This is a genomic window from Roseateles terrae (assembly GCF_014192155.1).
Lineage (GTDB): Bacteria > Pseudomonadota > Gammaproteobacteria > Burkholderiales > Burkholderiaceae_C > Roseateles > Roseateles terrae.
Map to the genome: position 1 here is coordinate 169,476 of NZ_JACHXO010000005.1, position 114,170 is coordinate 283,645.

A 114,170-nucleotide genomic window follows, 5' to 3' on the forward strand; every position below is an offset into this window, starting at 1 on the left:
AGCCTGTCGGGCGGACGCTGCGCCGCGGACCAGGGCCACGCGCGAGACCGCCTCGACGATCTGCGGATAGGCCCCGCAGCGGCAGATGTTGCCGCTCATCCGTTCCCGGATCTCGTTGGCATTGGCCGGCGCATGCTCGTTGAGCAGGCCCGCGGCCGAGCAGAGCTGGCCGGGCGTGCAATAACCGCACTGCAGCGCGTCACAGTCGATGAAGGCCTGCTGCAAAGGATGCAGGTCGTTGGGGCCGGTGGCCTCTGCGCCGGCGAGCGTGGCCAGCCCTTCCACGGTGGTGATGTCGCGGCCGTCCAGGCTGACGGCCAGCAGCAGGCAGCTGTTCATGCGGACGCCGTCCACCAGCACGGTGCAGGCGCCGCATTGGCCGTGATCACAGCCCTTCTTGCTGCCTGTGAGCAACAGTTGTTCGCGCAGCAGGTCCAGCAAAGTGACCCAGGGCGCCAACTGCAGCATGACCGTCTGGCCGTTGATACGCAGCTGCACGGGCAGGCCGGGCGGGAGGTCGCCGGTCGGGTCGGCGGCGCGGGCCCCGATGGCATCGGGGGTCTCGGCGGCCGGAGCGGCCGGTGGGCGGGTCGATGCGGGCGTGAGGTTCATGGGGTGTCCTTGGGCGTGGCCCCGGGGCGGCCCGGGGCGGTCTCGTGGTCCCTGTCGAGCAAGGCGTGTTCCCAGTGGCGACCGGCCTTGCGCTCATGAGACGATTCGGGCTGACGTTGGAGACCCACAGAGATGGTGACGAGTGACCGCGCAGCCCGAAGCGGCCGCGGACTGTTGGCCGTGATTGGCGGCAATGAAGATCGGGACGGCGACCGCGCCGTCCTGGCGGCGCTGATGCGGGCGCTGCCCATGGAGCGCCCCCGGGTGCTGGTGCTGACCGCAGCGAGCGGTGCGCCGGCGGAGCTGTGGCAGCACTACCGGGCTGCGTTTGACACCCTGGGCGGCGAGCCGTTCTGGCTGGACGCACGGGAGGCATCGGCGCTGAACACGCCGGCGGTGATGGCGCGCCTGGCAGCCGTGGATCTGGTGTTCCTGACCGGCGGCGATCAGCACCGGCTGCTCGACACCCTTGGCGACACGCCCGCGTTCGAGCTCATCGCCCGTCGCCATGCCGAAGAAGGCCTGGCGGTGGCCGGGACCAGTGCGGGGGCTTCGGCGCTCGGCGCCCGCATGCCGCGGGGCGATGAAGGCTCGCAGATCGCCGGAGGGCCACCCGGCCCGCTTCCGCCCGGCCTGGGCCTGTGGCCCCGGGTGGTGGTGGATCAGCATTTTTCCGAGCGCAAGCGGCTGTCGCGCCTGATCCAGTTCCTCGGCGTCTCGCCGGGCCATGTCGGACTGGGCCTGGATGAGGACACCGCCGTATTCGTGCATCCGGACGATGGCCTGGAAGTCGTCGGCAGCGGCACGGTCACCGTGCTGGCCGGCGGTGGGCCTGGCACCCGGCTGCAGGCGATGGGGCCGGGGGAATGCTGGTCGCTGGACGAGGTCTCGCTGCATCTGTTGACCCCCGGCCTGCGTCTGGCGGGGCCGCCGTGGCCGGAGGGCACGCCCCAGGCGCTGCAGCGTCTGATGGACTTCAGCGACCAGAACTGAGTCTGGGGCCGAGGACTGGGCGGACGCCCGCGATCCGGGCCGACGGGGTGTCCGCGGTGTGCCTTGCAGGCCACACGCCCGCGCGGTCAGCGCCGGCGGGATCCGCTGCTCGCCCGATCCGATCGAAAGCCGGCTCGCCGACGGGTGCCGAAAGCCACGCCCGGGCAATGGCGGATGGTCGCCGGGGGCGCGCAAGGGTTAGCCTTGCGCCCTTCTCACGCTGACCCGCCCCTGCCGGGGCCACCGCCATGTTCCGTTTTGCCCTGATCGCTGCAGCCGCCGCCGCTGCCCTGACCGCCGCACCGGCACAGGCCCTGGATGTCCAGAGCTTCTCCAAGGACGTCTCGCCCTGCGCGGACTTCTACGACTATGTGAACGGCCCCTGGGTCGCCAGCACGCAGTTGCCGGCGGACCAGACCCGCATCGGCAGCTTCGACGCGCTGCGAGTGGCCAACGACCGCCTGCTGGCCAATGCCCTGGCCGAGCTGGTGCGCAAGCCCGAGCTGCAGACGACACCCGGCCTGCGCCAGGTGGCCGCGTATTACGCCAGCGGCATGGACCGTGGCGCCATCGAGGCCGGCGGTCTGAAGCCGGTGCAGCCCCTGCTGGACCGTGTGGCGTCCATCAAGACCGCCAGCGATCTGCCGGCGGTGCTGGCGGCACTGGGCCGGGTGCAGATCGGCGCACCGGTGGCGACCTATGTCCGTCCGGATGCGAAGAACACCAGCGTGCAGGTGCTCCACCTGATGCAATCCGGCCTGGGCCTGCCGGACCGGGACGATTACTTCAAGGACACCGACATCGCCAAGCGCCTGCGCGCCGCCTACCGCCTGTATGCGGAGCGGCTGCTGAAAGCCTCCGGCGCCGATGCCTCGGACGAGACGCTGGATGCGCTGATGGCCTTAGAGGCCCGCCTGGCCGATGCGACCGTGCCGCGCGCCGCCCTGCGCGATCCGCTGGCCGTCTACAACCCGATGACACCTGCGGAGCTGGCCAAGAAGGCTGAGGGCCTGGACTGGCAGGCGTGGATCCAGGCGCTGACGCTGAATGGCAAGCGGACGGAGGGCGTGGACCGTGTGATTGTCGGCCAGCCCGGCTTCATGCAGCGGGTGGCCGAACTGGCCGCCTCGACGCCGGTGTCCACCTGGAAGACCTATCTGCGTCTGCGGGTGCTGGACAACAGCGCCGCCCGACTGCCGTCCGCCTACGCCGATGCGGCCTTCGACTACTACGACAAGACCATCACCGGTCTGGAGCAGCACAAGCCGCGGGAGCAGGAAGTCATCATGATGATCGGCGGTCGCACCGGTGGGGCGCCGCTGGGCCTGGCCCTGGGCGAGCTGTTTGTGGCCCGTGCGTTCTCGCCGGAAGCGCAGCGCCGCGCCACGCTGCTGATCGACGACGTGAAGGCGGCGATGCGCGAGAAGATCCGCAACGTCGGCTGGATGAGCGAGCAGACCAAGACCCGCGCGCTGGAGAAGCTGGCCGCGATGCAGCCCAAGATCGGCGCGCCTGCCACCTGGCCGCAGTACGAAGGCCTGAGCCTGACGGCGAAGGACTTTGCCGGCAACCAGCTGCGTGCCGCTGCCTGGGCCCACCAGGAGCAGCTCAAGGACCTGGACCGTCCGAGCGACCGCACCCGCTGGACGATGTCTCCGTACATCGTCAATGCGCAGGCCGGCGGCCTGAACGAGATCACCTTCCCGGCCGGCATCCTGCAGCCGCCGTTCTTCGATGCGAAGGCGGACGATGCGGTCAACTATGGCGGCATCGGCATGGTCATCGGCCACGAGATCACCCACCACTTCGACGACCGCGGTCGCCAGTTCGACAGCATCGGCAGCCTCAACGACTGGTGGACGCCTGCCGACGCCGCCGCGTACAAGGCCAATGCCGACCGGGTGGTGGCCCTGTACGAAAGTTATGAGCCGGTGAAGGGCACCCCGATCAACGGCCGCCTCACCCTGGGGGAGAACATTTCCGACATGGCTGGCATGCCGATCGCGTTCGATGCGCTGCAGAACGCCCTGAAGCGCACCGGACAGCGGGACAAGATCGACGGCTTCACCCCGGAGCAGCGCTTCTTCCTTTCCAATGCGCTGGTGTGGCGCAACAAGACGCGTGAAGCGGCATTGCTCAACCAGTTGCGCACCGATCCGCATTCGCCGGGCAAGTACCGGGTGCTGGCGCCGATGTCCAACATGCCGGAATTCGCGCAGGCCTTCAGCTGCAAGGCGGGCGATGCGATGAAGGCCAGTCAGCCGATCCAGGTCTGGTGATCGGCTGAAACCATCTGGACGGCAAAGCCTGCTACAACCGCAGCCTTGCCGTCCAGGCCAGTTCGGGCCAGCTCAGGCCAGCGAAGGCCCGTTGGAGGCCACTGAAGGTTTTGCATGTCCGCCACTCCCATGACCTCGGGTACGCCTCCGGGCGCACCGGTTCCTTTCACGCCCTATCAGCGATTCGCGACCGGGCTGCTCACGCTGCTCCAGTTTGCCGTCATCCTGGACTTCATGATCATGTCGCCGCTGGGCGCGATGATCATGCCGGCGATGTCGATGTCGGCGCAGCAGTTCGGCATGGTGGTGTCGGCCTATGCCTTCAGCGCGGGCCTCTCCGGCCTGCTCACGGCCGGTTTCGCCGACCGCTATGACCGCAAGCGGCTGCTGCTGTTCTTCTACGGCGGCTTCCTGCTGGGCACCCTGTGGTGCGGCCTGGCGCCCAGCTACGAGATGCTGCTGGCAGCGCGTGTGGTCACCGGGCTGTTCGGTGGCGTCATCGGCTCCATCGTCATGGCCATCACGGCCGACCTGTTCCCACCCGCGCAGCGCGGTCGGGTGATGGGCCTGCTGCAGGGCGGCTTTGCGGCCAGCCAGGTGCTGGGTCTTCCGTTTGGTCTGTATCTCGCTTCCCGCTGGAGCTGGCATGCGCCGTTCCTCGCGCTGGTGGGCATGGGGCTGGTGGCGGGACTGTTCATCGCCTTCGGCATGAAGCCGGTCAATGCCCACCTGACGGCGGGTCGCTCCGATGGCGTCGCGCGGCACCTGCGCCATGTGTTGTCCAAGCCGCTGCACTGGATGGCCTTTGCGGTCACCGCGCTGCTGACCACCGGCGGCTTCATGCTCATGCCCTTTGCGAGCGCCTTCTCGGTGCACAACGTGGGCATCTCGCTGGATCATCTGCCGGCGGTTTATCTGGTCACCGGGCTGTCCAGTCTGGTGGTGTCGCCCTTCATCGGCCGCATGTCCGACCGCTGGGGCGCCTTGCCCGTGTTCTACGTGGGCTGCGTCGTCACCGTGGTGATGGTGCTCGTCTACACCCACCTCGGAACGTCGCCCCTGTGGCTGCTGATCGGCGTCAACCTCGTGATGTTTGTCGGCATCTTCTCGCGGCTGATTCCCTGGCAGGCGCTGGTCAGCGGCATTCCCGCGCCGGAGCAGCGCGGGGCCTTCAGTGCCATCAACAGCGCGCTTCAGCAGCTCGCCGGTGGCGTGGCCTCGCTGGTGGCCGGACACCTCGTCACGCTCGGCGCGAACGGGGAGGTGCAGAATTTCCCGCGAGTCGGCTATGTGGTGATCACCACCACGCTGACGGCCGCCGTCTTGATCCGCATCGTGGCGCGGCAAAAGCGGGAAGTTCACTGAGCGGATGAAAATGTGACCTTCGGGCGTGATGCGCCCCGGTTGCGCGCATGATGCCCGCATTGTTGTGCGGTCTTCAGGTTGGCTTCATGAGCGGGCATCAACTTCCACGTAGGCTTCGGGGTAACCCTAGTCTTCGGAGCCTGTTGTGCTGTCCCGTCCGCTTTTTTCCCGCTCTTTCGTCCTCGGCCTGGTGCCCGCCACGGTCCTGGCCGCGCTGACGCTGGGCCTGACGGGCTGCGACCGCCTGCCGTCCTATCAAGGGCCGGAACTCTCCGCCTTCGAGCAGCACCAGCATGCGCGCTGCGTGTCCCTGCTGCGCTCCACCTGGGCGGGCGCTCCCGTGCGTTCCACCTCCGCCGAACGCGGCAGGAGTGGCCTGGACTATGTCTGGGTGAATGTGGACGTGCATGACGACCAGGACGACATCGACCGCCGCACCGCCAAGGGGACGGCGCACGCCGGCCACTGCCAGTTCGACCACGGCGGTGAGGTGGTGCATGTCCACAGCTACGCGCTGAACGGCACCACCGCCAGCGCGGCGCAGACCCTGCCGGCATCGACCGGCGCGCCCACCGCCCAGCCGGCGCAGGCGACGGACGATGTGCCCGGCTATCGCTACTTCACAGCCAGCGTGAATGGGTCCGGTCTGCCGACCCCGGACGCGACCGTCGCCAGCAACTGAGTGCTGCGTTGGGCGCTTGGAGGCCTTGGGGCGCCGTCATAGGCATCAGCGGCTGCGGGGATCGACCCGTCTCTGCCAGGCCAGCTGCGCGTGATCTGGCTTAATAGCGCCTGTTGAGCTTCTCCCACGCGCCATGCTGAAACGACTGCATCACGCTGCCATCATTTGCAGCGACTATCCCCGCTCCCGCCAGTTCTACACCGAGGTGCTGGGCCTGACGGTGATTGCCGAGCACTATCGGCAAGCGCGCGACTCCTACAAGCTGGACCTGGGATTGCCCGATGGATCGCAGGTGGAGCTGTTTTCCTTCCCGGGCGCGCCGCCGCGGCCGTCCTACCCGGAAGCCCAGGGACTCCGTCACCTCGCTTTTGCGGTGGATGACGTGGCCGCCTGCAAGGCCCATCTGGAGCGGCTGGGCGTGACGGTCGAGCCGGTGCGGATCGACAAATACACCGGCCGCGCCTTCACGTTCTTCGCCGACCCGGACGGGCTGCCACTGGAAATCTACGAAGGCTGAGCGCCTTCAGGCGATCAGGGCCTGCGCCTGCGCCGCCGTCATCACCTGCACGCCCAGCGCCTGCGCCCGCTCCACGAAGCCCGAGGCGCCCGTCTCGAAGCCGCCGACCGGACTCATGCAGTCGCTCAGCAGCACGACGCGGCTGCGGCGCTCGGGGGTCATGGCGTCCAGCAGGTCTTCGGTGGTGGCGGCCACGCAGTGGCTGCTGGCCTCGCCCGCGATGAAGGTCAGGCCGCTGAAGGCCACGATGCGGTCCACCAGCAGATGGTTGATGCCGGTGGAGGGGTCATCCGGCAGAGGCACTTCCGCCTTCACTGCGCTGTATTGCTCGGTCAGCGGATTGCGGCCCTTGAGCACCTTCTCCACCACGCGCCATGCGCGCTGCTCCCATTCGGCCAGCGCCTGCGCCACGTCGGCATGGAGGTTGTGGCCCCAGGTGCCGGTGATGCAGTGGGCCGGCCAGACCATCAGCCGGTACTGATGCGGACTGGACTCCAGGGCGTCGAGATAGAAACGCACGTGCTCGGCCAGGTGGCGGTCGCGCGGTGCGTAATGGCCTTCGCGCACCTGCTGCGAGGTGATCTGGGTGAAGGGGGCCACGGGGCCGCCATCGCCGGTCTGCCAAAAGGACGGCCGTTCGATACCGTAGGCGGCATGGGAATCCAGCGTCACGACGATGTCGGCGAGCCGGTCGCCCGTGGCGCGGATGAAGCCGGCCAGCCGCTGCAGGTCCGCATGGGCGCCCTGCACGGGAAGCGCTGCGCCGTCGATGTCACAGAAATCGTTCTGCGGATCGACGATCAGCAGCTGACTGGGCAGGGCAGGGGACGACGGCGTGGCCGATGCAGCGGACATGATGGACTCGCGGGCGGAAGATGCCCACGAGTATAGGAACTCGCCGCCCGGCGCGTCGCCTTAGAGGCGGAACACCCGCACCGCATCGACCAGGCTCTGCGCCTGACCCCGGAGGCTGGAGGCCGCTGCGGCGATCTCTTCCACCATGGCTGCGTTCTGCTGGGTGGCCGCGTCCATCTGGGTGACGGCGCCAGACACCTGCGACACGCCTTCGGCCTGCTCCGCACTGGCCACGCTGATCTCGCCGACGATGCCGGTCACGCGCTGGATGGCGCCGACCACTTCATTCATCGTGTCACCGGCGCGATTCACCAGGTCGGTGCCGGCTTCCACCTGCTCCACACTGGCTTCGATCAGCGACTTGATTTCCTTGGCGGCGGCGGCAGAGCGGCCAGCGAGGTTGCGCACTTCGGTGGCGACCACCGCAAAGCCTCGGCCTTGCTCACCGGCACGGGCAGCTTCCACCGCCGCATTCAGCGCCAGGATGTTGGTCTGGAAGGCGATGCCGTCGATCACGCCGATGATGTCGGCGATCTTGCGGGAGCTGCCGTGGATGCCCTGCATGCGCGCCACCACTTGGGCCACCACCTCGCCGCCGCGGGTGGCCACCTGCACGGCATTGGTGGCCAGCTGCGCGGCCTCTCGGGACGACTGAGCCGTCTGGCCCACCGTGCCATTGAGCTGCTCCATGGCGCTGGCGGCCTGCTGCACATTGCCGGCGGTCTGTTCGGTGCGCTGGCTCAGGTCCTGGTTGCCGGCCGAGACTTCCTGGCAGGCGTTCTGGATGTTCTCCGACGAATCGCGCACGGTGGAGATGGCGGTCTGCAGGCTCAGCCGCATCGCGTCGAGCTGCGTCATCATCTGCGCGATCTCATCCTGCCCTTCGGCCTTCGCCGAGCGGGTCAGATCGCCGCCGGCGACGGCTTCCACCATCTGCCGGGCGCGTTGCAGCGGCACGGTCACCGAGCGGGTCAGCACCCACGCAAACACGGCGCCGACCACCAGCGCCAGCGCGCCGATCAGGCCGATGCGCCATTGCGCCGAGGTGGTGGACGCGTCCACCTCCTTGGCCATCTCGTCCAGTGTCTTCTGCTGGAACTTCAGGTAGTCCACCATGTTGCCGAGGAACACGTCGGCCTGCGGGCGGAACTCCTGCTCCAGGATGCGGATGGCTTCGTCCGCGTTACCGGACTTCTTGGCGGCGCCGATGCGGTCGCGGGTGCCGGTGTAGACCTTGCGGGCCTCGATCAGCTTGTCGACCACCTTCTTTTCTTCGTCGCTCTTGGGCAGGCCGTCGAGCGCCTTGATGATTTCATTGCCCCGGGCGGTGGAGATCTTCACATCATTGGTGAAGTAGTCGGCCAGCGATGCATCGCTGCTTTTGGCAATGGCGGTGTAGCGCTTCACACCCACCAGCGTGAGCGTGTACCACTCCGCCACCAGACGTTCCTTCTGCAGCGGAATGTCCATCATCTGCCGGGTCGACTCGGCGGTACGCCCCAGGCTCATGCCGCCAATGAGCACGATGGCCGCCAGCAGCACCAGCACCACACCAAAGCCCATGGCCAGTCTGGAGGCCAGTCGCATATCGTTGAGTTTCACGCCGTGTCCCTTCTTTGCATCCTTGCGGAAACAACCACTGTAGTCAGCGCGCCCCACCTTCGACAGTGGGTGGTGCGGTCGGTTCACCGGTCAATTCGTGCTTTGTGGACAGATTGCGGGGATACCGGCTGGTAACGCTGTCATCCCCGTTGCCATCGGCCCACGGCATGTGCGCAGTGCATCACGGATGGGCGCAGGAAGCCAGGAAGGCGACAGGGGCGGCCGGGGCGTGCATCACCAGGCGGGGTAGTCTTCGGGCCGCCATGTCCCGCCGCCATCATCATCATGTCTATGTGGTTGAACTGTCCGACCGGGTCTGGAATGAGCCGCGCTTTCGGCGTGCCAATCCGGACTATCAATTGGGCAAGCCGTTTGTTTATGTGGGCATGACGGGGCTGGACCCGGACCTGCGTTTTGACAAGCACAAGGCCGGCATTCAGGCCAACCGCTTTGTCTTCGACTATGGGCTGCGACTGCTGCCGCAGCTCTACGAGGTCTACAACCCGATGCCGTATGAAGCGGCGCGGGAGATGGAGGTGGAACTGGCCATCGGTCTGCGGGAGGCGGGATTCGGCGTCTGGCAGGCGTGAGGGGCCGGGCGCCCACGCCTGTCGCGTTCTCAGCGGCCCAGCGGCTTCGATTCACGCCTCGCACGCGGTGACTCGCTCATCGCACTCGCATGCAGCGCATGGCGGCAAACGCTCGCAAATGCGGATAGGCCGCTGCCGTGGCGGGGTTCTAGGCTGGGTCAGGGTGTGGTCGATCACACCTCGATCACAGCTTCAGGAGACCGTCATGACCGATTCCTTCCCACGGCCGCGTGGCCTTGCGCGCCGTTCCCTGCTCAGCACCTCCGCCGCCATGGCGGCGGGTGCCGTGGCCGGATGCGCACTGCCGGGCCAGGCCCAGAGCGGGCTCAAGACCCCGTTTGAGATCACGCCCACCACCGTGCCGATTGCCGGCACCGATCTTTCATTCCCCGTGCGCCGCATCTATTGCATCGGCCGCAACTACGCGGCGCATGCACGCGAGATGGGCAGTGATCCCACCCGCGAGCCGCCGTTCTTTTTCCAGAAGCCCACCGACGCGATTCAGAACGTCGCGCCGGGCACCGTGGCCGACCATCCCTATCCGACGCTGACGAAGAACTACCACTACGAAATCGAACTGGTCGCCGCGCTGCACAAGGGCGGACGCGATGTGCCGGTGGAACAGGCGCTGGACCTTGTCTACGGCTACGCCATTGGCCTGGACATGACCCGCCGCGACCTGCAGCGCGCGATGGGCAACGAAAAGAAGCCCTGGGAGATCGGCAAGAGCTTCGACCATGCGGCGCCCATCGGGCCCATCCATCCGGTGAGCCGGCTGGGGCATCCGAAGCAGGGTGCCATCTGGCTCAAGGTGAACGGGGAGACGCGCCAGAGCGCCGACCTCAGCATGATGATCTGGAGCGTCGCGGAGCAGATCAGCAACCTGTCCAAAGCCTTTGAACTGCGCCCCGGCGACATCATCTACAGCGGCACGCCGGAAAACGTCGGCCCGGTGGTCAAGGGCGATGTGCTGGAAGGGCATATCGATGGGCTCCCCCACCTGAATCTGCGCATCGTTTGACCGAGGGACAAGCACCGCGGGAGCGGGGCGGCGCGGCGAAGTTGTCCCCCGCACCAGCCGGGCTGAACCGGGGCCTGTGGATACTGCCTATTAATGAGGCAGTTCAAAGGATGTCCTTTGAAATCAAAGAGTTGTGCAATTGCTGCCCGGGCTTCCAACAGACTTGTCCACAGAACGCATGAACAGTGGAAGTCGGATCCCGTCCTGCAGGAAAAGTTGTCCCCAGGCTGAGGCTGTCAACTCCAAGGGGCGCTGATAACGCGGGGACGGGTCGCTTGCCGCACGCGTCTCACCCGTTGAGCCATGCGGGCCGACCACTGCCTCAAAGTGAGGCAGTGGGTGCTTCTATCAATGCTGACAAGCACTTGCAGCATCCCTGCCCGGGCTTCCAACAGGCTTGTCCACAGAAGTCATGAACAGACCGGCATGGGCGATGTGGCGGGGCCGGGTCATGCCAGCAATGTCCACACGACCTTTTGAAGCTCCGCCTTGAACTTCGCCGGATCGTCCGGGAGCGAAGACACCGCCCGCATCACATGCGCATAGGCCACCGTCTTGCTGATGCCGTGAGTGAGCATGGAGAACATCAGCGCGGGATCACAGGCGCGCAGCTCACCGGCAGCCATCGCGTCGTCCATCAGGGGGAGGAAAACGGCGTGGAAAGGCTTCACCATCCGATCCACCAGCAGATTCAGCCGCTCTCCTTCTTCGGTGGCGGCCGTGGAGAAGAACATGCCGATGTCCGGATCTTCAAAGACGCGGTCCATGAAGGACAGCAGGGCCTGCTCGACCCGCTGGCGGGGAGAGAGGTCCGCCCGGGTCCGCAACTCTCCCGCCAGCAGCAGCAGCGGGTCGATGGTGGTGGCGATGTGCTCCACCACGGCGCGCCACAAGGCCTCTTTGGAACCGAAGTGGTGGGCGATCAGGGCCGCGTCCACCCCGGCCTGCCGGGCGATGTCCCGCACGCTGGTGGCGTCGTAGCCGCGGCGGGCGAAGATGCCTCGCGCCGTGCGCAGCAACGCGTCCGCGCCCTGGACCGCCTGGCTGCAGGGGCGCCCCCGGCTGCGCGCGGAACGGGGCGACCGGGTTGACGGGGCTGATGGGACTGACGGGGCCGGTCCGCCGGGTGTGAGGGGTGCCGCACTCATGAAGCCGCCTTCTTTGCTATATTCATCACTCGTTGAATTATTTCAGAAGTCTCCGGCAACGACGATGGCTTCGCACGATCGGGTTGACCGCCCGAAGGTAACGATGGCGAGGCGCTTTGGAAAGGCGTGTCAGGCATGCACAGCGAGCACAAGGAAATGGCCCACGACGGGTGGTTGCGCACCATCGCCTGGTTGGGCGCACAGAGCGCACAGAGCGCCCCCGGTGACCCGAGCGCCCCCGGCCCGCGCAGCACAAAAAGCGCGGACAGCGGACGCGAGCGCCTGCCCGTTGCGCAGACCGCGCCGCGCGCGATGGTCCGGCGGACGGTCAACGATGGCGCCGTGCACCCGCCGGCCCGCATCCATGTGCTGGACCGGCCCACGCCGCGGACGGCGGCCATCTCCTGGTCCGATCCCGGCGTCTGCCATTACGGCTACCAGATCTGGGACATGGGGCCGGCCCGGCGCACGGGCGTCTGCGTGCTGAGCGGCAGCCCGATCCAGGTGGGGGATCTCGTCTACTGCCCGCGCGAGGAGGAAGCGCCGGTCAACGTCGGCGCGATGATCGCGGCGGCGTTTGTGGACGCCTGACCGCCTCTTGGCCGCGCCTCACTCCATGACATCCGCATCCGGCAGGCTCAGCTTGCCGGTGTTGTAGTCGTATTCGAAGACCTCGCCATGGCGGGCCCAGGAGACGGCGGTCTTCATCACCGCATCGGCCTCCTCCTCGTTGAGATGCTCGCTGAGCAGCCGACGCACCGGCGTGTCCATCATCAGCCCGGTCGGCTCCTGCTCCAGGCTGTGACGGATATGCGCAATCAGCGGCACCTGCGTCATCAGCTGCTGGCCGAACAGACCCCGGCGCAGTTCATTGGGCCCGTCCACATAACGGCGGCCGAGCGGCGTGAGCTGCAGGTCCCCGCTGTCGAGTTGCGCCAGGCCCAGCAGGGCCAGCGCGTGGGCGACCGGCAGCAGCTCGGCATCGGACAGGCCCGATTCCTCGATCAGCGGCGGCAGGTCCGCCCGACCATGGAAGGGCGGCTCGGCCAGCAGCTCCAGCAGGCCGTCCATGCGGGCGACGTCCGCCGACGGCAGTCGCTCCACCAGCGGCGGCGGCGCCACGCCGGTGTCCACCGCGCCATGGCTGCGACCCGGGCGGCCGGCACCGGCGGTCATCAGCGCATAAACCTCGTCGATCAACGCGCGGACATCGGCGCTGTCCGGATCGCGCGGGCGCGGCAGCTGCACCGACAGCTGGCAGCGGATGCGGCCCGGATCGCTGGCGAAAATCAGCACACGGTCCGCCATCAGCACCGCTTCCTCGATGTTGTGCGAGACCACCAGCATCGCCTTGGTCGGCATGCCGCCGCCTTGCCACAGCTCCAGGATGTCCTCACGCAGGCGCTCGCCCGTGAGCACATCCAGCGCGGAGAACGCTTCGTCCATCAGCAGCACGTCCGGCTCGGTGACCAGCGCGCGGGCGATGCCCACCCGCTGACGCATGCCCCCGGATAGCTCGCGCGGCAGCGCGCCTTCAAATCCGGCCAGGCCGATCAATGCAATCGCGGCCTCGGCCCGCTTCTCGCGTTCGGCCTTGGGCATGCCGCGGGCTTCCAGCCCCAGCTCCACGTTCTGCTGCACCGTGAGCCACGGGAACAGCGCGAAGGACTGGAACACCATGCTGATGCCCCGTGCCGGCCCGAACAGCGGCTGGCCGCGATACCGCACCTGACCATGATCGGCCTTCACCAGACCGGCCATGATGCGAAGCAGCGTGCTCTTGCCGGAGCCGGACTGGCCCAGCAGCGCAACGATCTCGCCATCGCGCAGATGGAAGTCGACGTCCTGCAGCACCGGGCGCAGATGCCCGTCGGCGGAACGGAAGGTCTTGCCGACGCCGGTCAGTTCGAGGATGGTGGCGGACATGAAAACTCCTTCGATCCCGGATCAGAAATGCATGCGGTCCTCGGCCATCCGATAGAGGCGGCGCCAGACAAAATGGTTGAGGCCCATCACGAAGATGCACATGACGCCGATGCCCAGCGCCAGCCGGGGGAAGTCTCCAACGGCAGTCATCTGCGCGATGTAGGCGCCCAGGCCGTGGGCCTGCACGGTGGTGTCGCCCCAGCTGACGTATTCGGCCACGATGCTGGCATTCCATGAGCCGCCGCTGGCGGTGATGGCGCCGGTCACGAAGCTGGGGAAGACGGCGGGCAGCAGGTAACGGCGCCACTTCAGCCAGCCGGTCAGGCCGAGGTTGCCGGCCGCATGGCGCAGCTCGGCCGGGATGGTCGAGGCGCCGGCGATGACGTTGAAAAGCAAATACCACTGCGTGCCGAAAATCATCAGCGGGGAGAGCCACAGATCGGCATTGAGCTTCCAGTGCACGATCGCCATCACCGCCACCGGAAACAGCAGGTTGGCCGGGAAGGCGGCAAGGAATTGCGCCACGGCCTGCAGCCGGCCGCTCCAGCGCGGATTCAGTCCGATCCAGATCCCCACCGGCACCCACACCAGCGCCGCCAGTGCAATCAGCACCATCACCCGCAGCAATGTGAAGACGCCCAGCACAAACACGTGGCCGGCTTCGGACCAGCCCACCTCGGTGTGCACAAAGGCCACGAGATGCCACAGCGCCAGCATCACACCCGCTGCCAGTACGGCGTCCCAGAGCCGCTGCAGCGTCGGACCGGCATGGCGTTGACGCGCGCGGATCGAGGTGCCGTCATGCGAGCGACGGAACCAGATCAGGCTGCGCTCGAGCTGGTCCACGAACCAGCTGCCGATGCGGCGTGTCATGTGGGTGCGGCGCAGCCAGTTCAGCATCCACGATTCCGGCGCGGTGTCGCTGCCGCTGTCCTCGAAGCGGAACTTGTCGGCCCAGGCCACCAGCGGGCGGAAGACGAGCTGGTCGTACAGCACGATGCCCACCAGCATCCCGAGGATTGCCCAGCCGATGGCCGGCAGGTTTTTCGACTCGATGGCCAGTGCGATGTAAGAGCCGACACCCGGCAGCTTGATGCTCTGGTTCGAGACCGAAATGGCTTCCGATGCCACCACGAAGAACCAGCCGCCGGACATGGACATCATCATGTTCCACAGCAGCGATGGCATCGCAAAGGGCAGCTCCAGCCGCCAGAAGCGCTGCCAGCCGGAGAGCTGGAACACCATCGCCGCCTCCTGCAGCTCGCTGGGCACGGTGCGCAGCGACTGGTAGAGGCTGAAGGCCATGTTCCAGGCCTGTGAGGTGAAGATGACGAAGATGGCGGCGCATTCCACCCCAAGCAGGTTGCCGGGGAACATGGCGATGAAGCCGGTCACGGTGATCGACAGGAACCCGAGGATGGGAATGGACTGCAGGATGTCCAGCATCGGGATCAGCACCTTCTCCGCCGCGCGCACCTTGGCCGCCAGCACGGCGAAGGCCGCGCTGAACAGCAGCGCCAGCACCATGGCGGCCAGCATGCGCAGGTTGGTGCGCAGCAGGTAGTAGGGCAGCAAGGTCGGATCCAGCGACAGCGGCAGCGGGTCGCCAAGCTCAAACGGACGGGTCATCTGGGCCGCGCCATAGGCCAGCAGCACCAGTGCGGCCAGGACCAGCGGCAGCAAGGCCCAGTCCCAGCGGTTCGCGCCCGCATCGACGACCTGCCGCGGAAAGAATTCGCGGCGGTTCATGGGTTGTCTTTCTTGTGAGGTGTCGGCCTGAGGGCGACGGTCAGGTGCGCAGCATGCATGAAATGCCCTTCAGAAACCTGTCGGGGCCCGGACAGCCCATGGCCTGATCTTGCTTCGAGATCATGAAGGTTTGTGGTCTGACGGCATGAAGAAGGGGCCTTCGGATGACTTGTCTTTGTGGGCTCTGCGGGATGTTGATCAATTCGACCTGAGGCTGGCGACGGGCTTCCAACAATGCGCTTCCCTGCAATCGCCCGGACTCTTTTTGCCATGACTCAGCGCTTCGCCATGCGGCCTCTGGCTGCCATGCTTTCCTCCCTCCGATCCGATGCCGTCGGCTACCGTCTCTGGAGGCGTGACGTGACCTCGACGGGGCGCGCTCCTGCGAGCGGCGGGGCCCTGCCTGGCGTGCAGGCCTGCGGATGGCGACCTGGGCTGCGTCGCGGCGCCAAAGGCTTGCTGCGACCGGTGTTGGGGGTGCTGCCGCTGCTGATGGTGGCGCTGTGGCATGTGGCGGCGTCGGCTCAGGGGCCCGCTGTCGCTGCGCCGGCCACTGCCACACCGCAGGAAGCGGCCACCGTGCTGGAGCTGCAGGTGCTGCAGTCCCAGCAGGCACTGGTGTCGCTGCGCAAGCTCAAGACCGAGCTGGGCACCATTGAGCTGCTGCTGCATCCGAGGACCAATCGTTATTACATCGCGGTGACCTCGCGCACGGGACAGGTCCGGCGGGTGGTGCGCAGCGACAACGAGCGTGCCGCGCAATTGGGCTTCGAGAGTTTCCGACGTCTGGCCGGGCAGGGGGAAGCGGGACGGCCGGCGCTGCTGGGAGAGACCTTGATCGAAGCGGAAGCGGGGGCAGCGGCGGCGGCCGGTGGATCGGCCGGGAATGCTGGAGGCACCGGGACTGGCGGTGCAGCCGGTGCAGCAGGCACCGCGGGTAAAGCGGGCGTTGGCGTTTCCGCCAGCCCCAGCGCGTCCGGCGACGTTGCTGGCCGCGCAGCGATGCCGACGCAGGGCGCCACGATCACACAGTCTCAAAGCCGGGCTCCGGCACCCACGTCGACATCAGCGGCGTCAATGGGCCGTCTCCCCGGCGACGCTGGCGGCAGTTCAGTCGGCGGTGCTGTCGGCGGCTCAGTCGGCAGCTCAGTCGGCAGCTCAGCGACAACCACCAGCGGCAGCGCGGACGTCGGCAGGCCGGCCGCCCCCAGCCAGCCCACGATGGCGCCAATGCAGGCGCCGCCGCGCTCACCCCTGATGGACGAAGTGCTGCGGCTGCAGAACGCCGGTCGCCTGACCGCCATGCGCCGCGCGGACAACGGCAGCTTCAATGCCCAGCTGTTCTTCCAGATCGATGCGGCTCGCTACTTTGTGCTGCTGGCGCAAGGCAAGGACCTCTGGCGGGTGGTGCAGGCCCATGACAGCGCACAGGCCCTGCGCCTCTATGAGGATTTGGCCCATCAGTCCGCCGCGCTGGCGGCGGATGAGTTGCGCCGGCTGGAATTGAAGGCCCAGACGGACGCAGCGGAGCGGGAACTGCGCCAGGCCCAGGCCCAGACCCGCCAGATGGCGGAGGAAGTGGAAGCCGATCGCCGCTATCGCGCCATGATCCAGGCGCAGGAAAACCAGAGCCGCGCGGACGTCTCGGCCCTGCAGCAACAGCAGCGGCAGCTTCAGGAACAGCTGATGGCGGAGCAGCGCCGTGTCATGGAGCTGCGGCGGCAGCTGGACCCCTCCGCGCGGGGCACTGCCGGCGCAGCGAGTGGCGGCGGCTCCAACGCCGGAGGCCCCGCGGCGGGCGGCATGGGCAACACGGGCGGCATGGGGAGACTCAGCGGCGCCTCGACCCGCCGCGGTGCCGGACAGCAGGAGTGCCGCATCGTCCAGCCCGGGCAGCCGGTCTCCCCCTCCGAGCGAGACCTGCCGGTGTGCGGCCTGGAGCGTAGCGGACGCGGCCAGTGACGGTGCGCAGCACGCCCTGACTTCCGGTCTCGGACTGGCCGGCCCCCTATCATCCCCGGCGATGTGACCAGTCCCGGGGACCCTTGTGAACGACGCACGCACGCCTTCCACCCACGTACGGCCCAAGCTGCTGCTGCTGATGCCGATGGCCCAGGAACACCAGGCCCAGCTGCGGCAACGGTTTGATGTGATCGATGCGCCCACCGCGGCCCTGCGTGCGCAAGCGGTGGCCGAGCATGGCGCGGACATCCAGGTGGTGTTGACCATCGGCGCCGTCGGGCTGCGGGCGGATGAAATTGCCGCCCTGCCGCGGCTAGGATTCGCCGCGGCCCTGGGCGCCGGCTACGAGAACATTGACGTGGCCGCCGCCCGGGCGCGCGGCATTGCGCTGGCCAATGGTGCGGGCACCAATGACGCCTGTGTGGCCGACCATGCGATGGCGCTGCTGCTCGCCAGCGTGCGCGCGCTGCCGCAACAGGAGCAGGCGCTGCGCGCAGGGGTCTGGCGCGACGCGCTGCCGTTGCGCCCGAGCGTCAATGGCCGGCGCCTGGGCATTCTGGGTCTGGGCACCATCGGCATGCGCATCGCCCGCCGGGCCGCGGCCTTCGACATGGAGGTCGGCTATCACAACCGCCGTGCGCGGCCGGATGCCGACAGCTACCGCTACTTCGACTCGGTGATGGCGCTGGCCCACTGGGCCGATTTCCTGGTGGTGGCGGCGCCTGGCGGGCCGGGTACCCGCCACATCGTCAATGCCGATGTGCTGCAGGCGCTGGGGCCGCAAGGGCACCTGGTGAACATCGCCCGAGGCAGTCTGGTGGATACCGCCGCGCTGGCCCAGGCGCTGGCCGCAGGTCAGCTGGGTGGGGCAGCGCTGGATGTGTATGAATCCGAGCCGCATCCGCCCCAGGAGCTGCTGGGGTTTCCGAATGTGATCCTGACGCCGCACATCGCCGGCTGGTCGCCGGAATCGGTGCAGGCGACGGTGGATCTGTTCCTGCTCAATGCGCAGCGGTGGCAGGACGGACAGCCCCTGCAGACGCCGCTATGAGCGGCTGTGGGGCGCCTTGCGGTCGCCACAAAAAAATATCCGCCCCAGGAGGGCCAGCGACGGTTCGGGTACCGTTGCCGGACCGCTCCAGCAGGGCGGACCAAGGGGGTTTGAACTGAAATAACGTATCGCGGGGGCTGATCAGCCCAGCACCCCGGTGACCAGGCCCAGGCAGGACAGGACACCGATGCCCAGCACCCAGGCATCCGCGTTGTTCAGTGAAGACCAGACTCGTTGCTTGAGCACTTGCATTGCCATCTCCGATGCGTTTGCCTTGACTGGGGACCCACCCGCAGACGCTCAGTCGTGTGCTTGATGCCAAGCGCTCAACCGACCAGCCGACCAGCCGATCAACGGCTGCAGCCTCTGCGGGTGCTGTGGGGTACCGTGCGATTTGGGGTGGCTTTGAACTCCCTCGCCGCCACCGTCCGCGATGAATCCAATGTACTGGATGGGCATACAGTAGTCAACGGCTGTTGCAAGTCTGCTCATTCCTGCAAGGCTTCCTGCAGTGCGGCTGTTGCGGCCCGCGTGCGCGCGCCCTGCGGCTTGCGCACCCACAGGTAGACCCCGGACCCCAGCACCACGAGGGTGGCCAGGTCCAGCAGCGCCCACAACACCTTCATCGGCATCCCGCCGTAATCGCCAAAGTGCAGGGGCTGAGACACCAGCAGCGCGGTCAGGTACCACGGCAGCTCCGGCGCCACGGTCAGCGTGCTGGTCCGCGCATCCATCAGCATCGGCGACAGCAGCTTGGACTTCAGCGGCGTGGCGCCCTTGAGAAAGACGGTGTGGTGGTGCGGACTGGAATAGGCGGTGCCGGGGAAGGCGATGAACGACACCTTCATATCGGTCGCCTGCCGCAGCGCGTTGTCCATCGCCTGTTGCAGCGAGCCACGCTGATCCACCGGGATGACCGGCTCATCCTTGTAGGGCGCCAGGACGGTGCTGAGCTGGTCGTACTGCCAGTACTTCACCAGCAGGTCGGCCCAGGTGTTGATCATGCCGGTGGCACCCACCACAAAACACCAGACCAGGGTGACGATGCCCAGCAGGTTGTGCAGGTCCAGCCATTGGACGCGAGTCGAGCGGTCGCGCCGGACGTCGCCAAAGGCCAGCTTGCGCATGAACGGGGCGTACAGCACCACGCCGCTGATCAGCGCCACCAGCAGCAGCAGCCCCATGAGGCCGAGGAACAGCTTGCCCGGCAGACCCACGAACAGGTCGACGTGCAGCCGCAGCATCAGGTCCATGAAACCTTCGCCGACCTTGTAGTCGCCCACCACCTGGCCGGTGCGGGCATCCACGGCGATGGATTTGAAGTCGTCGGTGGGCGCCGGCGTCGGGGTCATGGTGAACCACCACAGCCGGTCGTCGTCCTCATTCGGTCCGGCGAACTGGATGACCCGGTCTGGATACCGGGCGCGGGCCGCGGCGGCCAGGTCGTCCAGGTTGACCGGTGTGCGGCCCGCCTGGGCGGCCTGTTCGGCGGTGAGCGCGGGGGCTTCGATGTCGTCACCGAGCCAGTGGCTGATCTCGTGATGGAAGATCAGCGGCAGGCCGGTCAGGCACAGCAGCAGCATGAAGAGGGTGCAGATCAGGCTGGTCCACTTGTGCACCCAGCTCCACGCGCGGATGGCGGGGGCGCCCATCATGAGGAACGCTCCGTCTGGCCGGGGGTGATTGAGACCAATGATCCGAGGGCTGGTGCGGCAGCAGCGGTAGCCGAAGCCGGAGCCGGAGCCGAAGCCGAGGCCGAGGCCGAGGCCGAGGCCGAGGCTGAAGCCGTCCCCGTCCCCGTCCCCGTCCCCGTATCCTTACCCAGTGCAGGCAATGATGTCGGCATCGGCATCGGCATCGGCATCGGCATCGGCATCGGCATCGGCATCGGCATCGGCATCCGGCGCCAGCTGAACCACACCATCACCGCCACCGGAACGCCCAGGCCCACCCAGGACCACACGTCCCCCCAGTGGTCCGACACCAACGCCGTGAACAGGCCGCTGGCGGTCAACAGACCCAGCAGCAGCGGCCAGCCCCAGAGCCGGCGGAATTCCGATGAGATCATCGACGGGAACTTCTCAAATGAAAGTAGTTCTCATCTTAGCCGCTGATCCTGATCGGGTGCAGGCCGCAGGCGTCATTGACCGCAGAGGCAGGCGTCATTGACCGCAGAAGCACGCGTCATTGACCGCAGAAGCACGCGTCCCTGACCGCAGAAGCAGGCCATTGACCGCTAGAGGAGGCGTGATCGCCCGCACAGCCCGTCAGGCCGCCTCTTCTGCTTCCCGCGCCAGATACTGGTGAATGCTCGCCACCACCTGCGCGCCTTCGCCAATGGCGCCGCCCACCCGCTTTACCGAGCCAGAGCGGACATCCCCCACCGCAAACACGCCGGGCACACTGGACTCCAGCAATGACCGCTCGTACCCGGGGAGCGCGCACTCACATGCCTTGCCGGTGACGATGAACCCGGCCTTGTCCAGTTCCAGCCCGCACTCCACCACGCAGCCGGTTTCCGGCTCGGCGCCGATGAAGAGGAACAGGTGCTGCGTTTCCATCCGACGCTCCCGCCCATCCCGGCGGTCGCGCCAGGTGACCGCCTCCAGGCTGTCGCCACCTTCCAGCCGGCTCACTTCCTGATGAGGGATCAGCTCGATATTGGGCGCGCTCTTGATCCGGTCGATCAGATAGCGGGACATCGTCTCCGCCAGTCCCGGACCCCGCACCAGGATGATCACCTTGGCCGCATGATTGGCCAGGAACACCGCCGCCTGACCGGCTGAATTGCCGCCGCCGACCAGCACCACCGTCTTGCGGCTGCATACCCGGGCCTCAATCGGCGAGGCCCAGTAGAAGACCCCGCGGCCCTCAAAGCGCTGCAGTTCGTCAATCGCCGGACGCCGATACCGCGCTCCGGTGGCAATCACCGCCGTGCGGGCCCGCACGATGCGCCCGTCTTCGAGCGTCAGGCGCAATTCCCGCTGCTCGTTCTCCCGATGGCAGCTCATCTTGTTCACCTTCGCCGGGATCAGCATGTCCGCGCCGAATTTCTGGGCCTGGACATAGGCGCGTCCGGCCAGCGCCTGGCCGGTGATGCCGGTCGGGAAGCCGAGGTAGTTCTCGATGCGCGAGCTGGCGCCCGCCTGGCCGCCGTAGGCCCTGCAGTCCATCACCAGCACCGACAGGCCTTCCGACGCGGCATACACCGCGGCCGACAGCCCGCCCGGCCCGGCGCCGATGATCGCCACATCAAACAGGTCAGGCCGCTCCCGGGAATCGACCATGCCGAAGCAGCGCGCCACCTCATCGTCGGTGGGATCGACCAGCACCGCGCCATCGGGACAGAGCACCACCAGCTCCGCACCCTGCTGCATGGACTGATCGGCAATGGTGCGGGCGTCGGCGTTGTCCTTGGGATCCAGCACCTGATGCGGAAAGCCATTGCGCTCCAGGAAACTCCGCAGCCGCATGACTGGGCCCGCCCCGGGCCGGCCGATGAGCGTCGCGCCACTGGCGCCCGCCTCGATCAGGCCGACACGCCGCAGGATGAAGGCCCGTGTCAGCCGCTCGCCCAGATCCGCCTCGGCGATCAGCAGCGCCCGCAGCTGCGGCGGGGAGACCTCGATGGCCTCGACGTCGCCCTGCGCCTGTGCATCCACCAGCGCGGGCCGGCCGCTGAGCTGCCCGACCTCGCCCATGAACTGCCCGGCGCCATGGGTGACGATGGGCGTGCTGTGGCCCAGGCTGTCCCGCTGGCTGATGACGACTTCGCCGCTGAGCACCAGCAGCATGCCCACGCCTTCGTCGCCGGTGCGCACGACCCATTCGCCGGCGCTGTAACGCCGCAGCTGACCAAAGCGGGCCACGCGCGCCATGTCCACCATGCCCAGCGTGGGGAACATCTGGTCGCGCCGATTGTCCAAGTGATTGGGCTGAGCCATCCATACCTCCTGCTCCCACCCTAACCGAGCCGCGAGGCGACAGCAAGCGCCGAACGGGGGAGGCGGTGCTGTGCCTGAATGATCGATGCTGCGCAGGTGGGGCCTCGCACGCAGGATGTCTCAACCAGGCGTCACGACGCAGGCGCGCATGCCAAACTCAGGCACGCTGAACGCTGGGAGGATACGCCGATGCTTCCCTTGGCGTTCCCCCGTTCTTCTCAGTCTTCCCCGTTTTCCCCAGGAGTCTTGAATGGATCTGCCCTCCCACCAGCTCACCATGACGGTGCTGATGACGCCCGACATGGCCAATTTCTCAGGGAATGTCCACGGCGGCACCATCCTCAAGCTGCTGGACCAGGCGGCCTATGCCTGCGCGAGCCGTTACGCGGGCCGGTATGTGGTGACGCTGTCGGTGGATCAGGTGATGTTTCGTCAGCCCATCCATGTCGGAGAACTGGTGAGCTTTCTGGCCTCGGTCAACTACACCGGCACCTCGTCCATGGAGATCGGCATCAAGGTCGTGACCGAGAACATCCGCGAGCAGGCGGTGCGGCATGCCAACAGCTGCTTCTTCACCATGGTCGCGGTGGATGACGATGGCCGTCCGGTGGCCGTGCCGCCGCTGCAGCCGGGCACCGCCGATGAGAAGCGCCGCTTTGAGGCCGCGAAGGAACGCAAGAAGCTGCGGATGGAACTGCAGCAGCGGCAGGATCAGCTGCGCAGCTCCGTGCTCTGATCGTAAGGCGCAAAACCGCAGGCCCGTAGAACCGCGATGTCAGCGCAGGTGGGCCGGATCGAGGTACTGCTGGCGGAAGGTTTCGAAGTCCATCGTGTCCGCCGCTTCGATCTCAGCCTGCTTCTCCAACGATTGACGCACCGACGTCTCGAAGCGCTCCATCAGCCCCGGCGGTGTCGGCTGGTCCAGCACCGTCTGGCGCGCCCACTCCGACTGACGGGCGATGAAGCCCAGATGCGACGAACCATGCTCCGCCTGCATCTGTGCCAGCACACGGGCCGAAGGCAGTTGGTCGAAATCAGCCCAGCGCTGACGCGCCTGGCCCAGCGCCTCGCGATAGAGCGAGCCGCCGAATTCCGCATCCAGCCGATCGGCGATCGGACCGAAAGCTTCCAGCAGTTCCTGTCCCCAGTCGCGCAGGGTGACGCTGCGCTCGCCGCGCTCCAGCAGCAGGCCCGGTTCACGGCCGGCCGATGCGGTGCGCTGCTGGTTGCGCGCCAGCGCGGCCAGCTCGGTCGGCGTGTCGCCCGGGCTGTCGGTCAGCCAGCAGTGCAGCAGGAAGATGTCCAGGAAGCGCATGGTGCCGGCGGCGATGCCCACCGGCTCGAACGGGTCCAGGTCCATGCAGCGGACCTCCACATATTCCACGCCGCGCTCACGCAGCGCATGCAGCGGTCGCTCGCCGGAGCGGATGGTGCGCTTCGGGCGGATGGTGCCGTAGAACTCGTTTTCGATCTGCAGCAGCGTGGTGGAGAGCTGGTTGTATTCACCGCCTGGATTGAGGATGCCGACCTTCTCATAGGCCGGATACGGCCGGGTCAGCGCTTCCTGCAGCGAAGCCGCATAACCGTCCAGGTTGTTGTAGCTGACCGAGAGGGTGGACTGCGCGTCACTTTGATACCCCAGCCGGCCCATGCGCAGCGAAGTGGCATAGGGCAGGTGCAGCGCGCCGTCGCCTTCGCTGCCCAGCGGCTGCAGGCCATGATCGCGTCCGGCCACAAAGCTGCCGCACAGCGCGGGCGACGCCCCGAACAGCGTCAGCAGCAGGAACGAGTGGCGACGGAAATTGCGGATCAGCCCGAAGTACTCTTCGTTTCCCAACCCCGGCAGCGACCAGTTGTAGTGGATGCCGGAGATGGTCTGCATCCGCCGGCCGTACCGGTGGCCCAGCCCCATCCGGTACACGCTCTTGGCGCGACCGATGTTGGAGGAGCCATACCGGCCCAGCGGAATGGTTTCGTCGGCGGGCAGCAGGCAGGGCATGCTGGACGACCACATCAGCTCGTCCCCCAGGCTGCGGTAGACCGCCTGATGGATCTCGGTGAGCTGCTGCACGCAGTCCTGCGCGCTGGGATGCACGCCGGTGATCAGTTCCAGCTGCGACTCGCTGAAGTCGGTGGTCACCGTTTCATGGGTCAGCGCGGATCCCAGGGCCGCAGGATGGGGCGTGAGCGCCAGGCTGCCCATGCCGGGCAGCGCGCGCAGGCTTTCCTTCTCGACACCGCGGCGCATTCCCGCCAGCCGTGCCGGATCCAGGGCCTTCCATCGCTGCAACCAATCGCTCAAAACCCGCTCCTTATTCGTCGTGGGCGCGCAAGTTAACAGAAGTAAGCGAAACCCGCTTGACGCGGATTAATGCCGGATGTGCTACGCCCCCTGCATCTGGGTGGGCCTGGCGAAGGGAATGGATCGGTGACTGGGTCGTTGAGTGGGTCGTTGAGTGGATCGGTGACGGGACGGATGGAGGGCGCCGCTCAGTCCTGCGTGGGCCGCAGCGCCGGCGCATGGGGGCCGACATCCAGCGCCGCCCAGCCCTTCAGGCCGATGCGCCGCAGCGTTTCGATGTTGGCTTCGTAGATGGCGTCGGTGTCCGGCATGCTGTCCATCGCCTTCTCGATGCTGTCCTCGCGCAGCAGGTGCAGCGTCGGGTAGGGCGACCGGTTGCTGTAGTTGTCCACATCGTCCGGTTCGGTGCCTTCGAACTGGTAGTCCGGGTGGAAGCTGGCCACCTGCAGGAGGCCGTCGAGTTCCAGGTCGTCCACCAGCGCATCGGCGGCGCCGAGGAAGTCGTTGTAGTCCAGGAAGTCGTTCAGCACCAGCGGGTGCACCAGCAGCGTCGTCTCGGTCTCTTCCGGATCAGCGCGGCGCAGGGCCAGCAGCTCGCGGGCGAGATCCTGCAGCAGCGCCTCGGGCGTGTCGGCCTCGCTCACCACGATGCGCAGGCGCTGGTTCACCTCGACGCTCTTGGCAAAGGGGCAGAGGTTGAGTCCGATCACGGCACGTTGCACCCAGCGGTGCGTGTCGTCTCGGACGGTGGTGATCTGGTCGTCGGTCATCGGGCTTGCTTGAACCAGGCATCCACCAGACGGACCCACATGGAGCCGCCCAGCGGAATCAGGTCGTCATTGAAATCGTAGCTGGGGTTGTGCAGCATGCAGGGTCCCAGGCCATGGCCGCCTTCGCGGTGGCTGCCGTCGCCGTTGCCGATCAGGAAGTAGCAGCCCGGCACCTTCTGCAGGTAGTAGCTGAAGTCTTCCGCGCCCATGGTGGGCTCGAACTCCTGGACATTGGCGGCCCCCACCATCTCGGTCACCACCTGCCGGGCAAAGTCGGTCTCGTTCGGATGGTTGATGGTGGGCGGATAGTTGCGGTGGAAGTGGAAGTCGCAACTCACCTCGAAGGCCTGGCCGGTGGCTTCGGTGATGGTGCGCATGCGCTGCTCGATCAGGTCCAGCGTCTCCAGGGTGAAGGTGCGCACCGTGCCCTGCAGCTCGCAGCGCTCCGGAATGACGTTGGTGGCCTCGCCGGCATGGATCATCGTGACCGAGATCACCCCGGCGTCGATCGGACGCTTGTTGCGGGTGATGATGGTCTGGAAGGCCTGCACCAGGTGGGTGGCGACGATCACCGGGTCATTGCCCAGATGCGGCATGGCGCCGTGGGCGCCCTTGCCCTGGATGGTGATCTTGAATTCGTTGCTGGACGCAAAGACCGGGCCGGTCTTGAGGGCGAACTGCCCGGCGGCCATGCCCGGCCAGTTGTGGACGCCGAACATGGCGTCCATCGGGAACTTTTCAAACAGCCCGTCCTTGATCATTTCCCGGGCACCACCGCCGCCTTCTTCGGCAGGCTGGAAGACCAGATACACCGTGCCCTCGAAATCCCGGTGCTGCGCCAGATGCTTGGCGGCGGAGAGCAGCATCGCCGTATGGCCGTCATGGCCGCAGGCATGCATCTTCCCGGGGTGCTTGCTGGCGTGGGGGAAGGTGTTGTGCTCGGTGATGGGGAGCGCGTCGATGTCGGCGCGCAGGCCGAGCGTGCGGGGGCCGTCACGGCCCTTCAGGATGCCCACCACCCCGGTCTTGCCCAGACCGCGGTGCACGGGAATGCCCCAGTCGGTGAGGGTCTTGGCGATCAGGTCCGACGTCCGGTCCTCATGGAAGCATAGTTCCGGATGGGCGTGGAGGTCGCGCCGCAGGGCGGCGATGGCCGGTGCGTCGGCCAGAATGGGTTCGATCAGCTTCATAGCGGCACTCCAGGCAAGTCCAGGCGCTGCTTCAGCGCAGCGCCTGCTTCTCAACCCAGTGTACTGCCGTGAGGCGGGGTCAGCGCTTGACGCGGCCGTCCGAGGTCAGCATGGACAGTTCCACAAAGCTGGAACCGATGTGCTTGTTCGGACGGAAGCCGACATTGAAGCCGCCGACGTTGTAGGCCGACATGCCTTCCAGGGCGGCCACCAGACCCTCGCGAGTCGGACGCGCCATGCGGCGGATGGCTTCGCTGATCACCTTGGCGGCGATGTAGCCTTCCATGGCGGTGTAGTTGAACTTCTGGCCGGCCTTGGTGGCGGCGGCCTGGTATTCACCCACCACGCCGATGCCGCTGCCGAAGGGATAGGGCATGACCTGGCTCACCACCACACCCATGGCCTCGGGGCCCAGCTCGTCCAGCAGCGCCTGCGTGCCGACGAAGGACACGTTGTAGAACACACCGCCGTAGCCGGCCTTGCGGGCCGCACGGATGAAGGCTGCGCAGGCCTTGTAGGCGCCCACCATCACGATGGCTTCCGGGGGCGAACCGGTCTGCACCAGTTCCTTGACCGCCTTGGCCACGTCCACGCTGTTGCGTTCCACCGTCGAGATGCCCACCGGCTGGATGCCCAGCGGCTTCATCGCGCGGGTCACGCCGTCCAGACCGGCCTTGCCGTAGGCGTCGTTCTGGTGGAAGACGGAGATGCGCATCAGGCCCAGATGGGTCAGCTGCTTCACGATCAGGGCGGTCTCGTCGTAATACGAGGCGCGGATGTGGAACACCCAGGGGCTCATTGGATCCCGCAGGGACTCGGCACCGGTCAGCGGGGCAAAGAAGGGGATCTTGGCCTGGTTCACCAGCGGCAGGGCCGCCAGCGACGTGGGCGTACCCACGTAGCCGAACAGCGCAAAGACGTCGTCGGCAATCAGCTTTTCGGTGTTGGCCTTGCAACGCTCCGGCTCGTAGCCGTCATCCATCGAGCGCAGTTCGATGGTGGTGCCGTTGATGCCGCCGGCGGCATTCTGGGCGTCGAAGAACAGACGGGCACCTGCCTGCATCTGCAGGCCCAGCTGGGCGGACGGGCCGCTCAGCGGTGCGGACTGGCCCAGCACGAGGCGCTTGCGGTCCTGCGCCATGACAGGGGCGCTGAACGGAACAGTGGCCAGCGCGCCGAGGGCGCTGAGCGAGGCGATGACTTGGCGACGAAGCAAGGGTGACTCCCGGATTTGGCTGTGGCAGACCTGTCAGGCGAAACAACAGACCGGGCGACAGGGCCGACTTTTGTGGTCGACGGTATTGTCCGGAAAAGAGGCTGACAAAGAAGGCCTTAATTGGCACGAGCTTAGCTGCTTGTGAAGAGCGCGTTCGGTAAGAAAACGAAAGCGGCTGGCGCCTGTGCAATAGTTGACGCATGAGCGCCGCAGTTCCAGATATTTCCGTGAGCCCCACGCGACAGCCCTCCGCTCCTCCTTTGGAGCCTACCGTGAGCGGGGACCCCCTGCACTCCGCACAAGCGCGGGTGGTGAATGGGGCCTGTCCGCATGACTGTCCCGACACCTGCGCCTTGCGGGTGACAGTTGACAATGGCCGGGTGGTCAAAGTGCAGGGCCAGCCCGAGCATCCCAGCACCCACGGCGCCTTGTGCACCAAGGTGTCCCGGTATCCGGAGCGCACCTATCACCCGGACCGGGTGCTGCATCCGATGAAGCGGGTCAGCGCCAAACACGACACACCCCGTTTCGAGCGAATCACCTGGCAACAGGCGCTGGCGGAGATCGGCGGCCGCTTGCAGGCGATTGCGGCGCGGGACCCGCAGGCCATCCTGCCCTACAGCTATGCCGGGACGATGGGTGTGCTGCAGGGGGAGGGCATGGCGGCGCGGTTTTTCCATCGCCTGGGCGCTTCCCGGCTGGACCGCACCATCTGCGCTTCGGCGGGTGGCGCAGGCCTGGCCGCCACCTATGGGCACAAGGTGGGCATGCACCTGCGGTTCTTCGCGGAGTCGCGGCTGATCCTGCTGTGGGGCAGCAATTCCATCGCCTCCAACCTGCATTTCTGGACCTTTGCCAACCAGGCCAAACGGCAGGGCGCCAAGCTCATCTGCATCGACCCGCGCAAGACGGAAACGGCCGACAAATGCCATCAGCATCTGGCCCTGCTGCCCGGCACGGACGGCGCGCTGGCGCTGGGTCTGATCCATGAGCTGATCGCCAACGACTGGCTGGATGCGGACTACATCGAGCGCCATGTGGACGGCTGGGACGAACTGCGCGAGCGGGCGCGGGCCTGGACGCCGGAACGCACCGCCGCCGAATGCGGGCTGACCGCCGATGAAGTGCGCGGCTTGGCCCGCGACTACGGCACGACGGCGCAGGCGGCCATCCGGCTGAACTACGGCATGCAGCGGGTGCGCGGCGGCGGCAATGCAGTGCGGCTGATTGCGATGCTGCCGTGCCTGACGGGCGCCTGGCGCCATCGCGCGGGTGGGCTGCTGCTGTCCTCTTCCGGCTGGTATGCGCCGCTGCGCAATCCCGCGCTGGAGCGGGCCGACCTGCGGGGCGGCCGACCCAGCCGGGTGATCAACATGAGCACCATCGGTGACGACCTGCTGCGCGAAAGCGCCCCCGACTTCGGGCCGCGCATCGAAGCGCTGATCGTCTACAACAGCAATCCGGTGGCGGTGGCGCCGGAGTCGCCGAAGGTGGTGGCAGGTTTTCAGCGCAGTGACCTGCTCACGGTGGTGCTGGAGCATTTCATGACCGACACCGCCGATCTGGCCGACTACGTGCTGCCCGCCACCACGCAGCTGGAGCATCTGGACATCCACACCAGCTACGGCCACACCGATGTGCTGATCAACGAACCGGCAGTGCCGCCGCTGGGGGAAGCCCGGTCCAACACCCAGATCTTCCGGGACCTGGCGACCGCCATGGGCCTGGACGATCCGGCTCTGCAGGAAGATGACGAGACGCTGTTGCGTCAGGCCTTTGGGCCCGCGGTGGACCTGCAGGCGCTGCGCGCCCGCGGCTGGGTGTCGCTGCCGCTGCCGGACGCGCCGTTTGCCGACGGCAGCTTTCCGTCGGCCAGCGGGCGGGCCAGTGCCATCGGCGCGGACTATGTGCCCAACTACGAAAGCCGCAGCAGCACACCGGCACTGGCGGCGCGATATCCGCTGGCGATGATCTCGCCGCCGGCGCGCAACTTCCTCAACAGCAGCTTCGTCAACGTGACCAGCCTGCGGGACATCGAAGGCGAGCAGCTGCTGGAGATGCATGCCACCGATGCTGCCGCCCGGGGCCTGGCGGACGGCCAGACGGTGCGCGTCTTCAACGACCGCGGCGAGTACCGCTGCCGGCTGGTGGTCTCGACGCGTGCGCGTCCCGGCGTGGTGAACGGGCTGGGCATCTGGTGGCGCAAGCTAGGCCTGGACGGGCGCAACGTGAATGAAGTGACGCATCAGCAGCTGACCGACCTCGGCGCGGCGCCCTGTTTCTACGATTGCCTGGTGGAGGTGGCTGCCGCGTGACTGCAACCTTCGCTCATTTCATTGGCGCTGCGATTGGGGCCTGTCGTGCGGTGGGGCGTGCGGTCCGTCAAGCGGCCGGCCGCGCCGCAGGTCGCTGGGCGTCGTTCCAGCAGGCCCGATCGGCCCTGAGCCACCGGCGCGCAGGGCGAATCCTGCTGTCTCTGGGCCTGCTGGGCGGCGGGCTGACCCTGCTCGGCGGTTGTGCGCAGTGGGGCTACTACCAGCAGTCGATCTCCGGTCACCTGGCCCTGGTGCGCGCGGCCAGGCCGGTGACGGAGGTGCTGGCCCAGCCGGACCTGGACCCGACGCTGCGCCAGCAGCTGACGCTCTCGCAGTCCCTGCGCGACTACGCCATCACCGAGCTGCATCTGCCCGACAACAGCAGCTACCGGCGGTATGCCGACCTGCATCGGGGCGCGGCCGTCTGGAATGTGGTGGCCACGCCGCCGCTGAGCCTGCAGCTCACCACCTGGTGTTATCCGATCATGGGATGCGCCGGCTACCGCGGCTACTTCAAGCGGGAGGACGCCCTGGCGCTGGCCACGCAGCTGAAGCAGGAGGGGCTGGAGCCCTATGTCTATGGGGTGCCGGCCTATTCGTCGCTGGGCTGGAGCAACTGGATCGGCGGCGATCCGCTGCTCAACACCTTCATCCAGTATCCCGAGGGGCAACTGGCGCGGATGATCTTCCATGAGCTGGCGCATCAGGTGGCCTATGCAGACGACGACACCACCTTCAACGAAAGCTTCGCCACCGCCGTCGAGCAGCTGGGCGTGGCCCGCTGGCTGCGCGACCGTCCGGAGGCATTGAAGGCCGATGAAACGTCACGCCAGCGGCAGGACCAGGTGCAGGCGCTGCTGCGCACCAGCCGGGACCGGCTGCGCACCCTGTTCCAGAGCACCGCCAGCGACGATGAAAAGCGGGCAGGCAAGGCCGACGTCTTTGCCCACCTGCGGCAGGACTATGAAACCCTCAAGCGGGATCAGTGGGGCGGGGATGACCGCTTCGACCGCTGGTTCCTGTCGCTCAACACCCCGGCGCTCGCCATCCAGGGCAGCTACACCGATCTGGTGCCGGACTTCGTGCGCCTGTTCGAGCGGCAGGGGAGGGATTGGGACCGGTTCTATGCCGACGTGAAACGGCTGGCCCGGCTGCCCAAGGACGAACGGCGGGCGCAGCTCGCGGCGGGCGGATGATCGGCCACTGCGGAGGGGGCTCCGCACGGATACGCCGGGCGTCAGCGCTTGGCCGGTTTGGCGGGTTTGGCGCTCCTGGCACTCTTGGCGGCTATGTCCGCCTTGCCGGCTTGGGCGGTCTTTGCGGCCTGGCCTTTGTCGGCTGCGCCATCGACGGCCTTCGCCTTGCCACGCTGGCCGCCCGCGCCCAGTTGCGACGCCAGCGCATCCAGCTTGCTGGTGGTCTTCACCTTGGTTTTGGTGACCGCGCCGGCTTCCTTGGCCAGCAGCGCGTCGAGCACCCGCGCGACTTCGGTCTCGATCTGCTTGCGGAAGGCGCTCAGCAGAAAGCCCAGCCGCACCTGCAGCTCGAAGCTGTCGCCGCCCACTTCCAGGCTGCCATTCACCCCATCCCGCACGAAGGTGACGGTGTCGCTGTCGTCGCCCTCGTGGATGGTGCAGTCCATCCCGTACCGCTCTTCGAGCTCTTCCGCCCACGACAGCGCAATCGCGCGGGCGCGGGTGAGCCCGAAGGCATGGGCGCGATGGATCTGGATGTCAGCCATGGAAGCAATTACTTCAGGCTTTCGATCAGGTCGATGTACTGCTGCATCGCCTCGTCCTGGGTGGTGCCTTCCAGGCCCTTCCAGGCGTCGTACTTCGCACGGTTGACCATGTCGGTGAAGCCGGGGCGCTCGCCTTCGACATCGCCCACGCTGGCCTGCTTGAAGAGGGCATACATCTTCAGCAGCGTCATGTTGTCCGGACGTTCGGGCAACTGCTTGGATTCCGCCACGGCGGCGTCGAACTGTTCTTTCAGGCTCATGGTGTCTCCCAGAATGTGGAGGATCGCTTCATTCAAGACAATGAGGCGCCTGCAGTCAATGTTAACCACCTGGACACGCTTCCCCGCCTGGGGCGTGCTCTCTACTTGATGAAGAACCGCCCGGATCCCGCCACCGATGCCAAGGCTCGCGCGGTCCCGCCGGCCCTGTCGGGGGAGCCGATGGCCGCGATGGATGCGGCCTGGCTGCGCCTGGACACGCCCACCAGCCGCATGGTGATCGTCAGCCTCCTGATGCTGCGGCCGTCCATCACCCTGGATGCGCTGCGGGGCCGGGTGCGGGAGCGGCTGCTGAAGCATGACCGCTTCCGGCAGCGGGTGGTGGATCAGGCGCCCGGACCTCGCTGGGAGGAAGACCCCCACTTCGATCTGGACCACCACGTGCTGCGGGAGACGCTGCCGCGGCGGCGGGCGCAGAGTCTGGAAGCCGCATTGAAGGCGCGTGTGGCGGCGCTGGCGGAGCAGGGGCTGGATCCGGCGCATCCGCTGTGGGCGATGCATCTGGTGGAAGCGTATGACGGCGGCAGTGCCTTGATCGTGCGGGTGCACCACTGCATTGCGGATGGGCTGGCGCTGATCGCAGTCATTCTGTCGATCACGGATGGCGGGCCATTGCCCGGCGCGACGCGTGTCTCGACTGGATCTGGCGCGGCCGCTTCGTCCGGGGCGGCCCTCGCCGCGGGCGGAGGAAGTGCCGACACCGACGGCTGGACCGATGCCTTCCTCAAGCCAATCAATGACTGGACGGTGCGTGCGCTGCAGCAGCGGGCGGCGCAGGCTTCGAGCTCGCCCTCTGCGTCTGCCGCCTTCCCCGCTGCCTCTGCAGCCCCTGCCCCTGCCTCTGCCTCGGCCTCCGCTGACGTTCCTGCCAAGCGCAAGGGTGGCAAGGCCACCCGTCCCCTCAGCGACGACGGTTCCGCCGAAGCGGCTGGCTTCCTCAGCGCCCAGATGGCCACCGACATCGCCGCCCTGGCCGTCGTGGAGGACGACTCCCCCACACGGCTCAAAGGCCGCCCCGGCCGCGCCAAGCGCGTCGCCTGGGGATCAGGCGTGCCGCTGGATGCGGTGCAGGCGGTCGGCAAGTCTTTGGGTGTTTCGGTCAACGATGTGCTGATGAGCTGTGTGGCCGGCGCCATCGGCGCCTATCTGCGCGCCCATGGCGACGACACTCGTGGTCAGGAGATCCGCGCGATGGTGCCGGTGAACCTGCGTCCGATGGAGGACGCCTGGCAGCTGGGCAATCGTTTCGGCGTGGTGCCGCTGGTGCTGCCCATTGGGCTGAGCAATCCGGTACAGCGGCTCTATGCGGTCCACAGTCGCATGAAGACGCTGAAGTCCAGCCTGCAGCCGGTGCTGGCCTTCGGCCTGATGGCCGCGGCCGGCCTGCTGCGCCCCGAGCAGCAGCGACTGCTCAACGACTTCCAGCGCAAGGCCACCGCGGTGATGACTAACGTGCCGGGTCCGTCCGCGCCACTGCAGTTCTGTGGCTCGCAGGTGGATCGGGTGATGTTCTGGGTGCCGCAATCGGGCGATGTCGGCGTGGGGGTGAGCCTGTTGACCTATGCCGGCCAGGTGCAGTTCGGCTTGCTCACCGATGCGGGTCTGTGCCCCGACCCTCAGGCGATCGTGGATGCCTTCGAGCCCGAGTTCCAGCGCTTGCTGACCTTGGCGTTGATGCTTCCGTGGGAAGCGGGCGCCTGACGGCAGCTGCGGGCAGTGGCGGCGCCAGGCGCCTGCGTTCTGAATCGCGATGTCCCGGCTCACCATGCAGGGGGGCTGTCCATGCCCCGGATGGAGTAGGGCGTGGACTGGCTAGCGCGGGACGCGCAGGGCCGCGTGGCTCTGAATAATCCTTGAACCGCCTTCGAGCTCGTTGGCCGGTATTCCGACAACAGGCAACTCAAGGAGTCTTCAGGTGTCCACACCTTCCCCGTTGAACGCCGCGGACCTTTCGCGCCGCGACCTTCTGTTGAGTGGCGCAGGCCTGGCGGCGTCCCTGGCGTTGCCGGGCGCAGCCTTTGCCGCTGCCGCAGCCCCCTCTGCATCCAAGTCTCACCCCCAACATCCGCAAGGAGAGCATTCCATGACCAGCAGCTTCGTCACCACCAAGGACGGCGTCCAGATCTTCTACAAGGACTGGGGCGACAAGTCGGCCCAGCCCGTGGTCTTCTCCCACGGCTGGCCGCTGAGCTCGGACGACTGGGACACCCAGATGCTGTACTTCCTCCAGAAGGGATTCCGCGTCATCGCCCATGACCGCCGCGGTCATGGCCGTTCCAGCCAGGTGGCGACCGGCCACGACATGGATCACTACGCCGACGACCTGGCCGCAGTGACCGAACATCTGGACCTCAAGCGCGCCATCCACGTGGGCCATTCCACCGGCGGCGGCGAAGTGGCGCACTACATCGCCCGTCATGGCAGCAAGCGAGTGGCCAAGGCCGTGCTGATCGGCGCCGTGCCTCCGATCATGGTCAAGACCGCCGCCTATCCGGGCGGCCTGCCGATGGACGTGTTTGACGGCATCCGCGCCGGCATCGCCGCGAACCGCTCGCAGTTCTACAAGGACCTGACCATCCCCTTCTACGGTTTCAACCGTCCGGGTGCCAAGGTCTCCGAAGCCATCCGTGACCACTGGTGGCTGCAGGGCATGGCCGGCTCCATCGTGGCCCACTACGAAGGCGTCAAGGCGTTCTCCGAGACGGACTTCACCGAAGACCTGAAGAAGATCGACGTGCCCACGCTGATCCTGCACGGCGACGACGACCAGATCGTGCCGATCGCCAACTCGGCGCTGCTGTCGGCCAAGCTGGTCAAGGGCTCGACCCTGAAGGTCTATCCGGGCCTGCCGCACGGCATGTGCTCGACCCATCCGGAAGTGATCAACCCGGACCTGCTGGCCTTCTTCAAGGCTTGATCCTGGCAGTCTCCGCCCCGGCTCCGGCCGGGGCCGTGGCTGAGTCTTTGATCCGTGTTTGACCGCCGCATCGTCCTCCCGGGCGCTGCGGCGTTTTTTCGTCCGGATGCGGCGCCGTTTTCCCGCGCCGCGCAGGCCGAGCCGTCGCACGGGCCCCGCGTCGCCAACCGGACGTGACCGGCCCCGGTCTGGCGCTAGCATCGTCCGCATCAGACGCAGAAGATGGAGACCCGCATGGCCTGTTTCACACTCACCGAAGACGCGGGCGTGGCCCATCTGGTGATGGACCGCCCCCACGAGATGAACACCATGTCGCCGCAGATGTGGCGCGAACTGGAAGCACTGCTGGATCAGCTTCACCGCAGCACCTCGGTGCGGGCGCTGGTGATCTCGTCCACCGGGCGTCATTTCAGTGCGGGCATGTCGCTGGACGTGTTCAAGAGCGGCGCGGTGAAGCTGGACGATCGCACCGCTGAAGGCCGGGCCTCGATCGTGGACCTGCTGGCGGACATGCAGCAGGTCTTCAACCGCCTCGATGACCTGCGGGTGCCGACGATCGCGGCCATTCATGGCGGCTGCATCGGGGGCGCGGTGGACATGGTGGCCGCCTGCGACATCCGCATGGCCAGCAGCGACGCCTTCTTCTGCATCCAGGAAATCAACATCGGCATGACGGCCGACCTGGGCACACTGCAGCGTCTGCCCAAGCTGATGCCGCTAGGCGTGGTCAAGGAACTGGCCTATACCGGCCGACGCATGCCGGCCGCTCGGGCGCTGGCAGTGGGCCTCGTCAACGAGGTGCTGGACACGCAGGACGCCTGCGTGGAGGCGGCACTGGCCTGCGCGCGGGAGATCGCCCAGAAGCCACCGGTGGCCGTGTGGGGCAGCAAGCAGGCCCTGCATTACGCGCGGGATCACAGCGTCAAGGACAGCCTGCAGCAAATGGGCTGGCTCCAGGCGGCGATCTGGCAGAACGGCAACCTGATGGAAGCCTTTGCGGCGGCTCAGGCGAAACGGCCGCCCGTCTTTGCAGATCTGGCGCCGTTGAAGTTCTTCCGCGAAGGGTGAACCAGGCAAAACGCCGCCAGGCTGGCGGCGTTTCGATGGGACCGGCGCCCTTCAGCGGCAGGTCGGCAACAGGTCAGGGGCAGCGCGGGAGCAGTTCAGCAGCGAGGCAGCGAGCCGGCGACAGGTCCGCCGCAGGTTGGTGACCAGTCAAGCAGCCCCGGCGCTTACTTGCTGGCGGCCTTGGCGCCCACCTTCGCGCGACCTGCGGCGGTCGGGTAGGCCTCCATCACCCGCACCGGGTCGGCGCTGGCCAGGAACTGGCTGTATTGCTTGGCGGCGCAGTTCAGCGGCTGGCCGTCCTTGGCTTCGCCGCGATACTGGCCCTTGCTGTACACAAAGCGGAACTCGTTGTCGGCCGCGGGGCCATCGAACTTGACTTCCTTCTGGGCGGCGCATTCCGCGCGCAGCGCCTGGGCTTGCGCCGACTCCGCGGTGGCGGCTTGGGCCATCGAGGCCAGGCTCAGGGACAGAACGGCAGCGGTGGTCAGCAGGCGCTTCATGGAGAGGCACTCCTCAAATCAGGTCGATGTCCCTAGGTTATAGGATTGCTTTTTTCTCCGCCAACCATAAGCAGGGGGTGCGTGCGGGCCGCGATTCAGGGTTTTCGCCGAGGAAGCGGGGAGCGCTTGCTGATACGCCGTTGCGCCAAGGTGCGCTGTCTCTCGACATCACGAATCGGGGCGGCCACTGGTTGCCGATCAGCCGGAAGCGTCGCTCAGCCAGAGGTCCGCTCCAGGTGTGGCGCCGCTCAGCCCGTGATCCCGCCCGCGCCCTCGGCAGGACCTGACCCCGTCCGACCGGCAGCCGTTCCAGTCCCGGTTCCTGTGCCCATGCCACTACCCGGCGCGGACTGATACTGCCCCGCCAGCTTGAACAGATGCTCCCGGGACGCCGGCTCCAGATACGGCAGCAGCAGCCCCAGCACGTGGAACGCGCCACGCATCAGCGCCTCGCCGGCCCGCTCGGGCTCCAGCGCATTGCGCGGGTCCCGCACATATTCATAGCTCAGCCAGTAGCTCAGCAGCACCACCATCGCATTGGCGGTGGGCACCGCCTCACGCACCTGCATGCTCAGCGCGCCGCCCTGCTGCAGCCCGGTCAGGATGGCGACCATGGCCTGATTCTTCTGGGTCAGCACATTCTGGAAATGGGTCTCCAGCTTGCGGTTCTTGGACAGCAGGTCGTTCAGGTCCCGGTACAGGAAGCGGTGCTGCCAGATCAGCTCGAACAGCATGTGGAAGAACAGCCATGCGTCTTCCACATTCCGCACCGTCTCGGTGGCGGTCAGCAGTTCCGACAGGGCGCGCTCATACTTGCCGAACAGGGCGTTGATGAGCTCATCCTTGGCCGGATAGTGGTAGTACAGGTTGCCGGGCGAAATGCCGAGCTCCGCCGAGATCAGCGTGGTCGACACATTCGGTTCCCCGAAGCGGTTGAACAGGTCGAGCGTGACTTCGAGGATGCGTTCGGCGGTGCGGCGCGGCTTCTTGGTGGCCATGAGGATACATACGGATTTGCGGCGATTCTGTCATCAAGCTGACCCCCCTGTGCGGTAAGCGGGTCCAAGTTCGTGGGGCAATTCCCCAAATCAGCGGGTTCCCGAGGGCCTCCCTACAATCCCTCCCCATGCCCGTTAGCCCTCCCCCAACGCCGGCGCCGCTGTCGCCGCCGGCCGGCGGCCCGCCCGCCCTGCGTTTTGACAAGGTCAGCAAAACCTATCGTTCCGGCCAGCACAAGGCCCTCGATCAGGTCAGCTTCGACATCCAGCCCGGTGAATTCTTCGGCCTGCTCGGTCCCAACGGGGCCGGCAAGACCAGCCTGATCAGCATCCTGGCGGGCCTGTCCCGCGCCAGCGGCGGGTCGGTGTCGGTGCTCGGCCACGATGTGGTGGACGACTACGCCGCCGCCCGCAAGTGCCTGGGCATCGTGCCGCAGGAACTGGTGTTCGACCCCTTCTTCAGTGTGCGGGAGACGCTGCGCATCCAGAGCGGCTACTTCGGCGTGCGCAACAACGACGACTGGATCGACGAGCTGCTGCTGAACCTGGGTCTCGCGGACAAGGCCCATGCCAACATGCGCCAGCTCTCCGGCGGGATGAAGCGCCGGGTGCTGGTCGCCCAGGCGCTGGTGCACCGCCCGCCGGTCATCGTGCTGGACGAGCCCACCGCCGGGGTGGACGTGGAACTGCGCCAGACCCTGTGGCAGTTCATCGCCCGCCTGAACCGCGAAGGCCACACCGTCCTGCTGACCACCCATTACCTGGAAGAAGCGGAGGCCCTGTGCCACCGCATCGCCATGCTCAAGCAGGGGCGCATCGTGGCCCTGGACCGCACCTCCGAGCTGCTGGCAGGCCGTGCCTCGACCATGCTGCAGTTCAAGACCGATGCGGCCCTGCCGGTGGTGCTGCGGGACCAGTCCCGCATCACCGGCCGGATCGTGCAGATCAAGGCCCATGACGCCGCCGAGGTGGAACACATCCTGGCCACGCTGCGGGAAGCGGCCTGCCCGGTGGAAGACCTGGAAATCGGCCGTGCCGACCTGGAGGACGTGTTCCTCGAAATCATGCAAGGAGCGCACGCATGAGCGGCGGCATCTTCAGCGGCATGCGCCTGGCGGGCGCCCGCACCCTGTTCTACAAGGAAGTGCTGCGCTTCTGGAAGGTCGGCTTCCAGACGGTTGGCGCGCCGGTGCTCACCGCCGTGCTCTATCTGCTGATCTTCGGCCATGTGCTGGAAGATCATGTGAAGGTCTACGGCACGGTGGGCTACACCAGCTTCCTGATTCCGGGCCTGGTGATGATGAGCGTGTTGCAGAACGCGTTTGCCAACAGCTCGTCCTCGTTGATCCAGAGCAAGATCACCGGCAACCTGGTGTTCCTGCTGGTCACGCCGCTGTCGCACTGGGCCTGGTTCCTGGCCTATGCAGGCGCGTCGGTGGTGCGGGGCCTGATGGTGGGCCTGGGCGTGTTCCTGGTGACCTGCTGGTTCGCGCCGCCGGGGCTGGCGCAGCCGGTGTGGATCCTGGTGTTTGCGGTGCTGGGCGCCGGCATGCTGGGGTCGCTGGGGCTGATCGCCGGTCTGTGGGCCGAAAAATTCGACCAGATGGCCGCCTTCCAGAACTTCATCATCATGCCGATGACCTTCCTGTCGGGCGTGTTCTATTCGGTGCATTCGCTGCCGCCGTTCTGGCAGGGCGTGAGCCACCTGAATCCGTTCTTCTACATGATCGACGGCTTCCGGCACGGCTTCTTCGGTGTCAGCGACGTGTCGCCCTGGACCAGCCTGGCCGTGGTGGGCGTGAGCTTCTGCATCATTGCCGGCACCGCGCTGGAACTGCTGCGCCGCGGCTACAAGATCCGCGGCTGACCGGGTAAACTGCGCACCATGGCTGACCCGACCCCTTCCGAAGTGCAAAGCTACATCGCCCAGGGCCTTCCCTGCACCGAACTGCAGGTGGAAGGCGATGGGCGTCACTTCTTTGCCACCATCGTTTCGGCCGAATTCGAAGGTCTCAGCCGGGTGCGCCGCCATCAGCGGGTCTACCAGGCCCTGGGCGACCGCATGCGTGAACAGATCCATGCGCTGTCCATGAAGACCCTCACCCCCGCCGAGTGGGCCCAGCAGGGCACCACGCTGCATCACCATTCCTGACAGCCACCCAGCTTTGAACAGCGGGTGGCGGTGTGGCGCCGTCCGGTGATCCCGCTGCCGTCCCGCTGAACCGAACGTTCAACGAGGACACAGCATGATCACCCTGGCGCTTTCCAAGGGCCGCATCTTCGAAGAGACCCTGCCGCTGCTGGCCGCTGCCGGCATCCAGGTGCTCGAAGATCCGGAGAGCTCGCGCAAGCTCATTCTTCCGACCAATCAGCCTGACGTCCGTGTGGTGCTGGTGCGCGCCACCGATGTGCCCACCTACGTGGCCTATGGCGGCGCCGACATCGGCGTGGCCGGCCGCGACGTGCTGATCGAACATGGCGGCGCGGGCCTCTACCAGCCGCTGGACCTGCAGATCGCCCAGTGCCGCATGAGCGTGGCGGTGCGGGACGACTTCGATTACGCAGGCGTGGTCCAGCAGGGCTCCCGCCTGCGTGTGGCCACCAAGTACACCAGCATCGCCCGCCAGCACTTTGCGGAGAAGGGCGTGCACGTCGACCTCATCAAGCTGTACGGCTCGATGGAGCTGGCGCCCCTGACGGGGCTGGCCGATGCCATCGTCGACCTGGTCTCCACCGGCAGCACCCTCAAGGCCAACCGCCTGGTGGAGGTGGAACGCATCATGGACATCTCGTCGCGCCTGGTGGTGAACCAGGCGGCGCTCAAGCTCAAGCGGGAAGCCTTGAAGCCGTTGATCGACGCCATTGCCGCCGCCGTGGGCCAGCCCGCCGGCAGCCGCCCCGCCTGAGTTCCCAAAGAGCGAGCCCATCATGCTGAACCTTCGCACCCTGCACACCACCGACAGCGACTTCGAGGCGGCTTTCCGCCAGGTGCTGCACTGGTCCGCTGACACCGATGCCGAAATCGAGAAGCGGGTGGAGGACATCCTGGCGGCCGTGCGTGAGCGGGGCGATGCGGCGGTGCTGGAATTCACCGCGCGCTTTGACCATCTGCAGGCCGCCTTGGTCGCCGCGCTCGAGCTGACCCGCGATGAACTCAAGGCCGCCTTCGACGGCCTGCCCCCCGAGCAGGCGCAGGCGCTGAACCAGGCCGCAGCGCGGGTGCGCAGCTATCACGAACGTCAGAAGAAGGCCTGCGGCGAAAGCTGGAGCTACCGGGATGAAGACGGCACGCTGCTGGGCCAGAAGGTCACGCCGCTGGACCGGGTGGGCATCTATGTGCCTGGCGGCAAGGCGGCCTACCCCTCCAGCGTGCTGATGAACGCGATTCCTGCGCAGGTCGCGGGCGTGCCGGAAATCATCATGGTGGTGCCCACGCCCCGCGGGGAAAAGAATCCGCTGGTGCTGGCCGCCGCTTATGTCGCGGGCGTGCATCGGGCGTTCACCGTCGGTGGCGCGCAGGCCGTGGCCGCGCTGGCCTACGGCACGGCCACTATTCCCCGGGTGGACAAGATCACCGGCCCGGGCAATGCCTATGTGGCCAGCGCCAAGAAGCATGTGTTCGGCCAGGTCGGCATCGACATGATTGCCGGCCCCAGCGAAATCCTGGTGCTGGCCGATGGCAGCACGCCACCGGACTGGGTGGCGATGGACCTCTTCAGCCAGGCGGAGCACGACGAACTGGCGCAGAGCATCCTGCTGTGCCCCGATCTGGCCTACATCGGCCAGGTGCGCGAGGCCATCGAACGTCTGCTGCCCGGCATGCCGCGGCGGGACGTGATCCGGGCTTCCCTGGAAGGGCGGGGCGCGCTGATCCACACCCGCTCGATGGAAGAGGCCTGCGAGATCAGCAACCGCATCGCACCGGAACACCTGGAAGTGTCCAGCCGCGATCCGCATCGCTGGGAACCGCTGCTGCGTCATGCCGGCGCCATCTTCCTGGGTGCCTTCACCAGCGAATCGCTGGGCGACTACTGCGCAGGCCCGAACCATGTGCTGCCGACCTCCGGAACGGCGCGGTTCTCGTCCCCGCTGGGCGTCTACGATTTCCAGAAGCGCTCCAGTCTCATCGAGGTCAGCGAGGCGGGTGCGCAGGTGCTCGGACCGATCGCTGCAACGCTGGCGTACGGTGAAGGTTTGCAAGCGCACGCTCAGGCGGCCGAATTCCGGCTGAAGCGCGCTTCAGAGTGATCCACGCCAGCGCCTGACATCCTCCCGCCGAGGGGGGTGATGTCCCTGGGAGGAGACCCGCGACGATGGGGGACGCCCGTCCACAACATCGACGAAGTGGCATAGCATGGGTTCGCTCACACAGCCACAAGGACGTCGTATGCGGTTCTCGGATCTTCGCGTGGGTTTGCGCATCACCCTCGGCTTTGCCGCGGTGTTGCTGGCGACGCTGGTGATCGGCGTGGTGGCCGTCACCCGGTTGCAGGTGATCCAGGGCAATGTCACCGACATGGCCAATGACTGGATTCCCTCCATTAACGCGGTGAACGCGTATCTGGTCAGAGCCAACGAACTGCGGCGTGCCGAGATGGCTGCGGTCCTGAGCGACAACGATGGCGCCTTCGAGTCGGAAGTCAGCCGCATCCGCACGCTGCGCGACACGACCCTGCCAGACCTGGGCAAGAAATACGAAGCGCTGATCTCGGTGAAGGACGAGCAGGCGGTCTGGGACGACACCAAGACCAAACTGGCGACCTTCCTCGCGGCGCAGGACAAACTGCTGGCCGCCCGCAAGGCGGGGGACCGCGCCGCGGCCGCCGCGATGGCCATGGGCGCCTCCCGCGAGGCGTTCATGGGCGTGGCTGGCAACATCCAGAAGCTGGTGGACATCAACACCCAGGGTGCACAGGAGAGCTATCAGGAATCCCAGCGGGTGTTCTCGACGGTCCTCACGACCATGGTGGTGCTGATCGTGCTGGCCTTGCTGGCCGGGGCGCTGCTCTCCTGGTACCTCACACGCAGCACGGTGCAGCCGCTGAACCAGATGGTGTCGGTGGCCCAGCGGGTGGCGGAAGGCAATCTGGCGGTGCAGGTGGATGTGTCCCGACGCGATGAACTCGGGCAACTGGCCCGGGCACTGTCCGAGATGCGTGATTCGTTGAATCAGTCGCTCAGCACGGTGCGCACCAGCGCGGAGAGCATTGCCATGTCCAGCGGTGAAGTGGCCGCTGGCAGCAGCGACCTCTCTGCCCGCACCGAACAGATGGCCTCGAGCCTGGAAGAAACCTCCGCCACCATGCAGGCCCTCACCGATACCGTGCGGCAGAACGCGGACGCGACCCGGCAGGCCAGTCAACTGGCGGTCAATGCCAGCGAAGTGGCGGACCGCGGGGGCGCGGTGGTGACGCAGGTGGTCAACACGATGGAGGAGATCAATGCGTCTTCCCGTCGCATCGCCGACATCATCGGCACCATCGATGGCATTGCCTTCCAGACCAACATCCTGGCGCTCAATGCTGCGGTGGAAGCCGCGCGGGCTGGTGAGCAGGGACGCGGCTTTGCGGTGGTGGCCGGCGAGGTGCGCTCGCTGGCGCAGCGCAGCGCCGAAGCGGCCCGCGAGATCAAGGGCCTGATCGGCACCTCGGTGGACCGGGTGGAGACCGGCGCCCGGCTGGTGGCCGATGCGGGCGAGACCATGCGCGAAATCGTGACCGCCGTTCAGCGGGTCACGGACATCATCCAGGAGATCTCCAGCGCCACGCAGGAGCAGAGCACCAGCCTGATGGAAGTCGGCCAGGCGGTGCAGCGGCTGGATGAGGTGACTCAGCAGAATGCCGCGCTGGTGGAAGAGTCCAGCGCCGCATCGGAATCGCTGCGGGAACAGGCGGGCAGTCTCAAGCAGGTGGTGGCGCAGTTCCGGTTGCAGGAGTGAAGCGATGGGGCCGGGCCGGTCAGACTGACTGAGGCGTGCTGAAATCCCGTTCAGCCGGCCGAAAATCCATCCATGAACGAGCTCTATCTCAGCACCGACATCGAAACCGACGGCCCCATCCCGGGACCGCATTCGATGCTCAGTTTTGGCACCGCCGCCTACACCGCGGACAAGCAACTCATCGCCACCTTCTCCGCCAATCTGGAGACGCTGCCCGGCGCCACCGCCCATCCGGAGACGGCCGCGTGGTGGGCGTCGCAGCCCGAAGCCTGGCTGGCCAGCCGCACGAATCTGGAAAAGCCGGAAGCCGCAATGCGCCGGTACGTCGAATGGATCGGCACCTTGCCGGGCAAGCCGGTGTTTGTCGGTTACCCCGCCGGCTTCGACTTCCTCTTCGTCTACTGGTACCTGATCCGCTTCACCGGCAGCAGCCCCTTCAGCTTCTCGGCGCTGGACATCAAGAGCTACGCCATGGCGGTGCTGGGCACCGACTATCGGGCCACCACCAAGCGCCAGATGCCCAAAGCCTGGTTTGATCGTCTGCCCCATACCCACGTGGCGCTGGACGACGCCATCGAGCAGGGCGCCTTGTTCTGCAACATCCTGCAGGCGAACCGCACCCGCCAAGCCAGCGCGACCGGGCAGCCGGCATCCTCCTCGAAGATTGATTGACATTGTCAACCGTTTCCCCGTAAGCTGTCGGGCTGATCACTGCATTCGAACCTGCCTTGTCCCTTGCTCCTCAAAGCCGCCGTGTGACCCTCGCCATCGCGGCGGTGATGTTCATGCTGGTGCTCGACGGCTCCATCCTGAACACCTCCCTGCCGGCCATTGCCGCTTCTCAAGGCGTGCCCGCCCTGGCGCTCAGCGCGGTCATCACCGGCTATCTGCTCGCGGCCTCTGCCGTGCTGCCGCTGTCCGCCTGGCTGGGGGAACGGTATGGCATGCGCCGGATGTTCCTGATCGGCGTGGCCGTCTTCACTGCTTCTTCGCTGTTGTGCGGTCTGGCCCAGACGCCTGGCCAGCTGGTGCTGGCGCGGGTGGTGCAAGGCATCGGCGGTGGCCTGCTGATGCCCATCGGCCGGACCATCGCCTTGCGCGGCGCCCGCAAGGAAGACATCGTGGGTATCCAGGCGCTGCTCGTCTGGCCGGCGCTGTTCGGCCCGGTGCTGGGACCACCGCTGGGCGGCTTGCTCAGCACCTATGCCTCCTGGCGACTCAACTTCCTGCTCAACGTGCCCATCGGCGTGGTCGGCATGATGCTGCTGGCCCGATGGGTGCCGCGTGATGACGTCTCCGGGACGCCGAGGCCGTTTGACATGCCCGGCTTTCTCGGCGCGGCAGGCGGCCTGACGCTGTTCGTCGGCGGGGTGGAATGGGTGTCGCATGACATGAGCGCGTCGGTGGGCCGGCTGGCGCCGTTTGTCTGTGTGGCGATGGGGCTGCTGGTGCTGGCCTGGACGGTGCGTCACCTGCGGCGTGCCCCGCATCCGGTGGTCAGCCTGAGCCCCTTCCAGCATGCGAGCTTTGCGGTGGCGACCACCGGCGGGACCTTCGCATCGACCGCCATCCAGTCCACGCCGTTTCTGCTGCCGCTGCTGTTCCAGCTGGGCCTGGGCAAGGATGCGGTGAGCGCCGGCGCCATGCTGCTGCCGTACTTCGCAGCCAACCTCGGCATGAAGACGGTGACCACGCCCTTGCTCCAGCGGTTCGGATTCCGACAGGTGCTGTTGACGGCCGGCGGCATCAGTGCCCTGAGCATCGCTGCCTTCGCCTGGGTGGATGCGCAGACGCCGTGGGCGGTGCTGATCGCGCTGCTGGTCGTCAGCGGTGCGTCACGCTCGATGTCGATGACGGCGATCAACACGCTGGCAGTCGCGGAATTGCCGCAGCATCAGCTGGGAGCGAGTTCGACCCTGGCCGCGATTTCCAGTTCAGTCGCGGGTGCCATGGGCGTGGCGGTGGGCGCGCTGGTGCTCGCCGTGAGTGCCCATCTGAACGGGCGAGAGCACCCCATGGTGGGGGACTTCTCCGTCGCCTTCCTCGTGGTGGCGGCGATCAATCTGCTGGCGGTGTTGCGCTTTCGGCAACTGCATCCGGAGGCCGGCGCCGCGGTGCTGCGCGCCAAGCGCTAGCTGTCGCCGGTCAGTCGTCCGACTTCAGCGCCAGCTCCCACACCGGACGGGCCGCATCGAAGATCGAGCCCGCACCCAGCGCTGACGGATCGCGCGCCAGTTGCAGCCAAGCCAACGTGTCGTGATGGTCCCCAGGCAGATAGTCGCGGCTTCGTTCCGACACCAGCCAGGCATGGAGTTGCGCATACTGGTCGGCGTGATGCTGACGGGTCCAGGCCAAGCCCACCAGGTCCCCATAACCTTCCTCACGCCGGGTCGACTTCATCGAGCGATAGGCTTCCTGCAGGTCGGCACTGAGGCCTGCGGGCACCTGGCCGGGACTGAAACCCGCCGGCAAGCCAAACCAGGCACCGTCCAGATAGCGACGGCAATGGCCCAGTTCGTGCGCGGCCATCAGCTCCAGCGCCGGCTTCTCCAGTCCTTGTGGGATGCGGTCCAGCACGGCCTCGCCTTCCGGATTGCCCCGCAGGCTCAGCACCAGTTTGCATCGGCCATTCACGAAGCCCAGCCCGACCGGCGCATCGTCCGCCGAGGCCTGCGGGCGGATCGCCACGTCCAGTGGCAGACCCGCGCTGCGTGCTTCGAGAATCACGGGGCTCATCCCATCCACCCAGCGCTGTTCCAGCGCAGTGAGGCCGGCGGCGTGAGCCGAGATGCCCCAGCACAGCGCCCCCAGCAGAATGAGGCCTTGCATGGCCCAGAACGCGGGGGCGCTGAAACGGCGCCCCAGAGGCTGGGCTGTGGAGGACTGCCGGCGGGCAGTGGAGAGCGAGGAGAGGGAAGAGGACTTCATCGCGGCTCGACCTGATCACGTGGTTCGAGCCTTCATACTGAAGTGCAAGGGCCGCTTGTGCACACGCATAAGGCCCACAACGGGACGCTTCGTGTGACGTGATTCGCGCTGCTGTTATGTGCAGCATACGTACGTCGGCGGTGCGGGGAGAGGCTGTGGAAGTCGTCACGATGGGCAAGGGCCAGCCTCGCCGAGCCCGGGCGGCGTCCGCGCCGAGCCCAACCCTTGAGCTTGACTTCGCCAAGGTCCTGGCACTGAATTGAGAATTCAGCCCAGTGCCGTGTCCAGCACCATCATCAGCGCAAAGCCCAGCATCAACCCCTGGGTGGCCCAGCGCTCGTGGCCTTTGCGATGCGATTCCGGAATGATCTCGTGGCTGATCACGAACAGCATCGCGCCCGCCGCGAACCCCAGGGCCCAGGGCAGCAGCAGCGGCCACTCCGACACCACCCAGGCGCCGAGCACCGCACCCACCGGCTCGATGAGTCCCGAGGCCGCGCCGATGGCCAGCGCCTTGCCACGCGGATAACCCACCGCCATCAAGGCCACCGCAATCACGAACCCTTCGGGCAGATCCTGTATGGCGATGGCCAGACTGAGGCCCGCGGCCGCGACCGGGTCATTGGCCGCAAAGGCCACGCCCATCGCCAGACCTTCCGGCAGGTTGTGCAGGGTGACCGCCATCACAAACAGCGTGGTGCGACGCAGCCGGCGCCCATCCACGCCTTCACGGCCCTTGATGAAGTGCTCATGCGGCAGCCAGCGGTCCAGCGCCATCAGCGCCCAGGCGCCGATCAGCACCGCAGCGGCCACGATCAGCGCGGCCGCGGTGGCCCCATCGCCGTGACCGGCCGCACCCGAGCCGGCGGCGCCGGTCCCCATCACTTCCCGCGCCGCCGCCAATCCCGGCAGGATCAATGAAAACGCACACGCTGCCAGCATCACGCCGGCGCCGAAGCCCATCAGCCCATCCTGCGCGCGGTCACTGAGACTGCGGGTGCCGAGTGCCGGCAAGGTGCCCAGCGCGGTGGCGGCCGCCGCCAGCAGGCCGGCCTGCAGTGCCATGCCAATCACCGAGGGAGCGCTGCCGGGAGTCAGCAGAGCCCAGCCCTCCCGCATCAACAGCCCGGCGCCGGCCAGCAGGATGAACCAGCCCAGGATGCGACGCACTCGCCGGCCTGAGCCACTCGAACCGCTCGAACCGCCCGGGCCGCTCTCACGGCCATCACCGCCATCACGGCGCTGTTCGTCACGGTCCGGACCTCTCTCCAGATCGGGACCGTGATGCGCCGCGACGATGAGGTCAGAGTCCGCCATCCGTCAGCTTCGAGGGATCCAGCATCTGCTGGAGCGTGCTGCGGTCGATCTCGGTCATCTCCGCCGCCACATCCAGAATCGGCCGGTTCTCGGCATAGGCGCGCTTGGCGATGGCCGCGGCCTTGAGGTAGCCGATCTCGCGGTTCAGGGCTGTTACCAGAATCGGATTGCGCGCCAGCGCCTCCTGCAGGCTGCCGGTGTTGACGCGGAAGTCCTGGATCGCCTGGTCCGCCAGCGCGCGGGACGCGGTGGCCAGCAAGGCCAGGCTGTCCAGCAGGTTGTGGGCAATCAGCGGCAGCATCACATTGAGCTGGAAGTTGCCCGACTGGCCGGCGATGGTGATGGCCGTGTCATGGCCGATCACTTGCGCACACACCATCGTCACCGCTTCCGGAATCACCGGATTGACCTTGCCCGGCATGATGCTGGAGCCGGGCTGCAGCGCATGCAGTTCGATTTCCGCAAGGCCGGCCAGCGGTCCCGAGTTCATCCAGCGCAGGTCGTTGGCGATCTTCATCAACGTGACCGCGACGCCCTTGAGCGCGCCTGACAGCGCCACGGCTGTGTCCTGCGCCGACAGCGCGGCGAAGAAATCCGGCGCAGGGCGGAAGGTGAGGCCGGTGAGGCCGGACAACTCATCACAGAAGCGCTGCGCGAATTCGGGATGGGCATTGATGCCGGTGCCCACCGCGGTGCCGCCCTGGGCGAGTTCACAGACGGACGGCAGCAGCGCCCGCAACTGGGTGCGGCGGGCATCGACCTGCGCCATCCAGCCGCCCAGCTCCTGACCCAGGCGCAGCGGCATCGCGTCCATCAGATGGGTGCGGCCGGTCTTCACATGGTGGCCGTCGCTGGCGATCTTGTCCTTGAGCACCTGGACCAGATGGTCCAGCGCCGGCAGCAGCTCGCCCTGCAGCGTCTGCGCGGCGCTGATGTGCAGCACCGTCGGAATGCTGTCGTTGCTGCTCTGGCCCGCATTGACGTGGTCATTGGGGCTCACGGTCGTGCCGTTGCCCAGCAGCCGGGTGGCCAGGGTCGCCAGCACCTCATTGGCATTCATGTTGCTGCTGGTGCCGGAGCCGGTCTGGAACACTTCCACCGGGAAATGGCCCATCAGGTCCGGCGCCTGCAGCAACTGCGCGCTGGCCCGGTCAATCGCCTGGGCAATGTCTTCCGGCAACTGTCCCAGGCCCAGATTGGCACGGGCGGCCGCGGCTTTCTGCTGCAGCAGCGCCCGCACAAAACGTTCGGGCATCGGCTGCCGGCTGATCGCAAAATTGTTGACCGCTCGCTGCGTCTGGGCGCCGTAGAGGGCGTCGATCGGCACATCGATCTCGCCCATGCTGTCACGTTCAATGCGGGTGGCTGACTTCATCAGGATTCCTTCAAGGGACTTTGACTGAGGCACCACTGGAAGCGCTGTACGCGCGTCGCCAGCGCGTCATCGGCACGGGCCAGCGCCACCAGCGCGGCCAGGGGCCGCTGGAGCTGGTCGAGGCAGGCCAGACGCCAGTGCCAGGGTAGCAGCGGATTGTGGGCGGTGGCGTACAGCAGTCGCAAGGCCTGCTCCTGCGCCGGGACGGGCGCAAGCACCCCGCAGCCGATCAACTGTTCAGTGGCCAGCTGATGCTGGCGCAGCAGCACCGGGTCGTCGGGCGTCAGGCCGCAGGCGATCTTCAGACCCAGCCAGCGCAGGCACTCCACGCCCGGATGGTCGGCCGTGTTGCCCTGCGGGTCATCTGCCCGTGGGCTGGTGGGAAACCCTCCCGAACGGAAGAGGGACGAGGCGGGAACGGGCATCGACGGCATGGCGACTCCTGGCGACTGCAACCCCGGACACTCCGGCGGCAAAAACGGGCAGGACAGCTGGCGGGACGCTGGCAGGGAACACGCGGGAGAGGGCTGCACCGTTGTTGGGCAGGTGGCGCGCCTGAAAATTCCGCAGCAGGGACGGGGCGGGCACACGCGGGACGACGCGCCAGGACAGCCTTGGCGCAATCGCGTCCGCATGAGCCGGTCACCCGACCGCTGCACCCGATCCTAGATGAGAATGGCTCTCATCGACAAGCGTTTGGGTCGCGAAGTGCGCGGGCCGTTCAGTCAGATCAGTGCGAGGTCACGAGGCGCTGCCGACGGGAACACCCGCGCCAGGGCGGCATTGGACAAGCCGAACTGGCGCTGCCACAGCCCGCCGAGCACCGCGCGGTAGTCGTTGAGCACCGGATAGTCCCGGTTCTGGAACAGCGTGGTGGCCGTCAGCGGCACTTGCTCGCCAGCGACCGGGCCACCCTGGGCCAGCCCGCCGCCCAGCAGCCAGTAGACGCTGCCGTGGCCGTGGTCCGTGCCGCGATTGCCGTTCTCGCGAAAGGTGCGGCCGAATTCGCTGATCACCATCACCGTGGTCTGCCGCCACAGGCTGGGTCCCAATTCGTCGGCAATGGCTGCGAGGCCGCGGCCCAGTTCCTCGAAGCGCGACGCCAGCGCCCCGGTCGCGCCGCCCTGGTTCACATGCGTGTCCCAGCCGCCAATGTCGATGAAACCGAGGCTGAAGCGGCCGCGCATCAGCGTGGCAATGCGCCGCGCTTCCAGCTCGAAGCCCTTGGCGGGGATGGCATTGCGGCCGGCGGCATCCATCTCCTGCTTGAGCCGCTCGGGCGACAGGTCCCGCGCCAGTTCCTCACGCAGGGTCAGTCCTTCTTCGACATTGCCGGCCAGCGGCTGGCCCTGGTACATGCGGCTGATCAGATCGCGGCTGCGAGGATCGACCGCCGGCTTGGCGGTGTTGCGCAGCGCCGCATTGGCGATGCGGGCCGGGCCGCGGAAGGCGATCGGCAACTGGTCGGTGAAGGACAGCGCCTGCTGGGCATCCAGCTCTGCGGCGAGGCGATTGAGAAAACCGGAGTTGTAGTCCCGCGAGCCGGTCAGCGGCTGGCCCATCTCGATGCTGTCCTGCGTTTCGAAATGGCTGCGGGTGAGGTCGTCGGTACCGGCAAACGGGATGAAACGGGCCTGGCCTGCCAGCATCAGCGGATGGATGCTGCTGCGCAGCGCCGGATGCAGGCCCCAGTCGGCATTCACCGGCAGGGCCGTGTCCGTGCCCGGACCCGGCCTGGCGATGGCGATGCGGGGCCGCTGCTCGTAGTAGAAGCTGCTGGAGACGGGCACCAGCAGATGGGTGGCGTCATAACCGCCGCGCAGGAAGACCAGCAGGAAGCGCGGGCGGTCCTGGCCGGCTGCAAACAGGCGCGCGCCCGAGAGGCCCAGGGCGCCGGCCGCCGCGGCCTGCAGCAGGTGTCGTCGATGGATGAGGCTCATGAAAAACTCCTGCGGCTCATCGGTACATGAAATCCGGGCTGGACAGGTACAGGCTCAGCCATTGCTGCTGGGAGCCGGCCTGGGCCAGTGCATCGCGGGTGTTGGGGCCGACGGTCGCCAGCACCCGGGACTTGAGCGGGGTCAGGTCTGGCATCGGCACCGGCGTGTTGGTGCCGTCGGCCCGGAAGATCGGCGCCGCACCGCCGCCGATCTGGCGCGCCAGTTCAAAGCGGGTCGTCATCTGGCCGGCGCTGTTCCAGGCTTCATCCGTCAGCGGATAACCGTCCGGCGTCTGTTTGTCGTAGAGGCCCTGGCCGAGTCGCCGCAGCCAGTTCTGCAGCGGCTGGCTGTTGACCATCGGCCGGGACTCAAACCCGGCGCGCAGGCTGGAGAGCAAGTAGTGCTGCGGGTCCTTGAACTTCGGCGGCGTGCCGGGCGCAACAAAGGCCGGCGACAGGAGCAGCGGACGCAGCGTGGCGGGGATGTCGCCGCGGGTGCGCTGGAAGGCGCGGGCCATGTCGTCCACCAGCGCGGGCGGCGGTTGATCGCTCAGGAAAAACACCGCCAGCTTGCGGCTGATGTGCTGGGCGGTGGAGGGATGCGCCACCAGCAGGTCCAGCACTTCGTCCAGCTCCGCCGCGCCGCGTCCGCGGATGGTGTGGCCGAGGACCTGCTTGTCGCCGAAGTCGTGGCGTCCGGGGTGGAACTCGAAGAAGCCGTCCCGTTGGTAGAGCGCAGCAAGCCTGGGATTCAAGCGCGGCGGCTCGTCTTCGACGCGCACGCCAAAACCGGTCAGCACCCGCGCCAGTTCCTGCACGTCGCGCTGGGAGTAGCCGCCGTTCACCCCCAGCGTGTGCAGCTCCAGCAGCTCGCGGGCGTAGTTCTCGTTGATGGCACGCACGGCGTTCTGGTCGTTGTCCAGGTAACGCAGCATCGCCGGATGGCGGGCGACCGCGCCCAGCATGCGACGGAACGACCCCAGCGTCTGCGGACGCAGCGCGCGGTCTTCATAGTCCGGCAGCAGCAGTGCCACTTCCCGCTTGGCCTGATGCACATTGAAATGGTTGAACCAGAACCAGGCCATCTGCTCCAGCAATTGATGCTCGGAGTACAGCTGCCGGGTCAGTTGCCGGTCTCCCGCTTCACGCACGGATAGTTGGCGGCTGGTCTGGTACTGCTGCCGCAAGGCCACCCGCTGCGCTTCGTCGGCGGCCTTGTCGGCATTGCGGCGCAGGGCTTCTGCATCGCGCACCCGCAGCAGCGGATCGGTGCGGCTGATCTGCAAGGCGTCGATGCTGGCCTGGTAGGGCGGGGGCAGCTTGGTGGCGGGATGGGCCTGGAGCTGCTGCTCGACATAGCGCGGCCAGCCGAGCGCTTCAATGAGCGCCAGTTGTGATTGTGTGGCGCCCCAGCCGATGCGGTCGGCGGCGCGCTGGCGTTGCTGCGCATCCAGCGGCGCTGCCGCAGGGCCCGTGGCGCAGCCCGCCATGAACAGGCTGCCGCTCAGGCCGGCACCCAGTCCGAGGCCGCTGTGGAGCCCGGCGGTGGAGGCCGCGCCCGTCAGTCCACTGAGCCAGCGCATCGCGCCGCGACGGGAAAGTGTCAGCTTCGACATCATGGCCAGAGCATGCCGTGACCGAGCGGCGGCTGTCCACGGCCTTTGCGTTAATTCACCTCGCAACCGGCTGTTGCGTGAAGACTGCCACCGGTGGGCCCGATGGCAGCCAGATGAATCGGCACGTCAGAGCTCCGCTACACCCTTCACCCGGGCCACCGGCTTGGCCACCACGGCCACCGGCACCTCCGCCACGCGGCCGTGGAAGCGATCCAGCAGATCCTTCCATTGCGCGCGCACCGTCACCACATTCGCCAGCTTCACATGGCCGTAACCGCGGATGCCTTCCGGCAGACGCGCCAGACGCACCGCCGTGTCCAGCCGCTCGGCGCTCAGATGCGCCAGCAGCTCGTCCACCAGCGCTTCGTAGTCGCGCAGCAGCTGACGCTCCATCCGGCGCTCTTCGGTCTTGCCGAAGACGTCCAGGGCGGAGCCCCGCAGACCCTTGAAGCGGGCCAGCACCTTCATCGCCTTGAAGGTCCAGCCGCCGAAGGTGACCTTCTTGACGCGGCCGTCGGGGCCAGGACGTGCCAGCAGCGGCGGGGCCAGATGGAAGCTCAGCTGGTCCCAGTCCTCGAACTGGTTGCGCAGGGCCTGCTCGAAGCGGCCGTCGGTGTAGAGCCGCGCCACTTCGTATTCGTCCTTGATGGCCAGCAGCTTGGCGTAATAGCGGGCCACGGCGCGGGTCAGGCGCAGTCCCTTGCCGGCCTCGCCCAGCGCGGTTTCTGCGGCGCGCACCCGCTGCACCAGCGCCTCGTAGCGACGTGCATAGGCCTCGTCCTGGTATTCGGTCAGGAAGGTCTTGCGGCGGGCGATCAGTCCGCTGTCGCCATCGAGCTGGTCGAAGTTGAAGAACTGCACCGGCGTCGCGGTGGATCCGGCCAGACGCTCCAGTGCCTGCGGCGCGCCGATGGCCAGGCGACCCAATGCAAAGGCAGTCTTGTTGTTCTCCACCGCCACACCGTTGAGCTCGATCGCGCGCATCAACGAGGCCAGGCTCAGCGGCACCAGGCCGCGCTGCCAGCAGGCGCCCAGCATGATGATGTTGCTGGGCATGGTGTCACCCATCAGCCGCTGGGCGATGTCCTGCGCATCGATGCTGTTGATCAGGTCCGGCTGACCGCCCACCGCATGCTGCATCTTGGCCAGCAGCGCTTCCGGCTGCAGCGACGCATCCGGTTGACGGACGAAGGCGGCCGTCGGCAGTTCGTGGGTGTTGGCCAGGATGACGGTGCGGCCCGCCTTGACGGTGGCCAGGGCGTCCGCACTGGCACCCACCACCATGTCGCAGGCCAGCAGCACGTCGGCCTGCTGGGTGTCGATGCGGACCTGGTTCAGCAGGTCCTGCGTCGGCGCGACCCGCACGAACGACAGCACCGCGCCGCCTTTCTGGGCAAAGCCCATGAAGTCCAGCACCGAGCCCTGCTTGCCTTCCAGATGCGCGGCCATCGTGACCAGCGCACCCACGGTCACCACACCGGTGCCGCCAACGCCGGTAACCAGCATGTCGAACGGACCGGTCCAGGGCCAGGGCTTGGGCACGGGCAACGCAGCGATCTCGCGAGCGAGGTCCTCTGCGCCGAAGCCCGCCCCGGCGCGCTTCTTGAGCTTCGCGCCGTGCACCGACACAAAGCTGGGGCAGAACCCGTTGACGCAACTGAAGTCCTTGTTGCAGCTGGTCTGTTCGATCGCGCGCTTGCGCCCCCAGTCGGTTTCCACCGGCACCACCGACAGGCAGTTGCTGGCCTGGCCGCAGTCGCCGCAGCCTTCGCACACGGCTTCATTGATAAAGATGCGGCGCGGCGGGTCGGGGAACTCCCCCTTCTTGCGGCGACGGCGTTTCTCGGCCGCGCAGGTCTGGTCGTAGATGAGGACGGTCACCCCTTCGATCTCGCGCAGCTCGCGCTGCACCTGATCGAGCTGGGCGCGGTCGTGGAAGGTGGTGCCGGCCGGGAACAGGCCCTCATGGCCCTGGTACTTGCCGATGTCGTCGGAAACGACCACCAGCCGCTTCACGCCCTCGGCCTCGACCTGCCGCGCAATCTGCGGCACGCTGGTCTGGCCGTCCACCGGCTGACCACCGGTCATCGCGACCGCGTCGTTGTAGAGGATTTTGTAGGTGATGTTGGCCCGCGCCGCGATGGCCTGGCGGATGGCCAGATAGCCCGAGTGGTAGTAGGTGCCGTCGCCGAGGTTCTGGAACACATGTCGCTCGGTGGTGAAGCGCGAATGCGCCGCCCAGTCCACGCCTTCGGCGCCCATCTGGATCAGGCCCGAGGTGCCGCGCTCCATCCAGCTGGCCATGAAATGGCAGCCGATGCCTGCGAGCGCGCGGGAGCCTTCGGGCAGCTTGGTGGAGGTGTTGTGCGGACAGCCCGAGCAGAAGTAGGGCTGGCGGCGCACACCATCGGCGCCGTTGGAGAGCAGGCAGGGGGTGAGGAAGTCCACCACCAGATGGCGACGGTCCAGGGCCGGATTCAGCCGGGCCAGCCAGTCGGCGACCGTCGGCATGATGCGGGAGGGGCGCAGTTCCCCGAGCGCGCTGAGCACCGGTTGCCCATGTTCATCGGTCTTGCCGACGACGCGGGGCCGTTGGCTGTCCGGCAGGTGGAACAGCAGTTCCTTGATCTGCCGCTCGACCACCGGCGCCTTTTCTTCGATGACCAGCATGTCGGTCAGGCCCTGCGCAAATTCACGCAGGCGGGTCGGCTCCAGCGGGAAGACCAGGCCCACCTTGTAGACCCGGACGCCGGCGGCAGCCAGGGCATTGGGATCCAGGTCCAGCCGGCGCAGGACTTCCATGAAGTCGTAATGCGCCTTGCCGACAGTGACGATGCCCAGCGTCGCGCGCGGGCTCACCACCACGTGCTTGTCGATGGAATTGACTCGGGCGAAGGCCAGCACCGCATCGATCTTGTGGGCGAGGCGGGATTCAAGCTCCAGGGACGGCAGGTCCACCGGGCGGATGTGCAGGGAGGTCGGCGGGGTGTGGGGGACGGGCTGTTCGAAGTCCAGCGGGACGGCGTCCAGATCGACCGTCATGCCGGATTCGACGACTTCCGAAATCGCCTTGAAGCCGACCCACGCGCCGGAGAAGCGCGACAGCGCCCAGCCGTACAGCCCGAACTCGAGGTACTCGGCCACATTGGCCGGATGCACCAGCGGCATCGACCAGGCCTGCAGGGCGAGATCACTCTGGTGCGGGGTGCTGGAGGAAACACAGCCATGGTCGTCGCCGCAGACCACCAGCACGCCGCCCTGCGGCGAGGTGCCGTAGACGTTGCCATGCTTGAGCGCGTCGCCGGACCGGTCCACGCCGGGGCCCTTGCCGTACCACATGGCAAAGACGCCATCGACGGTGCGCTTCGGGTCCAGCGCCACGCGCTGCACGCCCAGGCAGGCGGTGGCCGCGAGGTCTTCGTTGATGGCGGGCAGGAAGTTCACCTGCGCCTCGTCCAGGAACTTCTTGGCCTTCCACAGCTGCTGGTCCACCATGCCCAGCGGGCTGCCGCGATAGCCGGAGACGAATCCGGCGGTCTTCAGGCCCTGGCGCTCGTCCATGCGCTTTTGCATCAGCAGCAGGCGCACCAGGGCCTGGGTGCCGGTGAGGAAGACCTGTCCGCTGGTGGCAGCCAGGTTGTCGGAGAGTTTGTAGGGCCGCAGCGCCAGGGCACCGGTCTCGGCGGGCGGCTGCGACTCGGCGGCAACGGCGGTGGCGGCTTGCGCGCCCGCGGAGGAGGAAAGCGGGTGCGTCTTGCTGACGTCTTGTGAGCTGGACATGGCCTGTCTCCGGGCGGTGGGCCCGCTGATGGGGAAAAAGGCATTCTTGATGAGCGGTGAGTGTCAAACTTGCCTGCTTCTCTCCCGAGCCCTACGATCTTGAGTGGAAAAAACTCAAATTAGCGTGAAATGGCAAAGGAATCTTCTGACGTCGCCTTGGACCGGGCCACACGCCTGATCCTGGAGGCGCTGCAGCAGGACGCCAGCCTCAGCACCCAGCAACTGGCGGACCGCGTCGGCTTGTCCGCCACGCCCGTCTGGCGACGGGTGCGAGAGCTGGAAGAACGGGGAGTCATCCGCCGCCAGGTGGTGCTGGTGGACCGGGAGCAACTGGGGCTGTCCATCTGCGTGCTGGCCAATGTGAGCCTGGTGCGGCACAGCGAAGGGGCGGTGGAAGCGTTCGAGGCGATGGTGGCGGCCAGCCCGGAGATTGTGGAATGCCAGGCCATCACCGGTGAGGCGGACTACGTCATCAAGGTCGTCGCTCCCGACATGAAGGCCTACGACCAGTTCCTGCAGACCAAGATCTTCAAGGTGGCCGGGGTGCACAGCGTGCGCAGCAATGTGGTGCTGCGGGAAGTGAAGTACGAAACCGCCATGCCGGTGCCGTGATTCCGCATTGGCCGGGCTGGCGGGCTATGTCATGCTCGCCGCATGTTCACCGTCTACGGCACTTCCGGAAAGATTTACACCGGCTCTCTGGAGCAGGTGCGTGATCTGGCGCCGGTGCAGGCGGTGGCCCGAACCCGGGCGGTGGCGCCCATCGCGCAGCAGGAGCCGGGCGAACCGTCGTCAGTGGCCGTGCGCCTGGGGCAAGGGCAGGGCGGCAGCAGCGGCGGAAGCGTACCGACCGGACCCAACCGACCGGAGCAGACCTATGCCGCGCATGAGGCACTCGCCGCCTACGGCGCACCCGCGACGGTGCGGCAACCCTTGTCCCTGGTGCGGCAACTCATGAGCCGGCGGCTGGTGAGTGTGCGGTCGGGCGTTTCGCTGCGGCGTGCCTGGGGAGTGTTGGCCCGCGCGGGCGTGGGGCAGGCGCCGGTGCTGGGCCCGCTAGGCGAGGTGATGGGGTTGATCACCCGCGCCGACCTGCTGCGCGGCTTGTCCGACGATCTCAGCCAGATGGGCGAAGTGACCTTGCGGCTGGATCAGCCGGTCGATGAGGTTATGTGGACCCCGGTGCCGGCCGCGCAGGAAGAGACCCCGGTGCGCGAGGCGGCGCAGCTGATGATGGACCTGGGACTGCCGGGCCTGCCGGTGGTGGACGAGACCGGCCATGCGCTGGCCTTTGTGTCCCGAAGCGATCTGCTGCGGGCGCTGACGCACGAGCCGCCGCTGGATCTGTGGTCCTGAACCCCGTTTTGAGACGCTCCTGAGCGGTCCGCGCCGGGCGACCTCAATAACGCTTGTTGTACTTCTGCGCCGCTTCGAGTTCCAGCGCCTGCTGGGTGCGCCAGTCGGTGCAGACGAAGACGCCGTCCTCGAAGACGATGTCGGGCAGCGATCCGTCGCCATGGGCCATCCGCCCATCCTTGCAGATCATGCTGCTCTGGGCACTGGACTGATCCGACAGGGCCTTGCCCACCGCCATGCTGTCCCGGGTGAACAGCGCCAGCGTCGCCATGCCGATCAGCAAACCCATCACCAGCGTCACGCCGCCAACGATGTCCATGATGTCCCGCATCGCCGACGGCGGCTTGACCGTCGTGGGCGACAAGCGCTGGCCCGACGCAAAGCTCACCGCTTCCACCGTTCCGGCCTGGGGCGCGGGGCGGGCAGACGAGCGGGAATACGGCGAGGGGCGGGTGGATGCGCGGGTCGTGGCCATGTTCATCTATCGATCGGACGGCGGTGCGGGCCGGACGGCGGGGCAAGCACTGCCACTACGGGCAGGTGTCGAACGAACCATCCAAGCCTACTAGGCGACCGGCCTTGGCAATCACTTAAATGCGGGGTCGATCCCCAAAAATGCACGGGGCAGACGGGTGCTTGCCGTTGGTTACAGTCGTTGCAGAATTAAGATTTTGGCGCTCAAGAAAACCATTTTTGGTGCGCCAACATGTCCGACTCCGAATCCCCTTCTTCAGTGGCAGGCGCGCACCATGCGCTGCACAAGCTGTCGCAGGAACTGCCGGATGCCTGTGAGCGTCTGGATTACGTCAAGCGCATGACCGACCAGGCCGCCAGCAAGGTGCTGACGCTGGTGGATGCCGCGCAGGACGATGCCGAAGCGGTGCGGCGACAGGGGAGTGAGCTGTCCGAGTCGCTGCAGCGGCTGGCGGTGTCGCCGGAGCTGAGTGTGGAACGCGCGCGAGCCATGATGCGGCTGTGCGCCGCGTATGCCGCCAGTGCGGCGGGGTTTGCGGAACGGGTGAAGGGCCTGCAGACCGAGATCATGATGGCGCAGGACTTCCAGGATCTGTCCGGTCAGGTGATCAACAAGGTGCTCGGCATGTTGCGGCCGGCGGAGGCGCCGCTGCAGGACCTGCTGGCGCAGTACGAGGCGGCCGGGCCCACGGTGGAGGAGCAACTCGCCGGGGTGCAAACCCCCGACAAGGCCCTGCAACAAGACGACGTGGACGCCCTCCTCGCGGAGATGGGGTTCTGAAGCCCCCGGCCTGATTCGCGCTGAACGCGCTCGGTCAGTCCGCCCCCCGAGGGGGCGCGCAGGCCACCTTGGGGCGGCCCGGCGGTGGCCTGCCATCACTCAGTAGGGCTCCCGCGCTCATGGAGGCTGCTCGTGGAGCATCGGGTGGGGCATCACTGCCACAGCAGCGGATCGAGCTCGTAGAAGCGGCGCAGTTCGGCATAGACCGCCGGATGGGCCTGGGCGAGGGCGGCGGGCTGGCAGAAGAAGCGCTCGCTCGCGACAGCAAAGAATTCGGCCGGTTCGGTAGAGGCGTAATCGCCCAGTGGATCGGGCTCGCCGGCCTCCAGCCGCGTGCGCAGCACCGCAAAGCTGTGCTGCATCACCTGCGCCCAGCGCGCCTGCCGGCCACGGTCCCCCAGCAGCGGCGCGCCGTTGGCAAAGCCCTTGTCCTGGTCCAGCTGATGGGCAAACTCATGCACCACAACGTTCTGCCCCGCGTCAGGGGAAGCCGCCTCCCGCTGCACATGGTCCCAGGACAGCACCACCTGCCCTTCGCCCCAGCTCTCCCCGCTCAGCACCTGGCGCTGCTGCATCTGCAACGGCCCCTGCTGCCGCACCCGGTCCACAATGAATGCGCCCGGATAGACCAGCACGCTGTGCAGCCGCGGGTAATACCCGCGTGAACGGCCCAGCAGCGGCAGACAGGCCAACGCAGCAATCGTCACACGCACTTCATCGGTGATGATCTGGCCGGCACAGCCAATGAACTGTTTTTCGGCCAGAAACACCTGCATCTGTCGCTTGAGCCGCAATTGCATGTCGGTCGGCAGACGGGCCACCTGCGGCACATTGCGGCGCAAGATCGCCCGCCACGGCGCCGGAAAGGCCCGCGCCCGCAGCCGCGAACGGCGCCAGATGACCCGCCAGGGCTGACTGGCCCACCAGCCGCACAGCAGCAACGCCCCCAGCACCAGCAGGATCAGCCCCATGACTTGCGCCTCATGATTCGGCCCTCGACCAGCGCTGGGACGTCACTTCGGGTTGAAGCGAACCGGTCAGGCGCTTGCTTTCAACATGCATGGCTGAGCCAGCAATTTCAAGTGGGTGAGGTCCGCGCAGTCGTGAGGGAACGAAACTCCCGCGCCGGGGCGCCCCTGCGCCGCTCGCCATAAGCCCGTTGAAGCAGCCGCCAGGAGGGGCGTTACATCCCCAGCAGGCGCACCGCGACATTTGAACAGCCGCCGGGCGACAGGCGCACGCGCTGGGCGCTGATTGCGCAAGGGGCAAGACCCGGCCCCGGACAATCGTGTGATCGGCCGCCGGTCGAGATTCTTGAGCCACAGACAAAAGAGAGACGGCCGGCGCACGGGCGCCGCCGCAGACCGGTTTGACGCTGACGGAGATCATCGCCACGCCCTTGAGGACCTCACCCTTCGATGTGAGTCCCCTGCGGCAATACCAGGCCCAGCAGGCGCAGGCCATGCGGGACGGCCCCCAGCCTTCGGTGGTGCTGCGTCTGTCGCCCTACGTCGGCAGCACGCCGCAGCAGGACTACACCGCGCGCCAATGGGCAGACGTCACGAGCGGCGAGCACCCCATCGCTGCGCCTGCCGCTCCGGTATCGGCGGTGCACACGCCCGCCCATACCCGGGCCACCTACACGCCAGTGAGCGGTCATGACATCACTGTGTCGGTTGACCTCGGACCTGTGTTGTGGAACCGGGTCGAGCGGGGCGGCGTCGGCCAGCTCATTGATGTCACCGCCTGAGCAACATCCCCCAACACTCCCCCTGCAAGCTCAGAACAAGCCGCTGCGCTGCAGGCACTAGAGCGCGTCATTTGCTCTTGATGCCGTTGCATGGTGCCGCTGTATTCCCTGTCGCTCTCTTCTGGCGTGCCGGTGCAGGAGGAAACGTGGGACCCGGGCACGGGTCCCGCGGCCATCCCCTCCTGCGTTGACAGTTTCTCCACCGCCTGGCGTGCCCTTCATCACCTGAGGCAGCGCCTGACGACCTGTCGGGACGCCCACTGCGCTGTGCAGCTGGATCGCGCAGACCATCGCTTCATGGCGAAGATGCTCGATGCCATCGACCCGCATGCATTGCCAGCGGACAGCCGCGAACTGCTGGTGCGCTGGCAACACCTGACCGCATGTCAGGCAGCGGAGCCCGATCAGTACCGGGTCTTCACCCATCTCGAGCAGCTGTCCCTGAGGGAACTGATCCAGCTGCTGAGCGACGTGCAGGCGGTGAACTGCCGAGCCACGCGCGGCGGCTGGCGGCCGGCGAACAGCCGGGAAGCGCAGGATCAGCGTCATCTGCTCAACTGGATGAATGCGTCGCGGCCGATGCGGGATGCCGGGCCGCATGCCCGGACCGAATCCTTGCAGCGTCTGATGGCCGGGCGCCAGCTGCTGTATCAGGCCGCCGGTCTGAGCACCGACCTCTGCCTCGGGTCGGACCAGACGCCTCCCCGTCTCCCGGAAGCCGCGCTGCTGCGCGACCTGCTGGCGCCGACCACACGTGCCCATGTCGCATTGCCAGCGGATGCGGCCGCCGTCCCGGGCCTCCTGGACCTGTTGCTTCTGCTGCCCGTGCGGACCTGGCGCCTGCAGGACCTGCGCACGCTGGACGCCCTGCTGCAGTCGGATTCGCCTGCCGTTCGCTCGCTGGATCTCAGCGGCCTGTCCGCACCCTTGCGCCCGGAGGCGCGGGCGCTGCTGAACCGCGCGATCGAGCAGCTTCACAACCTGCACGCCGTGCGTCTGCCGGCGGGCACCCCTGGGGATGTGCTCCCGTCGTCCTGGCGGTCCGCCGATGATTCACGGGGTGTTGTCTTCCTGCGCACCGGCCGTCCGGACGGATTGACCCTGCTCGATGACGCGGTGAAGGCCTGGGGCGGAGCGCCCTTCACCACCGCGATGCCGATCGCGCGCATCGCCAGCGATCCGGACGCCGCAGCGCTGCTGCACTGGACTGCGCTGGCCGGCCATGCCTGCGCCCACACACCGGAGGGGGCTGGCCTGGGCAGGGCAGTCCTGCGCATGCTCAACGGCGCGGCCGCAAGCCCGCTGCGTCTGCAATGCCTGGCCGATGCACTGCGGCAAGCCCCCCCCGGCCCGGACGCGTCGCCCGCTCATTTCACCGTCTCGCTGGCGGCCGCGCTGCTGTCGGAACTCAAGCTCGGCGTACCGGTCACAGGCCTCGGCGGTCGGCGGCCGTTGTCGCCGGACCCGGCAATGGCACGCAAAGAATGAGGAGGGAATGCAGAGGTGTCCGGGAACCCGCACCCCACTTCGATTGACGCTGAAAAAGCCTTGGGAAAGCGTTGAACAGCACGGGTTGTCTTGTGCCACTGAGCGGCGTCGGCGTTGTCCGCAGTGTCCGGCCATTGGATCCACACGGTCTTCACCGTGCGCGATCCGTGGTCCCCCTTCTGTTCCCTCAATTGGGCCCATTTACGATGTATCCCTCTCCCACGCATTCGCCCCTTGCGACAGGCAACGTTACTGCGATGGCAGCCGCCTTCTCAGCACCCCCGCAAGGCCCGGCGGCGACTCTCGGTGCCGGGGCAACGGCCTCCCCCGCGACAACGCCGACCGCACACGATCCAGAGACCTGGACGAGCCTTGCCAATCTGACCCAGATCATCGACAAAATGCGGGAGCAGGTCGGCCAGGTCACCCTGGCCAGGACGGATCTGTCCCGTCTGAACACGGCACTGCAACAGGCCGATCCCGTATGCCTGCCGCCCGACCGCCATGCGTTGATGAACGAATGGCGGGCCGAGCTGCAGCATGCACTGGCCGTCCCGGACGAAGGCGCCAAGCCCCGCGTGGTGGCGGGGGGCGAGCGGTTGACGAGCCTCCTGAGCCTGCTGCGGGATGTGCAGATCACGCACAGCCGTCCCGCCCTGCAAGCCCGCTCGGACTCCAGCCAATGGGAGTCACTGCCCCCCTCCAAACAGAACCACATGCGCAAGCTGGGTGAATGGATGAGTGAAGGCAGCGGTGCTCAACGGGCGGCTCGCACGGCGTTTGGTCGCCAGGTCGCCCTGCAGTACGCCGGGTTGTCGAATGAATTGAAGGTCGGCGCCACCGGCGTTCCGCTGGACCTGCCTCACGCGGATGTGCTGCATGGCCTGATGAATCCGAGCACACGCGCCCACGTCACGCTGGCGGGGCCGGTGGGAGGCCGAGACCTGGAGCACTCGCTGTCCGCGCTGCCGCTGCGAACCTGGCATGTCAACGACACCGACCATCTGCGATGGGCGGTCCAGCAAGCGCCTGTCAACCTGCAGACCCTGGACCTCCATGACTGGGAGGGCGATCTCGATCTCGAAGCCGTGAGCCTGCTGAGTCAAGCGGCTGAGGCGATGCCGAACCTGGCGAGCCTGATTCTGCCGTCACGCGTCGATGGGTATGTCCTGGGCGATGCGTGGGAAGCCTCACCGGGCGCCAGTGGCTGGACCTACAGCCTCAAGGACCGGCCCGATATCCTGTCGCTGCTGGATGCGGCCGTGGCGAGCCTGGACGGGCATGTGCTCGGCACCCGCACTGCCATTCGACACGTGGCGAACAAGGCCGATGCCGCCTGCCTGCTGGCGTTCGCCGAGCGATTGAGCGCCCATATCGACTTCCGCCTGGGTGCCTTGCTGCTTGACATGTTTACCCGCGCAGCCACGAGTGACGAGGACCTGCGGGGCTATGCGGAAGCGTTGCGCAAGGCCCAGAAGCAGGGACTGGGGCCCGTCGAGACGATGGACGCGGTGCAGGAGCCAATGGCGGCGCGCGTATCCACGGCGGCCCAGCTCGGGGCCGAAGCGCCGCGAGCAGGTGTCTGGGCGGGGACTGTGAGTCGTGAGACGACCCCCGTGGCTGGTCCTGCGCCCGCCGCCGTATCCCGACTGGCCGCAGACATTCCCTCCCGCACTGCCGACCGCCGACCGGCGGTGCCCCCACGCGTCGCCTCGTCGGCGACCCTACCGTCCCGGGGGCACGACACGGCCGTCAGGACCGCCGCCGCGGAGACACCTGCCGCCGCCGCGTCGCCGCCCTCCACAACCGTGCAACGGCGCTTCCAGGGCGCTCCCGTGCTCACGCTTCAACGGCCCCCAAGGCCCACGTTGGCGCCATTGAACCGGTCAAAGCCGGCGCCGGTCCACGCGTCCTCTCCGGCGCAGACCGTCGTACGCTCGAAGGTGCCTCCGCCACCGCCGCCTCGCGTGAGCAGTGTGCCGACGTCCCTCGCCCTCGCCACAGCCCGGGCCACGTCCGAGTTCTTCGCCTCCAGCGGGCTGGCCTTCGAGCAGCCGTTCAGCCCGATCAGCCTGGACGGCGCCGACAACGAAAGCGTCGGCCCGCACGGCTCCGGCTTCGAGACGGATGTCAGCGGACTGGACAGCCCGGACGGATGGCCCCTGCCACCGTTTCCCGAGGCCGCCGAGTCCTCGCCGGAGCTGTCTTCTCAGGCCGCACCCTTCCGGCCGGCACCGCCGCCGACGCTGGCCGACGACAGCGCGATCAGCGCGAGCGACACCGAGTTCGCGTCGAGCACGCTGGAGAGCTCGGTCTCGGTGCAGAGCATGGTGTGGAAGCCGGCATCCAGGCCATCGGCAGCGGGACCGGCATGGGCTTTCACTGCAGCGGCAGCCCCAACGAGGACCATTGATACGCCGGCGCCCGCATGGGCTCGATTTCCCCGGCCGACTGCGGTGCCACCCGCCCCGCCGCGGCGAGCACCGCAGCTGGCCTCCAAAGCGACGACCGTCGGCACGCTGAACCTGACCCCGCCCGGGTCCTCGAGAGCCCCGACCGTCCAGGCATCCAGGCGCGAGCGCGACATCGAGCTCGCGGCTCTGCGGGCCCCCAATGCGGAGCGAAGGCTGGAACGTGCCGCGATTGAGGCGAAGCTGACGCAGACGCTCAAGCGCTGAGGCGGAACGCCGACCCCGGCAAGGCGGGGTGCAACTGTGCTTCGCCCAGCTGACGGCCGCTGTTGCGGCGCCCGTCCGGATCTGCCTCGCAGGCCGGACTGGGCCAGTTCCGCTGGCAGTGCCGAAGCTCAGTCCGGATCGATGGACTTGCTGTCTTTGCGGTGTGGTTCCACCGCGTCTGCTGGATCGTCTGCTTGGCGGTTCGGGAGCGCTTCATCGGCGGCCGGATCTTCGTTTTCTTCGAAGTCTTCGGCGTTGCCGGACACTGCGAACTCGTCGGAGTATTCGAGGTCTTCGTCGTCCTCGTCGTCCTCGACCTCCTCGTCGTCCTCAGCACCTTGCGCCATCCGCTGCCGGTCCGCATCCCGCGTGCCGCGCAGCGCCAGTGCCTTCTGCGCTTCCTTCTCCAGCCGCCGTGCCTCGACCTCGGCGGCGGCCTGCTCCGTCCAGTCCGCGAACTCTTCGGGCGTCTCGAGCGTGATGCGGCCAAGCTGACCCTGTCTCAGGTCATACAGCAGCACTTCCGCCGCCTTCTGCATGTTGATGCGTCCACCGCCGAGCACCGCGCCACGGCGTTTGCCGATGGCCTCCAGCAACTCGGTCTCGCTCAGCTCATCGCGCGCGGTGATCTGGTAGCGCGATTGCAAGGCCTGCGGATAGTGGCGACGCAGATAGGCCAGCAGGTCCAGCGCCACGATCTCTTCCTCGAACGCATTGCGGCCTACGGCGCCGCTGGCTGCCAGGTTGATGCCGGCCTGCGGCACTTCGATCTTGGGCCACAGCATGCCGGGCGTGTCGAACAGGTAGACGTCCTTGTCCAGGACGATCTTCTGCTCGGTTTTGGTGATGCCGGGCTCGTCGCCGGTCTTGGCCATGCGCTTGCCCACCAACGTGTTGATGAGCGTGGACTTTCCCACGTTGGGAATGCCGCAGACCAGCACCCGCAGCGGCTTGTTCATGCCCCCGCGGTTCGGCGCAGCGGCCCGGCATTCCTGGGCCAGTGCGCGGGCCAGGCCCGGCATGCCCTGGTGGATGGCAATCGCGCGGGTGTCCGGCTGTGCACGGTAATGCGCCAGCCAGGCCTCGGTACGGGCCGGGTCGGCCAGGTCCTGCTTGTTGAGCAGCTTCAATGCGGCCCGGCCGGCGGTCAGCTGCGCCAGCAGTGGATTGGCGCTGCTCGCCGGCACGCGCGCGTCTAGCAGTTCCACCACCACGTCGATCCCGCTTTTCATGCGCTCACGGATTGCGCCCCGGGTCTTGTGCATGTGCCCGGGAAACCATTGGATAGCCATGGGGCGATTGTCCGCGATCGCGGACCCGCCCCGAAAGGCTCAATGGTGGTGCGGGTGTCCGCCGGTGTCGGCGGCTGCAGCGGAGGCGGCTGCGGAGGCCGCGGAAGCGCTGGCTTCCGACGCTTTTGCCGCCGACGCCTTGCCGTCAGACGGGGCCATCGGCTGCATCATGGGCCGCCGCAATGCGGTGATGGTCAACTGGCCCTGCGGCGCTTCCGCCTGGAATTCGATCCGGTCGCCGGGCTTCATTGCCCTGAGCTGCTCGGCGGTCAGCAGGCCCGGCTTGAGGCGGAACACCATCGTCATCGCGCCCATGTCCAGATGCGGGATGTCGCCGTGGCGCACCGTCAGGCGGCTCTGGGCGGCATCCACCCGCCGAATCTCGCCAGCCACCCAGGTCTGCGGAGCAGCGGTGGCGGAATCGGACCCGGCGGGGGTGACCGTCTGGGCCTGTGCGGCGGAGAGGGGCAGCAGGACGGCCAGGCCGGCGCAGAGCATCAGGGTGGTCGCGGCGCGTGCCGTCCTGGAAGCGGGGACGGTGCGGGCGTGTGTGTGTTGGGTTGTCATGAGGGAAATTCCAATCAAGCTTGAGAGAGGCGTCAATCGGTCAGGGTGGATGCGAGTCAATGGTCATGACCGCCATGCCCGCCCGGCTTGCGGACCTGGAGCGGGGGTGTCCTGGGGGAGGCAGGTCCGGACGTCGGCGACGATGCGGACGACGGGGAAGATGCCGGCGCTGCGGAGGGGGCCGGCGGCGCATCCGCCTCCGACACCCGCCTCGCCACGGTGCCCGCCGGTGCGCGGAACCAGCCCGGATCACTGTAGTCCCCGGGCTTCTGATCCGGTCGCACCTTCAGCACGCTGAACATCCCGCCCATTTCCAGCGGCCCGTGGGGCCCCGTGCCGGTCATCATGGGCGCGGTGTTCTCCGGCAAGGGCATCGCCATCGCTCCCATGTCCGCCATGCCTTTGTCACCCATCGTCATGTAGTCAGGAATGATGCGGTTGATGCGGCTGGCCAGCCCCTTGTGGTCGACGCCGATCAGGGTGTCGACGTTGTGTCCCATCGCATTCATCGTGTGGTGGCTCTTGTGGCAGTGGATCGCCCAGTCGCCGGGCTCGTCCGCAATGAATTCGATCTGCCGCATCTGACCCACCGCCACATCGGTCGTGACCTCCGGCCAGCGCGCGGACGGCGGCACCGGTCCACCGTCGGTCCCCGTCACCTGGAACTCGTGACCGTGGATGTGGATCGGATGATTGGTCATCGTCAGGTTGCCCACCCGCACACGAACCCGGTCGCCCTGGCGGACATTGAGCGAGTCAATGCCAGGGAAGGCGCGGCTGTTCCAGGTCCACAGATTGAAGTCGGTCATCGTCATGATGCGCGGGGTGTAGCTGCCCGGCTCGATGTCGTAGCTCGCCAGGAGCAAGCAGAAATCTCGCTGCACCTGCGCAATGTGGGGATGACGACCCTTCGGATGGGTGATCCACAGACCCATCATGCCCATCGCCATCTGCGTCATTTCGTCGGCATGCGGGTGATACATGAAGGTGCCGGGCCGGCGGGCTTCGAACTCGTAGACGAAGGTCTCACCCGGCTTGATGGCGGGTTGGGTAAGGCCTGACACGCCGTCCATGCCATTGGGCAGGCGCTGGCCGTGCCAGTGCACGCTGGTGTGTTCCGGCAGTCGGTTGGTGACGTAGATGCGCACCCGGTCCCCTTCCACCACCTCGATGGTGGGGCCGGGCGACTGACCGTTGTAGCCCCAGAGCCGGGCGGTGCAGTCGGGCGCTATCTCCCGCTCCACCGGCTCGGCGACCAGATGGAACTCCTTGACGCCATTGCGCATGCGCCAGGGCAGGGTCCAGCCATTGAGGGTGACCACCGGCTGGTAAGGGCGACCGTCCGGCGGCAGCAGCGGTGCAGCGGTATCGGCGGTGGTGCGGATCACGGGTTCGGGCAGGCCGGCCAGCGCTGCGCGGGCGACGCCGGTGGCGCTCACGGCGGCCATGCCGGCAAAAAGATGTCGTCTGGAAATCATGAAGGTTGCTTGCGGCCGGTCAGTGAGCGGAGGCGCCGTTGCGAGGGGGCGTGGTCGCGGATGCGTCGCCCGCGGTGGCGCTACGAAGCGCGCCGGCGCCGTCGAGCGGACCCAGCAGCGATTGGGACAGATCGGTCTCCGCCAGCCAGTAGTCGCGTTCCGCTGCAAGGCTGGCCGTCATCAGCCGGGCCTGCTCACGCGCGTCCGCCAGCAGGTCGTTCACCCCCAGCAGCATGCCGTTGTAGCGGAGCAGGGTTTCGTCGGAGATCTGCCGGGCCAGCGGCAATACCTCCTGCTGATAGCGCCGGGCGGTGCGCCAGGCCTGGTCGGCCCGCAGTTGCGCGTCGCGCACCTCGGCCTGGGCGTCGAGGGCGACCTGGGCCGTCTGTGCGAGCGATTGCTCATAGGCCTGTCGCGCCCGCGCAGTACGCGCCTGGCCCCAGTCGAAGAGGGGCAGCTCCAGACTGAGGCTGGGGCCGTGCTGGGTGGGTTCGGTGTTGCTGCGATTGTTCTCGTAGCCCACTTGCAGGACGTTCACCAGGCGCGTCTGGCGGGTCAGTCCCAGCGAAGCGGCGAGCTGGCTGCTCTGACGCCGGGCGGCCTGGATGTCCAGGCGCTGATCGATCGCCTGCTGCTCCAGCGCCGGGGTGCTGCGACGACTGTCGGGGACCGGGGGCAACTGCTCCGGCAGGCGCAGCGAGGCGGCGGCGGCGCTGTCCAGCCCCAGCGCCCGCAGCAGGGCCGAGCGGTCGCGGGCGGCCTGCAGGCGCGTCTGATCGACCCAGAGCCGTGCATCGGCCTGGACGGCCTGTTCACGGGCCAGGCGATAGGCGCTGATGTTGCCTGCCTTCTGCATCCGCAGCGCGAGTTCGGCGCCCGCTTCGGCGGCGTCAAGCACCGTTTGGGCGTGCTGCAGTTGCGCCTGCGAGGCCACGGCCTGAATCCATGAACGGCGGGCCTGAGCGGCCACGGCCAGCACCTGCTGCGCGGCTTCCAGCTGCTGGCGCTCCAGCGCCTGGGTGGCGGCGGTCTGGCGAGCCCCGCGGCCGAGCAGGGCGGTGAGATTGAAGAAAAGGCCGCGTTCGATTTCGGTTTCTTCGCCGCGTACCAGGCGACCCAGATTGAGCACGGGATTGGGCCAGAGCAGGGCCTGGACGCGGTCCGCATCCGCCATGCCCAGGCCGTACAGCGTGGCCTGGAGGCCGCGGTGGTTGAGCAGGGCCAGTTGCACGGCCGCCTGCGCATCCAGCGGCTGGGCGAGCAGGGCCTGGCTGCGCTGCTGCGCCGTGTCTCTGGCCTGCTGGTTCTGCTGCCAGGGCAGGTCGGCCTGCCAGTGGTCGCGGGTCAGGGCCTGGACCGGGGCGACGGCCTGATCCGGCTGCAGGCTGGTACAGCCCGCAAGCCCCAGCAGCACCAGCGGCACGAGCAGTACCGGGAGGCCGCCGGGCGCCTTCAGCGCGGACGGAAAGTGGAAAGAGGGAGACATGACGTCCTCGTCAGCAAGGGCGCGCGGTGAAGCGCACCAACACACTCGCGGCGGCTCAGCGGGAGCCGCACAGGGATAGGTTCAGGCGAGGGAGAGCTTGGGCGGACGGTCCGGGGTCGACGGCTGGCGTTCCAGCAGGGCGGTCGGCACGGCGGCGGGGAGCGTATCGGCCAGCGGTGTGGCGGCAACGGTCAGCGGCATGACCGGCAGGGCGACGCCGATGCAGCACTGGGCGCAGAAGCTGCAGCCGTGATGCGAGTCGGTCGAATGGTCGGCCGGGGCGGCGAAGTGGGACGGGGCAGCCGAGGCCGCGCTGGCATGTGCAGCGGTATTCCTGGCATCTCTCGCGTTCGCGGCATCCGTATCGTGACAGGGCAGGGCTTGCGCATCGGTAGCGACGGCCGGGGCCTGCATGTCATGCATGCCATGCGCTGGCTGCATGGCGTGCGCGCCATGAGCGGGGGGCATCGCCGTGGTGATGGCCGTGGTCACGGGCGCAGCCATGCCCATTTGCATCGTCACTGCCAGTGCGCCTTGCAGCGGCAGGCAGAACGCCATCAAGGCGAGCACCAGCCAGCGGCTCCAGGAGAGCCGGCGTGAGGCGGAGGAGTGCTGCGATCGCATGACCGTTCAAGTGTAGATCACACCGCTTCCCGTGTCAGGCAGCGCCTTATGCATCTTCCTCACGTTGAGACCGGCCAAAAAAAGCCGGTGCATCCACCGGCTTTCCTTGATCAGTCTTCGTTCTTGAAGACCAGCTTCACTTCGTGCGTCTGCTTTTCGCCGCTCGGCTCAAAGCGCCAGTCCATCAGGGCGCGGGTCACGGCCTTGTCGAAGACCTTGCGCGGTTCCGCTTCCAGGATTTCCACGCCCGAGACCTTGCCGTCCGGATCGATGTTCATCTTGGCGCGAACCGAACCGGTGCTGATCGACTGACGCGCTGCTTCCGCCGGGAATTCAGGCGGCACCTTCTTGATGATCTTCGGCGTGGCGTGGGCGCCCACCGCCAGCAGCATCGCTGCGGCCAGGCCGATCAGGCCGCGGGTCATGGACTTCGTGTTCAGGAGTGTGCTCATCGGGGACCTCGTACGTCTTGGAGCTGATTCATCCGGCCGGATGGGCCGGAAGGGGTCATTGAGGGGAGAGGGTCAGGCTCGGAAGAAACCGACTGCGTTCACCAGACGGGTCGAGCTGTCGCGCAGCGAGTCCGTCGAGCGCGACAGGGCTTCCACCAGCGTCGTGTTCTGTTGCGTGGTGCGGTCCAGTTCGTTCATGGCGTTGTTCACCACGCCGACGCCTGCCGCCTGTTCCTGGGCCGAATGCGAGATCTCTTCGATCAGCTGGCCCATGTTGTTCACTTCGTCCACCACCGATCGGATGGTGGCGCCGGCGTTGTTGACCAGGGCGGTGCCGTTCTCGACCTTCACGGACGATTCCTGGATCAGCACCTTGATTTCCTTGGCCGCCTGCGCGCTGCGCGAGGCCAGGGCCCGCACTTCCGAGGCCACCACCGCGAAGCCCTTGCCGTGCTCGCCGGCACGGGCGGCTTCCACAGCGGCATTCAGCGCCAGGATGTTGGTCTGGAAGGCGATGCCGTCGATGACGCCGATGATGTCGCCGATCTTGCGCGAGCTGGCGCTGATCTCTTCCATCGTCGAGACGACCTGGCTCACCACATTGCCGCCGGCCGATGCCGACTGGCGAGCCTTCGATGCAATGGTGGAGGCCTTGCGGGTCAGCTCGCTGGCACCGTTGAGGTTGGACGCAATCTGCTCCACCGACGAGGCGGTGTTCTGCAGGCTGGCTGCCGAGCGGGCGGTGCGGTCGGACAGATCGACGTTGTTGCCGGCGATCTCGTTGGAGTTGTGGGCCACTTCGGTGGCGGCCGCGCTCACACTCGCGACCACGCCGGACAGCGCCTGCTGCATGTCACGCATGGCGTGCAGCATCTGCGCCAGCTCGTCGCTGCCGTTCACTTCAATGTTCTGCGACAGGTCGCCCGAGCTGATCGCCTGAGCGGCATCCTTGGCCTTGCGGGCCGGCACCACGATGGAGCGGGCGATCGTCAGACCCCCGACACCGCCGATCAGCACGGCCACCAGCACCAGGCCACCGGTCACGATGATCGACTGGTTGGCCAGCTTGGCGCCGGACTCCGCCAGCGAGCGGGCGTTGCTGAACTGCAGGTCCACCAGGCCCTTGATGTTCTCCTGATACGCCTGCTGCGCCGGGCGCACGTCGGTGATCAGGCTTTCACGGGCTTCGTCCGGGCTGCCGTCCTGCTGGATCTTCAGGAACTTCGAGACGGCGGCGGCAAACTTCACCTGGTTGTCATGCACCTTGGCGACGAGCTCCTTGTCCTTGGGGTCCGTCACCGAACCTTCGAGGTCCGCCAGCTGCTTTTCGCTGTCGGCGACGGCCTCGGCAATGGCGGCCTTTTGCTTCTTGATCTGACGGGCCTCGTCCAGCAGCAGCAGGTCCCGGGCCGCACGGGCGATGACGCTGACGTTGCCTTCGAGGGCATTGGCGCCGGCAATCTTCACCAGGCTGGAATTGGCGGTCTGGTCCAGGTCGTGGGAGAGGCGGCCGGCATTGTGGGCACCATAGGCCCCAATCACGATCAGCAGCAGGATGAGCAGGGTGTAGCTCAGCGTCAGGCGTTGCCCGATCCGCAGGCGGGACAGAAACGACATCGATTCCCTCGCATGGAATAAGTTCTAGAAGTCCGGTGAAGCCGTTCTGAGACAGCTGATCAAATCACCTGGCACGTCGACTTCGACCAAATCATCGACGGGCTTGAACCACTCATGGCGAGGCGCCTTTCGGAGCGCGTGAATTCTGACGCGTCACTTGCAACTGATTGAAAAAACCGTGTCCACTTCTATCGGGTTCACCCTAATAGGGTTGCCACCCGTTCGAAGCAAAACACCAACACATGGGCGGGATCCGCCGGACCAGAGCGAACTGGTCCGGTCCGGTCCGATCGCCTCAAGTGGAGGCCGGGCGCTGGCGCTGGCCGAAAATGGCTGAGCCGACGCGCACCAGCGTGGACCCTTCCAGGATCGCCGCCTCCAGGTCGCCGCTCATGCCCATGCTGAGGGTGTCCAGGGCCAGGCCTTGCGCCTGCAGTTGCTGCAGCAGCTCCGCCAGCCTGCGATGCGGCGCCCGTTGCGCCTCCAAGGTGTCTGCCGGCTCGGGGATGGACATCAGCCCGCGCAGGGTGACCCGCGGCAGGGCGGCGACGGCCTGCGCCACCTCGGGCAATTCCTCCGGGGTCAATCCGCTCTTGCTGGCTTCGCCGCTGATGTTCACCTGCAGGCAGAGCTGCAGCGCGGGCAGGTGGTCCGGTCGCTGGTCGGACAGCCGCTGCGCAATCTTGAGCCGGTCCACGCTGTGTACCCAGTCGAACTGTTCAGCCACCGGGCGGGTCTTGTTGCTCTGCAGCGGGCCGATCATGTGCCACTCGATCTGCGACCGCAGATCGGCCAGTGCCGCGATCTTGTCGAGGCCTTCCTGCACGTAGTTTTCGCCGAACCGGGTCTCGCCTGCGGCGTGGGCCGCACGCACATCTTCGGCCGGGAAGGTTTTTGTTACCACGAGCAGCGTGACGCTGTGCACAGGTCGCGACGCCTGCTCACAGACGACCGCCATGCGGGCCCGCAGCTGTTGTATGTTCTCGGGGATCGTCGCCATAATCGACCAGGCTAATTGTTATTCCATGGACATCACTCAACTGCTGGCATTCTCGGTCAAGAACAAGGCTTCTGACCTCCACCTCTCGGCCGGACTGCCGCCCATGATCCGGGTGCATGGAGACGTGCGCCGCATCAATGTCGAGCCGCTCGAGCACCGCCAGGTGCACGACATGGTCTACGACATCATGAGTGATGCACAGCGCAAGGCCTACGAAGAGACGCTGGAATGCGACTTCTCGTTCGAGATCCAGGGCCTGGCCCGTTTCCGGGTCAACGCGTTCAATCAGAACCGTGGCGCGGGTGCGGTGTTCCGGACCATTCCATCCAAGATCCTGACGCTGGAAAACCTGAACGCCCCGAAGGTGTTCGCCGAGCTGGCGCTGAAGCCGCGCGGCATGGTGCTGGTGACCGGCCCGACCGGTTCCGGCAAGAGCACGACGCTCGCCGGCATGGTCAATCACCTCAACGAAAACGAGTACGGTCACATCCTCACCATTGAGGATCCGATCGAATTTGTGCACGAATCGAAGAAGTGCCTGGTCAACCAGCGGGAAGTCGGCCCGCAGACGATGAGCTTCTCCAACGCGCTGCGCTCCGCCCTTCGTGAAGACCCGGACGCGATTCTGGTCGGCGAAATGCGGGACCTGGAAACCATCCGTCTGGCGCTGACCGCTGCGGAAACCGGCCACCTGGTCTTCGGTACGCTGCACACCTCCTCCGCCGCCAAGACGGTGGACCGGATCGTGGACGTGTTCCCCGCGGCGGAAAAGGACATGGTCCGCGCCATGTTGTCCGAATCGCTGGTGGCGGTGATTTCGCAGACGCTGTGCAAGACCAAGGACGGCAACGGACGCGTCGCCGCCCACGAGATCATGCTCGGCACCGCCGCCATCCGGAACCTGATCCGCGAAAACAAGGTGGCCCAGATGTATTCGTCCATCCAGACCGGCAACAGCCTGGGCATGCAGACGCTGGACCAGAACCTGACGGAACTGGTGCGCCGCAACATCATCTCCCCCGCCGAGGCGCGGGCCAAAGCCAAGTTCCCCGAGAACTTCCCCGGCTGAGCGCCTACCCTTCGTTACCGTTGCGGCCCCGATGCGCGTGAAGATCGCGCATCGCCGCACGGAAAATGCGCAGCCTCGGATGGACCGGACGGCCGCTGGCGCCTATCCTTGCTGACGCATTTCCCCGATCCCTCACCGATCTTTCGCTGATCTTCCGCTCATCTCTCGCATCGGCCCACGGGCCGACAGGACCGCTTTTATGGAACGCGACCAGGCTACCAAGTTCATCAACGACCTGCTGCGCCTGATGGTGTCGCGCAAGGGTTCCGACCTGTTCCTCACCGCGGATTTCCCGCCCGCCATCAAGGTGGACGGCAAGGTGACCAAGGTGTCGCCGCAGCCCCTGACTGCGCAGCACACCCTGCAGCTGGCCCGTTCCATCATGAACGACAAGCAGGCGGCGGACTTCGAACGCACCAAGGAATGCAACTTCGCCATTTCCCCGCAGGGCATCGGCCGCTTCCGGGTGAATGCCTACATCCAGCAGGGCGCCGTGGCGCTGGTGCTGCGGACGATTCCGGCCACGCTGCCCACCATTGAATCGCTGGACCTGCCCCCCATCCTCAAGGAAGTGGTGCTGACCAAGCGCGGCCTGGTCATCCTGGTGGGTGCCACCGGTTCCGGCAAGAGCACCTCGCTGGCCGCGATGATCGACCATCGCAACGAAACCACCTACGGTCACATCATCACGATCGAAGACCCGGTGGAATTCGTGCATCCGCACAAGAACTGCATCGTCAGCCAGCGTGAAGTCGGGCTGGACACCGAGGGCTGGGAGTCGGCCCTGAAGAACACCTTGCGTCAGGCGCCGGACGTCATCCTGATGGGCGAAATCCGCGACCGCGAGACCATGGAACATGCAGTGGCCTTCGCTGAAACCGGCCACCTGTGCATGGCCACGCTGCACGCCAACAGCGCCAACCAGGCGCTGGACCGGATCATCAACTTCTTCCCGGAAGAACGCCGCGCCCAGCTGCTGATGGACTTGTCGCTGAACCTGAAGGCGCTGGTGTCGCAACGCCTGCTGCCGCGTCAGGAAGGCAAGGGCCGGGTGGCTGCGGTGGAAATCCTGCTGAACACGCCGCTGATCTCCGACCTCATCTTCAAGGGTGAAGTGGGCGAGATCAAGGAAATCATGAAGCGCTCGCGCGAGCTGGGCATGCAGACCTTCGACCAGGCGCTGTTCGACCTGTACGAGTGGGGCCGCGTGACCTATGAAGATGCGCTGCGCAACGCGGACTCGGTGAACGACCTGCGCCTGCAGATCAAGCTCAACAGCGAACGCGCCCGCAGTGGTGATCTGTCCTCTGGCACGGAGCATCTGTCGATCGTCTGAGCCTGGGCGATTTCGGTTGTGCCGTCATCGCGCGTGACGGCACGTCACAATGGAGGCTCCCTTCTTTCCTTCAGGACGGACCCCTCCCATGAGCAGCATCGGCCAGCGCAGCTACACCCCCACGCCTTCCCAACGCGTCGCCTTCCTCGGTCTTGGCGTCATGGGCTTTCCCATGGCCGGCCATCTGGCCCAGGCGGGGCTGCAGGTGACGGTCTACAACCGTTCGCCGGCCAAGGCCCAGGCCTGGGTCGCTGAATTCGGCGGTGCCAGTGCCCCCACGCCGCGCGAAGCGGCGCAGAACGCGGATGTGGTGTTTGCCTGCGTGGGCAATGACGCGGACCTGCGCTCGGTGGTGCTGGGCGAGGACGGCGCCTTTGCCGGCATGAAAGCCGGCGCCATCTTTGTGGACCACACCACCGCGTCCGCCGAAGTGGCGCGAGCGCTGCATGCCGAGGCGAAGTCGCGCGGCCTTCATTTCGTGGATGCGCCGGTGTCCGGTGGACAGGCCGGTGCGGTCAACGGTGCCCTGACCATCATGTGCGGCGGAGATGCTGCGCCCTTTGACGCCATCCAGCCGCTGGCGCTTCACATGGGCAAGGCGGTGACGCGAGTCGGCGAAGCCGGCGCCGGTCAACTGGCCAAGATGGTCAACCAGATCTGCATTGCCGGCATCGTGCAGGGCCTGTCGGAAGCCATCGCCTTTGGTCAGCGCAGCGGCCTGCCGATGGAGCTGGTGCTGGAGGTCATCGGCAAGGGCGCTGCGCAAAGCTGGCAGATGGACAACCGTGGCAAGACCATGGTGACCGACAAATTCGATTTCGGCTTTGCCGTGGACTGGATGCGCAAGGACCTGGGACTGGTGCTGGACGAGGCGCGCCGCAATGGCGCCCGCCTGCCGCTGACCGCCCTGGTGGATCAGTTCTATGCGGACGTGCAGCAGATGGGCGGCGGCCGGATGGACACGTCCAGCCTGATCAAGCGTTTGAAGTAACACGCACGGGCCACGCGACCCGCAGCGCTGGTCCGCCGCGCAAGCGCGCCACATCCGAATCAGCAGGCGCAGCAGCGGCCATAGGGACAGGCACCAACAACAGCGGCGGCCCGGGGGCCGCCGCTGGGGGATGCCATCGCCGATGCGCGTTACTGCTTCGGTGCCGACGGGCGGATGTTGGCCAGTTCCGCTTCGCTGATGATTTCCATCGCACGGACCACCTTCTTCACACCATTGACGCCCCGGGCAATGTCAGTCGCGCGGCTGGCTTCGCGTTCGGTGACGCGGCCCATGATGTAGACGTTGCCGCGCTCCACCACCAGGTAGAAAGCGTTGGAGACGAGGTCCTTGGCATCCACCAGGCTGGCCTTCACCTTGGTGTTGATGGCCACGTCATTGGCCCGGCTCGACAGCGAGCTGAGCATGCCCACGCCCACTTCATTGAGCACCGTGCCCACGTTTTCCACGCTGCGGGCGATGGCTTCGACCGCGGCGCGATCCTCGTCATTGCGGGTCTCGCCGGTCAGCAGCACCATGCGGTTGTAGCTGTTGACATTGATGTGCACGCGATCACCCAGCTGCTCGCGGATGCGGTTGGACGTCTTGAGTTCGATGCCCTGGTCTTCCAGCTGGGTGCCGGAGGTGCGGCGGTCGGTCACGACCAGCGCGCTGCCTGCGGCGCCGGCCAGCACCAGGGGCACGCAGGCAGTCTGCAGCAGGCTGGCAGCGACGGCGCCAGCCAGAATCAGGGCTCGGGTAGGGGTGATCATGCAAGGTCCTCGGGGATGAGCACAGGGGGAAAAAGTTCGATCGAAGCGGCGGCGTGCGCCGTCATTCGGCAGCGCCGAGCAGCTGCACATCAATGGCATCGGCCAGGCAATGCGAGAGCAAGCGGTGTGCCTCCGCCACGCGCGCGAAGCGACTGTGAGGCACGCGCAGCTGCACGTCTGTATCCAGAAGCGTCGACTTCCAATCGTCGTCCTGGGTGCCGCTGAGTGCGATGACACTCATCTCCTGCGCATGCGCCACCTGGAGCAGGGCGCCGGCGGCGCCGCTGCCCTGGCATTCGAAGAGCAGCAGAAGGTCGCCGGGGTGGCCCAGCGTCTGGATCTGCCGCATCAGGGCGGAGGCCGGATCGGGATAGCCCTGCGCCTGAGCGTCCAGCGCCATGACGGCCAGCCCGGGGCGCTCCTGTTCGAAGCGGCCGGCGAGCAGCGCAGCGGCGTAGGACGCGTCTGCCGCGGAGATGCCCAGGCCCGCGCACCAGACGCGGCCGCCGGCGGTGAGGGCATCGACCATCATCTGCGCGGCCACGGCGAGCGGGCGCGCGAGGTTCTCGGCGACCTGATAGAGCAGGTCCGCGCTTTCGAAGAATTGTTGTTGTATGCGTTGTTCCAACATCGCGTCATGATAACGGGGCCCCCGGCTCACCAACCTTGCGCGTCGAAGGCCGCAGGTAACCACTCGATGTGGTCGCCGTCGATGGCAACGACATCGAATCGGCAGGGCGGGGGCGTGGGCAGGTCGCAGAGGTAGTGACTGGCGGCATAGATGAGCCGACGCTGCTTGGTGCGGGTCACGCTGGCTGCTGCACCGCCATGTGCCGCACGGGTGCGGTTGCGGACTTCGACGAAGACCAAGGTGCCGTCCACAGCACGCATGATCAGATCGATCTCGCCGCCGCGTCCCGTCGGCCCGCGCGCCACTCGATAATTGCGCATGACCAGCCGCAGACCGCGGCCCAACAGAAATTCCAGCGCACGCGCTTCGGCGTCGTCCCCCAGCGCCTTTGTGGAGAGCTTCTTGAACATCCCGTCATCTCCTTCGGCATCCCTGGCCACCCAGATGAGCGAGGCCGCCGCCGCTGCCGCCGGACAGCAGCAATATCCGGCCGGGACGCTCTATCTGGTCGCCACGCCCATCGGCAACCTCTCCGACATCACCCTCCGCGCCATCCATCTGCTGTCCCTCGTTGACGCCGTGGCCTGCGAAGACACCCGGGTGAGTGCCCAGCTGCTGCGCTGGCTGGGCCTGCACAAACCGCTGGTGGCCCTGCATCAGCACAACGAGCAGTCCGCCGCGCAAGGGCTGATCGACCGCCTCCGGAACGGGGAACGCATCGCCTACGTGAGTGATGCCGGCACGCCCGCCGTGTCGGACCCCGGCGCCGTGCTGGTGGCCGCGGCCCGCAGCGCCGGCATCCGCGTGCTGCCGCTGCCGGGCGCCAGCAGCACGGTGACGGCCGTGAGCGTCGCCGGGGACACCCAGGCCCAGGGCTTTCGCTTCGCCGGTTTCCTGCCAACCAAGGCCGCCGAGCGGCGCACGGCCGCCGCCGCCCTGATCAGTCAGCCGCACAGCGTGGTGCTGTTCGAAGCACCGCACCGCATCCGTGACGTGCTGGACCTGCTGGCCGAACTGGCCCCGGACCAACGGCTCACCATCTGCCGCGAACTCACCAAGCAGTTCGAGACCGTCCACACCGCCCGCTGCGCCGAACTGCCGGCCTGGATGCAGGCCGATGCGCAGCGCGAGCGCGGTGAGTTCGTGCTGGTGCTGCATGCCGCGCCGCCCCAGGACGATGGCGGGGAGCTCCCTGCCGAGGCGCAGCGGCAGCTGCGGGTGCTGATGCGGGAACTGCCGCTCAAACAGGCGGTGAGCCTGGCGGCGGAGCTCAGCGGTTCGCCGCGCAATGCCCTGTATCAGCAGGCGCTGGCCTGGAAGTCGGAGGCGGATGAGGCGCAGGGGTGACAAGGTCGCCCTACGCCCGGAATGGGTAAATAAGGGGGACGAAAAACGGGCGATGCGCTGCAAGCCCTGGCTGCCTACAATCAGCCCATGATTTCGCGCGAACCCACCCTGGCCCGTCTGGTCACTGCCCGTGCCCAGCTGTTGGAACCTTTCGGCCTGACCGATGCCTCGCTGTCCCAGGCGCTGCGCCTGATCACCGAGCATCGCGTCGATGACGCCGATCTTTATTTCCAGACCACCCGCGCCGAGGGATGGAGCCTGGAAGAGGGCATTGTCAAAAGCGGCAGCTTCTCCATTGACCAGGGCGTCGGTGTGCGCGCCGTGGCGGGTGAAAAAACCGCTTTCGCCTATTCCGATGACATCTCTGAAGCCGCCCTGCTGGACGCCGCCCGCACGGTGCGCGCCATCGCCAGCGCCGGCCAGAGCAAGCGGGTGAAGGTGCCGTCCGAACCGGTGGTGGCCCCCAGCCGCGCGCTGTATGGAGACGCCGATCCCATCGCCAGCCTCGACAGCACCGAAAAGGTGGCCCTGCTCGAGCGCACCGAACGTCTGGCCCGCGCCAAAGACCCGCGCATCGCGCAGGTGATGGCTGGTCTGGCGGCCGAACATGAAGTGGTGCTGATCGCCCGGGCAGACGGGACGCTGGCCGCCGACGTGCGTCCGCTGGTGCGGCTGTCCGTCACCGTCATCGCTGAAAGCAATGGTCGGCGTGAAGTCGGCTCCGGCGGCGGCGGCGGCCGGTTCGGCCTGGCCTATTTCACCGACGAGATGATTGCCTCCTATGTGGATCAGGCCGTCACTGCCGCGTTGACCAACCTCGAATCGCGTCCGGCGCCGGCCGGCGAGATGACCGTGGTGCTGGGCCCGGGCTGGCCCGGCGTGCTGCTGCACGAGGCGGTCGGTCACGGTCTGGAGGGCGACTTCAACCGCAAGGGTTCCAGCACCTTCGCAGGGCGCATCGGCCAGCGGGTGGCCGCCAAGGGGGTCACCGTGCTGGACGACGGCACGCTGCCCGACCGCCGAGGTTCCCTCAATGTGGACGACGAAGGCTGCGCCTCCCAGCGCAATGTGCTGATCGAGGACGGCATCCTCAAGGGCTACATCCAGGATGCGATGAATGCGCGCCTGATGAAGGTGGCGCCCACCGGCAATGGCCGCCGCGAAAGCTACGCCCACCTGCCGATGCCGCGCATGACCAACACCTACATGCTGGGTGGCGACAAGACGCCGGAAGAAATCATCGCCAGCATCGACAAGGGCCTGTACGCCACCAACTTTGGCGGCGGCCAGGTGGATATCACATCCGGCAAGTTCGTGTTCTCTGCCAGCGAAGCCTGGTGGGTGGAAAAGGGCAAGCTGCTCTATCCGGTCAAGGGCGCCACCCTGATCGGCAATGGCCCGGACGCGATGAACCGTGTCTCGATGATCGGCAACGACATGAAGCTGGACACCGGCGTGGGTGTCTGCGGCAAGGAAGGCCAGAGCGTTCCGGTCGGCGTCGGCCAGCCCACACTGCGCATCGACGGCATCACGGTCGGCGGCACGGCTTGACGGATTGCGCGCCCCGTTCCCTCCCGAAGCCTGCCTCAAGGCGTTCCGGCGGGACGTGGTGCGCCAGTCACACCGGCCCTGTGCAGGGGCCTTGACGGGCCCTGAAGGTCCGAGGCACTATCAGTCCATGCGTTTCGTCGGCAAGTTTTATTTTGCTTTCTTTTGGTTCTCGCACCGCCCCGGCGGAGGAGAGGCGAACGCATAAGCAAGCGCCAAGAATCCTCAAAAAACCGCCGGGTCTCACCACCCGGCGGTTTTTTTTCGTCCCTTGACTCCTCCCCCCTTCACCCCTCCATCCAGACACGAAAGCCTGACTCATGAATGCCAAGTCCCAACACCCTTACGGAAGCGCTCAGGAGGCGGAGCGCTGGTATTCGCCGCAGGACAAAACGAGCCAAACCGACGACGAACGCATTCTGGATATCACGCCCTTGCCGCCCCCCGAACACCTCATCCGCTTCTTCCCCATCCGTGGCACGGCCATGGAACAGCTGGTGGTGGGCACCCGGCAGCGCATCCGGCGCATCATCGAGGGGCAGGACGACCGGCTGCTGGTGATCATCGGCCCGTGCTCCATCCATGACCCGGCGGCGGCGCTCGAATACGCCCGCCGTCTGGTGGCCCAGCGTGACCGGTATGCCGACACCCTGGAGATCGTGATGCGGGTCTACTTCGAGAAGCCGCGCACGACGGTGGGCTGGAAGGGGCTGATCAACGACCCCTACCTCGATGAAAGCTACCGCATTGACGAAGGCCTGCGTATTGCGCGCCAACTCTTGCTGGACATCAATCGCCTGGGCGTACCGGCGGGCTCGGAGTTCCTGGATGTGATCTCGCCGCAGTACATCGGCGATCTGATTTCCTGGGGGGCCATCGGCGCCCGCACCACCGAAAGCCAGGTGCACCGCGAGCTCGCCTCCGGCCTGTCGGCACCGATCGGCTTCAAGAACGGCACCGACGGCAACATCAAGATCGCCACCGATGCCATCCAGGCCGCCGCCCGGCCGCATCACTTCCTGTCGGTGCACAAGAATGGCCAGGTGGCAATTGTCGAGACGGGGGGCAATCCGGACTGCCATGTCATCCTGCGTGGCGGCAAGACGCCCAATTACGACGCCCAGAGCGTCGGGGCCGCCTGTGCCGACCTGGCGGCGGCGCAGCTGCCCACCCGACTGATGGTGGACTGTTCCCATGCCAACAGCAGCAAGAAGCATGAGCGGCAGCTGGATGTGGCCCGGGACATCGCCGGCCAGATCCGTGAAGGCAGCCGCCAGATCTTCGGCGTGATGGTGGAGAGCCATCTGCAGGGCGGTGCCCAGAAGTTCAGCCCCGGCAAGGACGATCCGTCCCAGCTGGAATACGGCAAGAGCATCACCGACGCCTGCCTGGCCTGGGATGACTCGCTGGAGGTGCTGGAGGTGCTGAGCCAAGCGGTGGCTGCGTCGCGCCAGGGGTAAGCGCGGCCGGCGACCGCCATCGCCGGATGCATCCCTGCGGCGCCGGCCGGCCCGTTGATCCTCTCTTGCGCGGGGCCCTCTTGAAAAAGCCGGGCCCCGCCTCATCTGCTGTGCCATCCACAATCCTGCAACGGCATACCGAAAAGAGATGGACAAGCAAACCCATTCGTTCCAGGCCGAGGTCAAGCAGATCCTGCATCTGGTGACCCATTCGCTCTATTCCAACAAGGAAATCTTCCTGCGGGAGCTGGTCAGCAATGCCTCCGACGCCTGCGACAAGCTGCGTTTCGAGGCGCTGGACAACGCCGCCCTGTTCGAGGACCAGCCGACGCTGGAAATCCGGGTGTCGTTTGACGCCGATGCCCGCACCGTGACCATCAGCGACACCGGCATCGGTCTGTCGGCCGAAGAAGCCATTGCGCATCTGGGCACCATTGCCAAGAGCGGCACTCGCGAATTCATGGCGCGGCTGGAAGGCGACCAGAAGAAGGACGCCAACCTCATCGGCCAGTTCGGCGTCGGTTTTTATTCCGGCTTCATCGTGGCCGACCGCATCACCGTCGAGTCGCGCCGTGCCGGCCTGCCCGCCGACCAGGGCGTGCGCTGGACGTCCGAAGGCACGGGTGACTTCGAAGTCGAAACCATCACCAAGCCGGGCCGAGGCACCAACGTCATCCTGCATCTGCGGGAAGGCGAAGATGAATTCCTGAAGACCTGGCGCCTGAAGTCGGTCATCAGCAAGTACTCCGACCACATCTCCCTGCCGATTCTGATGCGCAAGGAAGAGTGGGATGCGGACAAGGCCGAGCAGGTACTCAAGGACGAGTGGGAGCCGGTAAACAAAGCCTCCGCCCTGTGGACGCGCAGCAAGAGCGACATCACCCAGGACGAGTACGACAGCTTCTACAAGCAGATCAGCTACGACACCGAAGCGCCGCTGGCCTTCACCCACAACCGGGTGGAAGGGCGTAGCGAATACACGCAGCTGCTCTACATCCCGGCCAAGGCGCCGTTCGACCTGTGGAACCGCGACAAGCGCGGCGGCGTGAAGCTCTATGTGAAGCGTGTCTTCATCATGGACGATGCCGAAGCGTTGATGCCGGTGTACCTGCGCTTCGTCAAGGGCGTGATCGACTCGGCCGACCTGCCGCTGAACGTCAGCCGCGAGCTGCTGCAGGAGAGCCGCGATGTGAAGGCCATCCGCGAAGGTTCGACCAAGCGGGTGCTCTCGATGCTGGAAGCCCTGGCCAACAGCGAAGACGTGTCCGACAAGGACAAGTACGCCCGGTTCTGGAAGGACTTCGGCCAGGTGCTGAAGGAAGGCGTCGGCGAAGACGCGACCAACCAGGAGCGGCTGGTCAAGCTGCTGCGTTTTGCTTCGACGCATGCCGACGAAGGCGTGAGCTTCCAGGACTACGTCAGCCGGATGAAGGAAGGCCAGGAGGTCATCTACTACATCACCGCCGACAGCCTCGCGGCCGCCAAGAACAGCCCGCAGCTGGAAGTCTTCCGCAAGAAGGACATCGAAGTGATGCTGCTGGTGGACCGGGTGGACGAGTGGATGCTCTCCCACCTGTACGAGTTCGAAGGCAAGTCGCTGCAGTCGGTGGCCAAGGGTTCGGTGGACCTGGGCCAGCTGCAGGACGAAGAGGAAAAGAAGAAGGCCGAGGAAGCTGCCGAGGCCTTCAAGCCGATGCTGGAGAAGCTCAAGTCCGCCCTCGAGGGCAAGGCCAAGGACGTCCGGGTGACCACCCGTCTGGTGGATTCACCGGCCTGCATCGTGGTGGAAGAGGGCGACATCAGCGGCCACCTGGCGCGCATGCTGAAGCAGGCCGGCCAGACGGCGCCGGTGTCGCAGCCGACGCTGGAAGTGAACCCGGACCATGCGCTGGTGCGCAAGCTCGGGGACATCAGCCAGCAGGACGGCGACAGCGATCGCTTCAAGGATCTGGCGCTGGTGCTGTTCGACCAGGCGTTGCTGGCGGAAGGCGGCTCGTTGGAAGATCCGTCCGCCTATGTGAAGCGCGTCAACGCGCTGCTGCTGGGCTGACGCGGGACGCGCCGCAGCGGCCGCTGCAACGGCGGCCGCTGTTCGGTCGTGCCGTCAGTCCCAGCGGGGCATGCCGGAGGCCTTTTCGGCCTCCGTCTGCATCGCGTCCAGCTGCTCACGCAGCTTGACCACCTGATCGCTCCAGTAGTTGGGCGTTCCGAACCAGGGGAAGGCCAGCGGAAACGCCGGGTCGTCCCAGCGGCGGGCCAGCCAGGCGCTGTGGTGGATCATGCGCTGGGTGCGCAGCGCTTCGATCAGCCGCAGCTCGCGCCAGTCGAATTCCCGCACGCTTTCATAACCGTCCAGCAGCGCATCCAGCTGCTGACGCGCGGCGTCCGGTTCCCCGGACAGCATCATCCACAAGTCCTGGACCGCAGGGCCTTGCATCGCATCGTCCAGGTCGACGAAGTGCGGGCCGCGGTCGGGTGTCCACAGCAGGTTGCCGGGATGGCAGTCCCCGTGCAGGCGCAGGCTGCGCACGGTGGGATGCTGGTCGAAGGCTGCCTGGATGGCGTCGATGCAGCGCTGCGCGGCGTCGTGCCACTGCGGCGCGACATCCGGGGCCAGCACGTCATGGTTGCGCAGCCAGTCGCGAGCGTCTCGCGCCGGCTGTGCGCTGTTCCAGGACACCCGGTGAACAAACGGCTGCCGCTGGCCGGCCTCATGCAGGCGGGCCAGGAAACGACCGATCCAGCGCAGCACCTCCGGATCTTCCAGTTCCGGCGCGCGTCCGCCCTGGCGCGGAGACACGGCGAAACGGACGTCGTCCATATGGGCCAGTGTGGTGCTTTGTCCGTCCACCTCCAGCATCATCGGCGCCACCACCGGCACTTCGGCATCCACCAGCTCGCGGGCGAACTGATGCTCCTCCAGGATCTGCGCATCGGTCCAACGGCCGCCGCGATAGAACTTGGCGACGACCGCACTGCCATCTTCAAGGTAGGCCTGGAGCACGCGGTTCTCGTAAGAGTTCAGCTGCAGCAGGCGGCCGTCCGGACGCAGACCGGCATGCTCCAGCGCATCGAGCATGCGCTCCGGGGTGAGGTGGCCGAAACCGGCCGTGGGTGAGGTCATCAGAAAAGCAAAACGGCGCTCTCGCGCCGTCGGTCCGGTGGGCAGAAGCTGCTAGCTTAGCGCCGCAGATGCCGCGGCGTGTCGACCACCACGCCGGCAATGTCGTGATCGGTGTCCTCACTGAACTGGGAGTCCAGGGGGGACAGGGACGAATCCCCTCCGACGTTGCCACGCGGCCGGTAGCCCCGCACGCGCGGTTCGCCGGAGACTGAATGGCCGTCCCCCGTGCCGCCCAGACCGTCCATGCGACTGTCCGGGGCGAAGAAGGAGTCGCTGAATACCGACGAATCGTTCCACAAGGTGTTGCGGCCCGGCACCCGGCGCTGGCCGGTACCGCCGGCGTTGCCCGCCGATACGCTGGCTGCAGCAGCGGCGAGCGACGCACTGCGGCTGGCGCTGCGCGGCTGCGGACCGCGCGAGCTCTGGTTGCTGTAGGGCACCAGCAGCTGCAACTCGGACACGGTGGGCATGTGGTCCGGTGTGGTGCGCAGGTAGCGGATGCGGCAGGCTCCCATCACTTCCTGCTTGATCTGCAGGCTGCGGGCGCTGCCGGCACGCTGGGTGTCCAGATCCACGGCGGCCAGCACCCGACCATTGGGACTGCAGATGGCAAAGTTGACGCTGATGCCGCCCAGCAGGTCATACCAGTAACGTACTTCCTTGGCCTCGGTCGGCTGGCAAAAACGCACCAGGGGCAGCTTGGCCATGATCACATGGTGCGGCAGCGCTTCTCGCAGCAGCCGGAACACGCGGCGTTCGTCAGCGCTGAAGACGGGGCGTGCCGTCAGCGACCATTCGGTGGGCAAGGCTTTGCGCCGCTGCGGACGACGCAGCAGCAGGACGGCCGTCAGACCCAGTCCGACAGCGCCTCCGACGCCTGCAACGACCCACGGCAAAGTATTGAGCATGTCCCGATCATTCGAAAATCTGCGGGCACGGCACCCGTCGTGACGGATCTCACGGCTTGAACCGTGCCCAGATCGGCGCGAATGTAGCCTAAAGTCGTTACAAGATGCGTCTGGATGGCCCCCCTGGATCGGGTGGACCAGCCAGTGAATTGGTAGGGACCAGTGGGGTGGGTGACCGCTTGCGCTCGAACGTCCCTGTGGCGGCGCCGGAAGGGCTTATTGCTTGGCGGACTTCCCGGACGTCTTGCCGATCTTGGACTTCACTTCCGCCACGCCGTCGATGAACGAGCTGAAGTTGCGCAGATGGCGCTTGAGCTGGAAATCGGCCTCCGCCATGTGCCGTTCGATGGCTTCGTCCACATGGGAGGAGACGGAGTCCGGTGGCAGGCGCAGCCAGGCTTCCGATTCGCTGCCGTCCCGCTCGACCTTCGCGCCGGCTTTGCGCGCGATGGCCAGCATGGGGCCGTTCTCGCTCAGGGCATGAATGAAGAGGGTGTCGATGCCCCGATTGCGGGCATGCAGCGCCGCCCGCTCGAACAACCGGCCGCCGAAGCCCCGGCCGCGGGCGCTGCCCAGCACCGAGACGCCAAATTCCGCCATGGCGGGACGCCCCTTCATCTGGGGAGACGGCTCGTAGGCGAGGTGGGCGACCGCAATCAGGTGCAGCTTGCGGTTGAAGATGCCCAGCACTTCATCGCGAGAGAAGTTGAGCGTGTCGACATACTTCTGGATCTGCTCATCCCGCGCCGCATAACCGAAGCGGAGATAGCGGTCGCGTTCGGTCAGGGACAGCAGGTGCTGCGCGATCCGTTTGCGGTGACGCTTGCCCAGGGCACGGATGGGCACCCAGTCCGCCCAGCGACGCCAGACGGCCCGCAGGCCGGAGAAGGCGCGGGGTTCGGATGGCTCGGGAGAGGGTGGGGCGGCAGTCATGGGCGGCTGGGGGCTTTCGCGGATCGTAGCCAAAGGGGGCGGCTTGCTCACAGGATTCTGCGACCAGACGCGTCCACCATGCACGTTCTGTGACGAATCCCCGGTCGGCCGACCGGCAAGGCCGCGACATGGCGCCAGCCGCGGCCCCGAGCATTTGGTTTTTGCCCATCTTCTGCTAGACTCGCGGGCTTTCCCCGGTTTCATGGCAGCCGTGGGGCACTTTCGTGAGAGGTCGCAAACTCATAAGCGGCACCGAACAGAAGTGGGGCATTGGCCCAGCGTGCGGATTCAGCTCGTTTTTCGAGCTGCTTGTCTGCTGATTTGCCTGATTTTGAAAGACTCTCATGAAGACCTTCAGCGCCAAGCCGGCCGAAGTGAAGCACGAGTGGTTTGTGATTGACGCCACCGACAAGGTGCTCGGACGTGTTGCCAGCGAAGTGGCACTCCGTTTGCGCGGCAAGCACAAGGCCATCTACACGCCTCACGTGGATACCGGCGATTTCATCGTCATCATCAACGCAGACAAGCTGCGCGTGACCGGCAACAAGGCCAATGACAAGGTGTACTACCGTCATACCGGCTATCCGGGCGGCATCCGCGCCACGAAGTTCAAGGACATGCAAGCCAAGTTCCCGGGCCGCGCCCTGGAAAAGGCTGTCAAGGGCATGCTGCCCAAGGGTCCTCTGGGCTACGCGATGATCAAGAAGCTGAAGGTGTATGCGGGCGACACGCATCCGCACACCGCCCAGCAGCCTCAAGTGCTGGAAATCTAAGGAGCGGTGATGATCGGAAACTGGAACTACGGTACCGGCCGTCGCAAGTCGTCGGTGGCTCGCGTCTTCATCAAGAAGGGCACGGGTCAAATCATCGTCAACGGTCGCTCGATCGAGCAGTACTTTGGCCGTCAGACCTCGATCATGATTGCTCGTCAGGCACTGATGCTGACGAACAATGGCGAGGCCTTCGACATCAAGGTCAACGTGCACGGTGGTGGCGAATCCGGCCAGGCCGGTGCAGTGCGCCTGGGTATCACCCGCGCGCTGATCGACTATGACGCAGCCCTGAAGCCCGAACTGAGCCGCGCCGGCTTCGTGACGCGTGATGCGCGTGAAGTCGAACGTAAGAAGGTCGGTCTGCACGGTGCACGTCGCCGGAAGCAGTTCAGCAAGCGCTGATCGAACTTCCTGGAATGCCTGGCTTCGGTCGGGCGTTCCAACCCAAGCAAAGGCCGCTTTTCAGCGGCCTTTGTTTTTTGGCAGTCTGCCGCATTGCCAGAAGGGCTTTGGCTGCGCGCAACGGCGCGGCGGGGTCCGCTTTGTCATAATCCCTCCCATTCACCGGACTTCTCCATTCAGGATCCAGCATGAGCACTGCAGTTCTCGAATCCACCGCCGACCTCACTGCCGACGGCATGCCCGCCCCGCTGGTCTTCACCGATGCTGCGGCCGAGAAGGTGCGCGAGCTGGTGCTGGAAGAGGGCAACCCCGATCTGAAGCTGCGCGTATTCGTGCAGGGCGGCGGCTGCTCCGGCTTCCAGTACGGTTTCACCTTCGACGAAGCGGTGAACGACGACGACACGCGGATGAACAAGAACGACGTCACCCTGCTGATCGACGCGATGAGCCTGCAGTACCTGATGGGCGCAGAGATCGACTACAAGGAAGACCTGCAAGGCGCTCAGTTCGTCATCAAGAATCCGAACGCCACGACCACCTGCGGTTGCGGGTCGAGCTTCTCGGTCTGATGCGCGCTCGCGCCAATTGAAAACCGCCTTCGGGCGGTTTTTGTTGAGAGCCCGGCTTTGCCCCGGGCTCTTTTGCTTTCGGCCCGTCAATGACGTTGCCTCATCAAGCGGGTCTGTCAGACGGGCCAATCCAGCCGGCCGATCAAGCCGGTGTATAACTCCCGAGCACCCGCTCCCCGCTCGCCCCGGTCACCGCTGGCAGATTGCCACTCAGATGGCGCAGCCAGCGCATCGCCAGCCAGGCGAATGCGGCGCCTTCCACCTGCATGGGCGGCAGGCCAGCCTCCTCGGTACTCGACACCTTCAGGGGCGGCATCAGCGACTGCAATCGCGCCATCAGCTGGCCGTTGAAGGCCCCGCCTCCGCAGACCATCAACTGCCGCCACTGCCCCGGCGCGAACTGCGCCAAGCCATCGGCCACGCAGCGGGCGCTCAGTTCCAGCAGGGTGGCCTGCACATCCACTGGGCGTGCCGAGGAATGGGACGCCAGCCGATGGTCCAGCCACTGCAGATGGAAGAGATCCCGGCCGGTGCTGCGGGGCGGCGCCTGGAGAAAAAACGGCTCCGCGAGAAGATCCCGCAGCAGGCTGGGCAGCACCTGGCCCTGCGCGGCCCATCGACCGTCCGCGTCGTACTCGACGCCTTGATGCCGCTGGATCCATCCATCCATCAGGCAGTTGCCAGGGCCGCAGTCGAAGCCGCCGCTGTTCCCCTGCGCCCACAACAGGCTGACATTGCTGATGCCGCCGACGTTGAGAACCACCACATCCGCATCGCGCCGGCCGAACACGGCGCGATGAAATGCAGGCACCAGCGGTGCGCCCTGTCCGCCTGCCGCCAGATCCCGGCTGCGGAAATCGTGGACGACGCTGATGCCGGTCAACTCCGCCAGCAGCGGCGCATTGAGCAGTTGAAGGGTGAAGCCGGTCCCGTCGAACTCCCCGGGACGGTGGCGAACCGTCTGTCCATGCGCGCCGAGTGCGCGGATCTGACGGGGTGCCAGGCCCTGCGCCAGCAGCAGCTGCTGAACCACCTGTGCATACGCCCGCGACACCGCGTTGGCCGCCAGCGCGCTGCGCGCCAGCTCGTTGTCGCCCGGCGCATTGAGCGCCAGCAATTCAGCCCGCAATTCCTCACCGAACGGATGATGAGCATGCGCCAGCGCCGCCACGCGGCCTTCGCCATCGGCTTCCAGCAACACCGCATCCACCCCGTCGAGCGAGGTACCCGACATCAAGCCGATCAAAAGCTCTGTGGTCATGCTTGCACTCCCTGGTGGCTACGACCGGTTGCGCCTGAAACACCAAGGGGGCCACTGGCCCCCTTGCGTCAGGCGCCACCATCCGGCGCGCCGTCCTTGCTGCTTGAGACCGAGAGCCCGCAGGCCCAACGGTCCTTCGATCGACTTACTCGCCCACCACGCCGTCACCCAGCGTCGCGGCGGCTTGCAGTTGCGTCTTCGCAGCGGCCAATTGCGACTGGAAGGCAGCGCGCGCCGACGCCGGCAGGGCCACCGATTCAGACGCCTTGGCAATCACACGCGGATCCTGCTGCTGACCGTTGACGCGGAATTCGAAGTGCAGGTGGGGGCCGGTGGCCCAGCCGGTGGCACCGACGGCGCCGATCTTCTGTCCTTGCTCGACTCGCTCGCCACGCTTCACGTCGATTCGGCTGAGGTGACCATAGACGGTCATCCGGTCGCCGTTGTGCTTGATCTGGATGACGTTGCCGAAGCCGTTTTGCCAGCCGGCAAAAGCCACGGTCCCATCGCCGACGGTGCGCACGGCGGTGCCGGTGGGCGCGCCGTAGTCGATGCCCTGGTGCTGACGCCAGGTCTTGAGGATCGGGTGGAAGCGCATCGCGAAGCCGGAGGTCACCCGCGAAAACTCCATCGGGCTGGCCAGGAACGACTTGCGCTTGCTTTCGCCATCAAAGCCGTAATAGCTGCCCTTGCCGGAAGCGCTGTCCTTGAACCAGACCGATTGATAGCTTTTGCCGTTGTTGACGAATTCCGAAGCCAGCAGGCGGCCGGCACGGCCGTCCCAGTTGATCGGTTCGCCGTCGGCGGTCAGGACTTCATAGACCAGCGAGAAGCGGTCGCCCTTGCGGAGCTCACGGTGGAAGTCGATGTCGCCGGAGAACATGTCCGCGAGCTGCGAAGCGATGGCGTCCGGAATGTTGGCTTCGTCGGTGGCGGCAAACAGCGAGCTGCGGATGGTGCCGCTGCCCAGGCGGATCTGGCTTTCCAGCGGAGCGGTTTCCCACTTGGAGACGAACTGGTCGCCCTGACGCTCGATGCTCAGGCGGGTGAAGAAACGGTCCTGCTGCTCCGCCTTTTCTGCCGGAAAGCGGGCGACGATGCTTTGCACCTGTCCGCTGGCGGTGGCGGTCACCTGCACCCGCTTGCCGACGCGGCCTTGCAGCAGGCGCTTGGCGGTCGGGTCGTTGCGCAGGAAGAGGGCCGCGGCCGGGTCGAAGGCACCCATGCGCTTGAGCAGGGTGTCGGCCGTGTCGGCAGCGCGGGTGACGTCGGTGCGGGAAAGCCCCGGGTCAAACGCGGCCAGCTGGGCCAGCTGCTCGTCCAGCGCCACGGGGACGATGGCTTCGGTGATTTCGTGCTGCTGCAGATCGGCCGCGTCCGGGGCCAGCGGGGCAATACCAAAGGCCGTGACCGCAAAGCCGCCGAGCACACCGACCACCGTTCCGGTCAGTGCACGCGGATGCCGCGCTGCAAAACCTTCGACGCGAGCCAGCGAGCGCTGCACACGCTTCCATTCCTCAGACCAATTCATCACGCGCGAGACATCCTGGAGACGGTGGGTGACGGAATCCACAAGCACACCGTACGCAGGGGACAGGCGTGTGCGGTCGATACAGCAGAGTGCTGGCCGAGCGCTGAGGTCTGTGACCTAGAATCGGCAGCCTTTGCAGGGCGCGGAGGCGGTAAAAGCTACCGATCGCCCCCTGCAAAACTGCGGCAAGTATAGCGGCGGGTCTTCTCGCAGCATGCTAGAAAACCCGCTAAATCAAGACTTTATGTAAGCCCCGTGCGGGTGATGCAGCACTATGTCCGAAGCCCGAACCCAGTCCGCCAATCCTTCCAGCCAACCGGAATTTCCGATCACCGATCGTGTCGAGCAAGCGCTGGCGCAATCGCTGCGCGGCTGCGAGGAACTGCTGCCGCAGCAGGAATGGGTGAAAAAGCTGGCCCGCTCGGAAGCCACCGGCGTGCCGCTGCGCATCAAGCTGGGCCTGGACCCGACGGCGCCGGACATCCATATCGGCCACACGGTGGTGCTGAACAAGATGCGCCAGCTGCAGGACCTGGGGCATCAGGTGATCTTTCTGATCGGCGATTTCACCTCGATGATCGGTGACCCCTCCGGCCGCAATGCCACCCGCCCGCCGCTGACGCCGGAGCAGATCAAGCACAACGCCGAGACCTACTACAAGCAGGCCAGTCTGGTGCTGGACCCGGCCCGCACCGAGATCCGCTACAACAGCGAATGGAGCGACCCACTGGGCGCCCGCGGCATGATCCAGCTGGCCGCCAAGTACACCGTCGCCCGCATGATGGAGCGGGACGACTTCACCAAGCGGTTTGCCGCCGGCACCCCGATCTCGGTGCATGAATTCCTCTATCCGCTGATGCAGGGCTACGACTCAGTGGCCCTGAAATCCGACCTTGAGCTCGGTGGGACCGATCAGAAATTCAACCTGCTGATGGGGCGCCACCTGCAGGCGGAGTACGGCCAGGAGCCGCAGTGCATCCTGACCATGCCGCTGCTGGAAGGTCTGGACGGCGTGGACAAGATGTCCAAGTCCAAGAACAACTACGTGGGCATCACCGAGCCGGCCAACAGCATGTTTGCCAAGATCCTGTCGATCAGCGATGTGCAGATGTGGAAGTGGTATGACCTGCTGAGCTTCCGCAGCCTGGACGAGATCGCCGCGCTCAAGCGCGAGATCGAAGCGGGCCGCAACCCCAAGGAAGTGAAGGTGCTGCTGGCCAAGGAAATCACCGCGCGTTTCCACAGCACGCAGGCGGCGGACGAGGCGGAAGCCGACTTCAACAACCGGGCCAAGGGCGGCATTCCGGACGACATCCCCGAAGTGACCCTGAGCGGCGCCCCGCTGGGCATTGGCGCCCTGCTCAAGCAGGCCGGGCTGGTGCCGTCGACCACGGAAGCCAATCGGATGATCGAGCAGAACGGCGTCAAGATCGACGGCGACACGGTGACCGACCGTACGCTGAAGATCGAGGCCGGCCAGATGGTCGTGCAGGTGGGCAAGCGCAAGTTTGCCCGCGTCACCCTGACCTGACCCTGCGCTGCGATCACACGCTGCAACCTCTCGCTCCACGCCCACGCTGCAACCCCACGCTCCAGTGCGACTTCCCAGCGGCCGATTGATCCCGGCCGCACATCGCGCTACACCTGACTCTGACTGACGCAGGAAGCCAAGGCACGTTTCCTGCCGTCTGGTGGCTCATCAGAAAGGGGTAACGCTTATGGATGTGGCATCGCTGAAGTTGGGGTTGGTCGGGAATTGCGCGGTCAGCGCCCTCATCGACGATCGAGCCCGGGTGGTCTGGGCCTGCGCGCCCCGCTTTGATGGCGACCCGATGTTCCATGCGCTCATCGACTCGCCCGAAGGCGTGGGGCCGGACGGCACCTTCCAGGTCGTCCTGGAGGACTTCTCTCACAGCGAGCAGTCGTACGACCATGGCACCGCCGTGCTGCGCACGCGGCTGTACGACACCCACGGCAACGCCATCGAAGTCACCGACTTCATGCCGCGTTTCTTCCTGCATGACCGCCCCTTCCGGCCCATGATGCTGGTGCGGCGCATCCGCCCGCTGGAAGGCCGCCCGCAAATCCGTGTGGTGCTGCGGCCGGTGGTGGACTGGGGCAAGTCGCGCCCGGTGCGCACCCGGGGCAGCAATCACATCCGATTTGTCGGACCGCGCTTTGTGGTGCGGCTGACCTCCAACGCGCCGCTCACCTACATCCTCGACGAAACCTCGTTCTCCCTCGACCAGCCGATGAGCTTCATCTTCGGTCCGGATGAAACGCTGGACCGCGGTGTGGAAGACGCCGCCCGCATGCTGGAGGAGCAGACGGTCAACTACTGGCGCGACTGGACCCGGCGCCTGGCGATTCCGCTGGAATGGCAGGAGGCGGTGATCCGCGCGGCCATCACCCTCAAGATGTGCCTGTATGAGGAAACCGGCGCGATCGTCGCGGCGATGACCACCAGCGTGCCGGAAGCACCGGGCACCCAGCGAAACTGGGACTACCGGTATTGCTGGTTGCGGGACGCCTTCTTTGTGGTGCGGGCGCTCAACAGCCTGTCCGAGACCGGCACGATGGAGGACTACCTGCGCTGGCTGCGCAATGTGGTGGCCCAGTCCAAGGATGGGCATGTGCAGCCGCTTTACGGCATTGGCCTGGAGCACCGCCTCACCGAGCAGACGGTGGACCACCTTCGCGGTTACCGGGGCAATGGCCCGGTGCGCGCGGGCAATCAGGCGTACGAGCACTTCCAGCACGACGTCTACGGCAACATCGTGCTGGGCTCGGCCCAGTCCTTCTTCGACCACCGTTTGCACCAGCGGGCCGGGCTCAACGAGTTCGCGCTGCTGGAGCGCATCGGCGAGCAGGCCTACGCCATCCACGACAAGCCCGATGCCGGCATGTGGGAGCTGCGCACCCGCTCACGGGTGCACACCTCGTCGGTGCTGATGAACTGGGCCGCCTGCGACCGGCTGGCCAAGATCGCCACCGTGCTGAATGAGCCGCGCCGGGCGCATTTGTGGCGGGAACGGGCGGAGATCATCCGCAACAAGATCCTGCAGAACGCCTGGAGTGACCATCGCAAGGCCTTTGTGGAGAGCTTCGGCGGCAAGGACCTGGATGCCAGTGTGCTGCTGATGGCCGAGGTGGGCTTCATCGATCCGAAGGACCCTCGCTTCGTGAGCACGGTGGATGCGCTGGAAGCATCCCTGTGCGACGGGCCTCACATGCGTCGCTATGAGGCGCCGGACGACTTTGGCCGCCCGGAAACCGCCTTCAACATCTGCGCCTTCTGGCGCATCGATGCACTGGCCCGCATTGGTCGCACCGACGAAGCGCGTGAAATCTTCGAAGCCTTGCTGGCCTCGCGCAACCACTTGGGTCTGCTCTCGGAAGACACCCACCCCGTCACCGGGGAACTGTGGGGCAACTTCCCGCAGACCTATTCGATGGTGGGCATCATCAACGGGGCGATGCGGCTGTCCAAGCCCTGGGACTCGCAGATCTGACGCTGCAGGTCTGACAGGCCCGGACCCGGAAGGGGACCCCGCTGATCGTTAATGCGGCCGCACCGGCACCGGCAACACCGCCGGGCCGGTGCGACGTGGCTTGCGCATGAGCCAGGTGGTGATCGGCTTTTCCAGCAGGAAGTAGCAGGCCACACCCACACCCACGCCGCCTGCGGTAAGCATCAACGCCAGCAGGTCGGCACTCAGGCTGAGGTTGTATTTGCGCACGGCGCGCTCGGCATAGGGCATCAGCTGGTAGATCACCAGCACATGCACCAGATAGATCGAGTAGGACGCATTGCCCAGCATCACCACCCAGCGCGGCCAGGTCACCTGACCTTCCAGGCGCAGCACGCCGACGAACAGCAGCGCCGCAGCGATGCCGAAGCTGATGGGGCGCCAATGGGTGCTCACCAGTTCCATGTGGGCGAAGACGCCGAACAGCAGCAGCCCGGCGGCGACCAGCATCAGCGATGCCGACCGGGGCTGCCGGCGCCAGTTCACGAAGCTGGCGATGGCGGCACCGAAGAGGAATTCCAGCGTGATCGGATCGGCCAGGAAGCCGTGCCAGGCGCTGCTGTCCGGCATCAGCAGGCCGACACCGAATGCCGCTGCCACGATGGCGCACAGGGCAGGGAAGAGGTGCTCGCGCGCCACCAGGATCGCGGCGGCAAAGCAGAGGTAGAACAGGGCCTCGTAGCTCAGCGTCCAGCCCACGCCGACGATGGGCTGAATGAGGTGGTGCTCATTGAAGGACGGCAGCAGAAAAAAGCCACCGAGCCGCTCGGCCGACAGATTGAAGCCCCGCTCCCCAGTGCCCCACCAGTGCAGCAGGGCCGGCTTGAGCGCATACAGCGTGACGAGCACATACATCGGCCACACCCGCAGCACCCGCTGCTGCAGGAAGTGGGAGACCGGCCGGCGACCCTGCACATAGCTGCCTGAGATGTAGACCATCAGAAAGCCGCTGAGGATGAAGAACACATCCACGCCGCCCGCACCCGCTTCGATCAGCCAGGCCGGCAGCACCGAGGGCACCAGGGCCATGTCCGCCGGTGCATTGATGGTGCTGGCGCGCAGGGCGTGGTGCAGGACCACAGCCACAGCGGCAAACGCTCGCAGGGCCTGCAGGCCGACGATCTCGCGGTCTTGGGTGGGACGCATCACAACTTCTCCGGAAACTTCACGCCAGGCGCGAGAGGCGGCGGCGAATCGATGCTAGGGCGGAGGTTCTCCGGCGGACGTCAGCAACTGCGTCCAATGGTGAGGGGTGTGTCCAGCATCAAGAGGGGCCAGCGCCGCGCGGCAAACCGGATGCCGGACTCGCCGCTGGCGTTGTCCCCTGAACCGGTGAAGATGGCCTTGAAGGCCGATGGAATGGGCCATCCGGCGGATGAGGGACGAAAAAAAGCGCCCTCAAAAGGGCGCTTGTTCGTCATGTGTGTTGCGAGGCTGCGGCCGCCGGGCGATTTGCGATCACCGGACCGGTCAGGAATGCCGGTGATCTGGCGTGCAGAAGTTTCAAGCGCTCACGACGCCAGCGCCGCGGACGGCGCCGGTCGGAGCGCTGCGCGCCTTATGGCTTCACCGGACGCGGATAGGCGCCTGGCTTCGGCGTCACCACCGGCGCCTCTTGAATCCGCTGCTTCAGCCAGGCCAGTGCCGCGTCCAGCTGCGCCTCCTGCCCCTGCGCGGTGGCGCGTGGCGGGTTGTCGACGCGGATGTCTGGCGTCACGCCCTTGCCTTCGACGATGAAGCTGCCATCGATCAGGATCTGGCCGTTCTCCGCGGCGCGCATCATGCCTTTGTCCACCAGCCAATTGTTGTCAGACAGCCAGACGCCCGCACCCGAGGTGGTGGTGCCAATTACCGGACCCAGTCCCAGACGCTTGAAGCCCTCGGTGAAGGTCTCACCGTCCGAGTAGGTCTCTTCATTGGCCAGCACCACCACATGGCCGCGGAAGGTCTGCTGCATGTTGGGATAGGGCGCAGCGCCTTCCGGCGAGCGTGGCTGCCAGTAGGCCCAGGCGCGACGGGAGAGCTTCTCCAGGATGAAGCTGTCGATGTTGCCGCCGTTGTTGTGGCGCACGTCGATGATCAGGCCATCGCGGTCACTCTGCGCATAGAACTCGCGCGCGAAGTCGGCGATGTCTTCCGGGCCCATCGCCCGCAGATGCACATAACCGATGTGCCCCTGGCTGGCCTGATCGACACGTCGGGCCTTGCCATAGCGCCAGTCATCCACCCGCAGGCGGGCTTCGCGGCGCTGGTCCACCGGCGTCACCACCACGCTTCGGCTGCGACCTCCGGGCTCGCGCAGCGCCAGCAGCACCTGCTTGCCGGATTGGCCGCGAAGGCCTTCGGTGGGGTCGGGCAGGGTGGTGGCATCCCGGCCGTTGATGGCGGTGATGACCGAGCCGAGCGGGATGTCCAGACCCGGGGCGGCCAGCGGCCCGGCCTCGGACGGCAGCTCCGGATCGCCGCTGTAGATGCGCTGGATTTTCCAGCCCTGCGGATCCCGCACCAGCAGCGCACCGAGGCCCGCCCAGCCGGGCTCTCCCGACGACTGACGCAGATCCCCGGGGCGCACCGAGCTGTGCAGCAGGCTGATCTCACCGACCATCTGCGCCATCACTTCGTTGAGTTCGCCCCGCTCGGTCACCCGCTCCACCAGTGGGGCGTATTTGCGGCGCATCGCCGGCCAGTCCACGCCGTGCAGGTCCTTGTCGTAGACGTAGTCCCGCTGCATGCGCCAGCCATCGGCGAACATCTGGCGCCACTCGGCGCGCGGGTCCACCTGGATCTGCCAGTCGCTCCACAGCACGCGCGACTTGTCGAGGTCGGTCGGCAGCTTGGCACCGGCGTCCACGATCAGGATGTCGCCGGCGGCGCCGGGGGCGGCGGTTTTCACCACCATCAGCTTGCGTCCGTCTCGGTCTCGCCGCTGAAATCACAGACGGAGAAGATGGAGCGGCTGTCCGCGCTGAAGCGGGCATCGCGGCAGCGGCCGGCATCCGTCAGGTCCTGGGGGAAGGGCAGCTCCGCGCGGCGCAGCGGGCCGACGCCTTGGGTGGCCAGGCGGCCCCGGCTGGTCAGCACCACCCGCTCACCGTCTGGCGACAGGGCGACGCTGGTGAGGAAATCCTGGGGTTTGGCGATCCAGCGGCGACGCATCTGGTCGTGATCGCTGTGGAGGGTGAAGCGAAGTCTCGTGCCATCGGAGGATGCCGCAGCGCCGGTGCCACTGGCGCCGGTGACGCTGCCGGCATCGGCCGTGGGGGGCACACCGTCCAGATCCAGTCGATACAGATCGGCCCCCAGCGCATACACCACCTGCCGTCCGCTGATGCTGGCGTGGCGGATGTCCCAGCCGCGATGGCGGGTGAGCTGCTGAAGGTCCGAGCCGTCCGCCGCCACCGACCACAGGTTGTAGGTGCCGTCGCGGTCCGAGAGGAAGGCGATGCGGTCGCGCCCTTGCGCATCCCGGTAGGGCATCGGACGCCGGTCATTGCTGCCTTCGGCCACCAGCGGCCGTGCTTCGGCCTGGCTGTTCAGGTCCATCACCCAGAGCCGCGCCATGGCGCCGCCCCGGTATTGGCGGGCGTTGTCGCCGCGCAGGCCATTGCGGGTGAAGTAGAGCCAGCGTCCATCGTCGCTGAGTGCACCGTCAGCCGCCTGGCCCACCGGCAGGGCGCGGCGCTCCCCGGTGTCGATGTTGACCAGGTGGAGCTGCGTGCCGGCTTCGCCACGCTCGGTGGCGCCGGTGTAGAGCACCTCGTTGCGGGCGGTGATGCCCCAGACCCGCACCGGGCCGGTGTCCCAGCTCATTCGGCGCGGCACACCGCCGTTGGCCGGCATCACATACACGTCGCCCACACCGCCGTCGTACTGGCCGACGAAGGCCAGCCAGCGTCCATCGGGGGACAGGGCGGGCGAGCTTTCACTGCCCAGATGAGTCGTCAGCCGCTGGGCGCTGCCGCCTTGCAGGCTGGCCGACCAGAGGTCGCCTTCGGACACGAAGACCAGGCGGTCGCCTTGCAGCGCCGGCTGGCGGTAGAAGCCTTCGACCTGGGCTGTCGAGCTTGCGGGGCCATCGGACGCGCGGGGCGCCGCGCTCGGCACGGTCGTGGGGCCGGTCTTGCCGGCAGCGCTTGCCGACGCGTCGCTGGCGCGGCCCGCATGGGCCGACCATGCGCGGTCCGGCGCCATCCACGCGCCGGTGGCGCAGGCCGCGGCGAGCGCCAGGCTCAGAAGCGTTGAGCGCGGCTTCTGTGGCTTGCGCGGCGACCCGGGCATGCAGGACCCGCCCAGCCCGCTCGACAAGCCTGGTGCGCCGGGCGGGGATTCGCTCGATGGCACGGCCGCATCAGTATCGGAGTGACAGGCATCCCCATGCAGGGCGGGGGACGGTGGAGGCTGGGCAGAAGAAAGAGGGAGAATGCCTCTATTCTGCGCAAGCCCGAGGCGTCAGTGATTCGTCACACCCATGGTCACATGACCGGACGGCACATGCACCACCGCGCTTTCGATGTGACCGGCCTGGTCGTCGAAGAAGAAGTCCGGCTCGAACTCTCGCAGGAACTCGCCTTTGGCCAGGCCGCCAAGGAACATCGCTTCGTCCACCTCCACCTGCCAGTCCATCAGCGTGCGAATGGCTCGCTCATGGGCGGGCGCACTGCGGGCGGTGACCAGCGCGGTGCGGATGCGCATCGGGCCCAGCGGCTGGTTCTGCAGCCGCTGCAGCTCATGCAACACCTGTTTGAACGGTCCGGCCGGCAGCGGGGTGAGCTTGCGTTCGCGCTCATGGGCCTGGAAGGCATCCAGACCGTCGCGCTGGAAGACCTGCTCGGCTTCGTCGGAAAACAGCACCGCATCGCCGTCGAAGGCGATGCGCAGTTCTTCGGGGTAAGCGACCGAGGCGCGCGCCGATTGGGGGAACACCCGCGCCGCCGCCACGCCGGCCGCCAGTGCCGAGCGCACATCTTCCTCATTGGTCGAGAGGAACAGATGCGCCTTCAGGGGCCGCAGGTAGCGCCACGGGCTCTGTCCGCGGGTGAAGACGCCGCGCAGGATGGGCAGCCCGTAATGCTGCGCCGAGCGGAACACCCGCATGCCGGAGATCGGATCATTGCGGGAGAGCACCACCACTTCCACCCGTGGTTTGTCCCCCGGCTGGTTGAAGGCGAGCAGCTTGTGCACCAGCGAAAACGCGGTGCCCGGCTTGGCCGGTTGCTCCAGGCGCTGCTGCTGCAGCTGCATGTAGGCCCGGTCGTCACCCGCTTCGAACAGCTGGTTCTCTTCTTCGAAATCAAACAGGGCGCGTGACGAGATTGCCACCACCAGTTGACCGTCCAGATTCGCGGGCATGTCGGCTACAACCTTTGACGAGTGAGGCTGGGTAAGGGCCTGAAAAGGGACAGGAAAGGGCCCGGACAGGGCCTGGCCAAGGCCCGTGAGAAGGGCCGGATACCGGCCTGAGCTTACTGCGTCGCCAGCTTGTTCATGTCGATGATGGGCAGCAGCACCGACAGCACGATCAGCATCACCACGCCGCCCATGGCGACGATGAGCAGCGGCTCCAGCAGCGTGGCCAGGGTCATGGCGCGGCGCTTGACCTCATTGCCCAGCTGCCGTGCGGCGCGCTGCAGCATGTCCGGCAACTGACCGGTCTGCTCGCCCAGGCGGGCGAACATCGACAGCAGCCCGGGAAAGCGCTTCTTGCCGGCCAGGGCCGCGCCCAGCGGCGCGCCTTCGCGCACCTGCACCAGCGCGTCCATCGCATCGGCCCGCATGGCGTGGTTGGAGAGCGTCTCGGCCGCGGCCTGCAGGGCCTTCAGGATGGGCACCCCGGCACCGGCCAGCATCGCCAGCGTGCCGGAGAAACGCGCCGCGTTGTAGCCCCGCGAGATGCGGCCGATGACCGGCAGGTTCAGCCATGCGGCGTCAAAGCGCTGGCGTGGCCCTTCCTTCTTCAGCGTCTGTCGCACCGCGAAGCCGCCCACCACCAGCAGACCGACGAGGACCAGGCCCCACTGACGCAGCAGATCGGAGGTGCCCATCATCAGCCGGGTGAGCAGCGGCAGGGTCTGCCGCGTCTGGGTGAAGACCGCGGCCACCTGCGGCACCACATAGGTCAGCAGGAAACCGACAGCCAGCAGTGAGATGAAGCAGACGATGATCGGATAGGCCAGCGCACCAAACAGTTCCGAGCGCAGGCGCTGGGTCTCTTCCAGGTCGTCGGCAAGGCTTTCGAGCACCGGGCCGAGGGCGCCACTCTGCTCACCGGCGGCGACCACCGCGCGGTACACATCGTCGAACTCCCGCGGGGCGGTGCCGAGCGCACGCGCAAAAGGCGAACCGGCGTTCACCTCCGCCTTCAGCGACGACATCAGGTCGCGCTGGCGCGGATCATCAGCTTCATCGGCGAGTGCTGCCAGCGAGCGCTCCAGCGGCAGACCGGCGGTCACCAGACCAGCCAGTTGCCGTGTCCACACCGACAGCCCGGAGCCGTTGAACACCCTTCGGGCCCAGCGGCTGCTGGACTTGGGCGCCGCCACCGGGTGCACCTCCATGGGCACCAGCCCCTGGCCGCGCAGCTGGGCGCGGGCGGCACGCGGGTTGTCCGCTTCCAGCAGGCCCTGGCGGGGCTTGCCGGCATTGTCCAGGGCTTCGTATTTGTAGGCGGGCATGGCGGGGAACGACGGATGACGGGGCTGCTTTGTGCGCGAGGCTGACTCTGTGGCTCGGACTGCGGCTCGGACTGCGGCTCACTACTCGCGCGTGACCCGCAGCACTTCCTCTTCAGAGGTGATGCCGGCGGCCACCAGACGGTCGCCGTCCTCGCGCATCGAACGCAGGCCGTTGGCGCGTGCAGCGGCGAGCAGGTCGGCTTCGGCCGCCTGGCCGTGGATCAGATGACGGACCTTGTCGTCGCAGACCATCAGCTCATACACGCCGGTACGGCCCTTGTAGCCGCTGGACGAGCAGGCCGCGCAGCCGACCGGCTGGTAGCGGGTGCCACCGCCCGGCAGCGGGGTGGGCGAGGGCGCCTTGCAGACCGGACAGAGCTTGCGCACGAGGCGCTGGGCGAGCACGCCCAGCAGGCTGGAGCTGAGCAGGAAGGGTTCGACACCCATGTCGGTCAGGCGGGTGACGGCACTGACCGCATCGTTGGTGTGCAGCGTGGCCAGCACCAGGTGACCGGTCAGCGAGGCCTGGATGGCGATCTGGGCGGTTTCGTAGTCCCGGATTTCACCGATCATGATCACGTCCGGGTCCTGACGCAGGATGGCGCGCAGGGCCTTGGCGAAGGTCAGGTCGATGCGGGCGTTGACCTGCGTCTGCCCCACGCCGGCCAGTTCGTATTCGATCGGGTCTTCCACCGTCAGCACGTTGGTGGTGGAGGTGTCCAGCGTCTGCATCGCGGCATACAGCGTGGTGGTCTTGCCGGAGCCGGTCGGGCCGGTCACCAGCACGATGCCGTGCGGCTGCTGCACCAGGCGCTGGAAGCGGGACAGCCGTTCACCGTCCATGCCCAGGCCGGTGAGGGTGAACTTGGATTCTGACTTGTCCAGCAGACGCAGCACCGCGCGTTCGCCGTGGGCTGACGGCAGGGTCGAGACCCGCACGTCGATGGCCCGGCCGCCGATGCGCAGGGAAATGCGACCGTCCTGGGGCAGGCGCTTTTCAGCGATGTCCAGCTCGGCCATGATCTTCAGGCGCGAGATCAGCGCCGCATGCAGCGCCCGGTTGGGCCGCACCACTTCGCGCAGCGTGCCGTCCACGCGGAAGCGCACGCTGCTTTCGCGCTCATAGGGCTCGATGTGGATGTCGCTGGCGCCGTTGTTGGCGGCCTGCGTCAGCAGCGCATTGAGCATGCGGATGATGGGCGCGTCGTCGGCGGCTTCCAGCAGGTCTTCCACGGCCGGCAGGTCCTGCATCAGGCGGGAGAGGTCGACCGCGCTTTCCACTTCACCCACCACCAGCGCTGCGCTGTCCTCCCCGCCGGCATACGCGGCCTGCAGCCGCGCGGCCATGTCGGCCGGGCTGATGCACTCCACCCGATGCGGCGCATGCACCCGCTGCAGCTCAGACAGCGTCGAGAGGCTGGCCACCGGGGTGGCCCAGAGGGTGCGCTGCTCGCCGTCGTCTTCCAGCAGCAGCTGCTGGCTGCGGGCAAAAGCGTAGGGCAGGGGATGGCGGGTGGCCATGGATGGGGATCTTTCGTTCAGCGAGCGGGCCCTGATTCTGGCTGAGAAGCTGGCTCCGAAACAGGACGCGGCGGTGTCGGCAGCGCCGGCGACGAAGCGGGACGCTCCGGCAGCATCGGTGCCCCGGTGTTCGGCAGGACCAGGGTCCGGGCCGGTTGCACGTCCTGCTGATAGGCGCGGATGGCGTCGTAGCGATCCAGGCTCACCGCGGTGGCGCTCTCAGGCGTACGCAGCACGACGGGGCGCAGGAAGATCATCAGGTTGGACTTGCTGCGGTTGCGGCTCTGATTCTTGAACAGATTGCCCAGCAGCGGAATGTCGCCGAGGCCGGGCACCTTGTTTTCGCCATCACTGTACTCGTCCTTGAGCATGCCGCCCAGCACCAGGACCTGACCGTCTTCCAGCGTGACCGAGGTCTCCACGGCGCTCTTGTCGATGGTGGGACCATTGGCGCTGCTGGACGTGCCATCCACCACGCTGGAGTTTTCCTGATAGACCTTGATCCGCACCGTGCCGTTTTCACCGACCTGGGTCTTGATCTTCAGCCGCAGGCCGACGTCGCGACGCTCGTAGGTGTTGAACGGGCTGGTGATGCTGTTGCCCTGGGTGGTGCTGCTGATCACCGGCACGTTGCGGCCGACGATCATGTCGGCTTCTTCATTGTCCTGCACCACCAGTGAGGGGGTGGACAGCACGTTGGTGCCCGAGAGCTGTTCCAACGCATTGGCCACGGCGCCCAGCGTCAGATAGCTGCCGATGCGGGTGGTGGCGCCGATGTTCAGCCCCTGCGGAATGCCGCCGGAAGCGATGGCCGTACCGATGTTGATGGCACCCGTGGACGTGCTCGAGTTGGGCACACCGCCAGCGGCCGCGGCTGAGAGATTCAGGATGTTGCTGTAGCCGGTGCCGAAGTTGGTGCCGATGCCCACTGACCCGAACAGGTTCTGCCACTGCACGCCGAACTGGCCGACCTTGCTGGCATCCACCTTCACTACCAGCGCTTCCACATAGACCTGCGCGCGACGGGTGTCCAGCTGCTCGACCACCGCGCGGATCTGTTTGTACATCGGCTCGGGCGCCGTAATGATCAGCGAATTGGTGGCTGGATCGGCCTGAACGAAGCCACCGGTGTTGGGCTGCGCGGTGGCGCTGACCTGCGTCGAGGCGCCGACGCCTGAGCCGCCCGACGAACCGCTGGAGCCATTGCCGCCGCCGCCTCCGAAGGACGAATTGCCGCCGGAGAAGCTGCTGTTGCCGGTGGCGTTACCACCGCCACCCCCACCGCCGCCACCGGTCGCGAGGCCACCGACGGTGGAGGCACCGCTGCCGGAACTGCCGCTGCCGCCGGTCGTCGCACTGTTCGCGCTGAAGGCAGCACGCAGCACCGTCGCCAGACGCACCGCATCCGCGTTCTTCAGATAGATGACGCGGATGTTGCCGTTGGAGGCGTCGATCCCGGGCGTATCCAGCTTCGCGATCATGGCGCGCAGCTGCATCAGGCGCGCCGGATTGGAGGCGCGCACGATCAACGCATTGCTGCGCGGATCGGCCAGCACACTGTTCCCGCCGGCACTCACGCCGCCGCCGGGCTGTCCGGCCACGCCGGCGCCTTCGGACAGCCGCTGCACCAGCTGCACCACGTCCGAGGCCACCGCATTGCGCAGCGGAATCACCTCGATGTCGGTGTTAGACGGCTGATCCAGCGCCGCCACGATGCGGCTCAGACGCTGCAGGTTCTCGGCGTAATCGGTGATCACCAGGCTGTTATTGCCTGGGTTGGCATTGATGGTGTTGTTCGGCGTGATCAGCGGCCGCAGCACCGCCACCAGATTGTTCGCGTTCTCGTGATTGAGCTTGAAGATCTGGGTGACGACCTGATCGCCACGTTGACGGCTTTCCGTGCCGATCGACACCGAGCCGGTCTGCAGCTTGGCTTCCGCTTCCGGCACCAGCTTCAGAATGCCGCCCGAATCGACCATCGCAAAGCCCAGACCGCGCAGCGCCGCCAGATAACTGAGGTAAGCCTCCTGCACCGGCACCGGCTGCTCGGCCGTCAGCGTCATCGTGCCCTTGACCCGCGGATCGACCAGGATGGGCTTGCCCATCGCAGCGGACATCGCACGCGAGACCGCTTCAATGTCGGTGTTGACGAAATTCAGCGTCACCGGCGTGCTGGCTTTGACTGCCGGTTGGCGACGGTTCGGCTGCTGCTGACCCTGCTGTGCCTGCACCGGCAGGCTGGCGGCGATCAGGCTCACGGCCAGAGCCATGGCTGTCGGTCGCATCATGTGTGTCTTCATGCTCATCCCACCGAGATGATCGAGCGCGCGCCCTCGCGGCGCCCGATGATGTTCAACAAGTTGGCCAGCGCCGCCTCACTGCCGGGGGCCGCACTGGCGTCCCCACGGAATTGCACGCGGTTGCCCAGGGTGCCCTGGCCATTCAAAAGAAGCGGACCCTGCATCGTCTGCAGCATCAGCTGCGGCGTGGCCGCACCCAGGATGCTGAGGCGATAGGTGCCCAGCGGGTCCACCGAGGAGAGCCGGGAAGACATCTCCTGCAGATCCAGCTGGATCACCCCGTTCACCTGCCATTTGCCCTGGTCCCGCTCGATGCGGAATTGCTGGGCGCTCAGGTTCAGGCGGCCGTCTGGCGCCAGGGTGTTCCAGGGCGTGCCCAGGCCCGTCAGCCAGGACGCGGGCCATTGGATCCAGGCACGGCCGTCCGGGCTGTCGGGCAGGTTCAGCGCGAGTTTGCCCAGCCCCACACGCACGGTGATGGGGGAGTCCGGACGGATGCAGCAATCCTGGTTCAGCGTCAGTCGCAGGCCCAGACCACCCGAGATCCAGGCGGGGCGCAGCGACCACTGCAGACGGTCGGGCAGTTCGCTGGCGTCGCGGCTGCCGGGACCGGCACTCAGGATCAGCCGGGCGCTGCCGGTCCAGATGCTGCCGCGCGGATCGGCCAGCAGCAGGCGTTGCTGGGTGGCGGCCGCCAGGCCCGAGGCCAGCCATGCTGCTGGTGCAAACCAGATCAGCGCCAGCAGCAGACCCAGCACCCCGCCGGCCCAGGCCCAGCGGCGGGTGCGCGGCTTGGGTGTGGGCAGCAGGGCGGCGCGCGCCGAGCGTGGTGCCGCGGCGGGACGCTTGAAAGGCGTGCTGAAAGTGGGTCGCTTCATGAGCCGTTGGCGCCGGGCAGGGCGACAGTGATGCGGCCGGTATAGCCCTGCGCACCCGATTGCAGTTCGACATCCTGCGGGCGGGCCCGTGCCGACTGGCGGGCTTCCGTCAGCCAGACCGCCAGCGCCGCGCCGGGCACGCCGCGCAGACGCAGTTGTGCCTGGGGACCGGTGAGGGTCAGCTCGGCATTCGGGCCCAGCCGTTCGGTGGCACTGCGCAGCGCGGTGATCGACTGTTCCTGCGAAATCGGAGGCGCCTGCTTGAGCTGCTGCGCCTGCTGGGCGAGCGCACGCATCTGACGCAGCTCGCCATCCAGCTTGTCCAGCTCGGCCGGCGCTTTGGAGAGGGTGTTCCAGGCGGGCGCAATGGCCACCAGCCACAGCAGGGCGGCGCCCACCACCACCGCGGCCGTGCGAACCATCTGCCGTTCACGCGGCTGCGCGGCCTGCCAGCGCTCCTCAAGCTGGCGCAGCCAAGGGGGAGTACTTTTCATCGTGTCGTCGGCCGCAGGCTCAATTGGAGGGTATCTCCTTCGTCGCTGACCCGCAGGGCAGGGTTCTGGAAGAGACGGTCGCGCACCTGCTCACGCACCGGCGCGGGCAGGCCGGTCAGCAGCAGGCGATTGTTTTCGAAGCGCAGGCCTTGCAGCGGCGGCTGGCCGGCCGGCATCGCGCGGGCCACGGCGCCGAGCAGGTCTTCCAGATCCCCCGGGCCGATCTGGCCGGCGCGGGCGCGGGCGAGATCCACCTCGCGCTGCATCTGGGCCGGCGCGTCGCGCACGGTCCGGATCTGCGGGAAGGCCTGGCGCAGCAACTGTTCCTGTTCGGCGCGGCGATTGTCCAGCGCGCGGCGCTGCTGGAAGGCCATCGCATTGACACCGATGATCTGCACCGCCACCAGGGCGATGACGCCCCATCGGAACGGCCGCCATTCCGGGCCCTGCATCACCTGCCAGGCGCGGTAGACGCGCTGCCAGCCGCGTTGCCGGGGCGTCAGCTCGAACTGCAGCAGGTTGATCGGCGCGCCCAGGGCCGCCCAGGCCCGTTCGGTGTCGTTCAGCACTTCCACCGGCCGGCCCAGCAGCCGCTCGGCTTCTGCAGACACCGGCGGTGTGGCGCTGACCTTCGCCTGGGTCCACCAGGTGTCGCCCAGCCAGGTACGAACCCCCGCGCTGGTCATGGGGAAGGTGGCGATGCCGGGCGGCGACCAGGCGCGCAGGCGCGGCTGTCCGTCCGGACCTTGATCGACATGGCCACCCAGCCGGCCGTCCGGCCAGGACACCGGGAAGACCGCTTCCAGCAGCAGGCCGGCGTTCTGGATGGCCTGCAGGTGGGCCTTCAAGGTGTCGCGGGCGACAGCGGCCACCCATCGGGGCGGGTTTTCACCGTCTTCCAGCCGGGTTTCGGGATGGTCCACATCTTCGGCCAGGCCCGGCAGGCCTTTGTCCACGTCCATCAGCGCCAGGTGCAGCCGCTCCGGATCTTCCAGCAGGGATTCTTCCAGCACGCCGGACAGGGCGCTGCGCAGCTTGGGCCCCCGAAGGGCCAGCGGCAGGCGCACCGTATGCCAGCTCACGGCGGCATCGGACAGCAGCGCCATCACGCGGTCGGCCTTGGGCATGGCATCCAGCGGGGCGCGTTCGCCCCGTCCTCCCGCCCGGGCAGGCGCCTGGGCATCGGGACTGAACCAGAATTCGTAATCTTGGGTGCCGGTCGCCGCGGGCGGCGCATCAGGCAGCAGGATGAGCAGGGTACTCATGAGAAGGCGGATTCTAGGAGGGCTTGCGCGACAGATTGGCGGCAAAGCCCCCGAACAAGCCCCTAGGCCACCCTGTAGACATTGTCAGGGTGCCGAAGTCTGAGGCAGGTTGGCGGCCAGGACGACTGAAACGGGTGACGAAACGTGACAGACGTCGGCTATCTGCCTTGCCCGGCAATGAGGGCGGTGGATTGCTGGACGTACTGGCGATCCAGCACACGGGTTTGAAAATCGTTGTTTCGCCAGACCAGCGAGCGCATGGTGACGAGACGGTCGTCCAGCCGCAGCTGGCCGGTGACGACGAAGTAGTCGCTGGTGGCCTGAACGATGCTGTCCAGTTCCACCCCGTTGGGGAGGTATTGGGCGATCTGGCTCTTGGTGATGCCCTTCGCCTCACGGGCCCGGACGATGCGGTCCGCGTCCCCCAGGCCCATCCGGGCGTCCAGCGCGGCGAGCACTTCGCGAGGGGCGGTGTTGATGTTGATCTTGGTGACGGTGACCGTCTTTTCGTTGGACGAGCTGGGCGGCAGGATCGTGACGTAGGGCCGTAGACGGTCGATCTGGTCCGCGGTGAGATTGAGCCAGCCGAGTTGATCAACCCGGATGGGCAACACGGGCGACCCACCGTCCGACGCGCTGTTCCCCGTGTTCCCGCCGCCCGGATTGGTTTGAGTGACCGGTTGTGGGAAGGCCTGACGCAGCCGCTTCTGCACGTCGTTGGCCAGGCTGGCATTCAGCCCCGCAGACTGAAAGAGCCGCTGGGCAATGGCCAGCTGCACCGGTGGGGCACTCGGATTGGTCGGGTTCGGCGGCTCCTGCGGAATCAGGTTGTAAAGATTGAACTTCCCCTGGGCGTCCTCGATCCGTCCGGAGAGGTAGGCGTCCGGGCCGCTGTCCGAAGAATGGTTGTCGTCGGTGGACAGGAAACTGGAGAGCTTGGCTTCCGCCAGCGGCACGGCCCAGACCTCGCCGCCGAAGTCCACCGCGTTGTCGCCGGCGTTCTTGTTGGCCCGCGTGTCTTCGCGAAGGATCACCCGGGCCCAGTCCAGCGCGCCTTGCAGCACCCAGTCCGACTGCGCCCGGCCCCGCTCCGCGGATTCGATCTGAATGCTGCGCGCCTGCCGCCACAGCATGGCGGCTGCCAGCGTGGTGACCAGGGTGACGATCAGCAGCGCGGTCAACAGGGCGGCGCCGCGTGTGTGCAGGCGGGGGCGGCGCGTCACCGGGTGGCTCCCGCCGGGACGACCACTTCCCGCGTCAGCTCGCCGTTGTAGCCCCCACCAGCAAACTGGATCTTCATTCGCACGCCGCTGGGCACGCTTTTGCTGGCGGTCTCTTCCTGGTCGCCGCTGGACTGCGCATTGCTCCAGGCGTTGTTCCGGAAGAAATACATCTGCCAGCCCTGCACGCCGGGGAGGCCCGGACTGTCGCGCAGGTCCTGAGGGCTCAGTTGCTGGGCGCGAAACCAGGCGTCCTGCAGGGCGCTGACCGATGTCGCAGGCGGCGCTGCCCAGCGCGACAGGCGGCCGTCACGGACCTGCCAGGAGACCACCTGCAGCCCCTTGGCGCTGCGCCGCGTCATGCGCAGGGTGGCGCCATCGAAACTGAGGGCGGCGAACTGCTTGCTGTCCTGGACTTCCCGCAGGTCGAGCTCCCATTGGCGCACCAGGGTGCCGATGGTCTCCGCACTGTCCATGTGGGCGTCGGTGGCGTCCCGGGTGGCACTCAGCGCGGACACGGCGCGCCAGGCCATGACGCTCATCATCGCCATGATGACCAGCGCCACCACCACTTCGATCAGCGTGAATCCACGCGCGGCCGGACGGTGCATCAGTACCGCCCCACGACGGTGGTGATGCTCAGCAGCGCTTGACCATCGTCATTGAACACGCGCAGTTCCACCCGTCGGAAGTTGGGGTTGGCGGTGCCGGCCACCTCGGTCTTGCCGGTGAAGGTGTGACCGAGCTGGGTGCAGGAGAACTCGGTGGTGCCGGTACCCGGGAACGCTGTGGTCAGCCGCATTTCGGTCAACTCGTTTTCGGCACACCACTGCGCCATGTTGTTGAGCGACAGGCGCTGCGCGTTGCTGGTCATGGTGCCGGCGGCCCGCATGCCGGCGGCCAGGCACAGGCCGACGATGGTCAGCGCGACCAGCACTTCGATCAGGGTGAAGCCGCGGTGCTGCCTCATGGCGCCACCTCCCGTTCGATGGTGAACGGCCGCAGGCCGTCGGTGCCCAGCGTGATGTGGGCCTCCCCGCGGGTGAGCTGAATACGCTGGGCGCCGATGATGGGCTCCGGCCCGAGGCGGACCCGTCCGCTGGCATCGGTCTGGCCCTGGACGGTCACCGAAGGTTCTTCACCCAGCCAGCCACGATCCAGCTTGAGCCGGGTGACCAGATCCTGCGGCAGGCCGTTGAAGCGGAACCGGCCCTGGTCCGGCTGCCAGGTGACCTCCAGCGACGCCGCCCGTGCTTCCGCACGGGCAGTCTCCAGCACGCTGGCCAGATGCAGCGCTTCGCGTTCCAGATCGGCACCTCCGTTGTTGCGCATCGCCACCACGACGGTGGCGCTGGCCACTGCAATGATGGTGATGGCGACCAGCAGTTCGATCAGGGTGAAGCCGCGCAGGCGGCGGGCGGTCATGGTCGCGAACGGAAGAGTGGCGGGGCGGGTGGATTATTCCCAGGAGCCGATGTCAGCGTCATTGCCCTCACCGCCGGGCTTGCCGTCCGCGCCGAGGCTGTAGACATCCACTTCGCCCTTCAGGCCGGGGTTGTCATACTGATAGGGGTTGCCCCAGGGATCCTTGGGCAGCTTCTCGATGTAGACCTTCCAGTTGCCCGGCACGGTGCCGCTGGTGGGCTTGCTCACCAGGGCATTGAGGCCCTGGTCGCCGCTGGGATAACGGCCGTTGTCCATCTTGTAAATCTTGAGCGCCTGCATCAGCGTGGTGACGTCCTGCTTGGCGGCGGTGCGCCGGGCGTCGGCCACGTGATTCATCACGGCAGGCACCACCACGGCGCCCATCACGGCCACGATGGTGATGGCCACGATCAGTTCGATCAGGGTGAAACCGCGGCTGGCGCGGCGGGGAGTCATCTTGCGTTGCATGGTTTTGCAATCCTGGGGCTGGGCTGCCCGTCTGCAGCCTCTTGCGTTCCATCATAATCCGCACATGCATGCACGTTGGTTAAGCTTCGTGATCTGGGCGCTGATGGCGGCCAGTCTGGCCTATTGGTCGCTGACGCTCATGGCCCGAGGGCCGGCGGCGCCGGGGCAGGTCTTGCCCGCCGTGTCCGGCGGCTCCATCGGCGACTGGACGAAGGTTTTCACCCAGGAATCGCCGTCCGCCGCACCGGTGGAATCCGCCTCGTCCCGGTATCAGCTGCTGGGCGTGGTGGCGCCGTCGAGCGGTCAGGCCACCGGCGAAGGCGTCGCGCTGCTGGTCGTGGGGGGGGGATTTGCGCGTCCGTTCCGCGTCGGACAGGTGGTGGATGGGGACATCCAGCTGCTGGAAGTCAGCCGGCGTGAAGTGGGTCTGGGACGGAACAACACCGTGAGCATCCGCCTGGCGCTGACGCCTGTGCCGGGCGCTGCGCCGTCGATGATGGCGCCCGAGCCGCCGCAACCCACGCCGGCCCTGCCGCCGTCGGGGGCGCTGCCGCCGAACCAGCAAGGCATTTCGTTGAATGCGCCGCCGGGCAGCGTGCCGATGAACGGCAATGCGTCGCCGCTCACCAATATCGGGGGCGCCTTGCCCAGTACCGGCGTGCCGCCGCCGCCCGAGAACGCAGCCACCCAATAAAGACCACGGGCCCGATCCAGCTGGACAGAGCCCGTGTTTCATTCGGCCGCGTGCACAGAGCTGACACGCCCGGTTTCAATTTTTCCTCAGACCACCCATCTGGCTGGCGCCGTTGTGCAGGTCGGTGGGCCGGCTGTGGATCGGGCCGTCGGGAATGTCCTGCACCTCGGTCAGCAGTGCCGCTGCGCAGCGGATCATCGGCCAGGCCAGCGGCGCACCGGTGCCGTCGCTGCAGTCCATGCCGAGCTCCAGCAGGGCGGCGGCATGGAACAGGGAGAGGGCTTCGTCCAGGCCGCGGTGGGTGGTGCTGCGGCAGAACACAGCGTAGTCGGTGACCGGTGGCGCAATCATGGACGCCACCTTCAGGGCGGCGCAGGCGGTCAGGCCATCCACCAGAATCAGCTGGCGCTTGCTCGCCGCCACCAGCATCGCCCCGACCATCACCGCCAGTTCATGCCCCCCGAAGGCGGCCAGCACCGCCATCGGCTCTTCCACCTCCCGATGGCGGGCCTGCGCACTCTGCAGCACGATCAGCAGGTGGGTCAGCTCCTCCTGCGGCATGTCCGGGCCGGAGATGACGAAGTCCCGCACCGGCAGGTCCATCAGGCGGGACAGCACCAGCGCCGCCGCTTCCATCGAGCCCTGGCCGAGGCCGGCGCACGCCAGCACGTTGCTGGAGAGGTTGTCGGAAATCTCCATGCCGACGCGAACGCCTGCATGCGCCTGCTCCAGCGTCATCGCCGGACCTACCCGGCAGTTGCGGGTGCCATGTGCAATCTTGCGGGCCAGCAGGCCGCGCTGCGGACTCAGGGGCTCGGCAATGCCGCAGTCCACCACCGTCACATGCATGCCCTGGTGATTGGCAAAAACAGTGGACGGCAGGCGATGCTGCAGCGCCAGCAGGGCCTGCTCACGGGTGCTGCGCCCGTTGGGCAGCTTGATCCCATCCACCGCCAGGCCATGGTCGCCGGCAAACAGCATGAGCGTGGGAATGTCCAGCTCGGGTGTCAGCGTGTTCTGGATCAGACCCAGCCGCACTGCCAGCGGCTCCAGCTCCCCCAGACGGCCGGCGATGGCGCTGCGCCGATCCAGGCGGGCGCGCAGCAGGCGCTCCAGCTCCGGATGGTGGGTGGGGCTGATCAGGGACTGATGGATGGACATGTCGGGCAACACAAACGCAGCGACGCGCGGACGATGCCGCACGCCGGGGTCATCGACCCCGGTCTGCATTGTGTGTTGACGCACAGACCCGCCGCAGGGGCAACAACCCGAAGCCACCTGGACCGGGGTCAATCTGTGCGATTGGCGCTCACTTGCGTCGTGGCGAACTGACGCGCGTCCATCCCCGGCTCCGGCGGACGCCCGGTGACATCAGCGCAGGAAGAGCCGGTATACCGGGTTGTCGGTCTCTTCGGTGTAGGGATAGTTCAGCTGCTCCAGGAAGGCCTTGAAGGCCTTTGCATCGCCGCGAGGCACCTGCAGGCCGACGAGGATGCGACCATAGTCGGCGCCCTGGTTGCGATA

At 66.9% G+C, this 114,170-nt stretch carries 101 protein-coding genes and 1 pseudogene (2 of these 102 cut by a window edge); 44 read left to right on the forward strand and 58 right to left on the reverse strand.

What is annotated here, in order from left to right; translation table 11 throughout:
* Positions 1-468, reverse strand: the 5' portion of a protein-coding gene (locus FHS28_RS14875; protein ID WP_375140767.1) for a (2Fe-2S)-binding protein. It extends 57 nt beyond the left edge of the window; 468 of the gene's 525 nt are visible here — the first part of the coding sequence; its start codon is at positions 466-468; its stop codon lies beyond the left edge, outside the window.
* 276 nt (positions 469-744) lie between these two features.
* Between FHS28_RS14875 and FHS28_RS14880 the strand changes: the two genes are divergently transcribed.
* The 5 genes from FHS28_RS14880 (at position 745) to gloA2 (ending at position 6,448) form a co-directional block, all read left to right on the forward strand.
* A complete protein-coding gene (locus FHS28_RS14880; protein WP_088451827.1) occupies positions 745-1,605 on the forward strand; it encodes a cyanophycinase in 861 nt (286 codons plus the stop codon).
* Between the two features lie 248 nt (positions 1,606-1,853).
* Positions 1,854-3,884, forward strand: coding sequence for a M13 family metallopeptidase (locus FHS28_RS14885; protein WP_088451829.1), 2,031 nt, complete (start codon positions 1,854-1,856; stop codon positions 3,882-3,884).
* A 114-nt stretch (positions 3,885-3,998) separates the two neighbouring features.
* Positions 3,999-5,249 (forward strand): MFS transporter, encoded by a 1,251-nt coding sequence (locus FHS28_RS14890; protein WP_088451831.1) that lies wholly within the window; start codon positions 3,999-4,001, stop codon positions 5,247-5,249.
* Between the two features lie 145 nt (positions 5,250-5,394).
* Positions 5,395-5,931 (forward strand): hypothetical protein, encoded by a 537-nt coding sequence (locus FHS28_RS14895; protein WP_088451833.1) that lies wholly within the window; start codon positions 5,395-5,397, stop codon positions 5,929-5,931.
* Positions 5,932-6,064: 133 nt separating this feature from the next.
* The gene (gene gloA2, locus FHS28_RS14900) at positions 6,065-6,448 is read left to right on the forward strand and encodes an SMU1112c/YaeR family gloxylase I-like metalloprotein (RefSeq protein ID WP_088451835.1); all 384 of its coding nucleotides are present in this window, start codon (positions 6,065-6,067) and stop codon (positions 6,446-6,448) included.
* Between the two features lie 6 nt (positions 6,449-6,454).
* Here gloA2 and FHS28_RS14905 read toward each other — a convergent pair whose 3' ends face one another.
* Positions 6,455-7,303 carry a cysteine hydrolase family protein gene (locus FHS28_RS14905; RefSeq protein WP_088451837.1) on the reverse strand — a complete coding sequence of 283 codons (849 nt, stop codon included), beginning with the start codon at positions 7,301-7,303 and terminating at the stop codon, positions 6,455-6,457.
* 60 nt (positions 7,304-7,363) lie between these two features.
* Entirely contained in the window at positions 7,364-8,905 is a 1,542-nt protein-coding gene (locus FHS28_RS14910) for a methyl-accepting chemotaxis protein (RefSeq protein WP_184294945.1), read from the reverse strand.
* A 263-nt stretch (positions 8,906-9,168) separates the two neighbouring features.
* Here FHS28_RS14910 and FHS28_RS14915 point away from each other — a divergent pair, with 263 nt between their 5' ends.
* Together FHS28_RS14915 and FHS28_RS14920 are read left to right on the forward strand one after the other, a co-directional pair.
* On the forward strand, positions 9,169-9,495 hold the full coding sequence (locus FHS28_RS14915) for a hypothetical protein (protein WP_088451842.1): 327 nt from the start codon (positions 9,169-9,171) through the stop codon (positions 9,493-9,495).
* A 205-nt stretch (positions 9,496-9,700) separates the two neighbouring features.
* On the forward strand, positions 9,701-10,516 hold the full coding sequence (locus tag FHS28_RS14920; RefSeq protein WP_088451844.1) for a fumarylacetoacetate hydrolase family protein: 816 nt from the start codon (positions 9,701-9,703) through the stop codon (positions 10,514-10,516).
* A 449-nt stretch (positions 10,517-10,965) separates the two neighbouring features.
* On the opposite strand, the gene FHS28_RS14925 is transcribed toward FHS28_RS14920, so the two are convergent.
* Positions 10,966-11,664, reverse strand: coding sequence for a TetR/AcrR family transcriptional regulator (locus tag FHS28_RS14925; RefSeq protein ID WP_088451846.1), 699 nt, complete (start codon positions 11,662-11,664; stop codon positions 10,966-10,968).
* 135 nt (positions 11,665-11,799) lie between these two features.
* Here FHS28_RS14925 and FHS28_RS14930 point away from each other — a divergent pair, with 135 nt between their 5' ends.
* Positions 11,800-12,255, forward strand: coding sequence for a DUF3331 domain-containing protein (locus FHS28_RS14930; protein WP_246410138.1), 456 nt, complete (start codon positions 11,800-11,802; stop codon positions 12,253-12,255).
* Between the two features lie 18 nt (positions 12,256-12,273).
* On the opposite strand, the gene FHS28_RS14935 is transcribed toward FHS28_RS14930, so the two are convergent.
* Positions 12,274-13,590, reverse strand: coding sequence for an ABC transporter ATP-binding protein (locus tag FHS28_RS14935; RefSeq protein ID WP_088451848.1), 1,317 nt, complete (start codon positions 13,588-13,590; stop codon positions 12,274-12,276).
* Between the two features lie 21 nt (positions 13,591-13,611).
* Complete coding sequence (locus tag FHS28_RS14940) at positions 13,612-15,339, reverse strand: ABC transporter permease (protein WP_088451850.1); 1,728 nt, start codon at positions 15,337-15,339, stop codon at positions 13,612-13,614.
* Positions 15,340-15,699: 360 nt separating this feature from the next.
* Here FHS28_RS14940 and FHS28_RS14945 point away from each other — a divergent pair, with 360 nt between their 5' ends.
* Complete coding sequence (locus tag FHS28_RS14945) at positions 15,700-17,301, forward strand: DUF2968 domain-containing protein (protein ID WP_184294947.1); 1,602 nt, start codon at positions 15,700-15,702, stop codon at positions 17,299-17,301.
* 139 nt (positions 17,302-17,440) lie between these two features.
* A complete protein-coding gene (locus tag FHS28_RS14950; protein ID WP_088452332.1) occupies positions 17,441-18,352 on the forward strand; it encodes a 2-hydroxyacid dehydrogenase in 912 nt (303 codons plus the stop codon).
* A gap of 488 nt (positions 18,353-18,840) precedes the next feature.
* On the opposite strand, the gene FHS28_RS14955 is transcribed toward FHS28_RS14950, so the two are convergent.
* On the reverse strand, positions 18,841-20,004 hold the full coding sequence (locus FHS28_RS14955) for a PepSY-associated TM helix domain-containing protein (protein ID WP_088451854.1): 1,164 nt from the start codon (positions 20,002-20,004) through the stop codon (positions 18,841-18,843).
* Between the two features lie 27 nt (positions 20,005-20,031).
* Between FHS28_RS14955 and FHS28_RS14960 the strand changes: the two genes are divergently transcribed.
* Entirely contained in the window at positions 20,032-20,466 is a 435-nt protein-coding gene (locus FHS28_RS14960) for a hypothetical protein (RefSeq protein WP_184294949.1), read from the forward strand.
* A 153-nt stretch (positions 20,467-20,619) separates the two neighbouring features.
* Here FHS28_RS14960 and FHS28_RS14965 read toward each other — a convergent pair whose 3' ends face one another.
* A complete protein-coding gene (locus FHS28_RS14965) occupies positions 20,620-22,296 on the reverse strand; it encodes an FAD-dependent oxidoreductase (RefSeq protein ID WP_088451857.1) in 1,677 nt (558 codons plus the stop codon).
* Between the two features lie 250 nt (positions 22,297-22,546).
* Here FHS28_RS14965 and FHS28_RS14970 point away from each other — a divergent pair, with 250 nt between their 5' ends.
* The gene (locus FHS28_RS14970; protein ID WP_088451859.1) at positions 22,547-23,032 is read left to right on the forward strand and encodes an acyl-CoA thioesterase; all 486 of its coding nucleotides are present in this window, start codon (positions 22,547-22,549) and stop codon (positions 23,030-23,032) included.
* 39 nt (positions 23,033-23,071) lie between these two features.
* On the opposite strand, the gene gshA is transcribed toward FHS28_RS14970, so the two are convergent.
* The 4 genes from gshA to FHS28_RS14990 form a co-directional block, all read right to left on the reverse strand.
* On the reverse strand, positions 23,072-24,544 hold the full coding sequence (gene gshA / locus FHS28_RS14975) for a glutamate--cysteine ligase (RefSeq protein WP_246410202.1): 1,473 nt from the start codon (positions 24,542-24,544) through the stop codon (positions 23,072-23,074).
* Positions 24,545-24,786: 242 nt separating this feature from the next.
* Entirely contained in the window at positions 24,787-25,368 is a 582-nt protein-coding gene (locus FHS28_RS14980; protein WP_088451863.1) for a DUF1415 domain-containing protein, read from the reverse strand.
* Complete coding sequence (locus tag FHS28_RS14985; RefSeq protein ID WP_088451865.1) at positions 25,365-26,558, reverse strand: M20 aminoacylase family protein; 1,194 nt, start codon at positions 26,556-26,558, stop codon at positions 25,365-25,367. Before FHS28_RS14985 ends, FHS28_RS14980 begins: the two co-directional genes overlap by 4 nt.
* 79 nt (positions 26,559-26,637) lie before the next feature.
* A complete protein-coding gene (locus FHS28_RS14990) occupies positions 26,638-27,774 on the reverse strand; it encodes an ABC transporter substrate-binding protein (RefSeq protein ID WP_246410141.1) in 1,137 nt (378 codons plus the stop codon).
* Positions 27,775-27,974: 200 nt separating this feature from the next.
* Between FHS28_RS14990 and FHS28_RS14995 the strand changes: the two genes are divergently transcribed.
* Positions 27,975-30,089, forward strand: a complete 2,115-nt coding sequence (locus tag FHS28_RS14995) for a molybdopterin-containing oxidoreductase family protein (RefSeq protein ID WP_088451869.1) — start codon at positions 27,975-27,977, stop codon at positions 30,087-30,089.
* Positions 30,086-31,285 (forward strand): aminopeptidase, encoded by a 1,200-nt coding sequence (locus FHS28_RS15000; RefSeq protein ID WP_310736797.1) that lies wholly within the window; start codon positions 30,086-30,088, stop codon positions 31,283-31,285. The genes FHS28_RS14995 and FHS28_RS15000 overlap by 4 nt, the downstream gene beginning before the upstream one ends.
* 41 nt (positions 31,286-31,326) lie before the next feature.
* On the opposite strand, the gene FHS28_RS15005 is transcribed toward FHS28_RS15000, so the two are convergent.
* Together FHS28_RS15005 and FHS28_RS15010 are read right to left on the reverse strand one after the other, a co-directional pair.
* Positions 31,327-31,830 carry a polyhydroxyalkanoic acid system family protein gene (locus tag FHS28_RS15005; RefSeq protein ID WP_088451871.1) on the reverse strand — a complete coding sequence of 168 codons (504 nt, stop codon included), beginning with the start codon at positions 31,828-31,830 and terminating at the stop codon, positions 31,327-31,329.
* Positions 31,831-31,838: 8 nt separating this feature from the next.
* Positions 31,839-32,090: an acyl-CoA-binding protein gene (locus tag FHS28_RS15010; RefSeq protein WP_088451873.1), complete on the reverse strand. Its 252-nt coding sequence runs from the start codon at positions 32,088-32,090 to the stop codon at positions 31,839-31,841.
* A gap of 108 nt (positions 32,091-32,198) precedes the next feature.
* On the opposite strand from FHS28_RS15010, the gene FHS28_RS15015 reads away from it, so the two are divergent.
* The 3 genes from FHS28_RS15015 (at position 32,199) to FHS28_RS15025 (ending at position 36,093) form a co-directional block, all read left to right on the forward strand.
* Complete coding sequence (locus FHS28_RS15015; RefSeq protein ID WP_246410144.1) at positions 32,199-33,809, forward strand: WS/DGAT domain-containing protein; 1,611 nt, start codon at positions 32,199-32,201, stop codon at positions 33,807-33,809.
* Between the two features lie 382 nt (positions 33,810-34,191).
* Positions 34,192-35,025 carry an alpha/beta fold hydrolase gene (locus FHS28_RS15020; RefSeq protein ID WP_221193990.1) on the forward strand — a complete coding sequence of 278 codons (834 nt, stop codon included), beginning with the start codon at positions 34,192-34,194 and terminating at the stop codon, positions 35,023-35,025.
* Between the two features lie 234 nt (positions 35,026-35,259).
* Positions 35,260-36,093 (forward strand): enoyl-CoA hydratase-related protein, encoded by an 834-nt coding sequence (locus FHS28_RS15025; protein ID WP_375140757.1) that lies wholly within the window; start codon positions 35,260-35,262, stop codon positions 36,091-36,093.
* Between the two features lie 164 nt (positions 36,094-36,257).
* Here FHS28_RS15025 and FHS28_RS15030 read toward each other — a convergent pair whose 3' ends face one another.
* Complete coding sequence (locus FHS28_RS15030) at positions 36,258-36,593, reverse strand: hypothetical protein (RefSeq protein WP_088451879.1); 336 nt, start codon at positions 36,591-36,593, stop codon at positions 36,258-36,260.
* 248 nt (positions 36,594-36,841) lie between these two features.
* Positions 36,842-37,591 (reverse strand): TetR/AcrR family transcriptional regulator, encoded by a 750-nt coding sequence (locus tag FHS28_RS15035; protein WP_088451881.1) that lies wholly within the window; start codon positions 37,589-37,591, stop codon positions 36,842-36,844.
* 128 nt (positions 37,592-37,719) lie between these two features.
* Here FHS28_RS15035 and FHS28_RS15040 point away from each other — a divergent pair, with 128 nt between their 5' ends.
* From FHS28_RS15040 to FHS28_RS15075, 8 genes are all read left to right on the forward strand, one after another.
* Positions 37,720-38,676 carry an ABC transporter ATP-binding protein gene (locus FHS28_RS15040; protein ID WP_088451883.1) on the forward strand — a complete coding sequence of 319 codons (957 nt, stop codon included), beginning with the start codon at positions 37,720-37,722 and terminating at the stop codon, positions 38,674-38,676.
* Positions 38,673-39,458, forward strand: coding sequence for an ABC transporter permease (locus FHS28_RS15045; protein ID WP_246410146.1), 786 nt, complete (start codon positions 38,673-38,675; stop codon positions 39,456-39,458). The genes FHS28_RS15040 and FHS28_RS15045 overlap by 4 nt, the downstream gene beginning before the upstream one ends.
* A gap of 18 nt (positions 39,459-39,476) precedes the next feature.
* The gene (locus tag FHS28_RS15050) at positions 39,477-39,743 is read left to right on the forward strand and encodes a BolA family protein (RefSeq protein WP_088451885.1); all 267 of its coding nucleotides are present in this window, start codon (positions 39,477-39,479) and stop codon (positions 39,741-39,743) included.
* Positions 39,744-39,837: 94 nt separating this feature from the next.
* A complete protein-coding gene (gene hisG / locus FHS28_RS15055; RefSeq protein WP_088451887.1) occupies positions 39,838-40,497 on the forward strand; it encodes an ATP phosphoribosyltransferase in 660 nt (219 codons plus the stop codon).
* A 22-nt stretch (positions 40,498-40,519) separates the two neighbouring features.
* Positions 40,520-41,839, forward strand: a complete 1,320-nt coding sequence (gene hisD / locus FHS28_RS15060; RefSeq protein WP_088452340.1) for a histidinol dehydrogenase — start codon at positions 40,520-40,522, stop codon at positions 41,837-41,839.
* A 139-nt stretch (positions 41,840-41,978) separates the two neighbouring features.
* Positions 41,979-43,529 carry a methyl-accepting chemotaxis protein gene (locus FHS28_RS24660; RefSeq protein ID WP_184294952.1) on the forward strand — a complete coding sequence of 517 codons (1,551 nt, stop codon included), beginning with the start codon at positions 41,979-41,981 and terminating at the stop codon, positions 43,527-43,529.
* 72 nt (positions 43,530-43,601) lie between these two features.
* A complete protein-coding gene (locus FHS28_RS15070) occupies positions 43,602-44,201 on the forward strand; it encodes a 3'-5' exonuclease family protein (protein WP_088451891.1) in 600 nt (199 codons plus the stop codon).
* 56 nt (positions 44,202-44,257) lie between these two features.
* Positions 44,258-45,664, forward strand: a complete 1,407-nt coding sequence (locus FHS28_RS15075) for an MFS transporter (protein ID WP_184294955.1) — start codon at positions 44,258-44,260, stop codon at positions 45,662-45,664.
* A 10-nt stretch (positions 45,665-45,674) separates the two neighbouring features.
* Here the strand turns inward: FHS28_RS15075 and FHS28_RS15080 are convergent, their stop codons facing one another.
* The 7 genes from FHS28_RS15080 to FHS28_RS15110 form a co-directional block, all read right to left on the reverse strand.
* Positions 45,675-46,457, reverse strand: coding sequence for a hypothetical protein (locus FHS28_RS15080; RefSeq protein WP_184294958.1), 783 nt, complete (start codon positions 46,455-46,457; stop codon positions 45,675-45,677).
* A 267-nt stretch (positions 46,458-46,724) separates the two neighbouring features.
* Positions 46,725-47,774, reverse strand: a complete 1,050-nt coding sequence (locus FHS28_RS15085; RefSeq protein WP_221193992.1) for a ZIP family metal transporter — start codon at positions 47,772-47,774, stop codon at positions 46,725-46,727.
* A complete protein-coding gene (locus tag FHS28_RS15090; RefSeq protein ID WP_088451900.1) occupies positions 47,761-49,149 on the reverse strand; it encodes a class II fumarate hydratase in 1,389 nt (462 codons plus the stop codon). Before FHS28_RS15090 ends, FHS28_RS15085 begins: the two co-directional genes overlap by 14 nt.
* Positions 49,149-49,583 carry a hypothetical protein gene (locus FHS28_RS15095; RefSeq protein WP_088451902.1) on the reverse strand — a complete coding sequence of 145 codons (435 nt, stop codon included), beginning with the start codon at positions 49,581-49,583 and terminating at the stop codon, positions 49,149-49,151. The genes FHS28_RS15090 and FHS28_RS15095 overlap by 1 nt, the downstream gene beginning before the upstream one ends.
* Before the next feature lie 291 nt (positions 49,584-49,874).
* Positions 49,875-51,089, reverse strand: a complete 1,215-nt coding sequence (locus FHS28_RS15100) for a DUF1501 domain-containing protein (RefSeq protein WP_088451904.1) — start codon at positions 51,087-51,089, stop codon at positions 49,875-49,877.
* Positions 51,090-51,105: 16 nt separating this feature from the next.
* Positions 51,106-52,707, reverse strand: a complete 1,602-nt coding sequence (locus tag FHS28_RS15105) for a DUF1800 domain-containing protein (protein ID WP_246410149.1) — start codon at positions 52,705-52,707, stop codon at positions 51,106-51,108.
* Positions 52,708-52,830: 123 nt separating this feature from the next.
* Positions 52,831-56,484: an indolepyruvate ferredoxin oxidoreductase family protein gene (locus FHS28_RS15110; RefSeq protein ID WP_088451910.1), complete on the reverse strand. Its 3,654-nt coding sequence runs from the start codon at positions 56,482-56,484 to the stop codon at positions 52,831-52,833.
* Between the two features lie 129 nt (positions 56,485-56,613).
* Here FHS28_RS15110 and FHS28_RS15115 point away from each other — a divergent pair, with 129 nt between their 5' ends.
* Complete coding sequence (locus FHS28_RS15115) at positions 56,614-57,096, forward strand: Lrp/AsnC family transcriptional regulator (protein ID WP_088451912.1); 483 nt, start codon at positions 56,614-56,616, stop codon at positions 57,094-57,096.
* A gap of 42 nt (positions 57,097-57,138) precedes the next feature.
* Positions 57,139-57,840 (forward strand): CBS domain-containing protein, encoded by a 702-nt coding sequence (locus FHS28_RS15120; RefSeq protein WP_088451914.1) that lies wholly within the window; start codon positions 57,139-57,141, stop codon positions 57,838-57,840.
* A 43-nt stretch (positions 57,841-57,883) separates the two neighbouring features.
* Here the strand turns inward: FHS28_RS15120 and FHS28_RS15125 are convergent, their stop codons facing one another.
* Positions 57,884-58,315, reverse strand: coding sequence for a hypothetical protein (locus FHS28_RS15125; RefSeq protein WP_184294961.1), 432 nt, complete (start codon positions 58,313-58,315; stop codon positions 57,884-57,886).
* Between the two features lie 231 nt (positions 58,316-58,546).
* Here FHS28_RS15125 and FHS28_RS15130 point away from each other — a divergent pair, with 231 nt between their 5' ends.
* Positions 58,547-59,095 carry a protein phosphatase CheZ gene (locus FHS28_RS15130; RefSeq protein WP_088451920.1) on the forward strand — a complete coding sequence of 183 codons (549 nt, stop codon included), beginning with the start codon at positions 58,547-58,549 and terminating at the stop codon, positions 59,093-59,095.
* Positions 59,096-59,247: 152 nt separating this feature from the next.
* Here the strand turns inward: FHS28_RS15130 and FHS28_RS15135 are convergent, their stop codons facing one another.
* Complete coding sequence (locus FHS28_RS15135) at positions 59,248-60,066, reverse strand: M90 family metallopeptidase (protein ID WP_088451922.1); 819 nt, start codon at positions 60,064-60,066, stop codon at positions 59,248-59,250.
* A 398-nt stretch (positions 60,067-60,464) separates the two neighbouring features.
* Here FHS28_RS15135 and FHS28_RS15140 point away from each other — a divergent pair, with 398 nt between their 5' ends.
* From FHS28_RS15140 to FHS28_RS15150, 3 genes are all read left to right on the forward strand, one after another.
* Positions 60,465-60,845: a hypothetical protein gene (locus FHS28_RS15140; RefSeq protein ID WP_088451924.1), complete on the forward strand. Its 381-nt coding sequence runs from the start codon at positions 60,465-60,467 to the stop codon at positions 60,843-60,845.
* A gap of 297 nt (positions 60,846-61,142) precedes the next feature.
* Complete coding sequence (locus tag FHS28_RS15145) at positions 61,143-62,333, forward strand: hypothetical protein (protein WP_184294965.1); 1,191 nt, start codon at positions 61,143-61,145, stop codon at positions 62,331-62,333.
* A 257-nt stretch (positions 62,334-62,590) separates the two neighbouring features.
* A complete protein-coding gene (locus FHS28_RS15150) occupies positions 62,591-65,011 on the forward strand; it encodes a hypothetical protein (RefSeq protein ID WP_184294968.1) in 2,421 nt (806 codons plus the stop codon).
* A gap of 332 nt (positions 65,012-65,343) precedes the next feature.
* On the opposite strand, the pseudogene ylqF reads toward FHS28_RS15150, so the two are convergent.
* The 8 genes and pseudogenes from ylqF to FHS28_RS15190 all read right to left on the reverse strand — a co-directional run.
* Positions 65,344-66,303 (reverse strand): annotated as a pseudogene (ylqF, locus tag FHS28_RS15155) (ribosome biogenesis GTPase YlqF); the annotation flags it as partial.
* Between the two features lie 39 nt (positions 66,304-66,342).
* Positions 66,343-66,870 (reverse strand): copper-binding protein, encoded by a 528-nt coding sequence (locus tag FHS28_RS15160; RefSeq protein WP_088451930.1) that lies wholly within the window; start codon positions 66,868-66,870, stop codon positions 66,343-66,345.
* Positions 66,871-66,926: 56 nt separating this feature from the next.
* The gene (locus FHS28_RS15165) at positions 66,927-68,348 is read right to left on the reverse strand and encodes a multicopper oxidase family protein (protein WP_088451932.1); all 1,422 of its coding nucleotides are present in this window, start codon (positions 68,346-68,348) and stop codon (positions 66,927-66,929) included.
* Positions 68,349-68,367: 19 nt separating this feature from the next.
* A complete protein-coding gene (locus FHS28_RS15170; RefSeq protein ID WP_088451934.1) occupies positions 68,368-69,834 on the reverse strand; it encodes a TolC family protein in 1,467 nt (488 codons plus the stop codon).
* A gap of 81 nt (positions 69,835-69,915) precedes the next feature.
* Positions 69,916-70,458 (reverse strand): hypothetical protein, encoded by a 543-nt coding sequence (locus FHS28_RS15175; RefSeq protein WP_088451936.1) that lies wholly within the window; start codon positions 70,456-70,458, stop codon positions 69,916-69,918.
* Positions 70,459-70,568: 110 nt separating this feature from the next.
* Positions 70,569-70,910, reverse strand: coding sequence for a TonB family protein (locus FHS28_RS15180; protein ID WP_088451938.1), 342 nt, complete (start codon positions 70,908-70,910; stop codon positions 70,569-70,571).
* Between the two features lie 72 nt (positions 70,911-70,982).
* The gene (locus FHS28_RS15185; RefSeq protein WP_088451940.1) at positions 70,983-72,527 is read right to left on the reverse strand and encodes a methyl-accepting chemotaxis protein; all 1,545 of its coding nucleotides are present in this window, start codon (positions 72,525-72,527) and stop codon (positions 70,983-70,985) included.
* A 295-nt stretch (positions 72,528-72,822) separates the two neighbouring features.
* The gene (locus tag FHS28_RS15190; RefSeq protein ID WP_088451942.1) at positions 72,823-73,527 is read right to left on the reverse strand and encodes a YggS family pyridoxal phosphate-dependent enzyme; all 705 of its coding nucleotides are present in this window, start codon (positions 73,525-73,527) and stop codon (positions 72,823-72,825) included.
* 25 nt (positions 73,528-73,552) lie between these two features.
* Here FHS28_RS15190 and FHS28_RS15195 point away from each other — a divergent pair, with 25 nt between their 5' ends.
* The 3 genes from FHS28_RS15195 to FHS28_RS15205 all read left to right on the forward strand — a co-directional run bounded on the left by FHS28_RS15195 (position 73,553) and on the right by FHS28_RS15205 (position 76,923).
* The gene (locus tag FHS28_RS15195) at positions 73,553-74,596 is read left to right on the forward strand and encodes a type IV pilus twitching motility protein PilT (protein WP_088451944.1); all 1,044 of its coding nucleotides are present in this window, start codon (positions 73,553-73,555) and stop codon (positions 74,594-74,596) included.
* A 199-nt stretch (positions 74,597-74,795) separates the two neighbouring features.
* Positions 74,796-75,932 carry a PilT/PilU family type 4a pilus ATPase gene (locus tag FHS28_RS15200; RefSeq protein WP_088451946.1) on the forward strand — a complete coding sequence of 379 codons (1,137 nt, stop codon included), beginning with the start codon at positions 74,796-74,798 and terminating at the stop codon, positions 75,930-75,932.
* Between the two features lie 88 nt (positions 75,933-76,020).
* Complete coding sequence (locus tag FHS28_RS15205) at positions 76,021-76,923, forward strand: NAD(P)-dependent oxidoreductase (RefSeq protein WP_088451948.1); 903 nt, start codon at positions 76,021-76,023, stop codon at positions 76,921-76,923.
* A gap of 149 nt (positions 76,924-77,072) precedes the next feature.
* On the opposite strand, the gene FHS28_RS15210 is transcribed toward FHS28_RS15205, so the two are convergent.
* The 3 genes from FHS28_RS15210 to FHS28_RS15220 form a co-directional block, all read right to left on the reverse strand.
* A complete protein-coding gene (locus FHS28_RS15210; RefSeq protein WP_088451950.1) occupies positions 77,073-77,693 on the reverse strand; it encodes a BON domain-containing protein in 621 nt (206 codons plus the stop codon).
* Positions 77,694-77,754: 61 nt separating this feature from the next.
* The gene (locus FHS28_RS15215) at positions 77,755-78,324 is read right to left on the reverse strand and encodes an SIS domain-containing protein (protein ID WP_088451952.1); all 570 of its coding nucleotides are present in this window, start codon (positions 78,322-78,324) and stop codon (positions 77,755-77,757) included.
* 26 nt (positions 78,325-78,350) lie between these two features.
* On the reverse strand, positions 78,351-78,734 hold the full coding sequence (locus FHS28_RS15220) for a YraN family protein (protein ID WP_088451954.1): 384 nt from the start codon (positions 78,732-78,734) through the stop codon (positions 78,351-78,353).
* Between FHS28_RS15220 and rsmI the strand changes: the two genes are divergently transcribed.
* The 4 genes from rsmI to htpG all read left to right on the forward strand — a co-directional run bounded on the left by rsmI (position 78,727) and on the right by htpG (position 84,729).
* A complete protein-coding gene (gene rsmI / locus FHS28_RS15225) occupies positions 78,727-79,671 on the forward strand; it encodes a 16S rRNA (cytidine(1402)-2'-O)-methyltransferase (RefSeq protein WP_375140758.1) in 945 nt (314 codons plus the stop codon). The genes FHS28_RS15220 and rsmI overlap by 8 nt on opposite strands.
* An 87-nt stretch (positions 79,672-79,758) precedes the next feature.
* Positions 79,759-81,222, forward strand: a complete 1,464-nt coding sequence (gene tldD / locus FHS28_RS15230) for a metalloprotease TldD (RefSeq protein WP_088451958.1) — start codon at positions 79,759-79,761, stop codon at positions 81,220-81,222.
* A 317-nt stretch (positions 81,223-81,539) separates the two neighbouring features.
* Complete coding sequence (locus FHS28_RS15235; RefSeq protein ID WP_088451960.1) at positions 81,540-82,679, forward strand: 3-deoxy-7-phosphoheptulonate synthase; 1,140 nt, start codon at positions 81,540-81,542, stop codon at positions 82,677-82,679.
* 148 nt (positions 82,680-82,827) lie between these two features.
* Positions 82,828-84,729 carry a molecular chaperone HtpG gene (gene htpG, locus FHS28_RS15240; protein ID WP_088451962.1) on the forward strand — a complete coding sequence of 634 codons (1,902 nt, stop codon included), beginning with the start codon at positions 82,828-82,830 and terminating at the stop codon, positions 84,727-84,729.
* A gap of 54 nt (positions 84,730-84,783) precedes the next feature.
* On the opposite strand, the gene FHS28_RS15245 is transcribed toward htpG, so the two are convergent.
* The 3 genes from FHS28_RS15245 to FHS28_RS15255 all read right to left on the reverse strand — a co-directional run bounded on the left by FHS28_RS15245 (position 84,784) and on the right by FHS28_RS15255 (position 87,644).
* Entirely contained in the window at positions 84,784-85,803 is a 1,020-nt protein-coding gene (locus FHS28_RS15245; RefSeq protein ID WP_088451964.1) for a serine/threonine protein kinase, read from the reverse strand.
* A gap of 56 nt (positions 85,804-85,859) precedes the next feature.
* A complete protein-coding gene (locus FHS28_RS15250) occupies positions 85,860-86,711 on the reverse strand; it encodes a DUF2726 domain-containing protein (protein WP_088451966.1) in 852 nt (283 codons plus the stop codon).
* Between the two features lie 216 nt (positions 86,712-86,927).
* Positions 86,928-87,644: a GNAT family N-acetyltransferase gene (locus tag FHS28_RS15255; protein ID WP_088451968.1), complete on the reverse strand. Its 717-nt coding sequence runs from the start codon at positions 87,642-87,644 to the stop codon at positions 86,928-86,930.
* 344 nt (positions 87,645-87,988) lie between these two features.
* Between FHS28_RS15255 and rplM the strand changes: the two genes are divergently transcribed.
* From rplM to erpA, 3 genes are all read left to right on the forward strand, one after another.
* Complete coding sequence (gene rplM / locus FHS28_RS15260; RefSeq protein ID WP_058933897.1) at positions 87,989-88,417, forward strand: 50S ribosomal protein L13; 429 nt, start codon at positions 87,989-87,991, stop codon at positions 88,415-88,417.
* Positions 88,418-88,426: 9 nt separating this feature from the next.
* Positions 88,427-88,819 (forward strand): 30S ribosomal protein S9, encoded by a 393-nt coding sequence (gene rpsI, locus FHS28_RS15265; protein ID WP_058933898.1) that lies wholly within the window; start codon positions 88,427-88,429, stop codon positions 88,817-88,819.
* A gap of 188 nt (positions 88,820-89,007) precedes the next feature.
* A complete protein-coding gene (gene erpA / locus FHS28_RS15270; protein WP_375140759.1) occupies positions 89,008-89,388 on the forward strand; it encodes an iron-sulfur cluster insertion protein ErpA in 381 nt (126 codons plus the stop codon).
* A gap of 142 nt (positions 89,389-89,530) precedes the next feature.
* On the opposite strand, the gene FHS28_RS15275 is transcribed toward erpA, so the two are convergent.
* Both FHS28_RS15275 and FHS28_RS15280 read right to left on the reverse strand, forming a co-directional pair.
* On the reverse strand, positions 89,531-90,649 hold the full coding sequence (locus FHS28_RS15275) for an anhydro-N-acetylmuramic acid kinase (protein WP_088451970.1): 1,119 nt from the start codon (positions 90,647-90,649) through the stop codon (positions 89,531-89,533).
* A 145-nt stretch (positions 90,650-90,794) separates the two neighbouring features.
* Complete coding sequence (locus tag FHS28_RS15280; RefSeq protein ID WP_088451972.1) at positions 90,795-92,180, reverse strand: M23 family metallopeptidase; 1,386 nt, start codon at positions 92,178-92,180, stop codon at positions 90,795-90,797.
* 274 nt (positions 92,181-92,454) lie between these two features.
* Between FHS28_RS15280 and tyrS the strand changes: the two genes are divergently transcribed.
* Together tyrS and FHS28_RS15290 are read left to right on the forward strand one after the other, a co-directional pair.
* Positions 92,455-93,711 carry a tyrosine--tRNA ligase gene (tyrS, locus tag FHS28_RS15285; protein ID WP_088451974.1) on the forward strand — a complete coding sequence of 419 codons (1,257 nt, stop codon included), beginning with the start codon at positions 92,455-92,457 and terminating at the stop codon, positions 93,709-93,711.
* A 187-nt stretch (positions 93,712-93,898) separates the two neighbouring features.
* Positions 93,899-95,692, forward strand: coding sequence for a glycoside hydrolase family 15 protein (locus FHS28_RS15290; protein ID WP_088451976.1), 1,794 nt, complete (start codon positions 93,899-93,901; stop codon positions 95,690-95,692).
* 48 nt (positions 95,693-95,740) lie between these two features.
* Here the strand turns inward: FHS28_RS15290 and FHS28_RS15295 are convergent, their stop codons facing one another.
* The 15 genes from FHS28_RS15295 to gspG all read right to left on the reverse strand — a co-directional run bounded on the left by FHS28_RS15295 (position 95,741) and on the right by gspG (position 111,952).
* On the reverse strand, positions 95,741-96,856 hold the full coding sequence (locus FHS28_RS15295) for an acyltransferase family protein (RefSeq protein WP_088451978.1): 1,116 nt from the start codon (positions 96,854-96,856) through the stop codon (positions 95,741-95,743).
* Between the two features lie 412 nt (positions 96,857-97,268).
* Entirely contained in the window at positions 97,269-98,609 is a 1,341-nt protein-coding gene (locus FHS28_RS15300) for a S41 family peptidase (RefSeq protein ID WP_088451982.1), read from the reverse strand.
* A complete protein-coding gene (locus FHS28_RS15305; protein WP_088451985.1) occupies positions 98,609-99,988 on the reverse strand; it encodes a PD40 domain-containing protein in 1,380 nt (459 codons plus the stop codon). The genes FHS28_RS15300 and FHS28_RS15305 overlap by 1 nt, the downstream gene beginning before the upstream one ends.
* A 171-nt stretch (positions 99,989-100,159) precedes the next feature.
* Positions 100,160-101,059 (reverse strand): 5'-nucleotidase, encoded by a 900-nt coding sequence (locus FHS28_RS15310; protein WP_088451987.1) that lies wholly within the window; start codon positions 101,057-101,059, stop codon positions 100,160-100,162.
* A 113-nt stretch (positions 101,060-101,172) separates the two neighbouring features.
* Positions 101,173-102,381: a type II secretion system inner membrane protein GspF gene (gspF, locus tag FHS28_RS15315; RefSeq protein ID WP_088451989.1), complete on the reverse strand. Its 1,209-nt coding sequence runs from the start codon at positions 102,379-102,381 to the stop codon at positions 101,173-101,175.
* A gap of 81 nt (positions 102,382-102,462) precedes the next feature.
* On the reverse strand, positions 102,463-103,902 hold the full coding sequence (gspE, locus tag FHS28_RS15320) for a type II secretion system ATPase GspE (protein WP_088451991.1): 1,440 nt from the start codon (positions 103,900-103,902) through the stop codon (positions 102,463-102,465).
* Between the two features lie 17 nt (positions 103,903-103,919).
* Entirely contained in the window at positions 103,920-106,190 is a 2,271-nt protein-coding gene (gene gspD / locus FHS28_RS15325) for a type II secretion system secretin GspD (RefSeq protein ID WP_246410152.1), read from the reverse strand.
* A gap of 14 nt (positions 106,191-106,204) precedes the next feature.
* A complete protein-coding gene (gspN, locus tag FHS28_RS15330; protein WP_088451995.1) occupies positions 106,205-107,080 on the reverse strand; it encodes a type II secretion system protein N in 876 nt (291 codons plus the stop codon).
* Positions 107,077-107,574 (reverse strand): type II secretion system protein M, encoded by a 498-nt coding sequence (locus FHS28_RS15335; protein ID WP_088451997.1) that lies wholly within the window; start codon positions 107,572-107,574, stop codon positions 107,077-107,079. Before FHS28_RS15335 ends, gspN begins: the two co-directional genes overlap by 4 nt.
* Positions 107,571-108,839, reverse strand: coding sequence for a type II secretion system protein GspL (gene gspL / locus FHS28_RS15340; RefSeq protein ID WP_088451999.1), 1,269 nt, complete (start codon positions 108,837-108,839; stop codon positions 107,571-107,573). The genes FHS28_RS15335 and gspL overlap by 4 nt, the downstream gene beginning before the upstream one ends.
* A gap of 158 nt (positions 108,840-108,997) precedes the next feature.
* On the reverse strand, positions 108,998-110,062 hold the full coding sequence (gspK, locus tag FHS28_RS15345; protein ID WP_088452002.1) for a type II secretion system minor pseudopilin GspK: 1,065 nt from the start codon (positions 110,060-110,062) through the stop codon (positions 108,998-109,000).
* The gene (locus FHS28_RS15350) at positions 110,059-110,670 is read right to left on the reverse strand and encodes a prepilin-type N-terminal cleavage/methylation domain-containing protein (RefSeq protein ID WP_088452004.1); all 612 of its coding nucleotides are present in this window, start codon (positions 110,668-110,670) and stop codon (positions 110,059-110,061) included. Before FHS28_RS15350 ends, gspK begins: the two co-directional genes overlap by 4 nt.
* Entirely contained in the window at positions 110,670-111,029 is a 360-nt protein-coding gene (gene gspI / locus FHS28_RS15355) for a type II secretion system minor pseudopilin GspI (protein ID WP_088452006.1), read from the reverse strand. Before gspI ends, FHS28_RS15350 begins: the two co-directional genes overlap by 1 nt.
* The gene (locus FHS28_RS15360) at positions 111,026-111,484 is read right to left on the reverse strand and encodes a type II secretion system protein (protein WP_088452008.1); all 459 of its coding nucleotides are present in this window, start codon (positions 111,482-111,484) and stop codon (positions 111,026-111,028) included. Before FHS28_RS15360 ends, gspI begins: the two co-directional genes overlap by 4 nt.
* 33 nt (positions 111,485-111,517) lie before the next feature.
* Entirely contained in the window at positions 111,518-111,952 is a 435-nt protein-coding gene (gene gspG / locus FHS28_RS15365) for a type II secretion system major pseudopilin GspG (RefSeq protein ID WP_246410155.1), read from the reverse strand.
* Between the two features lie 64 nt (positions 111,953-112,016).
* Here gspG and FHS28_RS15370 point away from each other — a divergent pair, with 64 nt between their 5' ends.
* Positions 112,017-112,646 carry a hypothetical protein gene (locus FHS28_RS15370; RefSeq protein WP_088452010.1) on the forward strand — a complete coding sequence of 210 codons (630 nt, stop codon included), beginning with the start codon at positions 112,017-112,019 and terminating at the stop codon, positions 112,644-112,646.
* Between the two features lie 75 nt (positions 112,647-112,721).
* Here the strand turns inward: FHS28_RS15370 and FHS28_RS15375 are convergent, their stop codons facing one another.
* Both FHS28_RS15375 and ilvA read right to left on the reverse strand, forming a co-directional pair.
* Positions 112,722-113,876, reverse strand: a complete 1,155-nt coding sequence (locus FHS28_RS15375) for a nicotinate-nucleotide--dimethylbenzimidazole phosphoribosyltransferase (protein WP_246410157.1) — start codon at positions 113,874-113,876, stop codon at positions 112,722-112,724.
* Between the two features lie 141 nt (positions 113,877-114,017).
* On the reverse strand, positions 114,018-114,170 hold the 3' portion of the coding sequence (gene ilvA / locus FHS28_RS15380; protein WP_088452012.1) for a threonine ammonia-lyase, biosynthetic. It continues 1,464 nt past the right edge of the window; only the last 153 of its 1,617 coding nucleotides appear in the window; its start codon lies off the right edge, out of view; the stop codon is at positions 114,018-114,020.

Coding starts and splice junctions, on each gene's coding strand:
- gshA (WP_246410202.1), bottom strand. CDS start 24,544: ATGCGCCGCGGTGTCGAGAAGGAAAGCCTGCGCGCGCTGCCCGGCATG.
- FHS28_RS15125 (WP_184294961.1), bottom strand. CDS start 58,315: ATGGCCACGACCCGCGCATCCACCCGCCCCTCGCCGTATTCCCGCTCG.
- FHS28_RS14885 (WP_088451829.1), top strand. CDS start 1,854: ATGTTCCGTTTTGCCCTGATCGCTGCAGCCGCCGCCGCTGCCCTGACC.
- FHS28_RS15100 (WP_088451904.1), bottom strand. CDS start 51,089: ATGAGCCTCATCCATCGACGACACCTGCTGCAGGCCGCGGCGGCCGGC.
- FHS28_RS15360 (WP_088452008.1), bottom strand. CDS start 111,484: ATGACCGCCCGCCGCCTGCGCGGCTTCACCCTGATCGAACTGCTGGTC.
- FHS28_RS15370 (WP_088452010.1), top strand. CDS start 112,017: ATGCATGCACGTTGGTTAAGCTTCGTGATCTGGGCGCTGATGGCGGCC.
- FHS28_RS15050 (WP_088451885.1), top strand. CDS start 39,477: ATGGCTGACCCGACCCCTTCCGAAGTGCAAAGCTACATCGCCCAGGGC.
- gspN (WP_088451995.1), bottom strand. CDS start 107,080: ATGAAGCGACCCACTTTCAGCACGCCTTTCAAGCGTCCCGCCGCGGCA.
- tyrS (WP_088451974.1), top strand. CDS start 92,455: ATGTCCGAAGCCCGAACCCAGTCCGCCAATCCTTCCAGCCAACCGGAA.
- htpG (WP_088451962.1), top strand. CDS start 82,828: ATGGACAAGCAAACCCATTCGTTCCAGGCCGAGGTCAAGCAGATCCTG.
- FHS28_RS15030 (WP_088451879.1), bottom strand. CDS start 36,593: ATGAAGCGCCTGCTGACCACCGCTGCCGTTCTGTCCCTGAGCCTGGCC.
- FHS28_RS14955 (WP_088451854.1), bottom strand. CDS start 20,004: ATGGGCGCCCCCGCCATCCGCGCGTGGAGCTGGGTGCACAAGTGGACC.
- rpsI (WP_058933898.1), top strand. CDS start 88,427: ATGATCGGAAACTGGAACTACGGTACCGGCCGTCGCAAGTCGTCGGTG.
- FHS28_RS15130 (WP_088451920.1), top strand. CDS start 58,547: ATGTCCGACTCCGAATCCCCTTCTTCAGTGGCAGGCGCGCACCATGCG.
- FHS28_RS14935 (WP_088451848.1), bottom strand. CDS start 13,590: ATGTCCGCCACCATCCTCGAACTGACCGGCGTCGGCAAGACCTTCCGT.
- FHS28_RS15335 (WP_088451997.1), bottom strand. CDS start 107,574: ATGAAAAGTACTCCCCCTTGGCTGCGCCAGCTTGAGGAGCGCTGGCAG.
- FHS28_RS15080 (WP_184294958.1), bottom strand. CDS start 46,457: ATGAAGTCCTCTTCCCTCTCCTCGCTCTCCACTGCCCGCCGGCAGTCC.
- FHS28_RS14970 (WP_088451859.1), top strand. CDS start 22,547: ATGGATCTGCCCTCCCACCAGCTCACCATGACGGTGCTGATGACGCCC.
- FHS28_RS15025 (WP_375140757.1), top strand. CDS start 35,260: ATGGCCTGTTTCACACTCACCGAAGACGCGGGCGTGGCCCATCTGGTG.
- gspG (WP_246410155.1), bottom strand. CDS start 111,952: ATGCAACGCAAGATGACTCCCCGCCGCGCCAGCCGCGGTTTCACCCTG.
- FHS28_RS14930 (WP_246410138.1), top strand. CDS start 11,800: ATGCACAGCGAGCACAAGGAAATGGCCCACGACGGGTGGTTGCGCACC.
- FHS28_RS15120 (WP_088451914.1), top strand. CDS start 57,139: ATGTTCACCGTCTACGGCACTTCCGGAAAGATTTACACCGGCTCTCTG.
- FHS28_RS15005 (WP_088451871.1), bottom strand. CDS start 31,830: ATGGCTGACATCCAGATCCATCGCGCCCATGCCTTCGGGCTCACCCGC.
- FHS28_RS15215 (WP_088451952.1), bottom strand. CDS start 78,324: ATGTTGGAACAACGCATACAACAACAATTCTTCGAAAGCGCGGACCTG.
- FHS28_RS14915 (WP_088451842.1), top strand. CDS start 9,169: ATGTCCCGCCGCCATCATCATCATGTCTATGTGGTTGAACTGTCCGAC.
- FHS28_RS15175 (WP_088451936.1), bottom strand. CDS start 70,458: ATGCGATCGCAGCACTCCTCCGCCTCACGCCGGCTCTCCTGGAGCCGC.
- FHS28_RS15200 (WP_088451946.1), top strand. CDS start 74,796: ATGGAACGCGACCAGGCTACCAAGTTCATCAACGACCTGCTGCGCCTG.
- FHS28_RS15185 (WP_088451940.1), bottom strand. CDS start 72,527: ATGTCGTTTCTGTCCCGCCTGCGGATCGGGCAACGCCTGACGCTGAGC.
- FHS28_RS15040 (WP_088451883.1), top strand. CDS start 37,720: ATGCCCGTTAGCCCTCCCCCAACGCCGGCGCCGCTGTCGCCGCCGGCC.
- FHS28_RS14905 (WP_088451837.1), bottom strand. CDS start 7,303: ATGTCCGCTGCATCGGCCACGCCGTCGTCCCCTGCCCTGCCCAGTCAG.
- FHS28_RS15195 (WP_088451944.1), top strand. CDS start 73,553: ATGGACATCACTCAACTGCTGGCATTCTCGGTCAAGAACAAGGCTTCT.
- FHS28_RS14890 (WP_088451831.1), top strand. CDS start 3,999: ATGTCCGCCACTCCCATGACCTCGGGTACGCCTCCGGGCGCACCGGTT.
- FHS28_RS15160 (WP_088451930.1), bottom strand. CDS start 66,870: ATGACAACCCAACACACACACGCCCGCACCGTCCCCGCTTCCAGGACG.
- FHS28_RS15350 (WP_088452004.1), bottom strand. CDS start 110,670: ATGCACCGTCCGGCCGCGCGTGGATTCACGCTGATCGAAGTGGTGGTG.
- FHS28_RS15020 (WP_221193990.1), top strand. CDS start 34,192: ATGACCAGCAGCTTCGTCACCACCAAGGACGGCGTCCAGATCTTCTAC.
- FHS28_RS15220 (WP_088451954.1), bottom strand. CDS start 78,734: ATGTTCAAGAAGCTCTCCACAAAGGCGCTGGGGGACGACGCCGAAGCG.
- FHS28_RS15305 (WP_088451985.1), bottom strand. CDS start 99,988: ATGCCCGGGTCGCCGCGCAAGCCACAGAAGCCGCGCTCAACGCTTCTG.
- FHS28_RS15110 (WP_088451910.1), bottom strand. CDS start 56,484: ATGTCCAGCTCACAAGACGTCAGCAAGACGCACCCGCTTTCCTCCTCC.
- hisG (WP_088451887.1), top strand. CDS start 39,838: ATGATCACCCTGGCGCTTTCCAAGGGCCGCATCTTCGAAGAGACCCTG.
- FHS28_RS15035 (WP_088451881.1), bottom strand. CDS start 37,591: ATGGCCACCAAGAAGCCGCGCCGCACCGCCGAACGCATCCTCGAAGTC.
- FHS28_RS15250 (WP_088451966.1), bottom strand. CDS start 86,711: ATGCTCAATACTTTGCCGTGGGTCGTTGCAGGCGTCGGAGGCGCTGTC.
- FHS28_RS15295 (WP_088451978.1), bottom strand. CDS start 96,856: ATGCGTCCCACCCAAGACCGCGAGATCGTCGGCCTGCAGGCCCTGCGA.
- FHS28_RS15205 (WP_088451948.1), top strand. CDS start 76,021: ATGAGCAGCATCGGCCAGCGCAGCTACACCCCCACGCCTTCCCAACGC.
- FHS28_RS15145 (WP_184294965.1), top strand. CDS start 61,143: ATGGCGAAGATGCTCGATGCCATCGACCCGCATGCATTGCCAGCGGAC.
- FHS28_RS15245 (WP_088451964.1), bottom strand. CDS start 85,803: ATGACCTCACCCACGGCCGGTTTCGGCCACCTCACCCCGGAGCGCATG.
- FHS28_RS15095 (WP_088451902.1), bottom strand. CDS start 49,583: ATGCCGTCGATGCCCGTTCCCGCCTCGTCCCTCTTCCGTTCGGGAGGG.
- FHS28_RS15190 (WP_088451942.1), bottom strand. CDS start 73,527: ATGGCGACGATCCCCGAGAACATACAACAGCTGCGGGCCCGCATGGCG.
- FHS28_RS15010 (WP_088451873.1), bottom strand. CDS start 32,090: ATGAGCCTGAAAGAACAGTTCGACGCCGCCGTGGCGGAATCCAAGCAG.
- FHS28_RS14965 (WP_088451857.1), bottom strand. CDS start 22,296: ATGGCTCAGCCCAATCACTTGGACAATCGGCGCGACCAGATGTTCCCC.
- FHS28_RS14980 (WP_088451863.1), bottom strand. CDS start 25,368: ATGACCGACGACCAGATCACCACCGTCCGAGACGACACGCACCGCTGG.
- FHS28_RS14995 (WP_088451869.1), top strand. CDS start 27,975: ATGAGCGCCGCAGTTCCAGATATTTCCGTGAGCCCCACGCGACAGCCC.
- gspE (WP_088451991.1), bottom strand. CDS start 103,902: ATGGCCACCCGCCATCCCCTGCCCTACGCTTTTGCCCGCAGCCAGCAG.
- FHS28_RS14985 (WP_088451865.1), bottom strand. CDS start 26,558: ATGAAGCTGATCGAACCCATTCTGGCCGACGCACCGGCCATCGCCGCC.
- FHS28_RS15070 (WP_088451891.1), top strand. CDS start 43,602: ATGAACGAGCTCTATCTCAGCACCGACATCGAAACCGACGGCCCCATC.
- FHS28_RS15170 (WP_088451934.1), bottom strand. CDS start 69,834: ATGTCTCCCTCTTTCCACTTTCCGTCCGCGCTGAAGGCGCCCGGCGGC.
- FHS28_RS15015 (WP_246410144.1), top strand. CDS start 32,199: ATGAAGAACCGCCCGGATCCCGCCACCGATGCCAAGGCTCGCGCGGTC.
- FHS28_RS15105 (WP_246410149.1), bottom strand. CDS start 52,707: ATGATGTCGAAGCTGACACTTTCCCGTCGCGGCGCGATGCGCTGGCTC.
- gspD (WP_246410152.1), bottom strand. CDS start 106,190: ATGATGCGACCGACAGCCATGGCTCTGGCCGTGAGCCTGATCGCCGCC.
- FHS28_RS14940 (WP_088451850.1), bottom strand. CDS start 15,339: ATGAACCGCCGCGAATTCTTTCCGCGGCAGGTCGTCGATGCGGGCGCG.
- FHS28_RS15115 (WP_088451912.1), top strand. CDS start 56,614: ATGGCAAAGGAATCTTCTGACGTCGCCTTGGACCGGGCCACACGCCTG.
- FHS28_RS15280 (WP_088451972.1), bottom strand. CDS start 92,180: ATGAATTGGTCTGAGGAATGGAAGCGTGTGCAGCGCTCGCTGGCTCGC.
- FHS28_RS15150 (WP_184294968.1), top strand. CDS start 62,591: ATGGCAGCCGCCTTCTCAGCACCCCCGCAAGGCCCGGCGGCGACTCTC.
- FHS28_RS15085 (WP_221193992.1), bottom strand. CDS start 47,774: ATGGCGGACTCTGACCTCATCGTCGCGGCGCATCACGGTCCCGATCTG.
- FHS28_RS15290 (WP_088451976.1), top strand. CDS start 93,899: ATGGATGTGGCATCGCTGAAGTTGGGGTTGGTCGGGAATTGCGCGGTC.
- FHS28_RS15045 (WP_246410146.1), top strand. CDS start 38,673: ATGAGCGGCGGCATCTTCAGCGGCATGCGCCTGGCGGGCGCCCGCACC.
- gloA2 (WP_088451835.1), top strand. CDS start 6,065: ATGCTGAAACGACTGCATCACGCTGCCATCATTTGCAGCGACTATCCC.
- FHS28_RS14880 (WP_088451827.1), top strand. CDS start 745: ATGGTGACGAGTGACCGCGCAGCCCGAAGCGGCCGCGGACTGTTGGCC.
- FHS28_RS15255 (WP_088451968.1), bottom strand. CDS start 87,644: ATGACTGCCGCCCCACCCTCTCCCGAGCCATCCGAACCCCGCGCCTTC.
- hisD (WP_088452340.1), top strand. CDS start 40,520: ATGCTGAACCTTCGCACCCTGCACACCACCGACAGCGACTTCGAGGCG.
- gspF (WP_088451989.1), bottom strand. CDS start 102,381: ATGCCCGCCTACAAATACGAAGCCCTGGACAATGCCGGCAAGCCCCGC.
- FHS28_RS15310 (WP_088451987.1), bottom strand. CDS start 101,059: ATGCCCGCGAATCTGGACGGTCAACTGGTGGTGGCAATCTCGTCACGC.
- gspI (WP_088452006.1), bottom strand. CDS start 111,029: ATGAGGCAGCACCGCGGCTTCACCCTGATCGAAGTGCTGGTCGCGCTG.
- FHS28_RS15090 (WP_088451900.1), bottom strand. CDS start 49,149: ATGAAGTCAGCCACCCGCATTGAACGTGACAGCATGGGCGAGATCGAT.
- erpA (WP_375140759.1), top strand. CDS start 89,008: ATGAGCACTGCAGTTCTCGAATCCACCGCCGACCTCACTGCCGACGGC.
- FHS28_RS15135 (WP_088451922.1), bottom strand. CDS start 60,066: ATGGGGCTGATCCTGCTGGTGCTGGGGGCGTTGCTGCTGTGCGGCTGG.
- FHS28_RS15180 (WP_088451938.1), bottom strand. CDS start 70,910: ATGAGCACACTCCTGAACACGAAGTCCATGACCCGCGGCCTGATCGGC.
- rplM (WP_058933897.1), top strand. CDS start 87,989: ATGAAGACCTTCAGCGCCAAGCCGGCCGAAGTGAAGCACGAGTGGTTT.
- FHS28_RS15210 (WP_088451950.1), bottom strand. CDS start 77,693: ATGATCACCCCTACCCGAGCCCTGATTCTGGCTGGCGCCGTCGCTGCC.
- FHS28_RS14950 (WP_088452332.1), top strand. CDS start 17,441: ATGCCGATGGCCCAGGAACACCAGGCCCAGCTGCGGCAACGGTTTGAT.
- tldD (WP_088451958.1), top strand. CDS start 79,759: ATGATTTCGCGCGAACCCACCCTGGCCCGTCTGGTCACTGCCCGTGCC.
- FHS28_RS14920 (WP_088451844.1), top strand. CDS start 9,701: ATGACCGATTCCTTCCCACGGCCGCGTGGCCTTGCGCGCCGTTCCCTG.
- FHS28_RS15235 (WP_088451960.1), top strand. CDS start 81,540: ATGAATGCCAAGTCCCAACACCCTTACGGAAGCGCTCAGGAGGCGGAG.
- FHS28_RS15300 (WP_088451982.1), bottom strand. CDS start 98,609: ATGGTGGTGAAAACCGCCGCCCCCGGCGCCGCCGGCGACATCCTGATC.
- FHS28_RS14925 (WP_088451846.1), bottom strand. CDS start 11,664: ATGAGTGCGGCACCCCTCACACCCGGCGGACCGGCCCCGTCAGTCCCA.
- FHS28_RS24660 (WP_184294952.1), top strand. CDS start 41,979: ATGCGGTTCTCGGATCTTCGCGTGGGTTTGCGCATCACCCTCGGCTTT.
- FHS28_RS15165 (WP_088451932.1), bottom strand. CDS start 68,348: ATGATTTCCAGACGACATCTTTTTGCCGGCATGGCCGCCGTGAGCGCC.
- FHS28_RS15275 (WP_088451970.1), bottom strand. CDS start 90,649: ATGACCACAGAGCTTTTGATCGGCTTGATGTCGGGTACCTCGCTCGAC.
- gspL (WP_088451999.1), bottom strand. CDS start 108,839: ATGAGTACCCTGCTCATCCTGCTGCCTGATGCGCCGCCCGCGGCGACC.
- FHS28_RS15375 (WP_246410157.1), bottom strand. CDS start 113,876: ATGCAGACCGGGGTCGATGACCCCGGCGTGCGGCATCGTCCGCGCGTC.